The organism is Phenylobacterium sp. (assembly GCF_016124325.1).
In the GTDB taxonomy this organism is placed as follows: Bacteria; Pseudomonadota; Alphaproteobacteria; order Caulobacterales; family Caulobacteraceae; genus Phenylobacterium.
The window spans coordinates 1-97,760 of record NZ_WGNY01000012.1; the positions used below are offsets into that span (position 1 = coordinate 1).

At 69.9% G+C, this 97,760-nt stretch carries 105 protein-coding genes and 1 tRNA gene; 53 read left to right on the plus strand and 53 right to left on the minus strand.

The genetic code is table 11. The features are described 5' to 3' along the window. Positions 1-34: 34 nt before the first annotated feature. The 5 genes from ilvC (at position 35) to GC203_RS06030 (ending at position 3,722) form a co-directional block, all read left to right on the plus strand. Entirely contained in the window at positions 35-1,054 is a 1,020-nt protein-coding gene (ilvC, locus tag GC203_RS06010) for a ketol-acid reductoisomerase (protein WP_293452420.1), read from the plus strand. Between the two features lie 181 nt (positions 1,055-1,235). Then, positions 1,236-2,102, plus strand: a complete 867-nt coding sequence (locus tag GC203_RS06015) for a DUF2189 domain-containing protein (protein WP_293452423.1) — start codon at positions 1,236-1,238, stop codon at positions 2,100-2,102. Between the two features lie 123 nt (positions 2,103-2,225). Next, a complete protein-coding gene (locus GC203_RS06020) occupies positions 2,226-2,579 on the plus strand; it encodes a metalloregulator ArsR/SmtB family transcription factor (protein ID WP_293452426.1) in 354 nt (117 codons plus the stop codon). Continuing rightward, complete coding sequence (locus tag GC203_RS06025; RefSeq protein WP_293452428.1) at positions 2,563-3,063, plus strand: SRPBCC domain-containing protein; 501 nt, start codon at positions 2,563-2,565, stop codon at positions 3,061-3,063. Before GC203_RS06020 ends, GC203_RS06025 begins: the two co-directional genes overlap by 17 nt. Next, positions 3,060-3,722, plus strand: a complete 663-nt coding sequence (locus GC203_RS06030; RefSeq protein ID WP_293452432.1) for a glutathione S-transferase family protein — start codon at positions 3,060-3,062, stop codon at positions 3,720-3,722. The genes GC203_RS06025 and GC203_RS06030 overlap by 4 nt, the downstream gene beginning before the upstream one ends. A gap of 117 nt (positions 3,723-3,839) precedes the next feature. Here GC203_RS06030 and rsgA read toward each other — a convergent pair whose 3' ends face one another. Further along, on the minus strand, positions 3,840-4,916 hold the full coding sequence (gene rsgA / locus GC203_RS06035; protein WP_293452435.1) for a ribosome small subunit-dependent GTPase A: 1,077 nt from the start codon (positions 4,914-4,916) through the stop codon (positions 3,840-3,842). 214 nt (positions 4,917-5,130) lie between these two features. Between rsgA and GC203_RS06040 the strand changes: the two genes are divergently transcribed. Continuing rightward, complete coding sequence (locus GC203_RS06040) at positions 5,131-5,439, plus strand: GNAT family N-acetyltransferase (RefSeq protein WP_293452438.1); 309 nt, start codon at positions 5,131-5,133, stop codon at positions 5,437-5,439. Here the strand turns inward: GC203_RS06040 and GC203_RS06045 are convergent. Continuing rightward, on the minus strand, positions 5,436-6,176 hold the full coding sequence (locus GC203_RS06045; RefSeq protein WP_293452441.1) for a methyltransferase: 741 nt from the start codon (positions 6,174-6,176) through the stop codon (positions 5,436-5,438). The genes GC203_RS06040 and GC203_RS06045 overlap by 4 nt on opposite strands. A 174-nt stretch (positions 6,177-6,350) precedes the next feature. On the opposite strand from GC203_RS06045, the gene GC203_RS06050 reads away from it, so the two are divergent. Beyond that, complete coding sequence (locus tag GC203_RS06050) at positions 6,351-7,319, plus strand: polyprenyl synthetase family protein (protein ID WP_293452678.1); 969 nt, start codon at positions 6,351-6,353, stop codon at positions 7,317-7,319. On the opposite strand, the gene GC203_RS06055 is transcribed toward GC203_RS06050, so the two are convergent. The 3 genes from GC203_RS06055 to fumC are packed head-to-tail and all read right to left on the minus strand — an operon-like array spanning position 7,316 to position 9,303. After that, entirely contained in the window at positions 7,316-7,627 is a 312-nt protein-coding gene (locus GC203_RS06055) for a CcdB family protein (RefSeq protein ID WP_293452443.1), read from the minus strand. The genes GC203_RS06050 and GC203_RS06055 overlap by 4 nt on opposite strands. After that, a complete protein-coding gene (locus GC203_RS06060) occupies positions 7,628-7,879 on the minus strand; it encodes a type II toxin-antitoxin system CcdA family antitoxin (RefSeq protein ID WP_293452445.1) in 252 nt (83 codons plus the stop codon). A gap of 32 nt (positions 7,880-7,911) precedes the next feature. Then, complete coding sequence (fumC, locus tag GC203_RS06065) at positions 7,912-9,303, minus strand: class II fumarate hydratase (protein WP_293452447.1); 1,392 nt, start codon at positions 9,301-9,303, stop codon at positions 7,912-7,914. An 83-nt stretch (positions 9,304-9,386) separates the two neighbouring features. On the opposite strand from fumC, the gene GC203_RS06070 reads away from it, so the two are divergent. Further along, a complete protein-coding gene (locus GC203_RS06070; protein ID WP_293452449.1) occupies positions 9,387-9,743 on the plus strand; it encodes a RusA family crossover junction endodeoxyribonuclease in 357 nt (118 codons plus the stop codon). Positions 9,744-9,823: 80 nt separating this feature from the next. Here the strand turns inward: GC203_RS06070 and GC203_RS06075 are convergent, their stop codons facing one another. The 4 genes from GC203_RS06075 to GC203_RS06090 form a co-directional block, all read right to left on the minus strand. Continuing rightward, positions 9,824-10,111 (minus strand): DUF1153 domain-containing protein, encoded by a 288-nt coding sequence (locus tag GC203_RS06075; RefSeq protein WP_293452451.1) that lies wholly within the window; start codon positions 10,109-10,111, stop codon positions 9,824-9,826. A 168-nt stretch (positions 10,112-10,279) separates the two neighbouring features. Beyond that, on the minus strand, positions 10,280-11,668 hold the full coding sequence (locus GC203_RS06080; protein WP_293452454.1) for a flagellar hook protein FlgE: 1,389 nt from the start codon (positions 11,666-11,668) through the stop codon (positions 10,280-10,282). 57 nt (positions 11,669-11,725) lie between these two features. Continuing rightward, entirely contained in the window at positions 11,726-12,469 is a 744-nt protein-coding gene (locus GC203_RS06085; RefSeq protein ID WP_293452456.1) for a flagellar hook assembly protein FlgD, read from the minus strand. A gap of 5 nt (positions 12,470-12,474) precedes the next feature. Continuing rightward, positions 12,475-14,082, minus strand: a complete 1,608-nt coding sequence (locus tag GC203_RS06090) for a flagellar hook-length control protein FliK (protein WP_293452459.1) — start codon at positions 14,080-14,082, stop codon at positions 12,475-12,477. Positions 14,083-14,558: 476 nt separating this feature from the next. Between GC203_RS06090 and flgK the strand changes: the two genes are divergently transcribed. The 5 genes from flgK to GC203_RS06115 all read left to right on the plus strand — a co-directional run bounded on the left by flgK (position 14,559) and on the right by GC203_RS06115 (position 20,478). After that, complete coding sequence (gene flgK / locus GC203_RS06095) at positions 14,559-16,655, plus strand: flagellar hook-associated protein FlgK (RefSeq protein ID WP_293452462.1); 2,097 nt, start codon at positions 14,559-14,561, stop codon at positions 16,653-16,655. Between the two features lie 10 nt (positions 16,656-16,665). Further along, positions 16,666-17,598: a flagellin gene (locus GC203_RS06100; RefSeq protein ID WP_293452464.1), complete on the plus strand. Its 933-nt coding sequence runs from the start codon at positions 16,666-16,668 to the stop codon at positions 17,596-17,598. A gap of 46 nt (positions 17,599-17,644) precedes the next feature. Then, a complete protein-coding gene (gene mnmA, locus GC203_RS06105) occupies positions 17,645-18,880 on the plus strand; it encodes a tRNA 2-thiouridine(34) synthase MnmA (protein ID WP_293452467.1) in 1,236 nt (411 codons plus the stop codon). Between the two features lie 168 nt (positions 18,881-19,048). After that, complete coding sequence (locus GC203_RS06110) at positions 19,049-19,246, plus strand: hypothetical protein (RefSeq protein WP_293452470.1); 198 nt, start codon at positions 19,049-19,051, stop codon at positions 19,244-19,246. 41 nt (positions 19,247-19,287) lie between these two features. Continuing rightward, positions 19,288-20,478 carry an acetyl-CoA C-acyltransferase gene (locus GC203_RS06115; protein ID WP_293452473.1) on the plus strand — a complete coding sequence of 397 codons (1,191 nt, stop codon included), beginning with the start codon at positions 19,288-19,290 and terminating at the stop codon, positions 20,476-20,478. 110 nt (positions 20,479-20,588) lie between these two features. Here GC203_RS06115 and GC203_RS06120 read toward each other — a convergent pair whose 3' ends face one another. Then, positions 20,589-21,077 (minus strand): SRPBCC family protein, encoded by a 489-nt coding sequence (locus GC203_RS06120; protein WP_293452476.1) that lies wholly within the window; start codon positions 21,075-21,077, stop codon positions 20,589-20,591. A gap of 93 nt (positions 21,078-21,170) precedes the next feature. Next, a complete protein-coding gene (locus GC203_RS06125) occupies positions 21,171-21,770 on the minus strand; it encodes a DUF3617 family protein (RefSeq protein WP_293452478.1) in 600 nt (199 codons plus the stop codon). 89 nt (positions 21,771-21,859) lie between these two features. On the opposite strand from GC203_RS06125, the gene GC203_RS06130 reads away from it, so the two are divergent. Next, positions 21,860-22,129, plus strand: coding sequence for a GNAT family N-acetyltransferase (locus tag GC203_RS06130; RefSeq protein ID WP_293452481.1), 270 nt, complete (start codon positions 21,860-21,862; stop codon positions 22,127-22,129). A gap of 195 nt (positions 22,130-22,324) precedes the next feature. Here GC203_RS06130 and GC203_RS06135 read toward each other — a convergent pair whose 3' ends face one another. Both GC203_RS06135 and GC203_RS06140 read right to left on the minus strand, forming a co-directional pair. Further along, on the minus strand, positions 22,325-22,612 hold the full coding sequence (locus GC203_RS06135; RefSeq protein ID WP_293452484.1) for a hypothetical protein: 288 nt from the start codon (positions 22,610-22,612) through the stop codon (positions 22,325-22,327). Positions 22,613-22,840: 228 nt separating this feature from the next. Beyond that, positions 22,841-23,173 (minus strand): hypothetical protein, encoded by a 333-nt coding sequence (locus GC203_RS06140; protein WP_293452486.1) that lies wholly within the window; start codon positions 23,171-23,173, stop codon positions 22,841-22,843. 175 nt (positions 23,174-23,348) lie between these two features. On the opposite strand from GC203_RS06140, the gene GC203_RS06145 reads away from it, so the two are divergent. Next, a complete protein-coding gene (locus GC203_RS06145; RefSeq protein WP_293452489.1) occupies positions 23,349-24,164 on the plus strand; it encodes a Stf0 family sulfotransferase in 816 nt (271 codons plus the stop codon). Positions 24,165-24,259: 95 nt separating this feature from the next. On the opposite strand, the gene GC203_RS06150 is transcribed toward GC203_RS06145, so the two are convergent. The 5 genes from GC203_RS06150 to GC203_RS06170 all read right to left on the minus strand — a co-directional run bounded on the left by GC203_RS06150 (position 24,260) and on the right by GC203_RS06170 (position 29,835). Beyond that, positions 24,260-25,063, minus strand: coding sequence for a DpnI domain-containing protein (locus tag GC203_RS06150; RefSeq protein WP_293452492.1), 804 nt, complete (start codon positions 25,061-25,063; stop codon positions 24,260-24,262). An 82-nt stretch (positions 25,064-25,145) separates the two neighbouring features. Then, positions 25,146-25,364: a hypothetical protein gene (locus tag GC203_RS06155; RefSeq protein WP_293452494.1), complete on the minus strand. Its 219-nt coding sequence runs from the start codon at positions 25,362-25,364 to the stop codon at positions 25,146-25,148. 130 nt (positions 25,365-25,494) lie between these two features. Further along, a complete protein-coding gene (gene uvrB / locus GC203_RS06160) occupies positions 25,495-27,747 on the minus strand; it encodes an excinuclease ABC subunit UvrB (RefSeq protein WP_293452680.1) in 2,253 nt (750 codons plus the stop codon). An 86-nt stretch (positions 27,748-27,833) separates the two neighbouring features. After that, the gene (locus GC203_RS06165) at positions 27,834-28,922 is read right to left on the minus strand and encodes an alpha/beta hydrolase (RefSeq protein ID WP_293452497.1); all 1,089 of its coding nucleotides are present in this window, start codon (positions 28,920-28,922) and stop codon (positions 27,834-27,836) included. Positions 28,923-28,929: 7 nt separating this feature from the next. Then, positions 28,930-29,835, minus strand: coding sequence for an alpha/beta hydrolase (locus GC203_RS06170; RefSeq protein ID WP_293452500.1), 906 nt, complete (start codon positions 29,833-29,835; stop codon positions 28,930-28,932). 115 nt (positions 29,836-29,950) lie between these two features. Here GC203_RS06170 and GC203_RS06175 point away from each other — a divergent pair, with 115 nt between their 5' ends. Together GC203_RS06175 and GC203_RS06180 are read left to right on the plus strand one after the other, a co-directional pair. Continuing rightward, a complete protein-coding gene (locus GC203_RS06175) occupies positions 29,951-30,292 on the plus strand; it encodes a helix-turn-helix transcriptional regulator (RefSeq protein WP_293452503.1) in 342 nt (113 codons plus the stop codon). Further along, positions 30,289-31,245 carry a hypothetical protein gene (locus GC203_RS06180; RefSeq protein WP_293452506.1) on the plus strand — a complete coding sequence of 319 codons (957 nt, stop codon included), beginning with the start codon at positions 30,289-30,291 and terminating at the stop codon, positions 31,243-31,245. The genes GC203_RS06175 and GC203_RS06180 overlap by 4 nt, the downstream gene beginning before the upstream one ends. 139 nt (positions 31,246-31,384) lie before the next feature. On the opposite strand, the gene GC203_RS06185 is transcribed toward GC203_RS06180, so the two are convergent. Then, the gene (locus tag GC203_RS06185) at positions 31,385-31,582 is read right to left on the minus strand and encodes a hypothetical protein (protein ID WP_293452509.1); all 198 of its coding nucleotides are present in this window, start codon (positions 31,580-31,582) and stop codon (positions 31,385-31,387) included. Positions 31,583-32,000: 418 nt separating this feature from the next. Here GC203_RS06185 and GC203_RS06190 point away from each other — a divergent pair, with 418 nt between their 5' ends. Beyond that, positions 32,001-33,074, plus strand: coding sequence for a cell wall hydrolase (locus tag GC203_RS06190; RefSeq protein ID WP_293452512.1), 1,074 nt, complete (start codon positions 32,001-32,003; stop codon positions 33,072-33,074). Here GC203_RS06190 and GC203_RS06195 read toward each other — a convergent pair. Continuing rightward, the gene (locus GC203_RS06195) at positions 33,013-33,813 is read right to left on the minus strand and encodes an SDR family oxidoreductase (protein ID WP_293452514.1); all 801 of its coding nucleotides are present in this window, start codon (positions 33,811-33,813) and stop codon (positions 33,013-33,015) included. The genes GC203_RS06190 and GC203_RS06195 overlap by 62 nt on opposite strands. Before the next feature lie 75 nt (positions 33,814-33,888). Here GC203_RS06195 and GC203_RS06200 point away from each other — a divergent pair, with 75 nt between their 5' ends. Next, entirely contained in the window at positions 33,889-34,443 is a 555-nt protein-coding gene (locus GC203_RS06200; protein WP_293452516.1) for a DUF1003 domain-containing protein, read from the plus strand. Between the two features lie 190 nt (positions 34,444-34,633). On the opposite strand, the gene GC203_RS06205 is transcribed toward GC203_RS06200, so the two are convergent. Beyond that, complete coding sequence (locus GC203_RS06205; RefSeq protein WP_293452518.1) at positions 34,634-35,569, minus strand: GlxA family transcriptional regulator; 936 nt, start codon at positions 35,567-35,569, stop codon at positions 34,634-34,636. An 81-nt stretch (positions 35,570-35,650) separates the two neighbouring features. Between GC203_RS06205 and GC203_RS06210 the strand changes: the two genes are divergently transcribed. Next, a complete protein-coding gene (locus tag GC203_RS06210; RefSeq protein WP_293452521.1) occupies positions 35,651-36,337 on the plus strand; it encodes a DJ-1/PfpI family protein in 687 nt (228 codons plus the stop codon). Here GC203_RS06210 and GC203_RS06215 read toward each other — a convergent pair. From GC203_RS06215 to GC203_RS06240, 6 genes are all read right to left on the minus strand, one after another. Beyond that, positions 36,334-36,816 (minus strand): Rid family hydrolase, encoded by a 483-nt coding sequence (locus GC203_RS06215; RefSeq protein WP_293452524.1) that lies wholly within the window; start codon positions 36,814-36,816, stop codon positions 36,334-36,336. The two genes, GC203_RS06210 and GC203_RS06215, sit on opposite strands and share 4 nt — an antisense overlap. A 209-nt stretch (positions 36,817-37,025) precedes the next feature. After that, on the minus strand, positions 37,026-37,877 hold the full coding sequence (nadC, locus tag GC203_RS06220) for a carboxylating nicotinate-nucleotide diphosphorylase (RefSeq protein ID WP_293452527.1): 852 nt from the start codon (positions 37,875-37,877) through the stop codon (positions 37,026-37,028). After that, entirely contained in the window at positions 37,874-39,394 is a 1,521-nt protein-coding gene (locus GC203_RS06225; RefSeq protein ID WP_293452530.1) for an L-aspartate oxidase, read from the minus strand. Before GC203_RS06225 ends, nadC begins: the two co-directional genes overlap by 4 nt. Continuing rightward, the gene (locus GC203_RS06230) at positions 39,387-39,845 is read right to left on the minus strand and encodes a hypothetical protein (protein WP_293452533.1); all 459 of its coding nucleotides are present in this window, start codon (positions 39,843-39,845) and stop codon (positions 39,387-39,389) included. Before GC203_RS06230 ends, GC203_RS06225 begins: the two co-directional genes overlap by 8 nt. Position 39,846: 1 nt before the next feature. Beyond that, the gene (nadA, locus tag GC203_RS06235) at positions 39,847-40,929 is read right to left on the minus strand and encodes a quinolinate synthase NadA (RefSeq protein ID WP_293452536.1); all 1,083 of its coding nucleotides are present in this window, start codon (positions 40,927-40,929) and stop codon (positions 39,847-39,849) included. Positions 40,930-41,092: 163 nt separating this feature from the next. Beyond that, on the minus strand, positions 41,093-43,000 hold the full coding sequence (locus GC203_RS06240) for an ATP-binding protein (protein ID WP_293452538.1): 1,908 nt from the start codon (positions 42,998-43,000) through the stop codon (positions 41,093-41,095). A gap of 313 nt (positions 43,001-43,313) precedes the next feature. Here GC203_RS06240 and GC203_RS06245 point away from each other — a divergent pair, with 313 nt between their 5' ends. Next, positions 43,314-44,432, plus strand: coding sequence for a cell wall hydrolase (locus GC203_RS06245; RefSeq protein ID WP_293452541.1), 1,119 nt, complete (start codon positions 43,314-43,316; stop codon positions 44,430-44,432). A gap of 2 nt (positions 44,433-44,434) precedes the next feature. Here the strand turns inward: GC203_RS06245 and GC203_RS06250 are convergent, their stop codons facing one another. After that, the gene (locus GC203_RS06250; protein WP_293452544.1) at positions 44,435-44,920 is read right to left on the minus strand and encodes an N-acetyltransferase; all 486 of its coding nucleotides are present in this window, start codon (positions 44,918-44,920) and stop codon (positions 44,435-44,437) included. A 10-nt stretch (positions 44,921-44,930) separates the two neighbouring features. After that, positions 44,931-45,932: a thioredoxin-disulfide reductase gene (trxB, locus tag GC203_RS06255; RefSeq protein ID WP_293452546.1), complete on the minus strand. Its 1,002-nt coding sequence runs from the start codon at positions 45,930-45,932 to the stop codon at positions 44,931-44,933. Positions 45,933-46,028: 96 nt separating this feature from the next. On the opposite strand from trxB, the gene GC203_RS06260 reads away from it, so the two are divergent. From GC203_RS06260 to GC203_RS06270, 3 genes are all read left to right on the plus strand, one after another. Further along, positions 46,029-46,235, plus strand: coding sequence for a hypothetical protein (locus GC203_RS06260; protein WP_293452549.1), 207 nt, complete (start codon positions 46,029-46,031; stop codon positions 46,233-46,235). Between the two features lie 36 nt (positions 46,236-46,271). After that, positions 46,272-47,327, plus strand: a complete 1,056-nt coding sequence (gene pseI, locus GC203_RS06265; RefSeq protein WP_293452552.1) for a pseudaminic acid synthase — start codon at positions 46,272-46,274, stop codon at positions 47,325-47,327. A gap of 167 nt (positions 47,328-47,494) precedes the next feature. Beyond that, positions 47,495-49,021: an NAD(P)/FAD-dependent oxidoreductase gene (locus GC203_RS06270; protein ID WP_293452555.1), complete on the plus strand. Its 1,527-nt coding sequence runs from the start codon at positions 47,495-47,497 to the stop codon at positions 49,019-49,021. A gap of 10 nt (positions 49,022-49,031) precedes the next feature. On the opposite strand, the gene GC203_RS06275 is transcribed toward GC203_RS06270, so the two are convergent. From GC203_RS06275 to GC203_RS06310, 8 genes are all read right to left on the minus strand, one after another. Continuing rightward, positions 49,032-50,279: an NAD(P)-binding protein gene (locus GC203_RS06275; protein ID WP_293452558.1), complete on the minus strand. Its 1,248-nt coding sequence runs from the start codon at positions 50,277-50,279 to the stop codon at positions 49,032-49,034. Positions 50,280-50,398: 119 nt separating this feature from the next. Next, entirely contained in the window at positions 50,399-51,418 is a 1,020-nt protein-coding gene (gene pseG / locus GC203_RS06280; protein WP_366501506.1) for a UDP-2,4-diacetamido-2,4,6-trideoxy-beta-L-altropyranose hydrolase, read from the minus strand. An 82-nt stretch (positions 51,419-51,500) separates the two neighbouring features. After that, on the minus strand, positions 51,501-53,840 hold the full coding sequence (locus tag GC203_RS06285) for a calcium-binding protein (RefSeq protein WP_293452565.1): 2,340 nt from the start codon (positions 53,838-53,840) through the stop codon (positions 51,501-51,503). 154 nt (positions 53,841-53,994) lie between these two features. Continuing rightward, complete coding sequence (locus GC203_RS06290; protein ID WP_293452568.1) at positions 53,995-54,963, minus strand: mitochondrial fission ELM1 family protein; 969 nt, start codon at positions 54,961-54,963, stop codon at positions 53,995-53,997. A gap of 10 nt (positions 54,964-54,973) precedes the next feature. Further along, positions 54,974-55,447, minus strand: a complete 474-nt coding sequence (greA, locus tag GC203_RS06295; protein WP_293452682.1) for a transcription elongation factor GreA — start codon at positions 55,445-55,447, stop codon at positions 54,974-54,976. Between the two features lie 92 nt (positions 55,448-55,539). Beyond that, positions 55,540-56,892 (minus strand): HAMP domain-containing sensor histidine kinase, encoded by a 1,353-nt coding sequence (locus GC203_RS06300; RefSeq protein WP_293452571.1) that lies wholly within the window; start codon positions 56,890-56,892, stop codon positions 55,540-55,542. 4 nt (positions 56,893-56,896) lie between these two features. Further along, on the minus strand, positions 56,897-57,580 hold the full coding sequence (locus GC203_RS06305; protein WP_293452573.1) for a response regulator transcription factor: 684 nt from the start codon (positions 57,578-57,580) through the stop codon (positions 56,897-56,899). Positions 57,581-57,739: 159 nt separating this feature from the next. Then, a complete protein-coding gene (locus GC203_RS06310; protein ID WP_293452575.1) occupies positions 57,740-57,982 on the minus strand; it encodes a hypothetical protein in 243 nt (80 codons plus the stop codon). 192 nt (positions 57,983-58,174) lie between these two features. Between GC203_RS06310 and GC203_RS06315 the strand changes: the two genes are divergently transcribed. Then, complete coding sequence (locus tag GC203_RS06315; protein ID WP_293452578.1) at positions 58,175-58,813, plus strand: glutathione S-transferase family protein; 639 nt, start codon at positions 58,175-58,177, stop codon at positions 58,811-58,813. Between the two features lie 4 nt (positions 58,814-58,817). Here the strand turns inward: GC203_RS06315 and GC203_RS06320 are convergent, their stop codons facing one another. Continuing rightward, a complete protein-coding gene (locus GC203_RS06320) occupies positions 58,818-59,318 on the minus strand; it encodes an ATP-binding protein (protein ID WP_293452581.1) in 501 nt (166 codons plus the stop codon). 81 nt (positions 59,319-59,399) lie between these two features. Here GC203_RS06320 and GC203_RS06325 point away from each other — a divergent pair, with 81 nt between their 5' ends. The 5 genes from GC203_RS06325 to GC203_RS06345 all read left to right on the plus strand — a co-directional run bounded on the left by GC203_RS06325 (position 59,400) and on the right by GC203_RS06345 (position 62,569). After that, the gene (locus tag GC203_RS06325) at positions 59,400-59,741 is read left to right on the plus strand and encodes a metalloregulator ArsR/SmtB family transcription factor (RefSeq protein WP_293452584.1); all 342 of its coding nucleotides are present in this window, start codon (positions 59,400-59,402) and stop codon (positions 59,739-59,741) included. 4 nt (positions 59,742-59,745) lie between these two features. Beyond that, positions 59,746-60,270: an SRPBCC family protein gene (locus GC203_RS06330; RefSeq protein WP_293452586.1), complete on the plus strand. Its 525-nt coding sequence runs from the start codon at positions 59,746-59,748 to the stop codon at positions 60,268-60,270. Positions 60,271-60,273: 3 nt separating this feature from the next. Then, entirely contained in the window at positions 60,274-60,972 is a 699-nt protein-coding gene (locus tag GC203_RS06335; RefSeq protein WP_293452589.1) for a DNA alkylation repair protein, read from the plus strand. After that, positions 60,969-61,097 (plus strand): hypothetical protein, encoded by a 129-nt coding sequence (locus GC203_RS06340; RefSeq protein ID WP_293452592.1) that lies wholly within the window; start codon positions 60,969-60,971, stop codon positions 61,095-61,097. Before GC203_RS06335 ends, GC203_RS06340 begins: the two co-directional genes overlap by 4 nt. Positions 61,098-61,177: 80 nt before the next feature. After that, complete coding sequence (locus tag GC203_RS06345; protein ID WP_293452595.1) at positions 61,178-62,569, plus strand: carotenoid oxygenase family protein; 1,392 nt, start codon at positions 61,178-61,180, stop codon at positions 62,567-62,569. Here GC203_RS06345 and GC203_RS06350 read toward each other — a convergent pair. Continuing rightward, the gene (locus tag GC203_RS06350) at positions 62,556-63,344 is read right to left on the minus strand and encodes a glucose 1-dehydrogenase (protein WP_293452598.1); all 789 of its coding nucleotides are present in this window, start codon (positions 63,342-63,344) and stop codon (positions 62,556-62,558) included. The two genes, GC203_RS06345 and GC203_RS06350, sit on opposite strands and share 14 nt — an antisense overlap. Before the next feature lie 83 nt (positions 63,345-63,427). Here GC203_RS06350 and GC203_RS06355 point away from each other — a divergent pair, with 83 nt between their 5' ends. Further along, positions 63,428-63,946, plus strand: coding sequence for a GNAT family N-acetyltransferase (locus tag GC203_RS06355; RefSeq protein WP_293452601.1), 519 nt, complete (start codon positions 63,428-63,430; stop codon positions 63,944-63,946). A gap of 66 nt (positions 63,947-64,012) precedes the next feature. Here GC203_RS06355 and GC203_RS06360 read toward each other — a convergent pair whose 3' ends face one another. The 3 genes from GC203_RS06360 to GC203_RS06370 all read right to left on the minus strand — a co-directional run bounded on the left by GC203_RS06360 (position 64,013) and on the right by GC203_RS06370 (position 66,356). Beyond that, on the minus strand, positions 64,013-64,186 hold the full coding sequence (locus GC203_RS06360; protein ID WP_293452604.1) for a hypothetical protein: 174 nt from the start codon (positions 64,184-64,186) through the stop codon (positions 64,013-64,015). A 224-nt stretch (positions 64,187-64,410) separates the two neighbouring features. Beyond that, on the minus strand, positions 64,411-65,370 hold the full coding sequence (locus GC203_RS06365; RefSeq protein WP_293452607.1) for a hypothetical protein: 960 nt from the start codon (positions 65,368-65,370) through the stop codon (positions 64,411-64,413). Next, positions 65,367-66,356 carry an alpha/beta hydrolase-fold protein gene (locus GC203_RS06370; protein WP_293452610.1) on the minus strand — a complete coding sequence of 330 codons (990 nt, stop codon included), beginning with the start codon at positions 66,354-66,356 and terminating at the stop codon, positions 65,367-65,369. The genes GC203_RS06365 and GC203_RS06370 overlap by 4 nt, the downstream gene beginning before the upstream one ends. Before the next feature lie 118 nt (positions 66,357-66,474). On the opposite strand from GC203_RS06370, the gene GC203_RS06375 reads away from it, so the two are divergent. Both GC203_RS06375 and GC203_RS06380 read left to right on the plus strand, forming a co-directional pair. Then, positions 66,475-66,738 carry a hypothetical protein gene (locus GC203_RS06375; RefSeq protein WP_293452613.1) on the plus strand — a complete coding sequence of 88 codons (264 nt, stop codon included), beginning with the start codon at positions 66,475-66,477 and terminating at the stop codon, positions 66,736-66,738. A gap of 178 nt (positions 66,739-66,916) precedes the next feature. Continuing rightward, a complete protein-coding gene (locus GC203_RS06380; protein WP_293452616.1) occupies positions 66,917-67,654 on the plus strand; it encodes a cytochrome b/b6 domain-containing protein in 738 nt (245 codons plus the stop codon). A gap of 3 nt (positions 67,655-67,657) precedes the next feature. On the opposite strand, the gene carB is transcribed toward GC203_RS06380, so the two are convergent. Next, on the minus strand, positions 67,658-70,948 hold the full coding sequence (gene carB / locus GC203_RS06385) for a carbamoyl-phosphate synthase large subunit (RefSeq protein ID WP_293452619.1): 3,291 nt from the start codon (positions 70,946-70,948) through the stop codon (positions 67,658-67,660). Between the two features lie 247 nt (positions 70,949-71,195). Between carB and GC203_RS06390 the strand changes: the two genes are divergently transcribed. The 4 genes from GC203_RS06390 to GC203_RS06405 all read left to right on the plus strand — a co-directional run bounded on the left by GC203_RS06390 (position 71,196) and on the right by GC203_RS06405 (position 73,440). After that, positions 71,196-71,423 (plus strand): hypothetical protein, encoded by a 228-nt coding sequence (locus GC203_RS06390; RefSeq protein ID WP_293452621.1) that lies wholly within the window; start codon positions 71,196-71,198, stop codon positions 71,421-71,423. Positions 71,424-71,688: 265 nt separating this feature from the next. Next, the gene (locus GC203_RS06395) at positions 71,689-72,204 is read left to right on the plus strand and encodes a sigma-70 family RNA polymerase sigma factor (protein ID WP_293452623.1); all 516 of its coding nucleotides are present in this window, start codon (positions 71,689-71,691) and stop codon (positions 72,202-72,204) included. Further along, positions 72,201-72,935, plus strand: coding sequence for an anti-sigma factor (locus GC203_RS06400; protein ID WP_293452626.1), 735 nt, complete (start codon positions 72,201-72,203; stop codon positions 72,933-72,935). The genes GC203_RS06395 and GC203_RS06400 overlap by 4 nt, the downstream gene beginning before the upstream one ends. A 31-nt stretch (positions 72,936-72,966) precedes the next feature. Next, positions 72,967-73,440: a YbjN domain-containing protein gene (locus tag GC203_RS06405; RefSeq protein ID WP_293452629.1), complete on the plus strand. Its 474-nt coding sequence runs from the start codon at positions 72,967-72,969 to the stop codon at positions 73,438-73,440. 16 nt (positions 73,441-73,456) lie between these two features. Here GC203_RS06405 and carA read toward each other — a convergent pair whose 3' ends face one another. Beyond that, positions 73,457-74,626 carry a glutamine-hydrolyzing carbamoyl-phosphate synthase small subunit gene (carA, locus tag GC203_RS06410; protein ID WP_293452631.1) on the minus strand — a complete coding sequence of 390 codons (1,170 nt, stop codon included), beginning with the start codon at positions 74,624-74,626 and terminating at the stop codon, positions 73,457-73,459. A gap of 74 nt (positions 74,627-74,700) precedes the next feature. Between carA and GC203_RS06415 the strand changes: the two genes are divergently transcribed. After that, entirely contained in the window at positions 74,701-75,135 is a 435-nt protein-coding gene (locus tag GC203_RS06415) for a DUF1330 domain-containing protein (RefSeq protein WP_293452634.1), read from the plus strand. Positions 75,136-75,190: 55 nt separating this feature from the next. On the opposite strand, the gene GC203_RS06420 is transcribed toward GC203_RS06415, so the two are convergent. Then, positions 75,191-75,892 (minus strand): class I SAM-dependent methyltransferase, encoded by a 702-nt coding sequence (locus GC203_RS06420; RefSeq protein ID WP_293452637.1) that lies wholly within the window; start codon positions 75,890-75,892, stop codon positions 75,191-75,193. Between the two features lie 171 nt (positions 75,893-76,063). On the opposite strand from GC203_RS06420, the gene GC203_RS06425 reads away from it, so the two are divergent. Further along, positions 76,064-77,356, plus strand: a complete 1,293-nt coding sequence (locus GC203_RS06425) for a PLP-dependent transferase (RefSeq protein WP_293452639.1) — start codon at positions 76,064-76,066, stop codon at positions 77,354-77,356. On the opposite strand, the gene GC203_RS06430 is transcribed toward GC203_RS06425, so the two are convergent. Further along, positions 77,340-78,854, minus strand: a complete 1,515-nt coding sequence (locus GC203_RS06430; protein WP_293452641.1) for an ABC-F family ATP-binding cassette domain-containing protein — start codon at positions 78,852-78,854, stop codon at positions 77,340-77,342. The two genes, GC203_RS06425 and GC203_RS06430, sit on opposite strands and share 17 nt — an antisense overlap. Before the next feature lie 379 nt (positions 78,855-79,233). On the opposite strand from GC203_RS06430, the gene GC203_RS06435 reads away from it, so the two are divergent. Continuing rightward, positions 79,234-79,479: a DUF1272 domain-containing protein gene (locus GC203_RS06435; protein WP_293452643.1), complete on the plus strand. Its 246-nt coding sequence runs from the start codon at positions 79,234-79,236 to the stop codon at positions 79,477-79,479. A gap of 182 nt (positions 79,480-79,661) precedes the next feature. Here the strand turns inward: GC203_RS06435 and GC203_RS06440 are convergent, their stop codons facing one another. Continuing rightward, the gene (locus GC203_RS06440) at positions 79,662-80,777 is read right to left on the minus strand and encodes a response regulator (protein WP_293452645.1); all 1,116 of its coding nucleotides are present in this window, start codon (positions 80,775-80,777) and stop codon (positions 79,662-79,664) included. A gap of 161 nt (positions 80,778-80,938) precedes the next feature. Here GC203_RS06440 and GC203_RS06445 point away from each other — a divergent pair, with 161 nt between their 5' ends. The 6 genes from GC203_RS06445 (at position 80,939) to rpoD (ending at position 88,306) form a co-directional block, all read left to right on the plus strand. Then, on the plus strand, positions 80,939-81,634 hold the full coding sequence (locus GC203_RS06445) for an HAD family hydrolase (protein WP_293452647.1): 696 nt from the start codon (positions 80,939-80,941) through the stop codon (positions 81,632-81,634). Positions 81,635-82,044: 410 nt separating this feature from the next. Further along, entirely contained in the window at positions 82,045-82,455 is a 411-nt protein-coding gene (locus GC203_RS06450) for a hypothetical protein (RefSeq protein ID WP_293452649.1), read from the plus strand. 3 nt (positions 82,456-82,458) lie between these two features. Continuing rightward, positions 82,459-83,004, plus strand: coding sequence for a hypothetical protein (locus GC203_RS06455; RefSeq protein ID WP_293452652.1), 546 nt, complete (start codon positions 82,459-82,461; stop codon positions 83,002-83,004). Between the two features lie 10 nt (positions 83,005-83,014). After that, a complete protein-coding gene (gene sigJ / locus GC203_RS06460; RefSeq protein WP_293452655.1) occupies positions 83,015-83,875 on the plus strand; it encodes an RNA polymerase sigma factor SigJ in 861 nt (286 codons plus the stop codon). 173 nt (positions 83,876-84,048) lie between these two features. Then, entirely contained in the window at positions 84,049-85,953 is a 1,905-nt protein-coding gene (dnaG, locus tag GC203_RS06465) for a DNA primase (RefSeq protein WP_293452683.1), read from the plus strand. A gap of 421 nt (positions 85,954-86,374) precedes the next feature. Next, a complete protein-coding gene (gene rpoD, locus GC203_RS06470; RefSeq protein ID WP_293452658.1) occupies positions 86,375-88,306 on the plus strand; it encodes an RNA polymerase sigma factor RpoD in 1,932 nt (643 codons plus the stop codon). Positions 88,307-88,383: 77 nt separating this feature from the next. Here rpoD and GC203_RS06475 read toward each other — a convergent pair whose 3' ends face one another. The 3 genes from GC203_RS06475 to GC203_RS06485 form a co-directional block, all read right to left on the minus strand. Continuing rightward, positions 88,384-89,550, minus strand: a complete 1,167-nt coding sequence (locus GC203_RS06475; protein WP_293452661.1) for an NF038122 family metalloprotease — start codon at positions 89,548-89,550, stop codon at positions 88,384-88,386. A gap of 150 nt (positions 89,551-89,700) precedes the next feature. Next, entirely contained in the window at positions 89,701-90,633 is a 933-nt protein-coding gene (locus tag GC203_RS06480) for an RMD1 family protein (protein ID WP_293452663.1), read from the minus strand. After that, entirely contained in the window at positions 90,546-91,166 is a 621-nt protein-coding gene (locus GC203_RS06485) for a TIGR02466 family protein (protein WP_293452665.1), read from the minus strand. Before GC203_RS06485 ends, GC203_RS06480 begins: the two co-directional genes overlap by 88 nt. A 134-nt stretch (positions 91,167-91,300) precedes the next feature. Here GC203_RS06485 and GC203_RS06490 point away from each other — a divergent pair, with 134 nt between their 5' ends. Together GC203_RS06490 and GC203_RS06495 are read left to right on the plus strand one after the other, a co-directional pair. Next, positions 91,301-92,161, plus strand: a complete 861-nt coding sequence (locus GC203_RS06490) for a hypothetical protein (protein WP_293452667.1) — start codon at positions 91,301-91,303, stop codon at positions 92,159-92,161. Positions 92,162-92,194: 33 nt separating this feature from the next. Beyond that, positions 92,195-92,644, plus strand: a complete 450-nt coding sequence (locus GC203_RS06495) for a DUF6152 family protein (RefSeq protein WP_293452669.1) — start codon at positions 92,195-92,197, stop codon at positions 92,642-92,644. Positions 92,645-92,746: 102 nt separating this feature from the next. On the opposite strand, the gene GC203_RS06500 is transcribed toward GC203_RS06495, so the two are convergent. Then, positions 92,747-92,971: a flagellar basal body rod C-terminal domain-containing protein gene (locus GC203_RS06500; protein WP_293452671.1), complete on the minus strand. Its 225-nt coding sequence runs from the start codon at positions 92,969-92,971 to the stop codon at positions 92,747-92,749. Between the two features lie 123 nt (positions 92,972-93,094). On the opposite strand from GC203_RS06500, the gene GC203_RS06505 reads away from it, so the two are divergent. Further along, complete coding sequence (locus tag GC203_RS06505; protein ID WP_293452672.1) at positions 93,095-93,433, plus strand: hypothetical protein; 339 nt, start codon at positions 93,095-93,097, stop codon at positions 93,431-93,433. Positions 93,434-93,551: 118 nt separating this feature from the next. On the opposite strand, the gene GC203_RS06510 is transcribed toward GC203_RS06505, so the two are convergent. Beyond that, a complete protein-coding gene (locus tag GC203_RS06510; protein WP_293452673.1) occupies positions 93,552-94,796 on the minus strand; it encodes a serine hydrolase domain-containing protein in 1,245 nt (414 codons plus the stop codon). 158 nt (positions 94,797-94,954) lie between these two features. Between GC203_RS06510 and GC203_RS06515 the strand changes: the two genes are divergently transcribed. Together GC203_RS06515 and GC203_RS06520 are read left to right on the plus strand one after the other, a co-directional pair. Beyond that, on the plus strand, positions 94,955-95,830 hold the full coding sequence (locus GC203_RS06515; protein ID WP_293452674.1) for an alpha/beta hydrolase: 876 nt from the start codon (positions 94,955-94,957) through the stop codon (positions 95,828-95,830). A gap of 61 nt (positions 95,831-95,891) precedes the next feature. Beyond that, positions 95,892-96,392: a hypothetical protein gene (locus tag GC203_RS06520; protein ID WP_293452675.1), complete on the plus strand. Its 501-nt coding sequence runs from the start codon at positions 95,892-95,894 to the stop codon at positions 96,390-96,392. Here the strand turns inward: GC203_RS06520 and GC203_RS06525 are convergent. Next, a complete protein-coding gene (locus GC203_RS06525) occupies positions 96,374-97,108 on the minus strand; it encodes an SIMPL domain-containing protein (RefSeq protein WP_293452676.1) in 735 nt (244 codons plus the stop codon). The genes GC203_RS06520 and GC203_RS06525 overlap by 19 nt on opposite strands. A 102-nt stretch (positions 97,109-97,210) precedes the next feature. Between GC203_RS06525 and GC203_RS06530 the strand changes: the two genes are divergently transcribed. Together GC203_RS06530 and GC203_RS06535 are read left to right on the plus strand one after the other, a co-directional pair. Continuing rightward, positions 97,211-97,286 (plus strand) — tRNA-Ile (locus tag GC203_RS06530). 180 nt (positions 97,287-97,466) lie between these two features. Then, positions 97,467-97,760, plus strand: a 294-nt coding sequence (locus tag GC203_RS06535) for an Arm DNA-binding domain-containing protein (RefSeq protein WP_293452677.1), incomplete at its 3' end; no start/stop codon positions are given.

Sequence of the window (97,760 nt, forward strand, 5' to 3'; positions counted from 1 at the left end):
GCGCCGCATCTTTCTTTGTCCTAGGAGAACAATCATGCGCGTCTACTACGACCGCGACGCCGACATTTCCCGCATCCTGGACAAGAAGATCGCGGTCGTAGGCTATGGCAGCCAGGGCCGCGCGCACGCGCTCAACCTCACCGACTCCGGCGTGAAGAACGTGGCCGTGGCGCTGCGCCCCGGCTCGGCGACCGCCAAGAAGGTCGAGGCCGACGGCCTGAAAGTGATGAGCGTCGCCGACGCGGCCAAGTGGGCCGACCTGATCATGGTGCTGGCGCCCGACGAACTGCAGCGCGACATCTACAAGGCCGACATCGAGGCCAACATCAAGGACGGCGCGGCGCTGCTGTTCGCCCACGGCCTGAACGTCCACTTCGGCCTGATCGAGCCCAAGGCCAGCGTCGACGTGCTGATGGTCGCGCCCAAGGGCCCCGGCCACACGGTGCGCGGCGAATACCAGAAGGGCGGCGGCGTGCCGTGCCTGATCGCGGTCCACCAGGACGCCACCGGCGGCGCCATGGACCTGGGCCTCGCCTACGCCTCGGCGATCGGCGGCGGCCGTTCGGGGATCATCGAGACCAACTTCCGCGAGGAATGCGAGACCGACCTGTTCGGCGAGCAGGCGGTGCTGTGCGGCGGCCTCGTCGAGCTGATCCGCGCGGGCTTCGAAACCCTGGTGGAAGCCGGCTACGCGCCGGAGATGGCCTACTTCGAGTGCCTGCACGAGGTGAAGCTGATCGTGGACCTGATCTACGAAGGCGGCATCGCCAACATGAACTACTCGGTGTCGAACACCGCCGAGTACGGCGAGTACGTCTCGGGCCCGCGGGTGGTGACGCCCGAAACCAAGGCCGAGATGAAGAAGATCCTCGACGACATCCAGTCGGGCCGCTTCGTGCGCGACTGGATGCTGGAGAACGCCGCCGGCCAGGCCAGCTTCAAGGCCACGCGCCGCCGCAACGCCGAGCATCCGATCGAGGACGTGGGCGAGCGTCTGCGCGCCATGATGCCGTGGATCACCAAGAACAAGCTGGTCGACACCGCGCGGAACTGACCGCGCTGACGGCGAGACGAAGCCGACGGGCCCGGAGCGATCCGGGCCCGTTTTTCGTGCGCCCGTGTTCCGTGATAGGCTCCTCACAATCTCCGGGTTGTGTTCGGCGTAACGCCACGAGCCCGACGCCTGTGGCGGCACGACAGGTCACATCCCGGCCAAAGGTCAGGGAGGACCTTGTATGGCCAACCAAAATCACGTCGAAAACCCTGCGGAGTACCTGGCTGAAAGAGCGGCCTGGGCGTGGCAGGACCTGAGGCGGTTCGTCGTTCCGCATCCCGAACGCCACGCCGGCAAGGCCGTGCCCGAGGTGCGGCGGATCGGCCTCGCCGACCTGCGCGACGCCCTCGCCAAGGGGGTCGCCGACATGGCCGCCCTGCGCGACGACGTCCTCTTCATCGCGATCATCTATCCGGTCGCGGGTCTCGCCCTGGCGCGCGCGGCCTCCAGCTACGACCTGCTGCCGATGCTGTTCCCGCTGGCCTCGGGCTTCGCGATCCTGGGCCCGGTGGCGGCCACCGGCCTCTATGAGATGAGCCGGCTGCGCGAGAAGGGCCAGCACGTCAGCTGGGTGGACGCTTTCGGCGCTTTCCGTTCGCCGGCCATCGGCTCGATCCTCGCGCTGGGGCTGATCCTGCTGGCCCTGTTCGGTCTCTGGCTGGGCGCGGCCTATCAGATCGGCCTGGCGACCTTGGGGCCGCAGGCCGCGCCGACGTTGCGCGCCTTCACCCACGACGTTTTCTGGTCGGACGCCAGCCCCGCGCTGATCGCGGGCGGGATCGGGGTCGGCTTCGTGTTCGCGGCGATTGCGTTCGTGCTGGGCGTGGTCTCCGCCCCGCTGCTGCTCGATCGCGACCTGGGCCTGAGGATCGCGCTCGCCACCTCCATCAAGGTGGTTCGGACCAATTTCGTGACCATGGTGGCGTGGGGCCTGATCGTGGCCGGCGCGCTCGCCCTGGGCTCGCTGCCGGCGCTGGTCGGCCTGATCTTCGTGGTCCCGATCCTGGGCCACGCGACCTGGCACCTGTACCGCAAGGCGGTGGTCTGACCCGACCCTCGGCGGGCGGCCGCTGGCCGCCCGCCGGCCTGCCGACGAATCTTGCCACGACCGCCTTGACGCGACGTCGTGCGATCCGTATTTAACAACATGGCTAATTAAGGAATTGGTTAAATGCAGCTGGCGCCCGACCCGCTGAGCGTCACCCTCTCGGCCCTGGCCGATCCGACTCGCCGGGCGATCCTGGCTCGGCTGTCGCAGGGCGAAGCCACGGTGGGCGAACTGGCGGCGCCGTTCGACATCAGCCTGCCGGCGGTCTCCCGTCATCTGAAGGTGCTTGAAGGCGCCGGCCTGATCACGCGAGGACGCGAGGCCCAATGGCGACCTTGTCGCCTGGAGGCCGAACCGCTGAAGGCGGTCGCCGGTTGGGTGGAGCACTACCGCCGCTTCTGGGAAGGCAGCTTCGACCAGATGGAGGCCTATCTGGCCGAACTCCAGAAAGGGAATCCCGATGGACGCAAGAACTGACGCGCCCAAGCCGGCGCACGGCGCCTCGCTGCCGGACGACGAACTGTTCATCGTCCGCGCGTTCTCCGCCCCGGTCCCGCTGGTCTTCCGCATGTGGGAGGACCCCGAACACCGCGCGCGCTGGTGGGCGCCGAAGGCCTTCACCTGCACGCACTTGAAGCAGGACTTCCGCATCGGGGGCGCCTGGCGCGCCTGCATCGTCTCGCCCGAGACCGGCGAAAGTTGGCAGGGCGGCGTCTTCCGCGAGATCGAGCGGGACCGCCGGATCGTCTTCACCTTCGCCTGGGACGGCGGACCCTCGGCCGGCGTCGAAACCCTGGTCACCGTCACCTTCGCCGAGCGCAACGGCATGACGGTCCAGACCTTCCACCAGACCCCCTTCCTCAACGTCGAACGGCGCGACGCCCACGTCGTGGGCTGGAGCCAGCTCATCGATCGCGAACAGGCCTACGCCGAGACCCTCGCCCAAGGAGCGACCTCATGATCACCATCACCGCCTTCCAATGGGTGCCACCGTTCGCACGCGGCCAGGTGCGCGACCTGCGCATCCGCTGGGCCCTGGAGGAGGCCGGCATCCCCTACCAGACGAAGCTCCTGGCGATCGGGGACGGCGACGCGCCCGACTATCGCGCGATCCAGCCCTGGGGCCAGGTGCCGGCGATGGAGGAGGACGGCGAGTGGCTGTTCGAGAGCGGCGCGATCCTGCTGCGCATCGCCGAGCGCTCGGAGGTTCTTTGCCCGAAGGACGATCGCGGCCGTGCGCGGATGATCCAGTGGGTGTTCGCGGCGCTCAACTCTGTCGAGCCACACGTGCAGGCCCTCGCCTCGATCGACCTCTTCTACAAGGACGAGGACTGGGCCAAGGCGCGGCGGTCGGGCGCCGAGGCGTTCGCGCGCATGAAGCTGGCCTCGCTGGCCCGCCGCCTGAAGGGCCGCGACTACCTCGAAGACGGGTTCACGGCCGGCGACCTGATGATGGCGACGGTGCTCCGCATTCCGGAGAACACCGACCTAGTGACGGGCGACCCGGTGCTGGGCCCCTATCTGGAACGGTGCACGGCGCGGCCCGCCTTCAAGCGCGCTCTGGACGCGCAGTTCGCCGACTTCACGGCCGAACCGCCGCCGCAGTTCGCGACGGCGTGAGCTAGAGGCCTTCCCCCATCACGATGAGGCGTGGTGAGGGGATCAGAAGGCCTCCAAATCGAAAGACGCGAGCACGTTGATCCCGGCTGGCTTGAGTCAAGCCAGCCGGGACGTGCTCTAGCCGTCAGGGTCGCCGCGCTTCTGCTTCATCCAGGCGCGGGCGGCCTTGTGGCGGCTGATCCAGAGCTTGCGGTTCTCCTGGGCGGCGCGGGGATCCTCGCGCCGCCGCTCGTAGGCGAGTTCGGCCTGAAGCTTCTCGTAGGCGCGCAGCCGCGCTTCCGGCAGTTCGCCCGTCTCGACGGCCGCGCGGATCGCACAGCCGGGTTCGGTGGTGTGGCGGCAGTCGGAGAAGCGGCAGCGGGCGGCCAGCGCCTCGACGTCCTCGAACGTCGCCGAGACCCCGGTGTCGGCGTCGAACAGGCCCAGTTCTCGCATGCCGGGGGTGTCGAGGATCAGTCCGCCGCCCGGCAGCAGCACCAGCTCGCGATGGGTGGTGGTGTGGCGTCCGCGCGCGTCGTCCTCGCGGATCTCGGCCGTCGCCATCCGCTCGTGGCCGAGCAAGGCGTTGACGAGCGTGGACTTGCCCGCGCCCGACGAGCCCAGCAGCACCGCGGTGCGGCCCGGGCCGAGATAGGGCGCCAGCGCCTCGAGGCCTTCGCCGGTCTTCGACGAGATCGCCAGGACGGGCGTCCCGAAGGCGATGGCCTCCACCTCGGCCACGACGATCCCCACCTCCTCGGCGAGATCGGCCTTGGTCAGCACGATCACCGGCTGGGCGCCGCTCTCATAGGCCGTCGCCATGTAGCGTTCGAGCCGCCGCAGATTGAGATCGGCGTTCATCGAGGCGACCAGCAGGGCCACGTCGACGTTGGCCGCAACCACCTGCGCTCCGCCGCGGGGCCCCGAGGCCCAGCGGACGAACGCCGAGCGGCGCGGCAGCACGGCCTGGACGAGGGCCGTGGTCTCGCCCGGTCTGGGCTCCACCGCCACCCAATCGCCGGCGCAGGGCCGGTCCACCTCGGCGGAAGTCTTCAGCAGCGTGCCGGAGGCGCGTGCATCGATCTCGCCCGCGTCGGTGACGAGGCGATAGCCGCCGCGTTGCTGGACGATGATGCGGCCCGGAACGAGGCCCTGGGCGGCGAAGGGCGCGAATTGGTCCTGGAGTTCGGGACTCCAGCCATAGGAGGTCAGCACTGGGGATGTCCTTGGTGTCGAGAGCCTGACGGGCGTCGACCGCGAGTCATCCCCTTCAGATCGGGGAAAAGTGGCTGTCAGCCAGCCGGCGCGGCGACGCAGCGAAGGGCTGCGTGGGCAATGGGCGACATGCGTTCCTCCTCCTCTGCCTGAAAACGCCTCACCGGAATGCGGCGGACCTTGGCGGGCGGCCCGTCGTCCGTCAAGAAGGCGCATGGCTGACGTGACCGTGACCGACAATGTCGAAGCGCGACGCTTCGAGGTTTCCCTGGCGGGCGACACCGCCTTCGCCGAATACCGCCTGCGACCGGGCGTGATCGTGTTGCCGCACACGGTCGTTCCGCCGGCGTTCGAGGGAAAGGGCGTGGCCAGCGCGCTGGCCCGTCATGCCTTCGGATATGCGCGCGAGAAGGGCCTGAAGGTGATCCCGACCTGCCCGTTCATGGCCGCCTGGATCAAGAAGCACGCCGACGAGCAGGATCTCGTCGACGACAGCTGCCGGGCCACCCTGGGCATCGGCTAGGCCCAGCCCAGGCTGGCCTCGCCGCGCAGGATCGCCTCGGCTTCCGGGGTGTGCTTGGCGCCGTCGCGGCCGTGCAGGACGAGCGGCGGCAGCAGCCGCAGCGGCGCCTTGCCGGTCTTCACCGCGCGCACCAGCACGCGTTTGGCCGGAGCGTCGGCGAAGGGATGGATCGGGCGCACCTGGATCGAGCCGGCTTTGATCGCCATGAGGTCCAGGAGGTCGGCGAGCCGGTCGGCCCGGTGGATCACGGTGACGGTCCCGCCCTCGCGCACGGCCTTGTTGAGAAAGCCGGTCCAGGCCGACAGCCCCTCGTCGGCCAGCCAGGCGCCGCGCCGCTCGGGCGCCGGGCCTCGCAGCGCGCCGGGATCGTCGAAGAAGGGCGGGTTGGCCATGGCCGCGTCGAAGGGCGCAAGGCCCAGGTCGGTGAAGCGCCGGGTGACGTCGCCCGTCAGCGCGGTCACCCGGTCGGCCAGCCCATTGGCGGCGATGTTCTCCTGTGCGAGGGCCAGGGCCTCCGGGTCGCGCTCCAGGCCGGTGAACGCCGCCCCCGCCCGCCGCGCGGCGGCGGCCAGCAAGGCCGCGCCGACGCCGCAGCCGGCTTCCAGCACGCGCTCGCCGGGGTCGGCGTCGCAGGCGGCGGCCAGCAGGGCCGCATCGACCCCCGCCCGATAGCCCCGCCGCGGCTGGCGCAGCGAAAGCCGACCGCCCAGCAGCCGATCTTCGGTGACGACGTCCATCCGGCGAGACCCTGATGTGGTAAACGCATAGCGCGTTCGGCGCTGCTCGCTTGACCGTGCCCTATCGCGTCACCATTGTCCCGGAAAACGGCGGCCGGTGGGGCCCGGACGCCTTGATCGAAACAGGATTTCTCCGTCGTGGACGCCGCCCAGGCCATCGCCGCTCCGCCATCCCTGGACCTGCTGCTTGAACTGGCCGGTCCGGACATGCGCGCCGTCGACGGCTTGATCCGCGCGCACATGGACAGTCCGGTGCCGGTGATCCCGGCGCTCGCCGACCACCTGATCGCCGGCTCGGCCAAGCGCCTCAGGCCCCTGCTCACCATCGCCGCGGCGCGGCTGGCGGGCGCGCGCGACGACGCCTGCCTGAAGCTGGCCGCGGCGGTCGAGTTCATCCACACCGCCACCCTGCTGCATGACGACGTGGTCGATTCCTCGCAGCTGCGCCGTGGCCGCGTGGCCGCCCACCTCATCTGGGGCGCCCCGGCCAGCGTGCTGGTGGGCGACTTTCTGTTCGCGCGCGCGTTCGAACTGATGGTGGGCGCGGGCTCGATGCCGGCGCTGGAGATCCTGGCGCGCGCCAGCCGGGTGATTTCCGAGGGCGAGGTGCTGCAGCTCACCCGCAGCCACGACCTGGACCTGTCGCAGGACCTCTACATCGACATCATCAAGGCCAAGACCGCCGAACTGTTCGCCGCCGCCGCCGAGGCCGGGGCGGTCTCGGCCGGCGCCTCGCCCGAGCGCTGCAAGGCGCTGCGCCAGTTCGGCCAGGATCTGGGCCTGGCGTTCCAGCTCATTGACGACGCGCTCGACTACTCGGGCGACGCGCGGACGCTGGGCAAGAACCCCGGCGACGACTTCCGCGAAGGCAAGGTGACCCTGCCGCTGCTCCTGGCCATGCGCCGCACCAGCGGCTCGGAGCGCGACTTCTGGGTGCGCACCATCGACCGGCGCGAGCAGGCCGACGGCGATCTCGAACACGCCTGCGAGCTGATGCGAGACACCCGCGCCCTGGACGACACCCTGGCGCTGGCCGGCCGCTACGCCGAAAGCGCCAAGGCGGCCATCGCCGACTATGGGAGCAACGCCTGGCGGCCGGCCCTGCAGGACCTGGCCGACTTCGCGGTGATGCGCCGGGCTTAGAAGCCTGTGAAGACGCGCTCCAGGGAGCGGCGGAGTTCGTCTTCATAGGCGCCGAGGCTGCCTTCACGGCTGTGAAGCGCCTTGCGATCGATGCCCGCGAGTTCCGGAATGGAAACGACGTAGGACGCGTCGCGAAACGCGACCTTCACGCTGGCGTCGGAGTAGGCGGATATCCCATCGTCGATGAGTAGCGGCGCGACGATCACCGTCGGAACGCCCTCAAAGAAGTGAGACTGGAGCAGGACGACATAGGGAATCTGGGCGCGCGATCGGGACGACGGATTCCGGTAGACGTCGAACTGAAGCACCTACCAGGTCCGCAAGTCTTCGCCGAAGACGCCGAACTTTTCGATGCGATCTCTATGAGATTGAATTGCCTCGGCGTTTTCTTCGGCCCACTTGTGAGCCTTCTCTTCCTGGGAAAGGCCCTTGAATCGGTGCAGCCGCGCGAGTTCGGCGCGCACCGTCGACTCGGCCAGGGCGTCGATCTTCAGGCCCGCAGCTTGAGCCTCGTTCAGGAGATCGGCGTCGATCTCGATCTTCAGTTCGGCCTTGCCCATGGAATAGAGGATAGGCGCGTTCGGCGAGATCGTCAGCCCGGGCCGATCATCTTCTCCGGCCGGACGTATTCGTCGAATTCCTCGTTGGTGAGGTAGCCGCCGCCGACGGCCTCTTCGCGGAGCGTGGTGCCGTTCTTGTGCGCCGCCTTGGCGATCTTGGCGCAGTTGTCGTAGCCGATCTTGGTGTTGAGCGCGGTCACCAGCATCAGAGAGCGCTCCAGCGCCGCCTTGATGTTGTCCTCGCGCGCCTCGATGCCCACCACGCAGTTGTCGGTGAACGAGATCGAGGCGTCGGCCATCAGGCGGCACGACTGCAGGAAGTTGTAGGCCATCACCGGGTTGAAGACGTTCAGCTCGAAGTGGCCCGAAGCGCCGGCGAAGGTCATGGCCGCCTGGTTCCCGAAGATCTGGGCGCAGACCATGGTCATGGCCTCGCACTGGGTCGGGTTGACCTTGCCCGGCATGATCGACGAGCCGGGCTCGTTCTCCGGCAGGGACAGCTCGCCCAGGCCCGAGCGCGGGCCCGAGCCCAGGAAGCGGATGTCGTTGGCGATCTTGAAGAGCGAGGCGGCGACGGTGTTGATCGCCCCGTGGCTGAACACCATCGCGTCGTGGGCGGCCAGGGCCTCGAACTTGTTGGGGGCCGTGACGAACGGCAGGCCGGTGATCGCGGCGATCTTCTGGGCCACCAGCTCGGCGAAGCCGACCGGCGCGTTCAGGCCGGTGCCGACGGCGGTGCCGCCCTGGGCCAGTTCGTAGAGGCCGTACAGCGTTTCCTTGATGCGCCGCACGCCGTTGGCGACCTGCTGGCGATAGCCGCCGAACTCCTGGCCCAGTGTCAGCGGCGTGGCGTCCTGGGTGTGGGTGCGGCCGATCTTGATGATGTGGGCGAACGCCTGCTCCTTGACCTTCAGGGCGGCGTGCAGGTGCTCCAGCGCCGGCATCAGCTCCTTGGCCACCTGCTCGGCGGCGGCGATGTGCATGGCCGTCGGATAGGTGTCGTTCGACGACTGGCTCATGTTGACGTGGTCGTTCGGGTGGACGGGCTTCTTCGAGCCCATCTGGCCGCCCATCATCTCGATCGCCCGGTTCGAGATCACCTCGTTGGCGTTCATGTTGGACTGGGTGCCGGAGCCCGTCTGCCAGACCACCAGCGGGAAGTGGTCGTCCAGCTTGCCGTCGATCACTTCCTGGGCGGCGGCGATGATGTGCTTGCCGATCTCCGGGTCGAGGCGGCCGAGCTCCATATTGGCCTCGGCGGCGGCGCGCTTGACGATTCCCAGGGCGCGGACGACGGACTTGGGCTGCTTCTCCCAGCCGATCTTGAAATTGCCGATGGAGCGCTGCGACTGGGCGCCCCAGTAGCGGTCGGCCGCCACCTCGATCGGGCCAAAGGTGTCGGTCTCGGTGCGCGTCGCGGTCATCGGGGTCCCCCAGTGATTGGCCGCCCACCGTTTAATCCCGCCGCGCGAGACTGCAAGCCGCCGGACCGCTAAGGGTGTCGACGATGACGGACGCCTGGACCCAGCACGGCAAGGTGCGCGCCCGCGAGGCGGAGGGCCTCCTGGAGGTGAGCGTCGATGGGCTCACCACCCAGGCCAAGTACTACAAGCCCCTGATCTACGAGTTCTTCCGCAAGGCGTGGCGCGGCTCGCGGCCGACCTGGGGCGAGTTCTCGGTGGAGATCGGGATGGAATACGTGGGCGATCCGCCCTGGCTCGATCTCGACAACCTGGCCAAGGCGATCCTCGATGCGATCAAGGGCTACGCCTTCCACGACGATTCCCAGGTGGCGCGCCTGCTCGTCGAGCGGCGGCCAGGAGAACGTGAGCGGATAACGGTGCGCGTGACGCGGATGGGATAGGGCCCAAACGCAAGCCGGCCGCATCCCCCTGGTCGGGATGCGGCCGGCTGCTTGCGCGATTGCGTCGGGGGAAAGACCCCTCAGCGGTACTGCTGCAGGCGCGTCGTTCGCAGGCCCGGCATGCCGTGCCGCTCGATCGAGCGTTGCCAGGACAGGAACTCGTCGCTGGTCAGCTGGTACCGTTCCAGGGCTTCCTCGAGCGTGATCAGGCCGCCGCGCACGGCCGCCACGACCTCCGCCTTGCGGCGGATCACCCAGCGCCCCGTGTTCGGCGGCGGCAGGTCGGCCTTGGTCAGCGGCGCGCCAGTGGGGCCGATGATGTACGCCTCGCCGCGGCTGTTCACGCGCGTTTGTTGTTGTTGCAACATGGGCTTTCTACCGCCTCACCATCACTGTTGGCTTGGCAGCATATCGAGGGGCCCCTAACAGGCGCTGAATCGCTTTAGTAAAGAAACGCCTAACCATGCGCTCCTCCATGTACCATTTTAATACAAGTCAATGTATTAACGGACATTGCGCGTGAGATAATTCCACGACTAACGCTTGATGTTGATGAGTTCTTCCAACATCTGATCAGCTGTCGTGATGATCTTGGAAGAAGCAGAGTAGGCTTTCTGTGTTTGGATCAGGCCCGTGAATTCAGACGACAGGTCGACCGTCGAAGCTTCGAGGCTCGACGGCGAGATCTTCCCGGCCCCGCCGACCCCGGCTTCCTTGATGACGTAGTTGCCCGCGTCGAGCGTCGGCCGGTAGGCGTTGCCGCTCACCTGCGCCAGGCCGTCGGGATTGGGGAAGGTGGCGATGCCCACCTTGGCGATCGTGCGGATCTGGCTGTTGTCGTAGACGGCCGAGACGATCCCGGATTCGTCCACGTTGATCGCCACGATGTTGCCGGGCCCCGCGCCGTCGGTGCCGATCGCGTTCACCGTCGAGGTCGAGGCGTACTGGGTGAGCTTGTTCAGATCGAGGTCGATGGTCTGGGCGGCGAGGCCCAGGCCCGCGGCCCACATCGGCGCGGCGCCGGTCGAGGAGTCGATCGTCAGCTGCGGCGTGGCGCCGGGCGCCCCGAACAGGTCGGTGTTGGCCAGGTCGATCGAGCCGTCCTGATTGAAGGTGACCAGGCCCTTGGCGAGCTGACCGGGCTCGAAGCCCGCCGCGGCGGTGACGTCGCTGGCCGGCTCCGCGTAGATTTCCGCGTGCCACTCGTTGGGGTTGCCCGAGCTCTTGAGGAACGCCATCGTCAGCTTCCGCGAGCCGCCGGTGGAGTCGACCACGTTCATCTCGATGGTGAAGTCGGGCTTGGTGCCCGTGGCCACACCGGCCGCGTAGTCGGCCATCGAGTTGGTCGAAGCCGGGTTGTAGGCCCCCTCGACGCTCGAGACGACCGTGCCCTTGTCGAGGTTGGCGCTGATCGAGACGTTCTGGGTCGGGGCGACGGCCGCGCCCAGGTTCTTGACGTTGATCGCCGTCATCTTGCTGAGGTCAGACGGGTTGATGTCGAACGACCCGTCGGACTGCACCGGCCAGCCCTGGAGGTAGAGCTTGGAGTCGTTCACCAGATAGCCGTCGGCGTCGACGCTGAACGAGCCCTGGCGGGTGAACGCGCGCGCGTCGGAGGCCGTAAGGCCCGCGCCCTTGTCGGTGACGATGAAGAAGCCATCGCCCGAGATGGCCAGGTCGGTCGCCGAGCCCGACGACTGGATCAGGCCCTGGGTGCTCACGAACTGGCGGGTGATGCCCTGGACGCCGCCGGCCGAGTACTTGCCCTTCACGGCCTGGGCCGTGACGACATTGGCGAAGTTCACCTGGTTGCGCTTGTAGGCGACGGTGTTGACGTTGGCGATGTTGTCCGAGATCGCCGCCAGCGCGGAGGAGTTGGCCACCAACCCCGAAACGCCGGAGAGCAGGGCTGAATTGATGCTCATGACTTAGGTCCGTTCTTTTTCGCTGTGCGGATCCGCATGCTGCGGAAGCCGGCCTCTTCAGGCCGCCGCGTCGGACGACGTTTGGTCGTCTTTGTTGTTATTGGTGGAGCCGGAGCCGGTCGACGTGTCGTTCGACGCGACCGCGTCCGGCTGGCGGATGAGGGTGATGGTCTCCCAGGGGATCTGGGCGCCGTTGATGGTGACGTAGGTGCCGCCGTCGATCTGCTGAACGCCGGTGACGATCCCCTGGACCACCACGCCGGAGTTGACGGCCGTGCCTTCGCTGTCCTTGGCGGTGACCTTGAGGGTGTAGACGCCGTCGGCCAGCTTCGTGCCCGCGTCGCTCTTGCCATCCCAGGTGAGCGTGTGCTCACCCGCGCCGTTGTCGGTGGGCGCGATCGAGCGGACGACATTGCCCTTGGAGTCGAGGATCTGGAGCTTCACGTCCGAGGCGGCGCGGTCGAGCTTGTAGACCCACTCGGCCTTGCCGTTCGACAGCCCGGCGTCGGCGTCCGCGGCGCGGACCTCCTTGCCGATCAGACTGACGGCGGTGGAGACGCCGGTTCCGGTGTTGGACACCAGCTGCTTGAGCAGGTCGTTGGTGAGCAGCTGCTGCTCCACCCCGGTCATCTGGACGATCTGCTGCGTGAACTGGTTCGAATCCAGCGGCGACAGCGGATCCTGGTTCTTGAGCTGTGTGGTGAGCAGCGACAGGAAGGTGTCGAAGTTCTCGGCCAGCCGGGCGCGGCCGAGCGCGCCGGTGTCGGTCGTGGTCGTGGCGGAGGAGACAGCGTCGGTCATCGGGGTCAGATCCTGAGATCGAGGCCAGCCGACACGCCGCGCCTCAGGCGCAGCGGGGCGGAGGCGTCGGCTTCGCCCGCGGCGTCCAGCGCCGCGCGGAAGGCCTGTCCGCGGAAGGCGCTGCTGAAGTCCGGCGTCTGATCCTGCCAGGCCTGCCCCTGCTGGCGGCCATCGCTGGCCACGTCGAAGGACAGTCCGCCCGAAAGGTCGAAGCCGGCCTGCTCCAGCGTGCGCTGAAGTTCGGCCGAGCGGGCCTTCAGCTCGGCCGCGGCGTGCGGGTTGTCGCAGGTCAGCGCCGCGGTGATCTTGCCCTGGGCGCCGATCTCGAGACGGACGTCGACCTTGCCGAGCCCGGCCGGCGTCAGTTCCAGGTCGAAGCGCGTCGAGCGGGCGTCGAGCTTCTTGACGATCTGGGCGGCGAGGGCGGCCACGGTCTCGGGCGAGCCGCGAACGGCCTGGGCCGCATGGCCAGAGGCCGCGGCGGGCGCCTGGGTCGCGGCGCGGGTCTCGGCGGCGAAGCTGGTGTCGGACGAGGCGCCGGAGTCCTTGGTGGTCGCTCCCGGCTCGACGTCCTTGAGGCTGGTCTCGTCCTTGGGCGCATCGGCCGTGGCGGCGGCCGGCCGCGCGGCGGCTTCGGCGGCGCGCGCATGCACGGGCCGGTCGACGGCCTCGGTGATCCTGAGGTCGGCGGGAACGTCGTCCTTGGCCGCCTTGGCGCGTTCGGCCTTCGTCGGACGGTCGGCCTGGCCCTTGGGCGCGGCCTCGGCGGCCTGCGGCGCCTCGAAGGCGGCGGCGACCTCCGGAGGAACCGCGGCGTCCGCGACGGCGGACGCGTCGGCGGCTGGGGCCGGCGTGGCCTGGGCGGCCTCCGGCGCAGGCGCAGGCGCAGGCGTGGGCTTGGCCTCGGCGCGGGCTTCGGCGTTCTGCAACGCGGGCGCGGCCGGTTGGCCCGCCGGCTTGTCGTGGCCCCACGCCGGCGGCGTCGCGCCGGCGGCCGACTTGGCGGCGGGCGCCGATTTGTCCGCAGGCACGGAGCCCGCGCCCGCGGCCGTCGCGGGCTCGGCGGCGCCGACGTCGTCGGCCACGGTCGCGTCTTCGGCGGCGGGCGCCGTCTGGGCGGCGCGCCATGCCGAACCGGGCGCGCCCCGGACCTTGCTGGGCGGGAGCGCTGGCGTGTCGGCGTCGGCGGCCGGGCCGTCCTTCGTCGGTGTGCTCACGGCGGTCGTGGCCGTCGTCGGAGCGCCGGCCAGGCTCACCGCCAGGGCGGCGGCCGCATCCGTGGCCGCGCCGTCGGAGGCTTCGGCGCCGGCGTTGGCGTCGTCGGAAGTCCCGTCACCCGCCGGGCCGGCCTTGGCGTCGTCCTTGGCCTTGGCCACCGCGGCGTTGGCGCCCTTGCCGCCGGCGCCCTGCGCGGCGGCGGCGACCGCCGTTCCGGGCGCATTCGCCGACGCGCCGGGCGCGCCTTGCGGGAAAAGGGCGGCGAGCAGGGCCTCGAAGCCGGCCAAGGCGCCACCAGCCGCGCCAGCCGCACCGGTCGAGTTGGCGGCGCCCGTGGCGTGGGCGGCCGCGCCAGGCGGAGTCGAAGAGGCGGTGTTGAGTGCGGACGCGGTCATTCGGGCGGAAGCTTCAGCTTCGATCTTGAGGGAAGCGCGTCCTGCGCCGGGCTCATTCGCCGCTACAGGAAGCAACCACCGCGCCAGTTGGGTAAACTATTGTTTTTCATCATAAGTTGGACAAATCGGGAGTCGCCGTCGAAGGCGTTGGGGCGGAAATTGCCGAGCCATCGGCGTCCCGATGGGGCGTTCCCTGCCGCCCTCCCGGACGGCGACGGCCCGGCCGCCGACCGCCCGGCGGCGGCTGACTTCGATGTGTCGCGTGAGCGCCGCGGGCGCCGGCGCCGCGAGCCATTCTAGAGCCATGCCCGACTCTGGCGCCGGTCTTGCGCCTGGATTCGTGAGCACTCGGGGCCTCGGAAAGGGCCATGTTGAAACTATTGAAGAAATTCCGGCAGGACGCGCGAGCGTTCACTATGGCCCCGGCAGAATCCGCCGGGTCGACCGACACCCTTTGCCGGGCGGAGCCTTAACAGATGTCTTTGGGCGTCACTCTCCAGACCGCGGCCTCCGGGCTGCAGGCGGCCCAGGCCTCGCTTCGCGCGGTCTCGGACAACATCGCCAACGTCAACACGCCCGGATACGTCCGCAAGGCCGTCAACCAGTCGCAGCAGGTGGTCGACGGCGTCGGCCTCGGCGTCCGCATCGACGGCATCAAGCGGATCACTGACCAGTATCTGCAGATGGCCTCGCTGACGGCGGCCTCGGATTCCAGCCGCTGGTCGGCCGTTTCGCAGTACCTCGACAACGCCCAGAGCCTGTTCGGCGACCCGTCGGCGGGCGGCTTCTTCTTCAATCGCCTGGACGACGTCTTCAGCGCGTTCGGCGCGGTGGCCAACGACCCGTCCTCGACCCTGCTGCGCGGCCAGGCGCTGTCGACCGTCCAGGACTTCCTGACCGAGGCCGACCGGATCAACACCCAGATCGTCTCCCTGGGCGACACCGTCGAGACCCAGGCGATCGCCGACGTCGATCGCGCCAACAGCCTGCTGGAACAGATCAGCCAGCTGAACGTCGACATCAAGCGCTCGAGCCTCGTGGGCGCCGACACCTCGGGTTCGCAGAACATCCAGAGCCAGCTGCTCGACGAACTGTCCGGCCTGATGAACGTGCGCGTCTCCGAGCGCCAGGGCGGCGGTGTCGACCTGCGCTCCGTTGAGGGCGTCCTGCTGGCGGGCGATCAGCCGGCCAAGCTCGTCTACAACTCCAGCAGTTCCACGCCCGCCTACATCACCGCCCAGCCCTATGGCAGCAACACCGCCCAGCCGATCCAGCTGACGAGCGGGGACCTGCGGGGCCTGATGGATCTGCGCGACGTCGAGCTGCCCAAGCTTTACGACCAGCTTGGCGAGTTCGTGAGCCGCTCGGCCGACCAGCTCAACGCCGCGCACAACGCCTCGGCCGCCTATCCGCCGCCGACGACCATGACCGGGCGCGACACCGGCCTCGACCTGCCGACGGCGGTGAGCGGCTTCACCGGCAAGACCACCATCGCCATCGTCGATCAGAGCGGCCTGATGCAGCAGACCGTCGCCATCGACTTCGACGCCGGCACCATGTCGGTGAACGGCGCCGCGGGCACGGCGTTCACCGACGCGACCTTCCTGGCCGACCTCAACACCGCCCTGGGCGCGGGCGGCTCGGCGACCTTCTCCAACGGGGTGCTTTCGCTGAGCGCGGCGGGCGGGAACGGCCTGGCCATCGACGAGGGAACCTCGCAGAAGACGGGGCGCGGCTTCTCGGCCTTCTTCGGGCTCAACGACCTGATCAAGACGACCGGGTTCACCAACTATGCGACGGGCCTGCAGCCCACCGATCCGCACGGCTTCACGGCTGGCGGCCAGATCAGCCTGAGGCTCTCGTCCGCCGACGGCCGGCCGCTGCGCGACGTGACGGTGGCCGTCCCGGCGGCGGCGACGATGACCGACCTGCTAAACGCCCTGAACAACAGTTCGACGGGCGTGGGGCTGTACGGCTCGTTCGGCCTGGACTCCAACGGCGTGCTCAGCTTCACCGGCAGCGCGCCGAACAACGCCCAGCTCTCGGTCGTCAGCGACAACACCGCGCGGGGCGTGGGCGGCCCCTCGATCAGTCAGCTTTTCGGCCTGGGCAGCGCCGAGCGGTCGAGCCGCGCCGGCCGCTTCCAGGTCAACCCCACCCTCGACGGCGACCCCACCAAGCTGTCCGTCGCCAAGCTCGACGTCACCGCGGCCATCGGTCAGGTCGCGGTCCGGCCGGGCGACGGCCTGGGCGCGCTCGGGCTCTCGACATCAGGCGAGACGCCGATCCTGTTCCAGGCGGCCGGCACGCTGGGCCAGGTCACCATGTCGCTGACCCGCTACGCATCGGAGTTCGGCGGCTCGATCGGACGGACCGCGGAAGCGGCCGACAACCGCAAGGCCAGCGCCGAGGCGGTGTCCAATGAAGCCAACAACCGCCGCCAGGCCGTCGAGGGGGTCAACCTCGACGAGGAACTGGTCAATCTCACCACCTATCAACAGGCCTTCTCCGCGTCCGCGCGGATGATCCAGGCCGCCAGCGATCTCTTTGATCAGCTGCTGAAGATCGTCTGAGGCGCCACGCATGGTCACCCGGGTCACCACCACTGGAAACTACTCGGCCGTCCTGGCCAACCTTCTGGCCGCCCAGCAGAAGCAGATGGATGCCGGCGACAAGGTCTCGACCGGCAAGAACGGTCAGAACCTCAAGGACTACGCGCAGAAGTCCGAGCTGCTGACCGCCATGCGTTCGGTGCAGACGCGTCTGGTCGGCTATTCGGATCAGAACTCGCTGCTGTCCGACAAGCTTTCGACGCAGGACACCGCCCTGAGCCGGGTCGCCGACGCCGCGGGCTCGGTCCGTCAGATCATGGCCGACGCCCTCGCATCGGGCCGGGTCGACACGCTCGTCGAAGACATCCAGGCCCAGCTCAGCAACGCGGTGGAGGCCCTGAACGCCCGCTATGGCGGCAAGTACCTGTTCGCCGGCGGCCAGGTCGACACCCAGCCGGTGAACGTCAGCGCCCTGTCCGACCTCACCGCGCCGCCCGCGATCGTCGCCAATCTCTTCGCGAACGACACCTTCAAGGTGACGGCCAAGCCGGACGACGCCACCACCATCACCACCGGCATGCTGGCGAGCGACATCGGGACCGACCTGCTGACCGCGTTCCAGGCGTTCCAGACCTTCAACGAAGGGGTCGACGGACCGTTCACCGGCGCCATGACCGACAATCAGCGCACGTTCCTGGAGAGCCAGCTCTCCACCTGGGACCAGACGCGGTCGGATCTGACGATCAAGGTGGCCTACAACGGCACCAACCAGAAGCGCCTGGAGACCATCGCCACCGACCTGGAAGGCCGGCAGAACACCCTGACCGGGATGATCGCCGACATCACCGACGCCGACATGGCCGGCGCCGCAGCCCAGCTTCAGCAGTCGCAGCTCGCCGTTCAGGCGGCCGCCTACGTCTTCCAGTCGCTCCAGTCCTCGTCGCTGATCAACCTGCTGAAATAGCCGTCGAGGCTCGAAAAGCGCAGGCCCAGCCGCTACATAGGCGGCGATGAACGCCCCTGTGATCACCTCGGAGCGCCTCAGCGACGGCCTGGTCGAGGCCGCGCGCGACGCCGTGCGCCTGCCGGCCGGGACCCGGATCGTGGCCGCCATGTCGGGCGGGGTGGATTCCACCGTCACCGCCGCCCTGCTGGCGCGGGCGGGCTATGACGTCGTGGGCGTGACGCTGCAGCTCTACGACCACGGCGCGGCGATCCAGAAGAAGGGCGCCTGCTGCGCCGGCCAGGACATCCACGACGCGCGGACCGCCGCCGACGCCATCGGCATCCCGCACTACGTCCTCGACTACGAGAGCCGCTTCCGCGACCAGGTGGTGGAGGACTTCGCCGACGCCTACCTGCGCGGCGAAACTCCGGTGCCGTGCATCCGCTGCAACCAGACGGTCAAGTTCCGAGACCTGCTGGACGTGGCGCGCGATCTGGGCGCGGGCGCCATGGCCACCGGCCACTACATCCGCCGCGAGGAAGGGTCCGGCGGACCCGAGCTGCACCGGGCCGTCGATCCGGCCCGTGACCAGTCCTACTTCCTCTTCGCGACGACCCGCGAGCAGCTCGCCTACCTGCGCTTCCCGCTGGGCGGCCTGCCGAAGCCGGCGGTGCGCGCCGCGGCGGCCGAACTCGGCCTGGCGGTGGCCGACAAGCCCGACAGCCAGGACATCTGCTTCGTGCCGGAGGGCCGCTACACCACGGTGATCGACCGGCTGCGCCCGCACGGCGCGGAGCCCGGCGACATCGTGCACATGGACGGCCGCGTCCTGGGCCGCCACGAGGGCGTGACCCGCTACACCATCGGCCAGCGGCGCGGCCTGAACGTGGCCGTGGGCGATCCACTGTTCGTGGTCAGGATCGACGCCGACAGCCGCCGTGTGATCGTCGGCCCGCGCGAGGCGCTGCTGACGCGCGCGCTGACGCTGAAGGAGACCAACTGGCTCGGCGAGGACGCTTCGATCGAGGCGGCCTGCGCGGCCGGGCGGCCCGTGCTGGCCCGCGTGCGCTCGACCCGCGAGCCGGTGGCCGGCCGCCTGGCCATGGTGGATGGCGCGCCCGGGGTGACCTTCGACACGGCCGAGGAAGGCGTCGCGCCGGGGCAGGCCTGCGCGCTCTACGCGCCGGAAACCCCTAGCCGGGTGCTGGGCGGCGGGTTCATCATGGGCGCGGTCCGCCTTCCTCTCCCGCTCTCGGCGGGAGAGGGGGACCGCGCGCCGAAGCCGGCCGGGGCCGGCTGAAGAGCGAGTGGTGGAGAGGGAAGGCGGCGTCTCTCGCGCCTTTTCGGTCGACCAAAACGTCGTGTCGGCCGCTCGCCCTTTCCACCAGCCGCTCTACCCCCGGCCCGAGGCCGGGGTCGGCGGCCGGTCCCCCTTTCCCGCGGCGCGGGAAAGGAAGATGCTGCCGACGTGAACGCGCGCCAATTGGTCGACATCGCCATCGACGAGGATCCGAGGGCGCCCTGCCTCTGGGTCCCGTCCGGCCTGTTCCCGGAGCTCTGCGCCGCCCTCCGTCAACGGCCGAACGTCGTCGGGGCGGTGATCTACCGCAACAAGACCATCCGCGACGGCGGCCCCTGGTGCGACATCACCACGAGGCTTCCGTAGCGGACCCTGGATTTCAGTGCGCGATGAATTAGGTTGAGACCATGACCCAGACCTCCGATCCCGTCGTCATCGCCGCCTATGCCCGCACGCCCATGGGCGGCTTCCAGGGCGCATTGTCCGCCGCCAAGGCCACCGACCTGGGCGCCGCCGCCGTCAGAGCCGCCGTCGAGCGCTCGGGCGCGCCGGGCGAGGCCGTGGAGCAGATCTTCATGGGCTGTGTGCTGCCCGCGGGCCTGGGCCAGGCGCCGGCCCGCCAGGCGGCGCTGGGCGCGGGCCTGCCGAAGTCGGTCGAGGCCACGACCGTCAACAAGATGTGCGGTTCGGGCATGCAGGCCGCGATCCTGGCGCATGACGCCCTGGCGGCCGGCTCGGTCGACGTCATCGTCGCCGGCGGCATGGAGAGCATGACGGGCGCGCCCTACCTGATGACCAAGCACCGCGGCGGCGCGCGGATCGGCCACGACACCATGTTCGACCACATGTACCTCGATGGCCTCGAGGACGCCTACGAGCCCGGTCGCCTGATGGGCAGCTTCGCCGAGGAGACCGCCCGCCAGTACCAGTTCACCCGCGAGGCCATGGACGAATACGCGATCGGGTCGCTGAAGCGGGCGCGGGAGGCCACCGAGTCCGGCGCCTTCGCCAAGGAGATCGTCGCGGTCGAGGTCAAGGACCGCAAGGGAACGGTCACCGTCGACAAGGACGAGCAGCCGCTGAAGGCCGATCCGGCCAAGATCCCGACGTTGAAGCCCGCCTTCGCCAAGGACGGCGCGATCACGGCGGCGAACTCGAGCTCGATCAGCGACGGCGCCGCGGCTCTGGTGATGACCCGTGAGAGCGTCGCCCGGAAGCTCGGCATGAAGGTGGTGGCCCGCATCGCCGGCCACGCCGCCCACGCCCACGAGCCCGGCCTGTTCACCACCGCGCCGGTGCCGGCGATGCAGAAGGCGCTGAAGCGCGCCGGCTGGAGCGTGAACGAGGTGGACCTGTTCGAGGTCAACGAGGCCTTCGCCGTCGTGGCCATGATCGCCGAGCGCGAGCTGGGGATCGACCGGGCCAGGCTGAACGTCAACGGCGGCGCCTGCGCCCTGGGCCACCCGATCGGCGCCTCGGGCGCGCGCATCCTGGCCACCCTGCTGGCGGCGCTCGAAGCGCGCGGCGGCAAGAAGGGCGTCGCCTCGCTCTGCATCGGCGGCGGCGAGGCGACGGCGATGGCGGTGGAACTGGCCTAGAGCTCGTCAGGGTGAAGTGGCGTCCGGTTCACCCGCCCGGACGAGCTCCAATCTCTCGAAGATCGAGCCTTCTGGTCCGGATCAAGCGAGGCGCTTGATCCGGGAAGGCTCTAGAGGGTCTTGGCCAGCGCTTCCATCTGCTCGGCGCAGACGCCCCAGCCGTCGTGGAAGCCCATCTGTTCGTGCTGCTTGCGCTTGTCGACCGTGGGGTGGCCGCAGCGGGCGACGTAGAGCGTCTGGCCGTCGCCGTGCGGCTCGAAGGTGAGCACGGCGGTCATCATGCCGCCGTCCTCGGTCGGGACCCAGCCCTCGGTGTAGGCGTCGGTGAACACCAGCTTCCGGTTCGCGACGACCTCAAGGTAGACGCCGCGGTTCGGCATCACCTCGCCGTTCGGGCCGTGCATGACGGTGTTGGCCGCACCGCCGGGCCGCAGGTCCATCTTCTCCACCTCGGCGCGCCAGGGCTTGGGGCAGAACCACTCCGGATAGCGCTCCGGCGTGGTCCAGCAGCGGAAGACCTGCGCCGGCGTGGCGTCGATGATGCGCGCGAGCACCAGCTCACGGTCGTGGCTGGGGGCGATGTCGACCGGGGTGGCCATGGTGTTGCTCCTCGGGGGAAGGGGATTGGTGTTCCTATCGCCCCGAGGACGCGCCGGGCGCGCCGGGTCCGACAGCGGCGCGGAAAAAAAGGCCTACTGGCCGCCGGCGCCCTTCCGCATCGCCGAGGGATTGAACTTCATGCCGTTCACGGCCACGTCGCCCGGCTTCATGTCGGCCGGGCAGGGGCCTTCCCAGGTGGCCTGCATCTCGGTGTGGTGGGTCCCGTTCGCCTGCGGCATGGAAGACCCCTCCATCGTGGAGTCGATCTTGACCGTGTAGTTCGAGCTGAAGTCGCCGGTCGCGGTTCCCTTCGAACTGATCTTGCCGCCGCCGCCCGGCATGTCGCACACGCTCTCGAAGGCCCAGCCGCCCATCATGGGCGTGACCTTGTGCTGCGAGCACATCTCGTCGCCCTGCTGCTGGCCCCAGGCGGCCATCTCGGCGTCCTCGGCGGCGTCGACGCAGGTCTTGATCGTCTGGGCGCGGCCCATCGCCGTGGTGCTGATGGACCACAGGCCCGACTTGCGCTTGGGCGCGGTGGCTGCGGTCATCGGCGCCGACGCCGTCGCGGGCTTGGCCTCGCCCGTCGCGGCCGCTTCGCCCGAGCTTGCCGCGCCGCCGCTCTTCTGGCACGCCCCTAGGGCCAGGAGGCTCACGCCGAGTCCCGCGCCCAAAACAAACATGCGCCGCATCTTGAACCCTCCGGATGTGGTGTGTGTTGAACCATAGGCCGGGAAATTCGGGAGTGGCGAGCGGGTTCGCATCGCAAGGGAGTTTCAGCATGCGCGGCGAGATGCGCGACACCGGCGAACGGTTCGAGATGGATGAGCAGGGACTGACGTCCTACGCCGACTATCATCGGGCCGATGGCCGGCTTTTCATCGACTATGTGTTCAGCCCCGTGCCGTTGCGCGGCACGGGCGCGTCGGGCCGCCTGATGGAGGCGATCGCCGCCGAGGCGCGTCGGGCGGGCGTCAAGGTCACGCCGATCTGCGGCTACGCCGCCGCCTGGCTCAAGCGCAGCGACGAGTTCCGCGACCTGGTGGCGTAGAGCGCGTCAGGCGAAAGTGTGAGCGGTTTCGCCGCTCGCACGCGCTCCAAGCTTTGGATTCTCGAGCACGATTCAGCGGTCAGGCGATTCCACCTGACCCCATCGTGCTCTAGCGCCTCGGGGCCGGCCGAAATCCCCGTCGGCCGGCGGTCCCGCGGCATGGGCGTCCCATTGTCGGACGCTCAGGCTTGCGCGTCAGTTGCGCGCGGAGATGGCTTCGAGCGTCTGGACGCGCGAGCCCAGGTCTTCGGCGAGCTGGCGGGCGAGTTCCCGCACGCCCGGCGCATAGGCTTCGCCGCCGACCGAGATTTCCGCCGCCAGGGTTTCCAGGTCGGCCATCGCCGAGGCGAAGGTGGCCACATGGTCCTTGGCGAGTTGCTTGGCCTCCGCCTGCAGGCGGCGCACGCGCTCGGCCACGGTTTCGGTCTTCTGCGGGACGATCTTCAGGTCGTTGTCGGCGACGACGGCAAGAGTGGGAGACATCCTTTTGTACCTCAATTCCAGTACCCAAGGTCATTACGGCCCGCGATCCCCGTTGGATCGCTGTAAGGCCTCCCTGGGCGCTCAAAAACGCGAGTCCTGAGACAGCACAGGTGGACTGACGCCCGCATGAACGGCGCCAGCAGCTTTCAGATGGGGTTTTCCGGTCACACGCTGTAGTCGCGAAACCGCATAGGTGTGCTGCGGAATTGGAATGGGTGGGGCCGGGCGCTATTCCCCGCCGGCCTCGGCGAGGTCCACCCGCCGGCCGCCGGCGTCGCTCAGCCGGTAGGCCGTCCCGGACGTCACGCGGTAGTAGGGCCGTTTCGAGCGCTCGCAGACGATCCGCACGTCGCGGCGCGGGTCGAATTCGTCGGACCAGGTCACGCCCGGCCGGATCTTCAGCATGACGTGGGTCTTGCCGTCGACCACCACGGCGCAGTCGACGATGCGGCCGGCCTCGTTCTCCAGCGAGAGCGTCTGCTTCTCGGGCGCGCCGGCCAGAGCCGGAACGGCCACGCTGAGAGCGAGCGCCAGGCTGGGGACGAAAGCGGACTTCGGCACGGCATGCTCTCCAGATCGGCGCCCGCCACCCTCGGCGCCTCGCCTGGCGGCGTCAAGCGGGTGGGAACCCCGGCCCTCGACCGTGAGTTGCTCGGGCGACGGATTCACAGCAGAAGGTCGTGAGACGATCTGATGAAGCTCGCGTGACGATCCAAGCGGGCGCGGCTGGAGGGCTGTGGGGTTGCATCATGTGCTGCACGACCGGCTGGCCGGCCGGGAGCACAATTCGTTCTACGATCGCCTGCCGCCCGGGCGGGTCGAGACGCGCTACCTGATCGCCACGGCGGGCCGCGCCGGCAGCACGCTGCTCTGCTCGCGGATCGGCGAATACGGGGTGCTGGGCTTTCCCGACGAGTTCCTGAACGAGGCCTTCGTCGAACGCCTCGACCTCGTCTTCCCGCAGCCCAACCTCGACGATTTCGAGGCCTATGTGTCGGCCAGGTTCGTCTCGCCCAACGGGGTGTTCGGCCTGAAGTCCGACTGGTGGCGCTTCGACGCGGCGCGGCGGCACGACCTGTGCCGTTCGTTCTACGAGCCGCTGGACCTCGTGGTCTATCTCTGGCGCGACGACTTCGTCGCCCAGGCGGTGTCGTACACCCTCGCCGTCGAGACCCAGCAGTGGCACGCCCGCGACGCGGTCGACGGCGATCTCGAGACGGCGCAGCGCGAGGTCCCCTACGACGGGGACAAGGTGGAGACCGCCGCGCGCAACATCCTGAACCAGGAGCACATGTGGTCCCGGTTCCTGGCCGGGTGCGACGCCCCGGTGATCCGGCTCAGCTACGAGGCCCTGACCGCCGATCCCGACGAGGCGGTGGCGCGGATCGGCGAGACCCTGGGCGTGGACCTGCCGCCTCGGGAGGCCGCGCCGCGGATGCGGAAGGGCCGCTCGGGCGTCGGCCGCGAATGGCGCGAGCGCTTCGCCGCCGAACGCGGCGAGTTCATCCGCTTCTGGAACGAACACCGCGGGACGATGACCGCGAGCGCTTAGGACGAGGTCCGCCGCGGGCCGCGCATTCGGCGTGGTTCAGAAGGCCGGTAGCTCAACCGCCCCCGCCTGATCGGCCACACTCAGCGCGAACCGCATCAGGCATGAGTCGACGACCGCAGACGGTAGGCGCCGCGCCCGAGGAACTCGATGAAGCCGTTGTCCCGCAGCACTTGAAGCTGCTGTCTGATCTTGGGGCGCACGTTGCGATTTGCCGGGTAGAGCTTCTGGAGCGTCTGTTCGGACGCATAGACCTCATCGAGCGTGAACTCGGTTCGCCTCAGCGCCTCGACGACCTTCATGACGGCAAGCAGCCATCCGCGAGCGTCCAGTGACGTATCCCGCAGGAATCTAGTGGCTTGCCATTGCAGGCGAACTTCCTCTCTCGGGACCCATAGGCGGTTGCGGAGCAAGGCGACGCGGCCAGACGGCGGTACGTTTGAGATATTGATGTTGCATCCGATCCATCCCGCGCGGCGCGCGGTCGGCGCCAAAGGCTTCCGCGGTTCGATTAGATCGAGAACAAAGTAGTAGTTTGGGATGACAATGATGTCGGTCGCTTCCCGCGCGACGCCATCGTAGCTGAGCAACATCAGATGAGGGTTGTTCTTCGCGACGAGCCGTTGGCGCATTGCGGAGTAGGCGCCATCGGTGACGCGAGGACCGAAGCGTCCTCTCTTGCTCTTCAATTCGTATTCGTCGAAGCATGCCGGACAACGCAGATCGCCGACGGGGTTGTTATTCGGCAAGCGGTCAAGCGTGGGGGAGCCGCAGTTGGGGCAACCGACATGCTGGGCCCAGGCTTCGGTGGACACGCGAGCAATCTGAGACGGGCTCTCGAAGTGCGCCGGCGCTTCCTCAAGGCCCAGCGGCCGCCCAAGTTCGTCGTCTTCGCCTTGCACCTACGCATCCGCCAACCAAGTGGTCCGAACACGACGAGGTTCACGCCGAACCTGTCGCCGAAGAAGCCTGGCTCAGGCGCAGCTAGAAATCACGAACTTCAGTTTCCTCGATTTCGAAGCCGTTTTCGTCGAGGGCGATGAAGATGCGCGCTTCGAACTCGCAGGAACCGTCAGGCTTCCAGTCAATGTCGGCGTCGCGCTGTGCCGCGATTTCGGCGGCTTCCTTGGGGTGGCTTGCCGACACGAGCGCGACATAGTCGACATAGGCGTCAACCCGCCGCTTTACGGTGTATGTCGGCATTGCCTCTCTCCGCGCTTGGACGTCGCGATTTACAGATCCGAATCAAAGAGATGGCAACAGGCCAAGGAAGTTGGCCTTCTTAGGAGCTTCGCTTGAAGCGCAGCGGTTAGGGAGCCGCCACCTCGCCCTCCTAAGGCCCTTTCCGCCGCCGGCCGCGCATCTTGCGCATCTCCTGGGCCTTCTCCGCGCGGGCTTCGGCGCGGATCTCCTTCACCGCGCCCCTGTCGCCGCCCTCGTCGCCGGTCGAGAGCGCGTCGGCGGCGAACTCCAGGTCGAGCAGCTTCAGGCGCTTGATCTCGTCCCGCATACGGGCCGCTTCCTCGAATTCGAGATTTGCGGCGGCCTCGCGCATGCGGGCCTCTAGGTCCTTGAGCGTGGTCTTGAAGTTGTCGCCGATGAAGGCCTTGCCCTCCTGGGCGACGCCGGCGCTGACCGTGACGTGGTCGCTCTCGTAGGGGCTGGCCAGGATGTCCTTGATCTGGCTCTTCACGCTCTCCGGCGTGATGCCGTGTTCGAGGTTGTAGGCCTCCTGCTTCTCGCGGCGGCGCTTCGTCTCCGCCATGGCCCGCTCCATCGAGCCCGTGACGCTGTCGGCGTAGAGGATCACGCGGCCGTCCACGTTGCGCGCCGCGCGGCCGATGGTCTGGATCAGCGAGGTCTCCGAGCGCAGGAAGCCCTCCTTGTCGGCGTCGAGGATGGCGACCAGGCCGCACTCGGGGATGTCGAGCCCCTCGCGCAGCAGGTTGATGCCCACGAGGATGTCGAAGGCGCCCAGCCGCAGGTCGCGGATGATCTCGATGCGCTCCAGGGTGTCGACGTCGGAGTGCATGTAGCGCACGCGCAGGCCCTGCTCGTGCATGTACTCGGTCAGGTCCTCGGCCATCTTCTTGGTGAGGACGGTGATCAGGCTGCGGTAGCCCTTGGCCGCCGTCTGGCGCACCTGGTCGATGACGTCGTCCACCTGGGAGAAGCCGTCCTTGGCGACCGGCTTCACCTCCACCGGCGGGTCGATCAGGCCGGTGGGGCGGATCACCTGCTCGGCGAAGACGCCGCCGGTGCGCTCCATCTCCCAGGGGCCGGGCGTGGCCGAGACGAACACGCTGTCCGGCCGCATGGCGTCCCACTCCTCGAACTTGAGCGGGCGGTTGTCGATGCAGGAGGGCAGGCGGAAGCCGTATTCGGCCAGGGTGAACTTGCGCCGATAGTCGCCGCGGTACATGCCGCCGATCTGCGGCACCGTCTGGTGGCTCTCGTCGACGAACAGCAGGGCGTTGTCGGGGATGTATTCGAAGAAGGTGGGCGGCGGCTCGCCCGGCCGCCGGCCGGTGAGGTAGCGGCTGTAGTTCTCGATGCCGGCGCAGGAGCCGGTGGCCTCGATCATCTCGATGTCGAAGGTGGTGCGCTGCTCCAGCCGCTGGGCCTCCAGCAGCTTGCCGTTGGCGACCAGCCAGTCGAGGCGCTCCTTCAGCTCCGCCTTGATCTGGTTGATGGCCTGGCGGAGCGTCGGGCGGGGCGTGACGTAGTGGCTGTTAGCGTAGACCTTCACGCCGGCCAGGTCGGTGGTCTTCTTGCCGGTCAGCGGGTCGAACTCGGTGATCGTCTCGATCTCGTCGCCGAACAGGCCGATGCGCCAGGCGCGATCCTCGTAGTGGGCCGGGAAGATCTCGATGGTGTCGCCGCGCCGCCGGAAGGTCCCGCGCTCGAAGGCCTGGTCGTTGCGCTTGTACTGGAGGGCCACCAGGTCCCCCATCAGCTTCTTCTCGTCGATCCGGTCGCCGGGCTTCAGCTGGAAGGTCATGGCCGAGTAGGTCTCGACCGAGCCGATGCCGTAGATGCAGGAGACCGAGGCCACGACGATGACGTCGTCGCGCTCCAGGATCGCGCGGGTGGCCGAGTGGCGCATCCGGTCGATCTGCTCGTTTATCGAGGAGTCCTTCTCGATGTAGGTGTCGGTCCGGGGCACGTAGGCCTCGGGCTGGTAGTAGTCGTAGTAGCTGACGAAGAACTCGACCGCGTTCTCCGGGAAGAAGCTCTTGAACTCGCTGTAGAGCTGGGCCGCCAGCGTCTTGTTCGGGGCCAGGATCAGGGCCGGACGCTGGGTCTCCTCGATGATCTTGGCCATGGTGAAGGTCTTGCCCGACCCGGTGACGCCCAGCAGCACCTGGTCGCGTTCGCCGGCCTCGGCGCCGGCGGCGAGCTCGGCGATCGCCGTGGGCTGGTCGCCCGCCGGCTGGTAGGCGGAGGCGAGCTTGAACTTGCGCCCGCCCTCGGATTTCTCGGGCCGGACGGGCCGATGCGGCGTCCACAGCATCGGCATGGTGTTTTCGTCGTAGTCGAAGGCGGCCGACATGTCGGACACGCCGCCGGAGGAGGCGGGAGGCATGGCGTTCAAGGTAGGCGCTCCGCGATCTTGCCGCTACATCCTCGCAGGCCCCTGCTGACAGGGGGATGGCAGCATGGGGCCCGCCGTCAGGCGGAGCGTCGGCGTCGGCGCTTGGGAGGCGGCTCGGTAAGCGGGCGCGTCCGTTCGACCAGTTCGTGGCGGAACGCCTCGGCGTGGGTGATCAGGGCGAGGTGGCCCGCGCCCTCGAAGACGACCAGGTCGCAGGCCGGCGCCTTGAGCCTGGGCGCGATCTCCGTCACCAGGGCCGTCGGCGTCTGCAGGTCGAGGTCGCCTTGCAGGATGATCATCGGGACGTCGAAGGCGACGCCGCGGTCGGCCAGCTTCCAGCCCATCAGCTCGTCCCACAGCTGGCCGATGCTGAAGCGGGCGCCGCGCATGAAATCGACCAGGTCCGCCAGGCGGGCGTCCGGCGCCATGACCAGCGTGAGCGGCAGCTTCGAGAAGACCTCGCGCTCGGCCTTCGGCATGGTCGAGATCAGCGCCTTGCGCTGCCGCGCGAGGCTCTTGAGGTCTGGATAGGGCGGCGGCGGGACCGCTTCCAGGCGGCGTGCGCCGCGCTCGTCGCCCTTGGCCCGCAGGCGCATGAGGGTTTCGGCGTAGGAGATGTCCTCGCCGCGGGCCATGTCGACGACCTGGCCTGCGCCGACGTAGGCCGCGAAGAGGTCGGGCCGGCGGCGGATCATCTCCACGCCCAGCAGGCTGCCCCAGGAGATTCCGAGCAGGACGATGGGGCGGCCGAACCGGGCCTTGAGGTCCTCGGCCAGGGCCAGGCCGTCGGCGGTCATCGTGGCGATGCTCAGCGGGCCGGTCCGCTTGGCGCCGTGGCGGCCGAACGTGCGGCCCGCGCCGCGCTGGTCCCAGTTGACGACGATGAAGTCGCGGTCCCAGTCGTGGAACGCCTGGTGGGCGAGCTGGGTCATGGAGGTGCCCGGCCCGCCATGCAGGACCAGCAGGACCGGCTTTTCCAGGTCGCGGCCGCGGAAGGTCACCCACTGCTCGAGGCCATTGAGCGGGAGCCAGATCTTCTCGTCGATCCCTTCGGGCAGATAGGCCGCGGCCCGCGCCATGCGCTGCGCGACCGCGCGCAGGCCCAGCGCCGCCGCCAACAGTCCGGCCCCGGCGGCAAGTCCCTTGATGAGGCCTCGTCCCGCCACGCGCCGCCTACCTCCGTTCGTTCAGCCAGTCGCGGACGGTGACGTCCACGAGCTCCTGGGCGTCATGTTGCACGAAGTGGCCGGCCTTGGGGACCATCAGGATCGTCGTGTCGCCGTCGACGTAGTCCCAGGTCCCGGAATGGCCGGCCGCATTCAGCGCGGTGTCCTTCATTCCGTGGATGACGAGGACGGGGGCCTTCACGCGCTGGGGCGTCTGGGCGGCGGCGACCGGCGCCTGCACGTCGGCGCCCGTGCCGCGCGGGTAGTTGGCGCGGTAGTAGTTCATCATGGCGGCGAAGTCCGAACGCTTGAAGGCCTCGACGTAGCCCGGCTTCGCGGCGGGGTCCCTGACCCAGCCGGCCAGGCCCTCGGCCGTCAGCATCTTCTCCGAGCCTTCCTTCTGGAAGTTGCGGGCGTAGTTCGAGCCCTCCTGCTGGGCCTTGTTGGTGGCGAGCTCCCGGGCCATGCCGGCCGGGTGGGGCACGCTCATGATCACCAGCTTGTCGACCATGTCGGGCAGGTTGAACGCCACCTGCCAAGCGATGGCGGCGCCCCAGTCGTGGCCGATGACGATGGCCTTCTTCTGGCCCTCGGCGGCGACCACCGCGGCCACGTCGCCGACCAGGTTGGGCATGGCGTAGGCGGCGACGCCCTGCGGCTTGTCGGAGAGGTTGTAGCCGCGCAGGTCGAGGGCGGCGGTGCGGTAGCCGGCCTTGTTCAGCTCGGCCATCAGAGGCTTCCAGGTGGCCCAGTAGTCGGGAAAGCCGTGGATCATCACGACCAGCGGGCCTTCGCCCTCCACGACGTAGTGGATCTTCACCCCGTTGTTGGTCGCGTATTTGTCCGTTGGAGCCGCGTTCGCCGCCGAAGCCACGGCGAAGGCCGCCGCCAGAGCCATCACCCACCGCAACATCCCGACCTCCCGCTTTAATTTACGACGTATCTAGCACGGGCGGCGGCGGGGCGCGAAGGGTGTGGATACTGTGCGATAGACACTGTTTGTCACACAGTGTATGACGCACAGCACGATGCCGACAGACGCCGATATCCTCGAGACCCTTCGCCAGGAGCTGCGGCGCGGCTCCCTGATCCTGGCGGTGCTCGGCCAGCTCCGCGCCGAGCACTACGGCTACACCCTCCGCAAGGCGCTGGGCGAGGCAGGGGTCGAGATCGAGGAGGGCGCGCTCTATCCGATGCTGCGCCGCCTTGAGGCCCAGGGCCTGCTGGCCAGCGAGTGGCGCGAGGAAGCGCGGCGCAGGAAGCGCTTCTACCGGCTCTCGGACGAGGGCCGCGCGGTGCTGGACCGACTGGTCGAGGAGTGGACCCGTCTCAACGCCTCGGTCGACGCCATCCTGAGGACGAAACCATGACCGATTTGATCGACCGCTACCTCGCCGCCGTCGCCCGCGACCTGCCCGAGGCCCAGCGCGCCGACATCACCGCCGAGTTGCGGGACGAAATCATGTCCGAGATCGAGGCCCGCGAGGACGAACTCGGCCGTCCGCTGAGCCGCTCGGAGCTGGAAGCCGACCTCGTCGCCTTCGGCCACCCGCTGGTGGTCGCCGGGCGCTACCGCCGGACCCGGTATCTGATCGGGCCGGAGGTGTTCCCGTTCTGGTGGGCCGGGCTGCGCGCGGCGTTGTCGGTGGTGGCCGCGCTACATGTGGCGCTGATCATCCTCGTGATCGTCGGTGGCGAGGCGACCGCACAGGTCGTCGATGGCGCGGCGCCGTCGCTGATTTCCACGCTGATCTTCACCTTCGGCGGGGTCACGCTTGTCTGTGCGGGCATCGAGCGGTGGGGCAAGCCGCGGTTCCTGGCCCGATGGAAGCCGGCGAACCTGCCGCCCGCGCAGGGCAAGACCCGGTCCCGTTTTGAGATCCTGGTCGAGATCATGATGGGCTTTGGCGTCCTGCTCTGGTGGACGGGCGTGATCCACTTCCGCAACGTAATGCCGGTTGTGGAGTTGCGCGTGGATCTCGCGCCGGTCTGGCGCGTCTGGTTCTGGCCGATCGCCGCCTACTTCACGGGCGAACTGGCTATGAACCTGCATTCACTGCTGCGGCCGGGCCGAGTGCGTCTGAATCGCATCCTCATGCTCATGCGGAACCTCGTCGGCGCAGCGATCCTCGTCGCCGTGCTGCGCGACGGGCACATCGTGGTCGTGAGCTCGCCGTACATTCCGCCGGACGTGCTGACGCAGGTGCAAGCCAACTTCGATCGCGGCTTCCGCGTCGGCCTCGTCGCGACGATCCTGATCTTCCTGTGGCTGTCGGTCGTCCAAGTCTGGCGGCTGCGACAGCTCCCGAAGGGATCCGACTAGAACGTGTGCGCCGCGGTGGCCGTGAGCATGACGACCCCGGCCAGGGTGGCGATAGCGATGATCAGATGGCGCATCCTGCGCTCCCGTTCCTCTATCGATCCATACGCAGCAAATCCGGCGCCAGATGCCGCGCGGGGAATCAGCTTCGGGGCTTGTCCACCGTCTTGCTGACCGCCGTGCCGACCGCCGCGCCCGCCGCTGCGCCGACCGGGCCGCCGACGACCGCCCCGGTGATCGCGCCCGTGGACGCCCGCTGTTCGACATTGTGCCCGCAGGCGGCGAGCGAAAGAGACGCCGCAGAGGCGGCGGTCAGGGCAAGGATTCGTGCGAGGCGCATGCGTGTTCTCCCAGGGCTTCGGCTAGAGAACAGGTCAGCTCGCGCAAGGTTCCGGCAGAAACGCCGTCCGGGCCTCAAGGTAAATCGACGTGGTTTCAGAATAGTTCGGCGTTACCAACGGTTGCGGGCCAGACGCTTTGAGGTGGCCAAGAAAACGCCAGAGTTGTCAGGACGCTACGTCGTAAACGCGATCTGCCCCGGTCCGAGGCCGGTGATCGGCGTTAATGCTGCGGCGCAAAAAAGTCTTGCCAGAACGTTTCCGGCCATTCATACACCGCCCCGATTTTCCGGCGCTCGACCCCCAACGGATCTCGGGTCTTGCGTGCCGGCGGGCGCTGCCAGCAAGGGCGGGGGCGACCGCGGCGACGGATGAGCGGGGGGCCGCGTAGCCCTCGTCGTTGAGGACCGTTCCGTTTTGATGTCTGTATCCAAGGTGCGAGCCGAATGGCCCGCGCTGATGTGCGCCGCTTTGATCGGCTCCGGCGTTGGCCTGGGCCTGGGCGCTTCCTATCTCGCCGCGGGCATGGCCCGTCACGCCGCGGACCATGCGCGTGGCCAGCAGATGGCCGACGCCGCCGCGGGCGGCTACGCGAGCGCGTTCCTGAACGACCAGGGCCGCGGCCTGCGCGCCGGCCATGATCTCTACGGCCTGCGTCCGGGTTCGGATGCGGAGACGGTCGCCGAGCGCTTCGCCCAGGGCCGCGGCGCGGCCAAGGCCAAGCGCCAGTCCGAGCTCCAGTGCCTCACCGCCGCCGTCTACTACGAAGCGCGAGGCGAAGGCCCGCGCGGCCAGGCGGCCGTGGCGCAGGTGGTGATGAACCGCGTGAAGCATCCCGCCTTCCCGGCGACGATCTGCGGCGTGGTCTTCCAGGGCGCCGGCCATCGCGGCTGCCAGTTCAGCTTCGCCTGCGACGGCTCGATGGGGCGCACGCGCGAGGCCGCCGCGTGGGACCGCGCCCGGCGCGTGGCCGCCCGCGCGCTCGCGGGCGCTGTGATGGGCGACGTCGGTTCGGCCACGCACTTCCACACCACGGCCGTGGCGCCGTCCTGGGGGCCGCAGATGCTGCGGGTGGCCACCGTCGGCGTGCACGTCTTCTACAGGTTCGGGCCGCACCGCGCGCGCCTGCAGGCGGCGCCGGAGCCGATCATCCAGAAGGCCGTGCTGACCGCGGCGCCGGTGGGCCAGATCGCCGACCTGCGCGTGACGCCGCGGATCGAGCTGGCGATCGCCTCGACGCTGCAGCCGGTGTCGGGCGGCGAGGCCGCGGCCAAGACGCCCGCCGCGACCCCGAAGGCTGGGGCTCAACCGGCCGGCGGCGAGGCCGTCGCGCCGAAAGCGAAGCCCGATGCGACGGCCGCCAAGGCCAGGCTCGTTCCCGCCGTTCAGTCCTCCGCGCCCGCGGCCGCCAAGGCGACCGAAGCGCTGCAGGTCAAAACGCCTCAGCCTGCTGCTGGAGTTGTTTCCGCACAAATGTCGGCGCAAGCCGGCTGAGCCATCCCACCTGGCGGGCCCGCCCGCCGACGAAGTGGTGCAGGCCCTTGCCGTGGACCGCCCTCCAGATCGCGTCGGAGACCATCTCGACGGGATAGACGGTGGTCTTCTGTTCGCGCAGGGAGACGCGCAGGTCCTCGTTGCTGGACAGCCGCGCCTTGTCGAGCAGGGGCGTGTCGATGAACCACGGCAGCACACAGCGCACGCCGACGCCGACGCGGGCGAACTCGCCCTCCAGCGCCTCCGACAGGCCGCGCACGGCGAACTTGGTGGCCGCGTAGACGCCCATCCGCGGCGGGGCGATCACGCCGGCCACCGAAGCGACGTTGACGACCAGGGCGCCCGGCGTCGCGGCCAGCAGGTCGAACGCCGCCTGGCAGCCGTTGATCACGCCCTTCAGGTTGACGTCCACCTGCAGGTCGACGTCGGCGGCCGCCTGCTGTTCCAGATAGCCGCCCTTGGCGACGCCGGCGTTGTTCACGAGCACGTCGAGGCGACCGTCCGTAAGCTTCGCGAACGCCGCCAGGTCCCGCTTCCAGCCTCCGCGGTCGCGCACGTCGAGCCGGAAGGTCGCGCCATTGTCGGCGCCCACCGCCTCCAGGGCCGCGGCGAGCCCCTTCGAGTCGATGTCGGCCAGGCCCACGAACCAGCCGCCGGCCGCGAAGCGCCGGGCGGTGGCCAGGCCGATCCCGCTGGCCGCCCCGGTGATGAAAATGGCGCGGCGACCGTCCGCGCGCATGTTCCCGCTTGCCGCCATGCTGAGTCCCTCTGAAGCTCCACGCTAAACTGCATCCGCCTCAGGAAGGCAAACGGGATGTCCGACGACCGCCGCGAGCACCTGGCCCAGGAACTGCTCAACTGCGCCTATGAGAAGCTGACGCCTATCCAGCGCAGCGTCATCGACCTGATCGACAACGAGAAGCCGAGCGTGGTCAATCCGCGGCTGAAGGTGGACGATCGGACGTTCGGTCAGCGCCTGGCCGACTCGGTGGCGGCGGTCGGCGGCTCGTGGGCCTTCATCATCGGCTTCGGCGTGGCGCTGGCGATCTGGATGGCCTGGAACGTCCTGGGCAGGTCGACGCACCTGGCCTTCGACCCCTATCCGTTCATCTTCCTCAACCTCATGCTGTCGATGCTGGCCGCGATCCAGGCCCCCGTCATCATGATGAGCCAGAACCGCGCGGCCCAACGCGATCGCGAGGCGGCCGAGCACGACTACGTGGTCAACCTGCGGGCCGAACTGGAGATCATGCACCTGCACGACAAGCTGGACGCCCTGCGCGACCAGCAGATCGTCGACCTGCTCGAACGCCAGGCCGAGGCGATCCGGCTGCTGAAGGAACGGCTCCTGCCGCGAGGCGCGGAGTAGGGCGGGCGCCAGCCAGGACCCAGCCAACCCTCGTCATTCCGGACGAAGCGCTCGTGAGAGCGCGTAGATCCGGGATCCAGCCGCACGGCTTCGAAGCCTCGTCATCGCAGCGTCGAGCGAGGAGATGCTGGGTCCCGGATCTTCAGGCGCTGCGCGCCTTCGTCCGGGATGACGTGTTGGGAGCTCGAACCTAGCTCCGGGCGGCGCGCCTTAGGGCCTGGGGCGGCTGGCCGAAGGCGCGCAGGAAGGCGCGCCGCATCCGTTCCGGATCGCCGAAGCCGACCTCTTCGGCCACGCGGTCGATCGGCGCCTGGCCGGTCTCCACAGCTGTCCGGGCCGCCTCCAGGCGTAGGCGCTCGACGGCCTTGGCGGGGGTGGCGCCGGTCTCGGCGACGAAGGCGCGGGCGAAGTTGCGCGGGCTCATGGCGACCTGACCGGCCAGGCGCTCGACGGTGAGCGGCTCGGCGAGATGCGCGCGTATCCAGTCCATCAGGTCCGCGAAACGGCCGTTGCGGCCGCCCAGTTCGATGAGCGCCGAGAACTGCGACTGGCCGCCGGGACGGCGCTGGTGCACGACGAGCTGCTGGGCGACCCGGCGAGCGACCGCCGCGCCAAGGTCCTCCTCCACCAGCGCCAGCGCCAGGTCGATGCCGGCGGTGATGCCGGCCGAGGTCCAGACTTCGCCGTCGCGGATGAAGATGCGGTCGGCCTCCAGCTTCACCTTCGGGTAGCGGCGCGTGAAGTCGTCCGTGCGGCTCCAGTGCGTGGTCGCGCGGCGCCCGTCCAGCAGCCCCGCCTCGGCCAGCAGATAGGCGCCGGAGCAGACGCTGGTCGGGCGCCGGATCGCCGTGCGACGCAGCCAGGCGACGATCTCGCGCAGCTCGGCCAGGGCGCGCGTGCCGTCGCCGCCCGAGATCATGACCGTGTCGAACGGCCCGTCGCACAACGGCTCGGCGGCGAAGCAGACGCCCGAGGAGCTGCGGACCAGCCCGCCGCCCGGCGCCAGGACGCAGAGGTCGTAGCTGCCCGGACGGTAGCGTTCGGCGATCTCGAAGGCGGCGATGGGCCCGGCGGCGTCCAGCAGCTGGAACCCGGGGAAGATCACCAGGGCGAGGCGGCGGGTCATGGCGGAAAATGCGGGAAGTCTGTCATTTCAGCCAGACGATGCCGTGGCTAGGCTTCCTCCGTCAACCGAGGAGGCTCGCCCATGTCCCGCCTGCAGATCGTCATCGCCCTCTATCCGGGCGTCACCCATCTCGACTTCACCGGCCCGCACCAGGTGCTGGTGCGCACGCCCGACGCCGATCTGGTCACCGCGTCGATGGGCGGACAGGATATCGAGGCCGAGGGCCTGGTCTTCTCCGGCCTCGCCGACTTGGCGAAGCTCGAACGCTGCGACGTGCTGCTCATCCCCGGCGGCTTCGGCACGACCGACGCCATGCTCGACGAGGCGTTCATGGCCGAGATCCGACGTCTCGGCGCGGGGGCGAAGTACCTGACCTCGGTCTGCACCGGGTCGCTGATCCTGGGGGCGGCGGGTTTCCTGAAGGGCAAGCGCGCCGCTTGCCACTGGGCCTGGCGCAGCCTGCTGGAGCCGCTCGGCGCCAAGGTGAGCGAAGAGCGGGTCTGTCGCGACGGCAATGTCATCACGGGCGGCGGCGTGACGGCCGGCATCGACTTCGCCTTCGTGCTGCTCGAGGAGCTGACGGGCCGCGACTACGCCGAGGCGATGCAGCTCGGGCTGGAGTATGCGCCGGCGCCGCCGTTCAACGCGGGCCGTCCCGAACTGGCGCGGCCCGAGGTGCTGGCCTTGGTGCAGGCGCGGATGGCGGACGCCATGCGCGCCAGGGCCGACGCCGCCGGCGAGGCCGCCGGCCGCCTCGAGACAGCCTAGCGCGGGGGCTTCGGCTTCCCGGCGTAGGCGATCATCTGGATCTCGACGACGCCTTCGTCGACCAGCAGGCCCGTCGTGCCGACCGCCGTCCAGGCGGGGTGGGGCGGGGGCATGAATTCGTCCTTCACGGCGCTGAAAGCGGCGAACTGCTCGTCGCGCGAGCCGTCGAAGCCCGGGCCGTTCCAGACGTGGAAGGTGTTGACCATCGTCACGTCGGCGAAGGTCAGGCCCTCGGCCTTCAGCGTCGCTTCGATCGACTGGAACGCGCGCCGGACATAGCCCTTGAACGCTTCGGGGCCGCGGTCGGCCTGGCCTCGCGGACCGGCGATCACGCCCGAGATGAAGAGGAAATCGCCCGCCCGGCGGGCGGGCGCGTACTTGACCTGGTCGTAGGCGCGCTGCGCCCCGGCGGAGGGGATCACCACCTCGCCGCCGGGCGCCGGGATCTGGCGGGGATACGAGTCGGTCGGCTGGGCCATGGCGGGGCTCGCGAGGAACAGGAAAGCAAGGAGGGCGCGTCTGATCATACGGCCATCTAGGCGCATCCGCCCAGCGCGCCCAATGCAATGTATTCATGATGGCCGGCGCGCCAGGGTCGTCGGCGGGCCATGAGACGCGTCGCGATCGTCAGCGGACCGCCGGGGGCAGGAAAGCCGGCCGTGGCGCGGTGGTTCACGTTCCCGACGCGCTAGTCGCCGACGGCGTCGAGGCCGATGTCGAGGACGCGGACCGAGTGGGTCAGAGCGCCCACGCTGATCACGTCCACCCCGGTCTCGGCGATGGCGCGCACGCCCTCCAGGCTGATGCCGCCGGAGGCCTCCAGCAGGACCCGGCCGTCGGCGGTCGCCACGGCCTCGCGCAGGTCCTCGAGGCTGAAGTTGTCGAGCATGATCACGTCGGGATCGTGCGCCAGGGCCTCCTGGAGCTGGACGAGGCTGTCCACCTCGACCTCCACCTTCACCAGATGGCCGGCGGCGGCCTTGGCGCGGCGGATGGCCTCGCCCACCGAGCCGCAGGCGGCGACGTGGTTGTCCTTGATCAGGATCGCGTCATCCAGGCCGAAGCGGTGGTTGACCCCGCCGCCGCAGCGCACCGCGTACTTCTCCAGCGCCCGCAGTCCGGGCGTGGTCTTGCGGGTGTCGGTAATCCGGGCGTGCGTGCCGCCGACGGCGTCGACGTAGTCCTGGGTCAGGGTCGCGATGCCGCAGAGCCGTCCCAGCAGGTTGAGGGCGGTCCGCTCGGCCGTGAGGATCGCCCGGGCGTTGCCGCTGACGCGGGCGAGGGTGGTCGCGGCGGGCACCGCCTGGCCGTCCTCCGTCAGCGCGTCGAACGTCGCGGTCGGATCGAGTTCGGCGAGGGTCAGGCGAATGCAGGCGAGGCCGGCGACCACCCCGCCCCGGCGGGTCGCGAAGTCGGCGGTCAGCCTGGCGTCGGCGGGGACGCAGGCGCTCGCGGTGATGTCGCCGGCGCGCCCGAGGTCCTCGGCCAGGGCGGTGCGGATCACCTGCGTGAAGAAGATGTCGGGAAGCGGTTCGATCATTCGGCGGCGTACCTGAGGTCCTGACGGTCGATGTCGCCGAGGGTGGCGAACGTGCGCCGCGGTTGCTGAGAATCCGTAAAGTCGGTTCGGAAGTGCGCGCCGCGGCTCTCGCGGCGGGCCAGGGCGCCGGCGGCGATGAAGCGGGCGGCGATCAGCGGCGCGCTGCGCCCGTGGGCGGCCTCCAAGGCGCCGATCAGGTCGAGGAGGCGCGTCAGGCCCTGGGCGTCGCGCATCACCCCGGCGTCACGGCTCATCGCCTCGCGCAGCGTCTTGAGTGCGGGGGCCGGCAGTTCGCCCGCCGTCACGGCCGCGAGGGGGCCGGCTTGCGCCGCCTCGGCCGCGGCGGCCCGGCCGGCGCGTGCGCCGAAGACCGCCGCCTCCAGCAGCGAGTTCGAGGCCAGGCGGTTCGCGCCATGGACGCCCGTCGAGGCGCACTCGCCCGCCGCGTAGAGGCCCGGCAGAGAGGTCCGGCCCTCGGCGTCGGTGGCGATCCCGCCCATGTGATAGTGGCAGGCCGGGGCCACGGGGATGGGTTGGACCCGAGGATCGATCCCGCCGCCCATGCAGGCGGCGAACACGCCGGGGAATTCGTCGGGGAAATGCGCGCCGACCGCCTCGCGGGCGTCGAGGAAGGCGCCGCGGCCCGCCTCGCGTTCGGTGTGGAGCGCGCGGGCCACCACGTCGCGCGGCGCGAGCTCGGCCGCCGGGTGGTAGCGCGCCATGAACCGCTCGCCGCGGCTGTTGATCAGCACCGCGCCTTCGCCGCGCAGCGCTTCCGTCGCGAGCGGCGCCGGGTCGCGGCCGATGTCGATGGCCGTGGGGTGGAACTGGACGAATTCGGCGTCGGCGATCACCGCGCCGGCGAGGGCGGCCAGGCCGAGGCCTTCGCCCTTGAGCTCGGGTGGGGTGGTGGTGACGGCGTAGAGCCCGCCCACGCCGCCGGTGGCGAGCACGACCGCCCGGGCTTCGATCTCGACGATCTGGCCGTCGATCCGCGCCGCCACGCCGCCGATCCGTCCGTCGTCGGCCCGCAGCAGGCCGACGAGCCGCGCGCCCGTCCGGACCTGGATGTGGGGCGCGGCCAGCGCCGCGACGCTCACCGCCTGCATGATTTCGCGCCCGGCCTGGTCGCCCTTCACACGGGCGACGCGAGCCCGGGAGTGGGCGGCTTCCAGGCTCTGGGCGAAGGCGCCGTCGGCGGCCCGGTCGAACGGCGCGCCCAGCGCCGCCAGGCGGCGGACGGCTTCGGGGCCTTCCTCGGCCAGCATGCGCGCGACCTCGGGCGCGACGAGGCCCGCGCCGGCCGTCACCGTGTCGGCGGCGTGCAGCGCGGGCGTGTCGTCCGCGCCCAGCGCCGCGGCCACGCCGCCCTGCGCCCAGGCCGAGGAGCAGCCCTGGTTCAGGGGCGTCTCGGTGAGCACCAGCGCCTTGGCCGGGGCGGCGGCCAGGGCCGCGCTCAGGCCGGCGAGGCCGGCGCCGACGACCAGGACGCCGTCATGACGGATGCGCTCAGCCATGGGCGGCCTCGTAATAGATGTCGGTGCGGCGGGTGCGCGTCTCCAGGTCGAACGGCCCGTGCACCTCCCAGTGGACGCCGGTCAGGCCGCGCCCGAGGCGCGCCGCGCCGGCCTTGGCCGCATCGTGCGCGCGGCCGCGTTCCGAATAGGCGCCCAGATGCGTCACCTGGACGGCCTCGCCGCCGGGCGTCCGCCAGGGCGCGACGGCGCCGATCCGGGGGAAGGGGCGCGACACGCCCACCCCGATCCTCAGGTCCAGCACGCCGTCGGCCTCGCCTTCGCAGAGGACGACGTCGCCCCAGTAGGGCCCGCAGTCGCCCGCCCGCAGCGCCGAATGCACGGCGTCGAGCGCGCCGAACACGACCTGCGGCAGTTGCTCGGGCGTGACCCGCGCGGAAACCGCCGCCATGTCGCGGGCCGCCACCGTCGTCAGGACCGGGGCGTAGTCCACCTCAGATCAGCTCCACGTCCACGTGGTGGCGGGCCTTGACCAGGTCGTAGCGCGCGGGCTTCGCCGGCGGCGGCAGGTCGATCATCCGCTGGACGGCCAGGCGGGCGCGTTCGGCGATGGCCGGATCGACGATGACTTCGTAGCGATCCTCGACCAGGGCCTCGTAGATGTTCTCCAGGGTGATGCGCTTCATGTGCGGGCACAGGTTGCAGGGCCGCACGAACTCGGTGTCGACCGCATCGGCCGCGACGTTGTCGGCCATCGAGCACTCGGTGATCAGCACCACGCGCCGGGGCTTCCGCTTGAGCACATAGTCGTTCATGGCCGCCGTCGAGCCGGCGAAGTCCGACACCTCCAGCACCTCGGCGGGGCACTCCGGATGCGCCAGCACCTCGGCGTCGGGCCAGGCCGCCTTGATCTCCAGGATGTCGGCGGCGGTGAAGCGCTCGTGCACCTCGCAGCGGCCCTTCCAGGCGATGATGCCGACCTCGGTCTGGCGCGCGACGTTGCGGGCCAGGAACTCGTCGGGGATCAGGATCACCCGGTCGACGCCCCACATCCGCGCGGCTTCCTCGACCACCTGCACGGCGTTGGCGCTGGTGCAGCAGATGTCGGTCTCGGCCTTCACGTCGGCGGTGGTGTTCACGTAGGTGACGACCGGCAGGCCGGGGTAGCGCTGCTTGATCAGCCGCACGTCGGCGCCGGTGATCGAGCTGGCCAGGCTGCAGCCGGCGCGCAGGTCCGGGATCAGCACGCGCTTTTCGGGGCTGAGGATCTTGGACGTCTCGGCCATGAAGTGGACGCCGGCCTGCACGATCACCGCGGCGTCCGAGCGCGCGGCCTCCTTGGCCAGGCCCAGGCTGTCGCCGACGTAGTCGCCCACGCCGTGGAAGATCTCCGGCGTCATGTAGTTGTGGGCCAGGATGACCGCGTTCCTTTCCCGCTTCAGCCGGTTGATCTCGGCGATCAGCGGGGCCTGGAGGCGCCACTCCATGGGCGTGACGTGCCGCTTCACCTTCTCCCAGGCCGGCTGGGTGAGGGCCTCGACCTCGGGGGTGAACGCGAACTGGAAGCCGTCGGCCATGGAGTCCTCCTTATGCTCAAAGTGAGCATTTCTCTGGCCTTTAAAAACGCGCCAAGGCGTCGAGGCCCGGGCGCCGCATGCTTATGCTCACTTGGAGCAAAACCAGCTTGACACACATATAGGCCTGACGCGGCGGTACGCAAGCGCCAATTTCCGGCGAAAGTCAGACTGGCGGCAGAACCCCGGCGATGACGTGGGCCAGCTGGTCCGCGCCGTAGGGCTTGCGCAGCAGCGGCCAGGGCGCCCCTTCCGCGGCGCTCAGCGTCTCGCCGGTGTAGCCGGACGACAGGATGACCGGCAGGTCCGGACGGAGGCTCACCGCCTCGCGGGCGAGGTCCACGCCCGACCGGTCGCCCGGCATGATAAGGTCGGTGAGCAGGAGATCGACCTCCGCCCCCGTCCGGAGGATCGCCAGCGCATCGGACGCGCCCCCGACCGGCCGCACGCTGTGGCCGAGTTCCTCCAGCATGGCCTGCGCCAGCTCGGCGACCTGGGGATCGTCCTCGACCAGCAGGACCCGAAGGGCCGGGCCCGCCGCCGGGCTCGGCTCGACCGGATGCGCGATCGGCGTGGCCTCGACCAGCGGCAGGTAGACGGAGAAGCACGATCCTTCGCCGGGCGCGCTCTCGACCGTGATGCTCCCGCCGCTCTGCCGGGCGAAGCCGTAGACCTGCGACAGGCCCAGGCCCGTGCCGCGTCCCTGCGGCTTGGTCGTGAAGAAAGGCTCGAACGCCCGCGCGACGGTCGCGGCGTCCATGCCGGAGCCGTTGTCGCGGACCGACACGCAGGCGTAGTCGCCGGGCTCCAGGCCCTCGATCTGGCGGGCGCCCACCTGCCGGCGCGACGTCATGATCTGCACGGCGCCGCCGACCGAGACCGCATCGCGCGCGTTGACGACCAGGTTCATGATCGCGGCCTCGAGTTGGCCGGCGTCGAGGTTGGCCACCGCGCCGCGGGCGTCCGGCGCGATGGTCAGGGTCACGGTCTCGTCGGTGGCGCGGCGGAGCAGGGGCTCCATGCCGTTCAGGAGCCGGTCGATCTCGACCGGTTCGGGCTTCAGGGCCTGCCGGCGCGAGAACGCCAGCAGTTGCTGGGTCAGCCGCTCGGCGCGCCGCGCGGCGCCGGCCGCCGCCTCGATCATCCGGTCGCGGCGGACCGCGTCGCCGGGATGGCGCTGCATGAGGTCGAGGGCGCCGATGATGACGGTGAGCAGGTTGTTGAAGTCGTGGGCGACGCCGCCGGTGAGCTGCCCCATCGCGTCCAGCTTCTGGGCCCGGCGCAGGGCGGCCTCGGCCTCGTCGCGCTCGCTGAGCGCGGCTTCGACGCGCTCGGCGAGCAGGTCGTTGATGCGTTTGAGGTCGTCCTCGGCGCGCTTGGCGTCGGTGACGTCGAACCCGACGCCCACGAAGCCCGCGAAGCCGCCGTCGGGGCCCCATCTCGGCTGCGACACGGACCTGACCCACCGATAGTCGCCGTCGCGCCGGCGGTAGCGCGCCTCGAGGGTGAAGAGGGTCCGGGAGCTCTCGCCGGCCACCTGCTCCTGGAGCACGCGCGCGACGTCGTCCGGGTGGAGCACCTTGCGCCAGTCGAAGTCGATCGCGGCCTGGTAGTTCACGCCGAGGAAGTCGACGTAGGCCCGGTTGGCGAACTCGCGGCGGCCGTCGGTCTGCGTCACCCACATCAGGATCGGGGCGCTGTCGGCCAGGGCGCGGAACCGCGTCTCGGTGATTTCGATGGACTGGCGGGCCGCCGCCCGCGCGGCGTTGGCCTCGTCGAGCTGCAGGAGCGCTTCGCGCAGACTCGCGCAGACGACGACCGTCAGCGCCGCCGACAGCGCGAACATGATCAGCACCTCGGAGACGGAAAGGTCCGCCGAGACGCGCGGCGTATTCAGCAGACCGACGCCGAGCGCGACGGCGAGGGTCGCCCAGCCCCAGCGCGGGCCCGCGTAGAGAGTCGTCACGATGAGGGCTGGGAAGGTCGTGGCCGAGAGGCCGGGCGCGTATTCGAAGCCGATGAGCAGGCCGCGGACGGCCATGGAGGCCAGGAGCGAACCCGTCGCGATCAGCAAGGCCGTCAGGAATGGGGGCGAGCGCCGCGGAATCATCCGCAACGGCCACAACGATGGCTTCAACGACGCCATACCGTGCCATCCCCCCTTGGGACCCGGCCAGCATGAGGGGTAAGGGGAGCCCACGCAACCTTGCCGCGGAGACCGGTCCCGGGACCCGCCCGCGCGCTCTCCGGCCAATTCCTGCCCGATACGAGTCCAAATCCCGTCGGTTTGCGACTATATGCGGCGCGCTGCGCCGCAGGAGACCTTGGTTCTGAACGGATCTTTCCAACGCTGGTTCCGCCCGAGATGGGCGAAGGCCGGGGCCGTCGTGGCCCTTGCCGTGCTGGCGGCCGGCCCGGCGTGTGCGCCGTCCGGCGGCGGGCTGGCGCGCGAGACGATCCGGTTGGCCGCGCGTGACCTCACCGACGCCAGCCTGCGGCGGCTGGCGGCCGGCATGGACCCGGCGATGCGGGCGCTGGCGCTGCGCCACGATCCGGGGCTGCGGCGCGTGGACTTCTGGTCGCGGCCCACGGGATGGGGCCGGCTCGACATCGACAAGACCCCGAGCCTCGGCTTCGGTGCGGACGACGCGGCCACCGCCGAGGCGCTGAACGCCCTGCGCCCGGTGTCCGACCTGCCGATCCGCCCCATGCGGCCGTTCGTGCTGCACGCCTCCGGCGAGGACCGCGCCCGCGCCGTCGAGTGCCTGACCCAGGCCGTCTACTACGAGGCCGCCCGTGAGCCGGAGGTGGGGCAGGAGGCGGTGGCCCAGGTGGTGCTGAACCGCATGCGCCACCCGGCCTATCCGAAGTCGATCTGCGGCGTGGTCTACCAGGGCGCGGCCCGGGCGACGGGCTGCCAGTTCACCTTCACCTGCGACGGCTCGCTGGCGCGGGCCCCGCAAGCGGCGCTGTGGCGGCGGGCCCGCCAGGTGGCCGAGCGCGCGCTCGATGGCCACGTCGACCGGCAGGTGGGATCGGCCACGCACTATCACGCCGACTACGTCGCGCCGTACTGGGCGCCGACGCTGGTCAAGATGGCCCAGGTGGGCCAGCACATCTTCTACCGCTGGACGGGTCCCTGGGGCGAACCGGCCGCCTTCACCGGCCGCTACGCCGGCCGCGAGGCCGAGCTGACGCCGGCGATCCTGGGCGGCGTGGACGCCCGCACCCAGGGCCTGCTCGCGCCCGAGGACCAGCAGATCCCGGCCCGGCGCACCATCACCCTGGCGGTCGCGGGTGAGGTGCGGACCTACGAGGTCGCCGATCCCACCGCCGCGGACGGCGTGCGGACGCGGGTGGCCGGGGCGCTCACGCCGTCGCGCCGCCAGCCGACGGCGGACGAGATTCGCCGGATCAACGCCAGCCTGGCGGATGTGGAGCGTTCGCTGGACGCCCCGGCCGCGGGGGCTCCGGCGCCCACGGTCCAGGCCGCGCCCGGCGACTGACCTCAGCCCGAGAAGGCGTCGGGGTAGGCGACGCTGAGCGGCGCGTCGAACGCGCCCGGCTCCAGTGCGATCGCCATGAACGCCGGGCTGCCGGAATAGGGCGCGCGCACCTGGCCCGCCGTCTCCGCCGAGAAGCCGAAGCGCGGATAGTAGGCTTCGTGGCCCAGCACCAGCACGCCGTGGGCGCCGAACTCCTTGGCGTTCTCCAGGCCGGCGCGCACCAGGGCCGAGCCGACGCCGCCGCGCTGCAGGCCCGGACGCACCGCCATGGGGGCCAGGGCGGCGAACAGGTGCTCGCGGTCGGCCCACAGGCGGCTGAACAGGATATGGCCGCCCACCTCGCCGTCGGCCTCCGAGACCAGTTCGAACAGCACGTCCCCAGCCTCGCGCAGGCGTTCGATCAGCCGGGCCTCGTCGTCGCGGGCGAAGGCGGCGCGGTTGACCTCGGCGATGGCCGGACGGTCGCCGGAGCGGGCGTAGCGGATCACGCCCGGCGCCTCACCAGGCGCCGATCTTCTGCGCCTCTTCGTGGGCGATCGGGTGATGGGCCTTCTTGTGATCCTCTTCGGCGAGGAAGCGCACCGCCTCCAGCGCGGCCATGCAGCCCATGCCCGCGGCCGTGACGGCCTGGCGGTAGACGTCGTCGGTGACGTCGCCGGCGGCGTAGACGCCTTCGATGGCCGTCGAGGCCGTGCCCGGCTTGACCTTCAGATAGCCGCTCGCGTCCATCTCGAGCTGGCCCTGGAAGAGCTGGGAGGCCGGCGCGTGGCCGATGGCGATGAAGACGCCGTCGCAGGGCAGCGTCTGGGTGGCGCCGGTCTTGACGTTCTTCAGGCGAACGCCGGTGACCCCCATCGGATCGGTTTCGCCGACCACCTCGTCGATGGCGTGGTCCCAGACCACGACGACCTTGGGATGGTTGAACAGCCGCTCCTGCAGGATCTTCTCGGCGCGGAACTCGTCACGGCGATGCACGATCGTGACCCGTTCGGCGAAGTTGGTGAGGAACAGCGCCTCCTCGACGGCGGTGTTGCCGCCGCCGACCACGACCACCTGCTTGCCGCGGTAGAAGAAGCCGTCGCAGGTGGCGCAGGCCGAGACGCCGAAGCCCTGGAACTTCTGCTCGGTCTCCAGGCCCAGCCACTTGGCCTGGGCGCCGGTGGCGATGATCAGGGTCTCCGCCAGCCACACCTGGCCGCTGTCGGTCTCCAGCCGGAACGGGCGCTGGCTGAGATCGGCCTTGGTCACGATGTCGTTGACGATCTCCGTCCCCACGTGCTCGGCCTGGGCCTGCATCTGCTCCATCAGCCAGGGGCCCTGGATCACGTCGGCGAAGCCCGGATAGTTCTCCACGTCGGTGGTGATGGTGAGCTGGCCGCCGGGCTGGATGCCCTGGATCAGCACCGGCTTCAGCAGGGCGCGGGCGGCGTAGACGGCGGCGGTGTAGCCGGCGGGGCCGGAGCCCACGATCAGGCAGCGGACGTTTCTAGGGTCGGACATGGCCCCAATGTAGTGACGATTCCGGTTCCGCGCGACGGCGCCGAGGGAACGAACCGCCTGCTTGGCCGTAGATGCCGATATCGCATGGAGGCGCCGATGAGCGATCAGGTGAAGACGGCCGGCACGGCCGCGTTGGTGGGGGCCGCCGCGGGCGCGGGTCTCGCGCTCGGATTCGGTCTCAGGCTGTTCTCGGCCTTGGCCATGGCGGCGTTGGGAACCGGCCTCGCGCTGGGCATGCTGACGGCCGTCGACAACGACAAGTCCGAGCCGGAACAGGGCGATCTGCCGCTGGATCTTGCTTAACGCGCGTTTCAGCCGACCGGGCTAGACTGGCGGCCAATGAGCGCGTCGCCCGAGATCGAGATCGCCGGCCGCAAGGTCGGAGCCGCACACGAGCCGTTCGTGATCTGCGAGCTGTCGGGCAACCACAACGGCAGCCTGGAGCGCGCGCTTTCGATGATCGACGCGGCCGCCGCCACCGGCTGCGACGCCATCAAGATCCAGACCTACACCGCCGACACCATCACCATGGACGTCGACCGGCCCGAGTTCAAAATCCACGGCGGGTTGTGGGACGGACGCAGCCTCTACGAGCTCTATCAGGAAGCCCAGACGCCCTACGAATGGCACGCGGCCCTGTTCGAGCGGGCGCGGAAGCGCGGGGTGATCCTGTTCTCCAGCCCCTTCGACGAGACGGCGGTCGACCTGCTGGACGGACTGGGCGCGCCGGCCTTCAAGATCGCCTCGTTCGAGGCGGTCGACCTGCCGCTGATCCGCTACGCCGCGGCCAAGGGCAAGCCGCTGATCATCTCGACCGGCATGGCCAACCTGGCCGAGATCGAGGCCGCCCGCGACGCCGCGCTCTCGGCCGGCGCCCCGGGCGTGGTGCTGCTGCATTGCGTGTCGAGCTATCCGGCGGTGACCGAGGACGCCAACGTCCGCACCGTGGCCGACATGGCCGGGCGCTTCGACTGTCCGGTCGGGCTTTCGGACCACACCATGGGGACGGCCGCGTCGGTCGCGGCGATCGCCCTGGGCGCCAGCGTGATCGAAAAGCACTTCACCCTGGCCCGCGCCGACGGCGGGCCGGATTCGGCCTTCAGCCTGGAGCCGGCGGAATTCCAGGCCCTGGTGCGCGACTGCAAGGACGCCTGGAAGGCGCTGGGCCGCGCGCACTACGACCTGCTGGGCTCGGAACGCGCCAACGCCCAGTTCCGGCGTTCGCTCTATGTGGCCGCCGACGTGAAGGCGGGCGAGGCGATCACCCGCGCCAACATCCGCTCCATCCGGCCGGGCGACGGCCTGGCCCCGGCCCACCTCGACGAGGTGCTGGGCCGCAAGGCCGCGCGGGACCTCGCCCGGGGCGAGCCGCTCGCCTGGGACATGCTGGCCTAGGGGTACGAGCCCCGACGCAGGCGACATCGCGCGCGTCGCCGTGGCGCAGGCCCGGATTATTTGTTATCGGTGGTTTGTTATCAATGTTCACTTAGGCTTGATTTCCGTCAATGTGGCGTGGTCCCAGCAGCGGAAACTCGCGGCCGAGATAAGAACGGGAGGGTTCCGTGAACGCGACGGTCCAATCGGCGAGACAGGCCGGCAGTGAGCATTTCGACGTCCTCGTCGTCGGCGCCGGCATTTCGGGCGTCGGCGCCGCCTATCACCTGACGCAGCAATGCCCCGACAAGAGCTTCGTCGTCCTTGAGACGCTGGAGAGCTTCGGCGGCACGTGGCTCACCCACAAATATCCGGGCATCCGCTCGGACAGCGACCTCTACACCTTCGGCTATCGCTTCAAGCCGTGGGTGGGGCCGCCGATCGCGACGGCCGACGAAATCCTCAAGTACATGGGCGAGGTGATCGAGGAGAACGATCTCTCCCGCCACATCCGCTACCGCCACCGCATCTCCGGCGCCACATGGTCCAGCCGGGACAACCTCTGGACCATCGAGGTCGAGCGCCTCGACACCGGCGAGTACCTGACGTTCACGGCGAACTTCCTCTGGATGTGCCAGGGCTACTACCGGCAATCCAAGGGCTACACGCCGGAATGGCCCGGCATGGCCGACTACAAGGGCAGGATCGTTCATCCGCAGACCTGGCCCGACGACCTGGAGCTGAAGGGCAAGCAGGTGCTCGTCATCGGCTCGGGCGCCACGGCGGCCACGCTGATCCCGAACATCGCCGACCAGTGCGCGCACGTGACCATGCTGCAGCGCTCGCCGACCTATTTCATCCCGGGGCGCAACGCCAACGAGCTGGCCGACACGCTGCGAGAGCTGAAGATCGACGAGACCTGGATCCACGAGATCGTGCGCCGCAAGATCCTGCACGATCAGGACGCCTTCACGCATCGCGCCGTGGAGGAGCCCGAGGCGGTGAAGCAGGAACTGCTGGCCGGCGTCAGCGCCTTCGTCGGTCCGGAGGTCGTCGAGAAGCATTTCACGCCGAGCTACCGCCCCTGGCGGCAGCGCATCGCTTTCGTGCCGGACGGCGACATCTTCCAGGCCGTGAAGGCGGGCAAGGCCTCTGTGGTCACCGACGAGATCGAGCGCTTCACCGAGACGGGCGTCCTGCTCAAGTCGGGCGAGACGATCGACGCCGACGTGATCATCAGCGCGACCGGGTTCAACCTGAACATCCTGGGCGACATCCCCTTCGTGATCGACGGCAAGGCGCTGAACTTCGCCGACACCGTGACCTACCGGGGCATGATGTTCACTGGCGTGCCGAACATGGTCTGGGTGTTCGGCTACTTCCGGGCGAGCTGGACGCTGCGGGCCGACCTCGTCGCCGATTTCGTCTGCCGGATGCTCCAGCACATGGACGCCAAGGGGGCGAAGAAGGTGACGGTGGCCCTGCGGCCCGAAGACGCCGACATGCCGCTCTCGTCGTGGATCGACCCCGAGAATTTCAACCCGGGCTACCTGATGCGCAGCATGCACCTGCTGCCCAAGCGGGGCGACAAGCCCGAGTGGCAGCACAGCCAGGACTACTGGCGCGAGAAGGACGAGCTTCCGCTCATCGATCTCGACGACGCGGCCTTCGTGTACCAGGGCGCCGCCGCGTCGGCGCGGCCCGCCGCGGCCTAGGAATCGCGGATCAGGCGGCGGACGCCCGGACGTTCGCCGCCAGGACCGCGCCGAGTTCGCCCGCCAGGTGGCGGAAGCGCTCGGTCGGCGCGCCATGCTCCCAGCCGTTGGACACGGCGCCGGCGCCGAACCTCTGGCCGAACTCCCCGCGCAGCTGGGCGAGTGCGGCGACCGCCTCCACGGTCTGGTAGGTCCACCGGGGCTTGACCGACGAGCACAGCAGCTCGCCGAGCGCGAGGTCGCCCTCGAAGCCGCTGACCAGTCGGTGGACCTCGTAGCGAAGGTCGGTGGGGTCGGCCTCCTTCGCGCATTCGGCCGTCAGCAGCGTGCGGCCTGCGCTCTCGTAGAGGCAAACGCGGAAGCAGACGCCGTCGGCCGTGAAGTTGTTGACGCGGAAGGGGCGCGGCCCCGTCCAGCGGGCGGCGAAGACGTAGGCGGCGTGGCTGGTCTCGAGCAGGCGCGGCACGGGCCGGTCGAACATCCTGAACAGCGGCGCCGGATTGGCGGCCCACACCAGGACATCGCCGGGCCGGTGCTCCACGAGCGCCTGGCGCGGAGCCACGAAGCTGCTTTCCTGGATCCGCACGCCGATCTGGCGCAGTGCGCGATGACACCGGCGGAAGAGCGCGCCGAAGCCGCCCGCCGGCTCGCCCGCCGCATCCATATCGTCGTGCGCCCACGGATTCTGGGCCATGGCGAAGAAGGCGTCGATCCGCGGGTTGCTTCGCCGCGCCGCGGCGAAGCTGGCCGCATCGGCGTCGAGGGGCAATATCCGGGCGACGCCCAACGACGCGGCGGCGTTGGCGTGAGCCTCGGTCGAACCGGGCCCCAGCCGCCAGCGCACATAGCGTGCGAGGGGTTCGCGCAGCTCGGCCGGGAAGGCGATGATCCGGCCCGCGAGGCTCGGCCCCTGGGGTTGGTCGACCGCGATCTGGGCGCACGGCAGGGCCGGGCCGTCGAAGCCGGGGGTGTAGCGGGGCGGCCCCGCGTCGGAAGGACTGACCGATCCGACCCGGTTCTCGACCTCGTCGAAGGCGACGCCGTGGGCTTCCAGGCGCTGGCGGACGGGGTCGTCCTTCGGCCCGAAGGGAATGAAGCGCTCGCGCAGTTCGACGCCGTGACGTTCGGTGGGCAGGGCGCTGCCGCCGAGCTGTTCGAAGCGCTCGTGGAGTTCGATGTCGCGCGCGCCGAGCCGATGCGCCTCGAAGGCGGCGAGGACGCCGCTGAGGCCCCCGCCGATGATCCTGACCCGGCTCATGCCACCCGCTCCAGGCGGGGGGTTCGTGAGGGCCGGCTTCTGCCTAGGTTGTCGATCGACGCGCCCATGCCGGAGCTTTGCCAGACGGGTGCGAATACGGGGTTAAGAGCGCGGTTCCGTCAGGCTTCGCGGCCCGCGATCAGCTTGAGGAAGGCCTCGGCGGTGCGAGCGGCGCCCTCGCCATCGCAGACCTCGGCGCTGGCGCGCGACAGGTCGGCCCGCAGGTCCCCGTCGCGCAACAGGCGCGACAGCGCGCGATCGAACGCCGCGTCGAATTCGGGCTCGTCGATGTCGACGACCAGCGCCACGCCGCGCTCGGCGAGCGTGCGCGCCGCCGGCCGCTGATTGTCGGCCAGCGCGACCAGAAGCGACGGCAGCCCCAGCACGCAACGCTCCCAGGTCGACGATCCCGGCGCGCCCACGGCGATGTCGGCGTCCGCGGTGAGGGCGGCCATGTCGGGCGTGTCGACGTGCAGCGAGATCCGCTCGTCGCGCCGCGCGACCCGGGCGAGCCCCGCGAGGCTGGCGGCGCCGGCGCCCAGGACGATGTCGAGCGCCACGTCCTGGATCCTCGGCCGCATGCGCTCCACGATCCGCGCCGTGATCCCGCCCACGTCGGTCAGGCCCATGGCGACGAGGATGCGACGCACAGGTCCGCCCCGGTGGGCTAGCGTGGCCGCCCGCAGGGCGGCGAATTCCGGCCGGATCGGCGCGAACTGGGGGCCGAGCAGCAGCCGCGCCGTCTCCGGCGCCAGGCCCAGGTAGTCCTCCGCCCTGCGGGCGGGGCCGGAGTCGAGCACGATGTCGCCGCCGATCGCCCGGTCGGCCAGGTCGTCGATCACCAGTGTCGGGCAGCCCTTGGCCACGGCGGAATGGTCGGGCTCGGACAGGCCGTAGTGATCGAAGACAATGGCGTCGAACGCCTCGCGGGCGGCGGCGGCGGTCGGATCGGCGGCGACGCGGCGCGCCATGTCCGGCGCGAAGGCGTCCAGGATCTCGGCCGTGGCGGGGGGCCCGGCGAACCCGCACTGCGCGCCCTGGGCCTGGAGCGCGCGGGCGAGGGTGAGCGAACGCATGACGTGACCGCCCCCGACCTCGGGGCCGGCGTCGACGACGAAGAGGATGCGCGGACCGGTCACCACACCCGCAATGCGCCGATGCGCGCCAAAAGCAAAGGGCCGCCCCGAAGGGCGGCCCCGCGTCTCGAGAAGGAACTCGACCTTAGATGATGTTGGTCGAGTCGATATCCGTGAGCGACTTGCCCACCAGCAGGACCGCCTCGTCCGCGTTGGTGTCGCCGTCGGCGTCGAAGAAGACGATCACGTCCGCCCCGACCTTGACGGCGACGTAGCGCACCGTGCCGTTCATTTCGGCTTCGGCGGCCGTCAGTCCCGACGTGTAGTCCGCCGCCACGGTGGCCGATTCCGTATAGTTCGCGCCGCTGCCGGCCACTCCGCTGAAGTCCAGGCTGTCGGCCGTCGACCAATCGCTGATGCGGTCGATCGTCGTTGCGCTGACCACGCCGGAGTCGCTGTCCGCGATGACGAAGACATCGGCGCCCGTGCCGCCGGCCATCGAGTCCGCGCCCGTGCCGCCGGTTATGGTGTCGTTTCCGGCTCCCGCGACGATGGTGTCGTCGCCGGCGCCGCCGGACACCTGGTTGGCGCCCGCGCCAGCGTTGATGTTGTCGTCGCCCGCGCCGGCGCTGATCGTATCGTTGCCGCTTCCGGTCGTGATCGTGTCGGAGTCACTCCCGCCCGTGACATCGTTCGCGCCGTCGCCGGCGTTGATCGAGTTCAGCCCGGCCCCGCCGCTGATGGTGTCGTCGCCGGCGCCGCCCGAAATCGTGTCGTCGGAGGACCCTGCGGCGATCGAGTCGTTGCCGGTCGAACCATCCAGGATCGAGCCGAGCGACGAGCCGGAGCCGTCGATCGTGTCGTTGCCGTCGCCGGCCAGGACGCCACCGCGGCCGGTGAACGTGATGCTGTCGTTGCCGGCGCCCGCGTCGATCTGATCGAGGCCGGCGCCGCTGTCGATGGTGTCGGCCCCGGAGCTGGTGGAAATGGTGTCGTTGCCGGCGGTGGTGACGACGCTGTCGTTGCCAAGGCCGGCCGTGACGTTGTTGTTCCCGCCGCCGGCGTCGATCACGTTGTCGCCGTTGCCCGCGCTGACCACGTCGTTGCCGCCCAGCACGGTGATGTTGTCGACGCCGGTTCCGCCGGTGACCGTGTTGTCGCCGGCGCCGCCGCTCACCGTGTTGGAGCCTTCGCCGAGGGTGATGTTGTCGCCCCCGCCGCCCGTGGTGACGTCGTCGTTGCCCGCTCCGGTGTTCACCGTGATGGCGCCCGTCGCCGCGCCGGCCGAGATCGTGTCGTTGCCGGTGCCGGTCGTGATCGTGCCGCCGCCGGTCAGCGAGACCTGGTTCGCGCCGTTGCCCGCGTCGACCACATCGGTGCCGGCGCCGCTCGAGATCGTGTCATCGCCGTCGCCAGCCAGAATCGAGTCGTCGCCGCCGCCGCTGGAAATCGTATCCGAGCCGGTCCCGCCGACGATCGTGTTGTTGCCGGCATTCGCCACGATCGTGTCGGCGTCGGCGCCGCCGTCGATGCTGTCCGCGCCCGCGCCGCCGGTGATGGAATCACTTCCCGCATCGCCGGTCAGAACGTTCTTCCCGCCGGCGTCGGTGATGGTGTCTGCGCCCGCGCCGCCGACCACCGTGTCGTTGCCGACCCCGCTCGAGGCGGTGTCGTCCCCGTCGCCCAGGGAGTTGCTGTTGGCGCCGTCGCCGCCGGTGACGCGGTCGTTGCCCGAACCCGCGTCGATCGTGTCGTTGCCCGAGGTGGCCGAGATCGTGTCATCCCCGGCGTCGCCCGTGATGGAGTCGCTCCCGCCGCCGCCGTCGATGCTGTCGTTGCCGTCCTGGCCGCCCAGCGTGTCGGCGGAGGTCGAGGCGACGAGGGTGTCGTCGCCCAGGTTCCCGAGGATGTAGTCCGCGCCGCCGCCGCCGCTGATGCTGTCGTCGCCCTTGCCGCCCAGCAGAAGGTCGCGCGTGGCGCTGCCCGTGATGCTGTCGTTGCCGAGATTGCCTTGAGCGAACTGAACGATGTTCGCGTCTTCGCCGGCGCCGACGTTGATCACGTCGTTGTCCTTGCCGCCGTAGATGACGTCGTCGCCCGCGTCGCCGTTCAGCGTGTCGGCGCCTTGGTTGCCTTGCAGCACGTCATTGCCGCTGCCGCCGGACAGCTGATCGTCTCCGAGGCCGCCGTACAGGCCGTCGGCGCCCGCGGTGCCCGTCACGGTGTCGCTGTCCGTCGTGCCGGCGTACAGCAGCGAGCCGTCCGGGAACGTCGCGGCCGAGCCGCCCAGTGTCGAGGTGGCCCGGAAGCCGCCCGGGTCGGCGAACTGCAGGCTCTTGCCCGGCGCCGTCAGGACGACATAGTCGGGCGTGTTCACCGTGAAGGGAACAAACGAAACCGACACCTGAGCCGCCGTCAGGGTCTGGGTCTTGAAGATGATCTGGTCGGAGCTGGAGCTGAAGGACGCCGCCTGCGCGGCGGTCATATCTTCCCAAAAATAGATTGCCACTGTGCGGCCCCTCAATGCGAATCGGTTGACGTCCCTTGCCGGGAGGCTAACCGCAAATCCTTAGGTAAGGTTACCGCGCGGGGCCGGGGCGGCAAGAAACCATTGGGGGTTGTGGAGTTTTCTTCGCCCTTCAGGCCGATCCGTCGTACCGGCGCAACAGTTCGCGGGCGGCCCGGTCGGTCTCGGCGAGCGGCGGGTAGGGTTCGGCGGTCAGTTCGCCGGCGAACGGACGCGCGATCCCCCGGCGTTCGAGCTCGGCGTGGAAGCGGGCGAGCTTCGCGCTCCGTCCGGCCATCGGCAGCACGAACAGCGGCTTGCCGGTGGCCGCCGCATCGGTGGCCAGGTTGGTGGAGTCCTCGGTGACGAGGATGGCGTCGGCGTCGGCGAGGAACGCGAAGTAGGGATTGTCGCCGGCGCCGTCCCAGACGATTCCCGGCAGGCGCCTGAAGGCGGCAGCCATCGCCTCGCGGGCGGGCGCCGGCGTGCGGCGGGTGAAACTCACCAGCACCGAACCCCGCGCGGCCGTCACCGCGTCGCTCACCACCGCGGCCATCGCCTGGGCGCGGGCGACGGGCAGGTCGTGGGCCTTGGACCTGCCGCCGACGATCACCGCCACGCGCGGCCTTGGCAGCGGCGCGAGCTGTTCGGCGAAACGCGCATGCTCGACCGCGAGCCGCTCGGGGCTCAGGCGGTTGGGCGCGCCCAGGATCGCGACGACGTTCGGGCCCGACAGCCCGTCGTGCTTGGGGGGGATCACCAGGTCGAAGCGGTCGAGCGGCGCCCGCGGATTCTGCGTCTGCACCACGAAGGTGCGGCCCTCCGCCCAGGCCAGCATCCGCGTCGAAAGGGGCAGGGTGGCCCGCCCGGCCGCGATCCAGATGTCGGGATAGGGCGGCTCGATCGGGTCGCCCGTGCGCGCCGCGGGTGGGATCAGCCGCCACGGCAGCCGCCCGAGGCCCGCGCGCCAGCCGATGCGCTTGACGGAGATCAGGGCGGGGCGCAGCCGCGCGACGGCCTCGGCGAGGCCGAGGGCCTGGGCTTCGATGCCGGCGCGGCCGTCGGAAACGGCCCAGATCCGCAAGGGTCGTCCGGCGGTCATCGACCGCGGGTCAGACCCACTCGACCTTGACGATCTCGTAGGCCTTCACGCCGCCGGGCGTATTCACCTCGACCACGTCACCGGTTTCCTTGCCGATGATGGCGCGGGCGATCGGCGAGGTGACGGAGACGCGGCCGCGTTTCACGTCGGCCTCGTGCTCGCCGACGATCTGGTAGCGAGCCTCTTCCTCGGTGTCCTCGTCGATCACGGACACCGTGGCGCCGAACTTCACCTGGGTGCCGCTCAGCTTAGAGACGTCGATCACCTGGGCGCGGGCCATCTTGTCCTCGATCTCGGCGATCTGGCCTTCGATCCAGCCCTGACGCTCCTTGGCGGCATGGTACTCGGCGTTTTCCGACAGATCGCCGTGCGCGCGCGCTTCGGCGATGGCCGCGATCACGGCCGGCCGCTCAACGGTCTTCAAGCGCTTCAATTCATCGTCGAGGGCTTTATAGCCCTCGGCGGTCATCGGAACTTTTTCCATAGTGACTCGAGGTTCGCCTTGGACATCCCCAACCCGGCCGCGGGCGGTCGCGCACCCGGGGGCAGAGAAGCTAGGATTGTGCGGCGCAAAAATCAAGAGCGCGGGTCGGCGAGCTCCAGCGCCGCCACGAGGCCGGGGTGGTTGTCGCCGAGGACGAGCCGGCCGCCGTGCAGCTTGGCGCAGGCCGCCACCAGGGCCAGGCCGAGGCCCGAACCGGCGGTGGTCCGCGCCGCCTCCAGCCGCACGAACCGCTCCTGAACCCGGCCCAGATGCTCGGACGGCACGCCGGGGCCGTCGTCCGCCACCGAAATGCGCGTGCAGCCGGGCGCGGTCTCCTCGACCTTCACCGTGACCATGGCGCCGGGCCCGGCGTGGATGACCGCGTTGTGCAGCAGGTTTCCGACCGCCTGGCGCAAGAGGGCGGGGTGGGCGCGGGCGAGCACGGGGATGCTGGGCGCATCGGTCACCAGCATCTGGCCGGCGTCCTCCGCCACCGGACCGAACAGGTCGGCCATGCCGAGCACGAGGCCGGCGATGTCGATGCGCTGCATGTTCTCCAGGCTGAGCCCCGACTCGGCGTGGGCGATGTCGAGCAGGGCGTTGAGCATGGCCAGCACCTGGTCGGCCTCGGCGTTGGCGTCGTCCAGCGCCTGGGCGCGGGCGGTTTCGGACGCTCCGGGCTCGCTGGCGCGCATCAGGGCGCCCTTCAGCCGGGTCAGCGGCGAGCGCAGGTCGTGGGCGATGGAGTCCGTCACCGTGCGCATGCCGCTCATCAGTTCCTCGATGCGGGTCAGCATGCGGTTCATCGCGTGACCGAGATCGTCGAAGACGTCCCCGCCCGTACGCACCGGGGCGCGGGCCGACAGGTCGCCCGCCGCGATCCTTTCGGCCGTGTGGGCGATGGTGCGCGTCCGGCGCATGAGCATGGCGTTGAGTCCCATTCCCCCCGCGGCGGCCCCGAAGGCGGCCAGCGCGACGGCGAGTTCCGATCCCCGGAAGACCGCCTTGCGCAGCGCGTCGCGGGCGGACAGGTCCTCGGCGACGATCAGGGTGTAGCCGCCGCTCAGCGGCTGGGCGAGGACGCGCCAGAGCCGGAGCGGAGAGCTGTCGGGCTCGACCACCGTGCGCCAGCCCGCGTCGGGCGCGTCCAGCGAACTCACCACGTCGGCGCCGGCGATCATGTGGCCGGCGTGGTCCTCCAGCGCGTAGCGGAAGCCGTCGGCCGACTCCTGTTGGGCGTGCCGGTTGAGCGCGGCGGCCAGGCCCCTGACCCCCTCGTCGCGGGCGAAGGCGACGAAATAGTCGCGCGCGGCGTCGGCCATGGCGGTCTGCTGGCGGGCGATGGCCCGCTCGCCCAGGCGGTCGACGAGGAAGAGGCCGAAGACCACGGCCGCCAGAGCCACCAGGGCGGCCGCCGCCGGCCAGATCCAGGGCTTCAGCCGCATCGCGTCACGGGTGCTCGGACAGCCGGTAGCCCGAGCCTCGCACGGTGTGCAGCAGGGGATGGGCGAAGCCCTCGTCGATCTTCTTGCGCAGCCGGCTGACGTGGGTGTCGATGAGGCTGGTGTGCGGGTCGAAACGGTAGTCCCAGAGCTCTTCCAGCATCATGGTGCGGGTGACCACCCGGTCCTTGTGCCGCAGGAGGTGCTCCAGCAGCTTGAACTCGCGGGGCAGCAGGTCGAGCGCGCGCCCGGCCCGCGTGACGCGGCGGCGCAGCAGGTCCATTTCCAGGTCGCCGCAGGCCAGGACGGTGGTCTCCTGGCGCGCCGCGGGGCGGCGCAGCATGGCGTCGAGGCGCGCCGATAGCTCGGAGAAGGCGAACGGCTTGGCCAGGTAGTCGTCGCCGCCGGCACGCAGGCCCTTCACCCGCTCGTCGAGCTGGCCCAGCGCCGACAGGATGATCAGGGGCGTGTGGATGTCGGCGGCCCTGAGCGCCTTGACGACCGACAGGCCATCCATGCCGGGCAGCATGCGGTCCATGATGACCGCGTCGAAATCTGCGGAGCTGGCCAGGTAGAGCGCGTCGCGCCCATCGGCCACGTGCTCGACGGTGTAGCCTTCCTGGCGCAGTCCGTTCAGGAGGGTTTCGGCCGTCCCGCCATCGTCCTCGACGACCAGGATCTTCGCGCCCATGCGGCGCCTCCGATTGGGTTCGGCCCGAGTCCCTGGGCCGGAAACGCGACGAAATAGCGGCGGACGCGCCAGATGGGGGGTGGTACGCGCCCGCCGCCGCCTTCCCCGGTCCCGCCCGACACACATCGAAAAGAGAGCGGGGCCGGGGAACGTTGAGGCTCAGGCCTTGGCGCAGGTTTCCATGAACGCCTTGCGGGTCTGGGTGTGCTTCTTCTCGGCCTTCCACTGCTTCAGGCAGCCGGCGGCCTTGGGATCGTTCGCGGCCATCCTGGCAGCCTTGGCCGGCTTGGCCGCGGCGGCGGCCGGGGCGGTCGGCTTGGCGGCCGGCTTGTCCGCGGCGAACGCGGCGGATCCGCCGGCGAGCGACAGGATCAGGGCCGAGGAAATGAGGATCTTTCGCATAGGTGGGGTCTTCTTCCTGGTGACCGCCTTCACGGCGGCGGGACCCTTCTGGCCCATCCCGGCTGGCGGCGGCCTGACCGTCGCCTCGCAAATTTGTAAGGTTGGCCGCCGGGCGGTCTTCGCGGCGTCGGCGCGGCGGTCTTGTCCCGCGCGCCCGAACCCCTAGCTTAGGCGCCGCTTCGGGAGCACGCCATGGCCGCCAAACGCGGGATCACCCTCTACCACTCGCCCGCCAGCCGCGCGTTCATCACCTACTGGATGCTGGAGGAGCTGGGCGTCCAGTTCGACGTCGAGACGGTCGACATCCGCAAGGGCGACCAGAAGAAGCCCGCGTATCTCAAGATCAATCCGGCCGGGAAGGTGCCGGCGCTCTCCGACGGCGGCGCCATCGTCACCGAGACGCCGGCCATCTGCATGTTCCTCGCCGACCGCTACGGCTACGGGACCCTCGCGCCCCGCATCGAGGACCCGCGACGCGGGGAATACCTGCGCTGGATGGTCTATTCGAGCGCGGTGGTCGATCCCGCCGCCGAGCTGCATGCGCGCCAGATGGATCTGCCCGGCAATGTCGCCGGCTTCGGGACCTACGAGGACATGGTGGCCGTGCTGGAGGGCCATCTGGCGCGCCACAAGTATCTCGTGGGCGACCGGTTCACGGCGGCCGACGTAGCCTTGGGCGGCGAGATTTCGATGCTGCTCTACAACAGGAAGCTGCCCGACAGCGCCGTGCTCACCGACTACAACGCCCGCCTCACCGCGCGGCCGGCCTACCACCGCGCCTCCGACGCCACCTGGCCGGCGCACCTCTTCGGACCTCCCGCGGAGGCCTGAGCCGTCAGACGCTCTCGCTGACGATCGCCCCGTCCAGCTCGGCCGGCTCCGGCGGCTCGTAGACGCCCTCGATGAAGTCGAACAACTCGGGCGTCACCTCGATGGCGAAGTTCTCGCCGCGCACGACGTTGCGCTCGGCCACCCGGGCGCGGCGCGCCTCGGCGCTGGCGGTCACGAAGTGCCACTGCAGCGGCAGTTCGGCGGCCTCGGCGATCTCGCGCACGCGGGCCCGGTCGGCGCGCCGCATCAGGCCGATGTCCAGGATCACCGACGTGCCGGCCGCCAGGCAGGCCGCGGCCGTGGACCAGATCTGCGCCTCGCAGCGCTGCACCCGCTCGATCATCCACTCGTACTCGATCGGCTGGGGCATGTCGGGCGCGAACAGCCGCGCCATCCAGTCGTCGAGGATGAAGGCCACCGCCTTTTCCCGTCTTGCGAAGGTGTTGGCGTAGGTCGTCTTGCCGGCGCCCGAGGGGCCGAAGATCACGTGCAGGGTCGCGGTCATCGACGGTGATCTAGAGGGCGCGGGCGCGGAGGTCGACAGGAGTCTTGACGGTCAATCGATAACCAAGTAGTTATCAAACTCATGAGTTATGAACGACAGCTCGACGCCACCTTCGCCGCACTCGCCGATCCGACCCGGCGGGCCATCCTCGCCCGGCTGGCGACGGGGGAGGCGTCGGTGGCCGAACTGGCCGAGCCCTTCGCCATGAGCCAGCCGGCGGTGTCCAAGCACCTGAAGGTGCTGGAGCGCGCCGGCCTGATCCGCCGCGGCCGCGACGCCCAGCGCCGGCCGGCGGCCATAGAGCCCGAGGCGCTCAAGGCGGCGCACGCCTGGATCGAACGCTACCGCGCGCTCTGGGAAGGGACCTACCAGCGCCTGGACGCGCTGCTGACCGAACTGCAAACCCAACCGCCGAAGGATTGACGCCATGCCCAAGCCCGTCGAGGTGACCACCCCTTCCGATCGCGAGATCACCGTCACGCGCGAGTTCGACGCGCCGCGCCAGCTGGTCTGGGACTGTCACACCAAGCCTGAACTGATCCAGCGCTGGCTGTTCGGCCCGCCGGGCTGGAGCATGCCGGTCTGCGTCGTCGACCTGCGCGTCGGCGGCCGGTACCGCTACATCTGGCGCAACGACGAGACCGGCGGCCGGTTCGGGTCGTACGGCGAGCACCTGGAGGTGGTCCCGATCGAGCGCATCGTCACCACCGAGGTGATGGACGGCCTGGCCATGGGCGAGACGATCGACGACGAGCCCAACTGGGGCGAGGGCGATCCGTCCATCAACACGCTGGCGCTGGGCGAGGCGGGCGGCAAGACGACGCTCACGATCAACATGCGCTTCCCGTCGAAGGAGATCCGCGACCAGGCGCTGCAGTCCGGCATGTCCGACGGCATGGCCATGGGCTACGACCGGCTTGAGGACATGCTCCACGGCCAGGCCGCGGGCTAGGCCTTGCCGGCCGGGGCCCTCGACGATCGAGTCCACGCCGTCCTGGCGGCGCTGGAGGCCGAGGCCTCGGCGAAGGTCCTGGCCGAGATGGGGCCGCGCTACGGGCTTGTCGTGGAAAAGGCCCTGGGCGTCCCCATGGCCAGGATGCAGGCGGTCGCCAAGGCGCTGGGCCGCGACCACGACCTCGCCGAGGCGCTCTGGATCACCGGCTGGTACGAGGCCCGGATCGTCGCCTGCCTCGTGGATGATCCGGCGCTGGTGACCGTCGCACAGATGGACCGGTGGCGCGCCGATTTCGACAACTGGGGCGTGGTCGACACCGTCTGCTTCAAACTGTTCGACCAGGTCGAAGGCGCGCCGGCCGTGGCCCTGCGTTGGTGCGGCCTCAACGACGAGTTCGGGCGCCGCGCGGGCTTCGCGCTGCTCGCCTGCCTGGCGCTGCACGGCGGGGGCGAGGAGACCGACTTCCTCGAAGGCCTCAGGCTGATCGAAGCCTGCGCGACCGACGAGCGCAACTTCGTGAAGAAGGGCGTGAACTGGGCGCTCCGCGCCATCGGCGGCAAGGCAAACGCGCGGCTGCGCGCCGAGGCCCGCGCCGTCGCCGCCCGGCTGGCCGCCTCGACAGACCGAACCGCGCGCTGGAACGGCAAGGACGCGGCGAAGGGCTTCGCCAGGGCCGACGCGAAAGGAGGAGCGGGATGATCGCGAACAACGACCTCGCCAGCGTCGGCGCGGGTCTCGACCAGGGCGGCGGCCGGATCGCGGAGATTTGTGCGCGGGAGCGGCTTGACAGGAATCTTTTTGTCAGCCGGCCAGTAAGTATATGAAATTACAAGAAAAATAATCTTGACCTCGCGGCTTGGCGCTGATTGCCGTGGGCGCTCCGCCGCCACGAGGCATGCCGCGCATGACAAGCCCTGCTCCACGGAACCCCTATCTCGCGAAGGGCTTCGCGCCGGTCCGCGACGAGGTCGATATCGCGGCGCTGGACGTCGAGGGCCGGTTTCCGGACGACCTCGCCGGCACGCTCTACCGCATCGGCCCCAACCCGCAGTTCGACCCGCGGCCGCCCTACAATCCGCTGATGGGCGACGGCATGGTCCACGCGTTCACGATCCGCGACGGGCGCGTGGCCTATCGCAACCGCTGGGTCCGCACGGGCCGCTGGCGGCGTGAGAACACGGCCGGCCGCGCGCTGTTCGCCACGGCGGGCCTGCCGTCGGACGATGATCCGGACGCCGGGCCGCGTCCGGCGGACGGCGTCGCCAACACGAACCTCGTCTGGCATGCGGGCCGTTTGCTGGCCCTGGAGGAAGGCTCGCCGCCGCTCGAGCTCGATCCGGAGACGTTGGCGACCCGCGGCCTCTGGACCTTCGGCGGACGGCTGGCGCGCAACATGACCGCCCATCCCAGGGTCGATCCCGCGTCGGGCGCGATGGCCCTGTTCGCCAACATTCCGCGCGGGCGGCTGACCGGCGAGATCGCGCTCTACGAGGCCGATGCGGCGGGCGCCCTGTCGGAACCCCGGATCGTCCAGGGGCCCTATCCCGCGCTGATCCACGACTTCGCGATCACCGAGCGGGTCGTCGTCGTCGTTGTCTGCCCGACGACCCTGTCTCTCGAGCGCGCGGCCGCGGGCGGGCCGCTGATCGCCTGGGAGCCCGGGCGCGGCGCCGCGGTGATCGTCGCGCCGCGGGCGGGCGGCGAGGTCCGCCGATACCCGGCGCCGCCGCGCATGGCCTGGCACATCATGAACGCCTTCGAGGACGGCGATCGGATCGTGATCGACCTCTGCGAGCAGGACGCGGCCATGTTCTCGGGCCCCGACGGGCGGCCGCCCGAAGCGTCACGCGCCGCCCAGCGCCTGGCCCGCTGGGAGGTCGCGGCCGGCGAGGTGCGGAGCCGCCGCCTGCACGACCTGATCTGCGAATATCCCCGGATCGACGAGCGCCGGACCGGCCGACGCTATCGGTACGGCTGGCTCGCCTGCCTGGGCGGGCCGGGAACCGACGATCTCTTCCACCGCGGCCTCGCGCGGTTCGACCACGAGACGGGCGAGATGGCGGTTTGGTCAGCCGGGCCGCGCCACGCCGTCAGTGAGCCGGTCTTCGTGGCGCGAGGACCGGCGGAAGGCGAGGGATGGATCGTCTGCACCGTCTACGACGAAGGCGAGGACACCAGCTGCCTGGCCGTTCTGGATGCGGAGGATGTGGCGGCGGGCCCGGTCGCCCGGGCGCGCTTTGGCCGCCGCGTCCCGATGGGATTCCACGGCCTCTGGCGGCCGCTCAGCGGACGGTGAGCCCGCCGTCGATCACCAGCTCCTGGCCGGTGACATAGCGGCTCTCGTCGGAGCAGAGCCACAGGACGCCGTTGGCGATGTCCTCGGGCCAGCCCTTGACGCCCAGCGGAACGGCCATGGCCGACATGGCGTCGAGGTCGGGCGCCGCGTTCGCGCCCGGCGTCAGCGCCGCCTGCACGGTCAGCCAGATGGGCGTCTCGATCAGGCCGGGGTGCACGGAGTTCACCCGGATCCCGTCCTTGGCGTTGGCGCATTCCATGGCGACGGCCTTGGTGAAGAGCCGGACGCCGCCCTTGGTGGCGCAGTAGCCCGCCAGGTTCGCCGAACCCTTCAGGCCCGCCACGGAGGAGATGTTGACGATGCTGCCGCCGTCGCCGGAGACGCGGATCAGCGGGATCGAGTGCTTCACGCCCAGGAAGACGCCGTCGAGGTTGATCGCCGTCTGGCGGCGCCAGTCCTCCAGCTTCATCTCCAGGATCGAGCCGCCGATGCCGATGCCGGCGTTGTTGACCAGGAAGTCGAGCCGGCCGTGGCGGGCCTTGATCTGGCCGACCACGTCGACCCAGGCGTCCTCGCTGGTCACGTCGTGGTGGATGTACTCGGCCTTGCCGCCGGCCGCCTTGATCCCGGCGACGACCTCGGCTCCGAGGGCGTCCTGGATGTCGGTCACCACGACCACGGCGCCTTCCGCCGCCAGCTTCTCGGCGCAGCCGCGCCCGATGCCGCTGGCCCCTCCGGTCACCAGGGCGACCTTACCGCTCACTCGGCCCGTCATGAACGCCTCCCTTATCGTTGTTCAGTTGGAGTGGTAGCGCAGGCGCCCTATGGCGAACAGCCGTGTCGTTGGGGAAGGACCGAATGCAGATCGAAATTCGCCCGTGCGACGAGGGCGATGCGCCCGCGCTCGCGCTGGTGGGCCAGGCGACGACGCTGGAGACCTATCCCGGCATCCTGCCGCTGGCAGACATGCTGGCGCACACGGCCCACGAACACGGCCAGGCCCGCTACGCCCAGTGGCTGGCGGACCGCGACTACCGGATCTGGATCGCGGAGCTGGCCGAAACCCGCTGCCCGGTGGGCTATGTGGTGCTGAGTCCGCCCGACCTGCCGGTCCCGACCGCGGCGGGCGACCTGGAGATCAAGCGGATCTACGTGCTGGCGACCTACAAGGGCGCGGGTCTCGGCGCGCGGCTGATGTCGACGGCCCTGGAGGCCGCCCGCGCCGCCGGCGCCACGCGCGTGCTGCTGGGCGTGAACGGCCTCAACCGGGCCGCGCAGGCCTTCTACGCCCGCCAGGGCTTCACCCAGGCGGGTTCGAGGACATTCCAGGTGGGCGCCAGCGCCTTTGACGATCTGGTGCTGGCGCGCGGGGTCTAGACCCAGAGTCGGGGCCTCGCGATTCCGCTCGGATTTGGCCGATCCGACCGGGCGAGGCCCCGGGCTCTACTTCATCCAGGCCGGGTCGGCGCTGCCCGTCGTCAGCACGCCGTAGATCAGTCCGATGGCCAGCAGCAAGATCGCGGCGACGGCGACGACTCCGACCATCCCCTCGAACTTTTCCGCAAGGTGCCGCGGCTTCTGGTGTTTGACTTCGCCGGTTTGCGGCTCGCTATGCATGACTCTTCCTCGCAATCCGTTGTGGAGTTCTTGTCGCTCCACGCCAGGCTGCGGCAGGCGCCATCGGGCGTCCCCCGGTAGTTCGCTGGCTCCCCGCGAGGGGGGTCATGTGCGGGCCGCCGGGGCGCGCCCTTGCCGCCTGTCTCAGTCAGGCGATGCGGCGGAGTCTGCGCTCTCGCTTGGGCCCGGTCAATCCGCAAGCTGGGATTGTGGCCGGCGCCGCCTCAGGGTTGTGCGGCCCGAAGCCGCGCGGCAGCGTAGATGTCGGGCTGGGTGGTCCAGTCGTTGACGACGCCCACGATCGGCCGGCCGTCGCAGACGCCCCGCACGAAGCTGCCGTTCCACAGCCGGTCGTAGACGGGGATCGTGTAGCGGACCAGGGCCTCGACCCGGCCCGGCAGGACCCGACCGTCGCGGACGCGCCAGGCCACCTGGCGGTCCTGGCCGGGCGGGTCGATGGTCATGTCGGCCAGGGGCGCCTCGGTCCCGTCGATCCACCATCCGCCCGTGGCGCCCGGCTTGATGAGCAGGGTGGTGGCCGCCAGCCCGTCGCCGGCCAGCCAGGAATAGCAGAACGGCTGCTCGAACCGCGGCGCCTCCTGGCGCTGTTCGTGGAACTTGGCCGGCCCCTCGTGGACGAACCGGCGGCCGCCCACCTCGATCTCGGCGCGGAACGTCCCATAGACCTCGTCGCGCCCTTGCAGCACCTGCGCGCCCAGCGCATGCGTCGGGCGGAACACGCCGTCGAACCGCCCCGGCGACGATCCCGGCCCCTGGGGCGCCGAGCGGCTGTGGTGGAAGGGCAGGGCGGCCGACAGCTTCACCTCGGTCAGCCCCGGCCCGCGGCCGTCGCGCGACAGCAGGGCGTCGGCCGGCGGGGCGCGGTATTCGGCGCGTGGCGCACCGGCCAGCCGCTCGGCGCCGCAGGGCAGGTCGTGGCGGACGAAGGCATAGAGCTCGCCGTCGTGCAGCAAATGGCACCACAGCCAGGTGAAGCCCTCCACCGGGAAGCGGCAGAACCGCAGGGTGAGGGCGCTGGACCCGTCGGGCGACACCGACATCACCATGGCGGATTCGCTGTAGGCTTGGCTCCCCCTCACGGCGAGGTCCTTCGACATGGCCATGGCGCGGGGTCCTCCGATCAGCGCGGGCGCGGCCGCCAGCAGGGTGCGGCGGCCGATCACGGCCGGGGCTCCGTCGACGGCAGCGGCGGCCGGGGCTGGTCGTCGGGCACGCCCATGGCGCGGCGCAGGCGGTCGATGACGGCCTTCTGCGGCGCGAAGCTGGTGTCCGGCGGCGGCGGGTCGAGCACCTGCGCGGTGAGGAACCGCAGGCCGTCGCGCAGGCGGCCGGGGATGGTCTTGCCGAGGTGGTCGGCGCCGCGGACCAGCCGGTACTCGTGGGGGACGCCGTGGTCCCACATCACCCGGTGCAGGAACTCCACGCCCTCGTCGAGGTGGAACATGTCCCTGTCGCCGGCCTCGATATAGATGGCGAGGTTGTTGGCCAGGATCTTCTCGCGGTTCGCCAGGACCATGTTGGCCGGGTTGGACGCCTTCCAGTAGTCGCGATCGACGGGGTCGCCGAAGATGCCGGCGAAGAACTTGTCGTTGCGCTGGAAGCGGTTGCGCATCTTCACGTCGTCGAAGTCGAGCGCCGGCTCGATCCCGGCCTCCAGGGCGGCGAGGCCGCCGAACATCTCGGGATGGTCGAAGCCCAGGCGGAGCGATCCCAGCCCGCCCATGGAGATGCCGGTGACGACGGTCTTGCTGCGGTCGGTCGACAGGCCGTAGCGGCGGCGCAGCTCGGGCACCAGTTCGGTGACGATGAACGTCTCCCATTTCTGGGAGCCGTCCCTGTAGTCCATGTAGAGCGAGCGCTGGACGTCGGGCGTGGCCACCACGGCGGGGGGCAGGTCCCTCGCCGCCCAGGCGGCTTCCACGGTGGGGCGCATCTGCGACAGGAAACCGTTGTCGCCTCCGCCGCCGTGCAGCAGCAGGACCAGCGGCAGCGACTGCGAGGCCGAATAGCCGTCAGGGAGCAGCACCGACACCTTGACCGGCGAGGGGACCAGCTTCGAGGCGAGCTCGATGGTCTCCAGCCGGCTCGCCGCCTGCGCCACGCCCGTCGCGGCGAGCGCCAGCAGCGCGCCCAGCAGAATGCGGATCATCGCGAGCCTCCCTGTCTTTTGCGGCAGGCTAGCACCGTCGCGCCGGACAGGCAGGCGCGCAGGGCATGGCTTTCGGCTATGCGTCGCGCCACACTGCCCCATCCAGCCGGAGCAACGCATGGTCAGCTTGGACGACTTCATCGATGACGGCGACGAGGGGCCGGACGTCGCCGCCGACTTCGCCGCCCTCAAGGGCTGCCTGAAGGCCCTGGCCGACGCCATCGCCAGCACCAACCTGGCCGTGATCAACAGCGCCCAGGGCGACGCCGCCGCCGCGACGCAACGCGTGCAGGCCTCGGTGGCGGCGCTGAAGCGCTTCCACGAGGCGATGCAGGTGCTGGAGGCCGGGACCGAAGACGCCGAGGCGGAAGAGGAAGAGTAGGGCGGGCGCGCGCCCCACGCCGCCCGGCGGTTCCTGGAGCATGGGAATGAGACGCGATAGCGCCAGTCTTTCCTGACTACGCCGGATGCGCCAGCCGCGCATTGATCTGCGTCATGGCTCGGCCAAGCCGCCGGCCTTAGCTCCGGGTCGGGGGTGAAGACGGAAAGGCGTTGAAACCATGTCCTCGAGTCCCCCGTCCCAGACACTGCGCGTCTGGGATTTCCCCACTCGCACCTTCCACTGGCTGCTGGTCGCGGCGATCGCCGTCGCGTTCCTGTCGTCCGAAGAGGACAGCGCCCTGGCGGCCTGGCACCAGGCCGCCGGCTGGCTCGCCGCCGTCCTGATCCTGTTCCGCCTCGTCTGGGGGTTCGTGGGCGGAGAGCATGCCCGGTTCGCCGACTTCCTGCGGCCCGGGCGGCTCGCCGCGCATCTGAGCGTAATGCTGCGGGGCCGCCCGGAGGCCGAGCTCGGGCACAATCCCCTGGGCGGCCTGGCGGTGGCGGCGTTGCTGGGCCTAGTGGCGGCGACCGTCGCGACCGGCCTCATCATGCTGCGCGGCGGGGAGGACGACCTGCACGAGGTCATCGGCTATGGGCTGCTGGCGCTGATCGGCGTCCATGTGCTGGCCGTCGTGGTCATGTCCCTGATGACGCGCGAGAATCTGATCCGGGCGATGGTGACGGGCCGCAAGCCGGCCGACCGTCATCCCGGAGCCCAGAACGCCCGCCCGGCGCCCTTGTTCGCCCTGCCGCTCGCCGCGCTCGTGGTGGCGGCCGGCGTCTATGGCGCGACCCTCGTCGATCCGCTCGCTTTCCTGCCGCACAACCGCGCCGAGGTCGGCGAAGGCGGCGGCCATGCCGCGGCCGGCGCGCTGGAGAGGCGCGAGGCCGGCGAAACGGAAGACGAGGACGACTGACGCCTACGCGTAGCTCTGCAGCGGACGCACTTCGCGGGGAGCTGCAGCCGTGGCGGCGATGGCCTGGGCGGCGGCCAGCGCGGCCGGCGTGGTGGTGAAATAGGGGATCTTCATCATCAGGGCCGTGCGGCGGATCTCGAAGCTGTCCAACAGCGACTGCTTGCCCTCGGTGGTGTTGAAGACGAGCTGCACCTGGCCGTTCTTCATCTCGTCGACGATGTGGGGGCGGCCCTCCAGCACCTTCTTCACCAGCTCGACCTTCAGGCCCTGGCTCTCAAGGAAGGCGGCGGTGCCCGAGGTGGCCAGCACCCGGAAGCCCTGCTCCAGGATCAGGCGCACCGGCTCGACGATCCAGTCCTTGTCGGCGTCCTTCACCGAGACGAACAGGCAGCCGGCGCTGGGCAGCACCGTGCCGCCGCCGAGCTGGCTCTTGGCGAAGGCGCGGGCGAACGCCGGGCCGGGACCCTCGCCGGGACGCACCCAGTCGAGGCCCATGACTTCGCCGGTCGAGCGCATCTCCGGCCCCAGGATGGTGTCGACGCCCTGGAAGCGGGCGAACGGGAAGACCGCCTCCTTCACCGCGATGTGGTCGTACGGCGTCTCGGCGAGGTCGAATTCGGCGAGCGGCCTGCCGGCCATCAGCTTGGCGGCGATGGCGGCCACCGGGCGGCCGATGGTCTTGGCCACGAAGGGCACCGTGCGGCTGGCGCGCGGGTTCACCTCCAGCACATAGATGCGCGGCGCCGGCCCCTGCGGCTCCTCGATGGCGAACTGCACGTTCATCAGGCCGCGCACTTCCAGGGCGCGGGCCATCTCCTCGGTCTGGCGCTTCAGCTCGGCGATGGTCTCGGGCTTCAGCGAATAGGGCGGCAGCGAACAGGCCGAGTCGCCCGAGTGCACGCCGGCCTCCTCGATGTGCTCCATCACCCCGGCCACGAACACCGCGCCGTTCGCGTCGCAGAGCGCGTCGACGTCCACCTCGGTGGCGCGGGAGAGGTACTGGTCCAGGAGGACAGGGCTGTCGCCGCTCACCTGCACGGCGGTGGTGATGTAGCGCTCGAGCTGCTCGTCGTCGCGGACGATCTCCATGGCCCGGCCGCCCAGCACGTAGGAGGGGCGGATCACGACGGGGTAGCCGACCTTGTGCGCCGCGGCGAAGGCCTCGTCGCGGCTGCGCGCGATGGCGTTGACCGGCTGGGCGATCTTCAGGCGGTGGAGCAGCTGCTGGAAGCGCTCGCGGTCCTCGGCCAGGTCGATGGCGTCGGGGCTGGTGCCGAGGATCGGGATTCCCGCGTCCTCCAGCGCCTTGGCCAGCTTCAGCGGCGTCTGGCCGCCGAACTGGACGATGACGCCGGTCAGCTCGCCGTTCGAGCGCTCGGTCTCGATCAGCTCCAGCACGTCCTCGGCGGTCAGCGGCTCGAAATAGAGGCGGTCGGAGGTGTCGTAGTCGGTGGAGACCGTCTCGGGGTTGCAGTTCACCATGATCGACTCGACGCCGATCTCGTCGAGCGCGAAGGCCGCGTGGCAGCAGCAGTAGTCGAACTCGATCCCCTGGCCGATCCGGTTGGGGCCGCCGCCGAGGATGATGGCCTTCTTCGCGCCGGACGGGTCGCTCTCGCAGTCGGGCGCCTGGCCCAGCGCGCCGGTCTCGTAGGTGGAATACATGTAGGGCGTCTCGGCGCGGAACTCGCCGGCGCAGGTGTCGATACGCTTGAAGACCGGGCGTACGCCGAGGGCGCGGCGCTTCGCACGCACCTCCTTCTCGGTGGCGTGGGTCAGCTTGGCGAGCCGCGCGTCGGAGAAGCCCAGGGCCTTCAGCCGCCGGAAGCCCGCAGCGTCGGCCGGCAGACCCGCCTCGCGCACCTCGGCCTCGGTCTTCACCAGGGTCTCGATCTGCCGCAGGAACCAGGGCTCGTAGGAACAGGCGCCGTGGATGTCCTCCACGCTCAGGCCGTGGCGGAAGGCCTGGGCGATGACGCGCAGCCGGTCCGGCGTGGGCTGGCCCAGCGCCCGCAGCACCGCGGCGTGCCCCATCTCGGGGTCGTCGCCGGCTTCGATGACGATCTCGTCCAGGCCGGAAAGGCCGGTCTCCAGGCCGCGCAGGGCCTTCTGCAGGCTTTCGGCGAAGGTGCGGCCGATGGCCATGACCTCGCCCACCGACTTCATCTGGGTGGTGAGCAGGGGTTCGGAGCCCGGGAACTTCTCGAAGGCGAAGCGCGGGATCTTGGTGACGACGTAGTCGATGGAGGGCTCGAACGAGGCGGGCGTCGCGCCCGTGATGTCGTTCATCAGCTCGTCGAGGGTGTAGCCCACCGCCAGGCGCGCGGCGACCTTGGCGATCGGGAAACCGGTGGCCTTCGAGGCCAGGGCCGAGGAGCGGGAGACCCGCGGGTTCATCTCGATGACGACCATGCGCCCGTCGGCCGGGTTGACCGCGAACTGCACGTTGGAGCCGCCGGTCTCGACGCCGATCTCGCGCAGCACGTCGATCGAGGCGCGCCGCATCCGCTGGTATTCCTTGTCGGTCAGCGTGAGCGCCGGCGCGACCGTGATGGAATCGCCGGTGTGGACGCCCATCGGATCGATGTTCTCGATGGAGCAGACGATGATGCAGTTGTCCGCGCGGTCGCGGACCACCTCCATCTCGTATTCCTTCCAGCCGAGGACGCTCTCCTCGATCAGAACCTCGGTGGTCGGCGACAGGTCGAGGCCGCGCTCCACGATCTCGCGGAACTCCTCGACGTTGTAGGCGATGCCGCCGCCGGTGCCGGCGAGGGTGAATGACGGGCGGATGATGGCGGGCAGGCCCACGAACTCCAGCCCCTCCAGGGCCTCGTCCATGGTGTGCGCGGCCTTGGACTTGGGGCTTTCCAGCCCGATCTTGTCCATGGCGTCGCGGAATTTCTGGCGGTCCTCAGCCTTGTCGATGACGTCGGCCTTCGCCCCGATCATCTCCACGCCGTACTTCGTCAGGACGCCGCGCGCCTCCAGCGCCAGCGCGGTGTTGAGCGCCGTCTGGCCGCCCATGGTGGGCAGCAGCGCGTCGGGCCGCTCCTTCTCGATGATCTTCTCGACCATCTCCGGCGTGATCGGCTCGATGTAGGTGGCGTCGGCGACGTTCGGATCGGTCATGATCGTCGCCGGGTTCGAGTTGACCAGGACGATCCGGTAGCCTTCGGCGCGCAGGGCCTTGCAGGCCTGGACGCCCGAATAGTCGAACTCGCAGGCCTGTCCGATGACGATCGGGCCCGCGCCGATGATCAGGATCGAGGAGATGTCGGTGCGTTTGGGCATGTCTCTCGCGCGCAAGCGCCGCGCGGGCTTTCGCGCCGCCGGGGGGTTCAGGACTGCAGGTTAAGGCGCCCCTTTAGAGGGGCCGGCGGGGCGGCGCAAGCCGGCTTCATCCGCGCACGCCCGCGAAAGCCTCGGCAGGCGAGCGGTTCCGGAAAAAAACCGAGAAAAATCATGAAACTCATGACCGCTTCAGGGGCTTTCTTCCAGGAGTGCGCCGCAAAGGCGCCCGAAACCTTGCGGAGGCCCCATGAGCTTGCTGGACCGGATTCCCGACCTGAGCGACGACGAGGTGGTGACCTTCCTGTCGAACGCGCGCCGCCTGTCGGACGAAGGCGATCCCAAGCAGCAGGCCGCCGCGAACGATCTGTTGCCGGCGCTGGAGCAGGAGGCCGAGACGCGCCGCCAGGCCCGGCTGGAGAGCGCCAAGGCCAAGCGCGCGGCCTCGCGCAAGGCGTCCGCCCGCCACGCCGCCTAGACCGGAGGCCGACTCGCCCGAGAGGCGAATCGCGCCCGCCAGCGCCCGCGCGGCCGAAAATCCGCCGAAACGGCGGGGGCCGAGAGCGGCCGCGCGCCTGAGCCGCCGCTACGGCACGGCTTTCCACATGCGATAACATGGTCATACTTGCGTCTTCGCGCGGGGGAAGGCAGCTTCGCGGTAACAGGTTCGCCGGGGCGCGGACTCAACCATAGGGGCAACCTTGGCCGCCGCAGCGACGAGCACCGACGTTCTTTCGCCGCTCATGACCCGTATCGCCGCGGGCGAGCGCGAGGCCCTGCGACAATTGTACCAGGCCACCTCGGCGAAGCTATTTGGCGTCTGCCTACGTATCCTGTCTGACCGCGAGGAAAGTGAGGACGTGTTGCAGGACGTTTACGTCACCATATGGCGACGGGCGGACAGGTTCGATTCGGCGCGGGCGAGCGTGATGACCTGGCTCAGTACGATCGCGCGCAACCGGGCGATCGACCGCCTGCGCGCACGCGGCCCGATGGCCTATTCCGAGCCCGTCGACGAACTCGAGATCGCCGACGACGCCGACAGCGCCGAGACGCTGCTGTCGGCCGCCGACGACCGCAATCGCCTGCAGCATTGCCTGGGCGAACTGGACGATCGCACCGAGAGCGTCATTCGCATCGCCTTCTTCGAGGGCGTCACTTACGAAGCGTTAGCCCGGCGGATGGATACGCCGCTGGGCACCGTGAAGAGTTGGATCCGTCGGGGACTGGCCAAGCTGAAGGGTTGCCTCCAGTCATGAGCGAAGCCCCAGACCTTTCCGAAGCCGAAGCCTTCGCCGCCGAGCACGCGCTGGGCGTGCTGAACGCGAGCGAGCGGGCCGAGGCCGAAAACCGCATGGCCCGCGATCCGGTCTTCGCCGCCGACGTCGAGGCTTGGCGCGCGCGCCTGGCCCCGATGCTGGAGAGCATCGAGCCGGTCGCCCCGCCGGAGTCCCTCTGGACGCGGATCGAACGGCTGCTGCCGGCCAACGACAACGGGGCGCTCATGAACCGGGTGCGCTTCTGGCGGAACTCGGCGATGGGCGGGTTCGGCCTGGCCGCGGCCGGTATCGCCGCCGCTCTGGTGGTGATCGCGCAGCCGCCGCAGGTGGTGACCAAGATCCAGGAGGTCCAGCCGACCGGCCAGCTCCTGAACGCCAGCCTGACCTCGACGTCGGGCCAGGCGCAGCCGCTGTTCGTCGCCGCCTACGATCCCACCCGCAAGGCGTTGATCATCACTTCGCTGCTGCCGGCGGACGCCAACCCCGCCAAGGTGCAGGAGCTGTGGCTGATCGCGGGCAAGGAGAACCCGAAACCCCTGGGCTTCCTCGAGCCCGGCAAGGCCAAGCTGATCCCGCTGCCGCAGGACATGGCCGGACGGGTCGCGGAAGGCGTCACGCTCGCCGTCTCCATCGAGGAGCCGGGCGGCTCGACCGACCCGAACGGCCCGCAGGGCCCGGTCGTGGGCGCCGGTTCGCTGTCGAAGCTCTGATCGGCCGCGCGGTCCCCGGAGGGTTGCGAGCATGAAACGTCTCGTCATGGCGGCGGCCGCGCTCGCGGCCGTCTGCCTGGCCGCCGGCGGCGTCCAGGCCAAGCCCATCCCCGACGCCGGCCTGACGATCGAGGAGGTCAAGGCCTGGATGGAGGCGGAGGGCTACAAGGTCAGCATCGAGACCTACGAGAGCGGGACCCGCTACCTCCGCACCGAGACCGACGGCGTGAAGTTCGACGTCGACGTCTACGACTGCGACAAGGACCGGTGCCGCGCCCTGCAGTTCAACGCCGGCTTCAACATGGAGGACGGCCTGCCGCTGGCGAAGGTCAACCAGTGGAACCTCGAGAAGCGCTACCTGCGCTGCTACGACGACGACGAGAACGACCCGCACTTCGCCTACGACGCCAACCTGGCGCCCGGCGGCAGCTACGAAGCCCTCAAGGACGACCTCGACGTCTTCACCGGCTTCATGCCCGACGTCCTGAAGTTCATCGGCTGGTAGACGGGTCTTCGCCGGCCTACTTCGCCTTGTCCATCAGGGCGGCGAAGCGTTCGAAAAGGTAGAGGCTGTCGGTGGGGCCGGGCGAGGCCTCGGGGTGGTGCTGGATCGAGAACACCGGGCGGTCCTTCAGCGCCAGGCCGGCGTTGGTGCCGTCGAACAGCGACACGTGCGTCTCGGTCACCGGGCCGGGCAGGGTGTCGCGGTCGACCGTGAAGCCGTGGTTCATCGAGACGATCTCGACCTTGCCGGTGGTCAGGTCCTTCACCGGATGGTTCGCGCCGTGGTGGCCCTGGTCCATCTTCACCGTGGTCGCGCCCAGCGCGAGCGCCAGCATCTGGTGGCCCAGGCAGATGCCGAACACCGGCTTGCCGCTGTCGACCAGCTTCTTGATCTCCGGCACCGCGTATTCGCCGGTCGCGGCCGGGTCGCCCGGGCCGTTGGACAGCAGCACGCCGTCGGGATCGCGCGCCAGGATCTCCTCGGCCGTGGTCTTGGCCGGCACCACGGTGACGCGCGCGCCCACCGAGGTCAGGGCCCGCAGGATGTTACGCTTCACGCCGTAGTCGACGACCACCACCTCGTACTTCGGCGTGGCGGCGGGCTTGGCGTAACCCTCCTCCCAGCTCCACAGGCCCTCGCCGTAGACGAACGGCTGCAGGCACGAGGCGTCCTTGGCGAGGTCGAGGCCTTCCAGCCCGCTCCAGGCCTTGGCCTTGGCGACCAGGGCGTCGAGGTCGAACTTGCCCTCGGGGCTGTGGGCGATCACCGCGTGCGGCATGCCCTTTTCGCGGATCGTGCGGGTGAGCGCGCGGGTGTCGACGCCGGCCAGGCCGATCACGCCGCGCCGCGCCATCCAGGCGGGCAGGTCGGCGTCGGCGCGCCAGTTGGCGGGCGGGGTGGGCAGGTCGCGGAAGATCGCGCCTCGCGCCGAGGTCTCGGCCGCGCCGGCCACCTGCTCCAGGTCTTCCAGGTTGGTCCCCACATTGCCCACGTGCGGGAAGGTGAAGGCCACGATCTGGGCCATGTAGGACGGATCGGTCAGGATTTCCTGGTAGCCGGTCATCGCGGTGTTGAAGCACACCTCGCCGACGGCCTCGCCGACCGCGCCCACGCCAACCCCCTGCAGGATCGTGCCGTCCGCCAGGGCCAGAACGCCGGTGACGCCGGGAAGAAGGTCGCGGGTCATCGGCAGGCTCCTTGTGGGCAAACGGGCGCGTAGGTAGTGAGTCCTCGGGGGCCGGTCAATCGCACGGGGACCATATGTCGTACATCGATCCGGATCGGGAAGCCTGGGCGGCGTTCAAGAATCTGCCGCGCGACCGGCCGATCCACATGCTGAACCTCATCACGCTGAAGCCGAAGGCCGAATATCCCGCCGGCCATCCCGACCACGGCAAGGACCTCTCGGGCGCCGAGGCCTATCGCGCCTACGGCCGCGCCATCGCGCCGGTGTTCGAGAAGCTGGGCGCGAAGCAGGTCTGGGCCGGCCATCCCGAGGTGATGGTCACGGGCCCGCAGTCGAAGGGCTGGGAGCTGGCCTTCATCGCCGAATACCCGAACACCCAGGCGTTCATCGACATGGTCCGCGACCCGCACTACCGCGACCACGTCGTGCCCCACCGCACCGCCGCCGTCGCCGACTCGCGCCTGCTGTGCCTGACCCCGCTCGATCCCGACGGCGAGCTGGGGAGCTAGGGGGCCTGCTTGTGGCGCGTCGGAGAAGGATGACGAGGCAAGAGGCGCCCAGACGTCATTCCTTCGCCGCGTGCCAACCTCGGATCATGAAGGCCTGGAAGAACGGGATCGGTCTCGGGAACCCGCAAGCTTCCCAAAGAGCCTCAGTTTCGCCCGGCGCCAGGACGCTCAGCACGTCACGCATCATGCGGTCCAGGTTCGCCAACGAGTCCGGCGTCGCGCCCATGAGGCTCTGTATCCGTTTCCAGTCTTCGAGCATCGCCGGGAAATCGGGCGCGTCCGGGTCGCCGCTGATCTCGGCGCTTACCAAGACGCCCCCTGGCTTCAGCCGATCATGGATGGCGCAGTAGAAGGCCTGCCGGTCGTCGCGCTTGATGAAATGCGCCACCAGCAGGGCGACAGCGGCGTCGAAGCCGTTGGGAGGAGCGTCAGCGGCATAGCCATGCAATAGCTCGCAACGATGCATCACGCCGGCCTGAGTCAATCGCCGGCGCGCGATGGCCAGCATCTCCTCGGATGGATCGACCCCGACGAACGACCAGCCTGGATAGGCCGTGGCCAGCGAGAGGATCTCCGCACCCGTCCCGACACCGACGCACAGGACCCGCGCATCGTCGGGTAGGTCCGCCAGGACGAGCCGCACCAAGAAATGCAGGCAGTCGGAGACCGGCGCGAGCGCGCTGTTCCGACGGTCGTAGCCATCGGCGACTTCCTGGGTGAAGAAGTTGGGTGAAGCGGGGGCGTTCGAACTTTGCATTGTTATAACATAACATATGCGCGCTGACGTTCGCCACCCTCCGACTGCGGCTTCCACGAGCCGACGTCTCCTCCGGCCGGATCGCGAACCCTTGCCTCCCGCCAAGCCCAACTGGCGATCCGGAATGGACTCCGCTAGTGGGTGTAGCCCCCGAACCTGCAGAGAATTCCCATGAGCCAGACGATGCGTCCTGAAACCCTGGCGGTGCATGCCGGCTGGCGCGCGGACCCCACGACGGGCTCGGTGGCCGTGCCGATCCACCAGACGACGTCCTATCAGTTCCGCGACGCCGACCACGCCTCGGCCATGTTCGCCCTTCAGGAGCTGGGCAACATCTACACGCGGATCATGAACCCCACGACCGACGTGCTGGAGAAGCGCGTGGCGGCGCTGGAGGGCGGTGTCGGCGCGTTGGCGGTGGCGTCGGGCCAGGCCGCCTCGGCCTTCGCCGTCCAGAACCTCGCCCGGGCCGGCGACAACGTCGTGAGCTCCACGGCGCTCTACGGCGGCACCTGGAACCTCTTCGCCAACACGCTGAAGGACCTGGGGATCGAGGTGCGCTTCGTGGACCCCGAGGATCCCGAGAACTTCCGGCGCGCGACCGACGAACGCACCCGGGCCTACTACGCCGAGACCCTGCCGAACCCGAAGCTGGAGGTGTTCCCGATCGCCGAGGTGGCGGCCATCGGGCGCGAGTTCGGCGTGCCGCTGATCATGGACAACACCGCCGCGCCCCTGCTGTGCCGGCCGATCGACCACGGCGCGGCGATCGTGGTGTATTCGGCCACGAAGTACCTGGGCGGCCACGGCACCTCGATCGGCGGGGTGATCGTCGACAGCGGGAACTTCGACTGGGCCGCCAAGCCTGAGCGCCAGCCGCTGCTGAATACGCCCGACCCGTCGTACCACGGCGCGGTGTGGACCGAGGCGGTGAAGCCGCTGGGGCCGATCGCCTACATCCTGCGGGCCCGCGTGATCCTGCTGCGCGACCTCGGCGCGGCGCTCTCGCCGTTCAACGCCTTCCAGCTGATCCAGGGGGTCGAGACCGTGGCGCTGCGCATCGAGCGGCACTGCGCCAACGCCCAGCGGGTGGCCGAATTCCTGGCCGGCCGGAAAGGCGTCACGCGCGTGATCCACCCGTCGCAGCAGTCTGGCGCGCCCCGCACGCGGGCGGACCGCTATCTGAAGGGCGGCTACGGCGGCCTGGTGGGCTTCGAGCTCGAGGGCGGCGTGGAGGCCGGGCGGCGCTTCATCGACGCCCTGCAGCTGTTCTACCACGTGGCCAACATCGGCGACGCCCGCAGCCTGGCCATCCACCCGGCCTCGACCACCCATTCGCAGCTGAACGAGGCCGAGCAGCGCGCCACCGGCGTCTCGCCGGGGTATGTGCGCCTCTCCATAGGCATCGAGCACATCGACGACATCCTGGCCGACCTCGACCAGGCGCTCACGGCGGCGGGCTAGCCTCCGCCTGGGCGGCGAAGAACGCCTCGGGATCGTCGGCCTCCACCAGCCGCCGCCGCTCGATCACCCAGAACCGCTCGCCCACCGCGCGCACGAAGCTGCGGTCGTGGGAGACGATCAGGGCGGTGGCGTCGTCGTTCAGCAGCTCGGCCTCCAGCGCCTCCTGGCCCTCGATGTCCAGGTGGTTGGTGGGCTCGTCCAGCAGGTAGAAGGTGGGTCGGATCAGGCGCAGGACCAGCATCGCCACCCGCGCCCGCTGTCCGCCCGAGAGCTGCCGTATCGGCTTCTCCTGGGCCAGGATCTCGATCCCCGCGCCGGCCAGCAGCGCGCGCGCCCGCTGGTCGCCCACATCGAAGGGCCGGGTGATCGCCGCGAGCGGCGTGTCGTCCCCATCTAGGTCGGCGAGGCCCTGGTCGCCATAGCCCAGCACGAGCGAGGGCGTGGCCTTCACCAGCGGGGTCGGCGACCGGCCCTCGATGGCGGCCCGCGCCAGCCGCATCATCCGCGTCTTGCCCGCCCCGTTGGCGCCCAGCAGAACCACCCGGTCGCCCTGGAGGATGAACAGCTTGCCGGTCTTGAACAGGAGCGCGCCGTCCGGCGTCTCGACAGGGGCGTCGTCGAACGACATCAGCACCTTCGCCTGGCTCGCGCGGTGGTCCAGCCGGATCGCGCCGGCCGAGCGTTCCCGGTGCGCCGGCCGCGCGGCGGTCTCCAGCTTCTCGGCGCGCTGCTTGAGCTGCTTGGTCTTGGTGGTCAGCAGGTCGCTGCCCGAATTCACGCCGATGTTGTGCAGCTTGGCCGCCTGTCGCCGCAGCTGCTGGGCCGTCCTGATGTCCTTGTCGAACCGCCGCGCCTCGGCCTCGTCGGCTTCGTCGAGCGCGGCCCGGGCCCGCGAGTAGGGCAGCGCGAAGACCTGTGACCGCTCCGGCCGCAGGAACAGGGTGCGATGGGTCACCGCATCCAGGAAGGCCCGGTCGTGGCTGGCCACCACCACGGCGACGTCGCGCGGCAGGTCGTTCAGCCAGGCCTCCAGCTGCAGGATCTTCGCCAGGTCCAGGTGGTTGGTCGGCTCGTCCAGCAGCAGGACGTCGGGGTCGCCCACCCAGGCCCGCGCCAGCAACGCCAGCCGCCGCCAGCCGCCGCTCAGTTGGTCCAACCGCCGATCGCGCAGCTCGGCCGGCGCCGCCAGCGACTCCAGCACGATATCGGCGCGCCATTGCTCGCCCTCGTCCAGGCCCTCGCAGACGGCGTCATGGAGCGTGACGCCCATCAGATGGGGCGGCGCGTCCTGCGGCACATGGCCGACGCGCACGGCGCGGGCGCGGGTGATCTCGCCAGAGGTCGCGTCGAACTCGCCGGCGATGCACCGCAGCAGGGTCGACTTGCCGGTCCCGTTGGCGGCGACGACGCCCAGGCGGTCGCCGGCGCCGATCATGAGGTCGAGATTGGCGAAGAGCGGCGTCCGCAGCGTGACGCCGAGGTTCTGAAGATGGATCAAGGGTCTGCCCGTTCGTATCGGCGGGCCGCCGCCTGGCGTGGACCGTCCATGGTCCCGCCGCACGCGGTTCGGCTCGCAATGTCGGAAGGGGCGGCGCGCCCCACGCGCTCAGGCGCGGGACTCAGCCGCCGCGGAGGGCAGACAGAGGTCTAAGGCGACGTCTCTGTTCAGCCCTGCAAGCGCACCTGCAGGGCGGGTATGGGGCCAAGCCGGCGATGACGCGGATCTCCAAACATCATGCGGCGCCCCCTTTCTGGCTAAGGTTCAAGAGAGGACCATCATCGTCCGGCGAGCCTAGGGCGCGCAAGAGGGAAGGCGTGGCGGAAAACGAGGGAAACTTGGCATTCCAGCCGTCGGACCGCGGAGGCAGAATGGCGCCATGCTGACGCTCAAGCCAAACTGCGAATGCTGCGATCGCGACCTAGCGCCTGACAGCCCGGACGCGCGCATCTGCAGCTTCGAATGCACCTTCTGCGCCGACTGTGTCGACGCGCGGCTGAAGGGCGCCTGCCCCAACTGCGGCGGCGAGCTGGTGCGCCGGCCGGTCCGGCCCGCGGCGGCGCTGGCGAAGTTCCCGGCCTCGACCGAACGCGTCGTGAAGCCTCACGAGGCCTGCGCGGCCTAGAGCTCTCGCGAGGGACGAACCCCCATCCCGTCATCCTCGCCCTTGTGGCGAGGATCCCTCTGTCGGCTGGCACGGTGTTCGTCGTCGATGCCGCGGACCCGTCGGCCGGCTCACGGCGACCGACCGAGGGATCCCAGGCACAAGGCCTGGGATGACGGACGAGGAGAAGACGTCGTTCTCCCTCACGCCGCCTTGGGCTCCAGCGCCGCTTCCATGGCGGCGAACAGCGTCTCGGCGCGGATCGGCTTGCCGATGTGGCCGTCGGCCCCGGCGGCGGCGCTGGCGGCGCGATCCTCGGGCGAGGTGTTGGCCGAGAGCACGATCGCCGGCGTCCGGGAACGACCCCTCGCGGCCTCCTCGGCGCGGATCTCGCGGATGGCCGAGATCCCGTCGGTCACCGGCATGCGCAGGTCCATCAGCACCATGTCGAAGCCGCCCGCGCGCCAGGCCTCGACGGCCTCGAAGCCGTTCTCCACCGTGGTGACCTCGACGCCGGCCGCCTCGAGCATCAGGGCGATGACCTTGCGGTTGGTGGGATTGTCGTCGGCGGCCAGCACCCGCAGCGGGTGGTCGGCCGGCGCCCGGCCGGGCCGCTCGTCCGGGGCGAGGTCGGCGTCGCCGTAGTCCAGCAGGCCGCTGACCAGCCGGTCGAGCTGGCGCGCCGCGGCGCGGATGTCTGACACCAGCGCCCGCTGCTCGGGATCGAGCTGGCCGGCGTCGAGCGCCTCGGCCAGGCCCATCACGCCGTTGAGCGGCGTGCGCAGTTCGTGGCTCATGTCGGCGAGGAACTGGCCCTTGGCCTTCTGGGCCGCCTCGGCATGGGCCAGCGCCTGTTCGAGCGCCTCGGCCTGGTGCTTCATCTCGGTGATGTCGACCCGCAGGCCGATCACGCCCCCGTCGGAGGTGCGGCGCTCCTCGATCATCAGCCAGCGGCCGTCGGACACCTGCTGCTCGTGGCGGTCGCCGGTGGCTGTGAAGAGCTTGGCCTCGCGCTCGGCCAGCCATTCGGCCTCGCGGCCGATGGCGTCGGGATAGTCGCCGCGCGCCACGCCCACGCGCAGGGTGTCGATCAGCCGGGCGCCGGGCGCGAAGAGGTCGGCCGAGCGGTGGTAGATCTCGGCGTAGCGCCGGTTCCACAGCACGTAGCGGCCCTCGGCGTCGAGGAAGACCACGCCCTCGGGAATCGCGTCGATGGCGTCGCGCAGCCGAGCCTCGGCGAGGCGAGCGCGAGCCTCGGCCTCGGCGCGCCGGCCGCCCAGCAGCCGCGAAATCCAGGCCCCGAGGCCTCCTGACGCCATACTCGCCCTCCGAATCACGCCGAACCCGAGGATGCGTGGCGGATGTTTCGCCCAGGTCGCAAAACGCGGAGATAGCCCCGATGGGGCCTCCGGCGCCCGTCGTGACCGCAGCCGGCGCCCGGCGATTGCACAACCGGCGATGGCGGCCGTATGAGCGGCCCATGCGCATCACCACGATCGGCTTCGACGCCGACGACACGCTCTGGCACAACGAGACGATCTTCCGCCTGACGCAGGATCGCCTGCGGGAGATGATGAGCGTCTACGCCAGCCACGAGGCCACCAACGCCAAGCTGGCCGAGGTGGAGGGGCGCAACCTGCGGCTCTACGGCTACGGGGTGAAGGGCTTCACGCTGTCGATGATCGAGACGGCGATGGAACTGACCAACCACGCCCCGCCCGGACGGCTGATCGCCGACATCCTGGCGGCGGGACGGGAGATGCTGTCGCACCCCGTCGAGCCGCTGCCGGGCGTCGAGAAGACGCTGTTCGAGCTGACCGACGACTACCGCCTGGTGCTGATCACCAAGGGCGACCTGCTGCACCAGGAGCAGAAGCTGGCCGCCTCAGGCCTGGGCGAGCTGTTCTCGGGCGTCGAGATCGTCAGCGAGAAGGACGCCGGCACTTACAAGCGCGCCTTCGAGCGGCACGGCACGGGCGCCCACGAGGCGGTGATGGTGGGCAACTCGGTGCGCTCCGACATCCTGCCGGCGCTGGAGGCCGGCGCCTGGGGCGCGCACATCCCCTACCACATCACCTGGGCCCACGAGGTCGCCGAAGCCCCGGCCGACCACCCGAAGTTCGTGGAACTGGCCACCATCTCCGACCTTCCGGCCTGGGTGCGGGGGCTCAGCTAGGTCGGACCACGAAAGGCGCGGACTGCGGCGGCCCAGGCCGGAGGGCCGCTCGATAGCTTGAAAACATTTCAGGTCGTCATGGCCCGGCTTGTCCGGGCCACCCATGAACGCCGAGCGTGCAGATCGGGTCGCCGCGCCGCCGCCGCCCAAACCGGCCGCTGTCCGTGTTCATGGGTCGCCCGGACAAGCCGGGCGATGACGGCGAGGGGCGGCAAATTGCGCCCTCAGCTTTGAATTTCCATATTCATTATGATTTTCCGTATCTTGATGGAATTTGAGCACTGTATCCGTAGAGGTCCGGCGACACCGCGCCTTTCGCGTCCCTTCGTGCTTTTCGTGGTTTCCAAGACGCCCATGTCACAACCGCGCCGGTCCCGCCGTCCTCGCCTTGAAATCGCGGAGGAGGGCGGATGCGCCACTGGGATCGATACCTCGCCGGGCCGACGGGCCTGGCGCTTTTCGCCAACGGGCTGGCCATGCTGTTCGCGGGCCTGGCCTGGTACGACGCCGTGCCGGGCGTGCCGCAGACGGGCCCCTACAACGCCCACTTCATCCGCGACATCGGCGCCATCTACGTGATGGGCGGCCTGGCGCTGGGCTGGTTCGCCTGGCGTCCGGCGCAGGGCTGGCCGGCGATGGCGGCCGCGGCCGCGTGGCTGACGATGCACGCGGCGATCCACGTCTACGACGCCAGCTGTGGCGCCTCGCCCCTGGCCGACGTCCAGCGCGACTTCGTGGGCGTCTATCTGCTCGCGGCGATCCCGCTGGCCCTGGCGCTCTTCCGCAAGCCCACGCGCGACCTCGAACTCCTGGGAGCCTGACCGATGCTGAAGTTCTTCCTGTCCCGCTGGCTCGACGGCTTCGAGAAGACGTTCGGCTACGACGCCAGCTACATGCGCCACGTGCTGGGCGTGAACCCCTGGAGCATGCTGAAATTCGCGCTCGGGACCCAAGCGCCGGACCGCAACGCGGCGCCGGCCGAAGCCCTGGTCGCCGCCGGTCTCTACGGCACGCTCACGGAGGACTGCGGCCCCTGCGTGCAGGTCGGCGTCGACATCGCCACGGCCAACGGCGTCGATCCGAAGGTGCTGCGCGCCATCATCGCCGGCGACGAGGAGGCGATGGGCGAGACCGCGGCCCTGGGCTACCGCTTCGCCCGCGCCAGCCTGGCCCGCGACATGGAAGCCTGCGATCCGCTTCGCGACGAGATCCTGCGCCGCTGGGGCGACAAGGCGCTGGTGGCCATCAGCCTGGGCATGGTGGCCTCGCGCATGTACCCGACGCTCAAGTACGCCATGGGCTACGGCAAGGCCTGCTCGCGGGTGAAGGTCGGCGGGGAGACCGTCGCGCCGCTGCGGATCGCGGCGTAGGGTCGGGGCGATGGACGCGGCGCTCACCGACGCCTTCGAGGCCAACCGCCCGCGGCTGAAGCGGCTGGCCTACCGCATGCTGGGCTCGGTCTCCGAGGCCGAGGACGCCGTGCAGGACGCCTGGCTGCGCTGGGAGCGGGCCGGGCAGGGCGTGACCGATCCCGCCGCCTGGCTGGTGCGGGCCACGACGCGGCTGTGCATCGACCGCCTGCGCGCCGCCAAGGCCGAGCGCGCCGCCTACAAGGGCCCCTGGCTGCCCGATCCGCTGATCGAGCCCCTGACCGAGGACCCGGTGGAGCGGGCCGAGGACGTCTCGGTGGCGTTCCTGCTGGCGCTGGAGCGGCTCTCGCCGCTGGAGCGGGCGGTGTTCCTGCTGCACGACGTGTTCGACGAGGACTACGACGCCGTGGCCGAGACCCTGGGGCGGACCGAGGCGGCGGTGCGCCAACTCGCCAGCCGGGCCCGCGAGCACGTGCGCGACGCCCGCCCGCGCTTCTCGGTCGACCAGGAGAAGGCGCTGAAGCTGATGACCGCCTTCGTCGCCGCCGCGCGCAACGCCGACGCCGCGGCCCTCTCTGATCTGCTGGCGGAGGACGCGGTGATGGTCACCGACGGGGGCGGCAAGCGGAAGGCGGCGTTGCGGGTGCTGGTCGGCCGCGACGACGTCATCGGCCTGCTGCAGGGCCTGTCGTGGCGCCACGGCCTGCCGATGTACGAGAACTTCGAGGTGGTGCGGATCAACGGCGCGCCGGGGCTGCTGCTGCGCCTGGACGACGGCCCCGAGACCCTGGCCTTCGAGCCCGACGCCGAGGGCCGCATCCACGCCATCTACGCGATGAGGAACCCGGACAAGCTGCGGCACGTGGGGTAGTGCGCATGGTGGCTCTTGATCTGGAACATACAGAGAACATACAGTAGCGTCCCCATGTGCGCGATTCGTAGTCCAAAACAGGCTGGCGTTCTGTCTACCGGGTCGGTCCTGGACCTACTGGGCCTCCCCTAAGCACGCCTAGTGGCCGCGTCGCGGTCTAATAGGGTGTGGATGTGGTCGGGCGGTTCGACGAGCGGTTCCTGGAGGAGGTGAAGTCGCGGCTGCGGCCCAGCGACGTCATCGGCCGTTCGGTCAAGCTGCGCCGGCAGGGCCGCGAGTTCGTGGGCCTCTCGCCCTTCAACAAGGAGAAGACGCCCAGCTTCTACGTCAACGACGAGAAGGGGATGTTTTTCGATTTCTCGTCGGGCAAGACCGGCGACCTGATCACCTACCTGCAGGAGACCGAGCGGCTGACGTTCGCCGAGGCCGTCGAGCGGCTGGCCGCCGAGGCCGGGGTGCCGCTGCCGGCGCTCGACCCCAGGGGCGCCGAGCAGGAGAAGAAGCGCCAGGGGCTGGCCGACTGGCTGGAGATGGCGGCCCAGTGGTTCGAGGCCGAGTTGCGCCGGCCCGCGGGCCGCGAGGCCCGCGCCTACCTGGAGGCCCGCGGCCTGCCCGAGGCCGAATGGGGCCGCTTCCGCCTGGGCTTCTCGCCGGGGGGACGCACGGCGCTGAAGGACTATCTGGTCGCCAAGGGCGCGCACCCCGGCGGGCTGGTGGAGGCCGGGCTGCTGATCGCGCCGGAGGAGGGCGGGGCGCCCTACGACCGGTTCCGCGACCGCATCATCTTCCCGATCCTCGACGCGCGCGGCCGGGTGGTCAGCTTCGGCGGCCGGGCGATGGACCCGCAGGCCCGCGCCAAATACCTGAACGGCCCCGAGACTGTTGTCTTCCACAAGGGCCACCAGCTCTACGGCCTGTCGGAAGCCCGCAAGATCCTGGCCGCGGCCAAGGCCGACGAGGCTCCGCCCCTGGTGGTGGTGGAGGGCTACATGGACGTGATCGCCTGCCAGCGCGCGGGCGTCCCGGCGGTGGCCGCCATGGGCACGGCGCTGGGGGAGGACCAGATGGAGGTGCTGTGGCGCCACCACCCGGAGCCCACCCTCTGTTTCGACGGCGACCGGGCGGGCCGCCAGGCCGCCGCGCGGGCCATGGACCGGGCGCTGCCGCTCTTGAGGGCCGGGCGCAGCTTCCGGTTCGCCATCGTCGAGGGCGGCAAGGACCCCGACGACGTGCTGCGCGAGCAGGGCGCGCCGGCGTTGCGGGCCCAGCTTTCCAAGACCACGCCGTTCGCCGAGGCGCTGTTCATCCGTGAGCGCGACGCCGAGCCGCTGGACACGCCCGAGCGGCGCACGGCGCTGAAGGTGCGGCTGCGCAAGCTGGCCGCGTCGATCGCCGATCCCGATCTCGCCCAGGCCTACAAGGAGGACCTGCTGGCCCGCTACGAGGGGCTCTGGCCCACGCGCGAGCCGGTCTACACGGTGGGCGCGGCCGCGCGGGAGATGTCGCGGGCCCGCTGGGACCGCCGCAAGCCGGTCAAGGCGGGCGCCACGCCCGAAGCCAAGGACGCGGTGGAGCGGCTGCGCGCCTCGCCCAAGCCGCTGGCGGCGGCCCTGGCGCTGGCGGCGCTGCGCGATCCGGGGGTGATCGACGAGGCGATCGAGCGGGTCGGCTCCCACGGCTTCGGCGATCCGCGGCTCGACGCCCTGGCCCAGGACCTCGTGCGCCTGCGCTACGAGACCGACAGCCTGGAATTCGACGCCCAGCTGCAGGCGCGCGGCGTCGACGCCGAGCTGATCCGGCGGCTGGAACGCGACGCCGGCCGGGCCGGCGTGGCCGCGCCGTTCCTCGACCCGGCCGCCGCGCGCGATCGCGCCCGGGCGCTGTGGCGGCAGGCCTTCGACCTGCTGATGCAGCTGGAAAGCCTGGAACGCGCGGTGGAGGCCGCCGCCCAGGATCTGTCCAAGGACGGCGACGCCACGACCCTGATCAGCCTGAAGGCCGAGCGCGACCACCTGCGCAAGCTGATCAACAGTGACTGGTCGCACCCCGACGCCGAGCATCCGGTGCTGCCGCACTGACCCGGGGCCGCCCGGCGCGTTCCGTCGCACTTGGGCCTCCTGTCTTGACACTGCGACTGTCACGCGCCATCTGCGGGGTGCGGATTTAGCGCGCGTATGACAGACATCACTGGGCCGTCGCGGTTTCGGGCGCGCCCCCCTTCGAGGACAAGGATGTCTCCCTCACGTGCGGAAGTCCCCGTGGTCGCGCGGCCCTGCCGGCGACGCCTGCTGGCGCTGTGAGGGGAATCCCTTCGCAGTGCGTAAGCTGTGGCGGCGTCCGACAGCGCCTGGAGGGCGTATCCACGGCTGCGAGCGATCAGATGGGCACAACAACGGGCGGATGGCGGGTCGTTTTGACGCGGCTCATCGACCAAGGGTCCGCCACACACCATTTTCGGCCCGCCTCTTGCAGGGCGGCGCGCCGATTTCGGAGATTTAGATGAGCGCAACCACGGCCGAAGCCGAAACTCCTGAGACCACAGGCGGCGATGGCCCGCTGCTCGACCTCACGGATGCGGCGGTCAAGAAGTTCATCAAACAGGCCAAGACCCGCGGCTACGTCACCATGGACGAGCTGAACAAGGTGCTGCCGTCGGAGGAAGTCACCTCCGAGCAGATCGAGGACACCTTGGCGATGCTCTCCGAGATGGGCGTCAACGTCGTCGAGAGCGAGGACGACGCCGAGGGCGGCGAGGTGGCGGTCCGCGAGGACACCGCGGTGGTCGAGACCACCAAGGAGCCCGCCTACGACCGCACCGACGACCCGGTGCGCATGTACCTGCGCGAGATGGGCTCGGTGGAGCTGCTCTCGCGCGAGGGCGAAATCGCGATCGCCAAGCGCATCGAGGCCGGCCGCGACACCATGATCCGCGGGCTGTGCGAGAGCGCGCTGACCTTCGAAGCCATCATGGTCTGGCGTGAGGAGCTGGAAGGCGGCCGCATCCTGCTGCGTGAGGTCATCGACCTCGAACAGACCTACGGCGGCCAGAACCAGGGCGCGGCCGAGGCCCCGGCCGCGGAAGCCGCCGAAGAGGCCGAGGACGAAGAGGAAAAGCCCGAAGGCGAGGGCGACGGCGATAGCGACGACGATTTCGACGACGGCGCCGGGCCCACCATCAGCGCGATGGAGGCCGAGCTGCGCGAAGGCGTCATGGCGACGCTGGACGCGATCGCGGGCGAATTCGAAGCCTTCCGCATGCTGCAGGAGAAGCTGGTCGCCCAGAAGCTGCAGGGCGGCGACCTGGCCGAGCGCGACCGCGCCGCCTACGAGGGCGCGGCCGGGACGATCGTCCAGCACCTGAAGACCCTGAAGCTGAACAACAACCGCATCGAGGCGCTGGTCGAGCAGCTCTATGCGATCAACAAGCGCCTGATGGTGCTGGAAGGCCGCCTGCTGCGCCTGGCCGACAGCTACGGCATCAGCCGCGTCGAGTTCCTCAAGGCCTATCTCGGCTCCGAGATGCGCCCCGACTGGGCCGACCAGGTCAAGCCTCTGGGCGTGCGCTGGACCAAGTTCGCCGAGAACGACGGCGGCCAGATCAACGAGATCCGCAACGAGATCGCCGCCCTGGCCCAGGAAACCGGCGTGCCGATCGACGACTACCGCCGCATCGTCCAGACGGTGCAGAAGGGCGAGCGCGAGGCCCGCCAGGCCAAGAAGGAGATGGTGGAGGCCAACCTGCGCCTCGTGATCTCCATCGCCAAGAAGTACACCAACCGCGGCCTACAGTTCCTGGACCTGATCCAGGAAGGCAACATCGGTCTCATGAAGGCGGTCGACAAGTTCGAGTACCGCCGCGGCTACAAGTTCTCGACCTATGCGACGTGGTGGATCCGCCAGGCGATCACCCGCTCGATCGCCGACCAGGCGCGGACCATCCGCATCCCGGTGCACATGATCGAGACGATCAACAAGATCGTGCGCACCAGCCGCCAGATGCTGCACGAGATCGGCCGCGAGCCGACCCCGGAAGAGCTGGCCGAAAAGCTGGCCATGCCGCTGGAGAAGGTGCGCAAGGTGCTCAAGATCGCCAAGGAGCCGATCAGCCTCGAGACGCCGATCGGCGACGAGGAAGATTCGCACCTCGGCGACTTCATCGAGGACAAGAACGCCGTCCTGCCGATCGACGCGGCGATCCAATCGAACCTGCGCGAGACGACGACCCGCGTGCTGGCGTCGCTGACGCCGCGCGAGGAACGCGTGCTGCGCATGCGCTTCGGTATCGGCATGAACACCGACCACACCCTGGAAGAGGTGGGTCAGCAGTTCTCGGTCACCCGCGAGCGGATCCGCCAGATCGAGGCCAAGGCTCTGCGCAAGCTGAAGCACCCCAGCCGGTCGCGGAAGCTGCGGAGCTTCCTCGACAGCTAGGCCGAAGGCCCATCGCCAAAAGAAAAGCGCCGCCGGCGGGAGCCGGCGGCGCTCTTCGTTTCAGGCCTGGCCTCTCGCTAGCGGGCGATGCGCACCAGGGCCGGCTGGCGGCGGCGGAGCGCCGAGCCCAGCAGGCCGAAGCCCATGATCATCAGCGCCCAGGTCGCCGGTTCGGGCACGGCGGCCCGCGCCTGCGCGGTGCTGTAGCTGTAGTTCGGGTTGGCCAGGACGTCGAAGTTGACGTTCCAGCCGATGGCGTCGAACAGCGCCAGGTCGAGCGAGGTCACCGAGTCGCCGATCCCGTTGCAGATGTACGGGTTCAGGATGCCGAGGAAGTCCTGGCACGGGGTGCTCGGCTCCTTCCAGTGCGAGGCCTGCCAGCCGTCGCCGAAGTTGGTGCCGGTGGAGAAGTAGCCGCCCATCAGCGCGGTCTGGCCGCCATCGATCGAGAAGTAGGAGTCCGTGCCCGGGGTCCAGTCGAGCATCGGGTTTCCGCCATTGTCGCTGTAGCGGAACATGTCGAGGGCGTAGCCCCACCAGTAGGAATCGACGTCGCCGGTGAACCCGTCGGAGTAGTCGAAGTCGTCGGCGCCGCTGACGAAGCCCAGCGCGTGGCCGATCTCGTGGATCGCCACGCCGATGAAGTCGTAGGTCCCCGCCGAGATGCCGTCGTTGGGATCGAAGTCGAAGGCGAAGTCGCTGGAGAACTGGACCGTGGCGTCGACCGTGGAGCCGAGGTCGACGCCGAGGGCGCGGGCGTTGGCCGTCGTGATGGCCATCGTCTCGTTGATGGCGTTATCCGGCGCGATCCGGGTCGTGGTGTCGTCGATGCCGGTCATGGCGCCGCCGTCCAGGTAGCCCGGGACGATGACGTCGAGGCCGCCGTTCGAGTTCAGCGGCGACAGGTTGGCCACGGCCTGGGCGTCGAGCGCGCTCGTGCCCGTCGCCGCCAGGGCGTTGTAGTAGCTGCCGACCGACACATACTGCAGGAGGTTGCTGCTGGTGCCGCCCAGGATGTTCGCGCCGAGGCTGCTGAACCCGACGTTCAGGTTGACGGTCGCGTCGTTGGTGAAGACCGACTCCCAGTAGTGCGCCGCCGCCCGGAAGCCGAGTTCCGCTGGCGAGCCGGTGACGCCGCCGATGTCGTTGAGATTGATGGTCAACGCCGAGGCCGGCGCAGCGAAGGCCAACGCGCCGGCGGCGACCGCTCCAGACGCGAAAAGCCCGATCTTGGACAACTTCATGAAAGACTCCCCACATGGCCGCGGCGCACCGGCGGTGCGACTCGCCCCAATTTACGAATTGGTAACACTGACTCGCGGAGATCAACGCCATACACGCGTAGGGCGAACCCAATTCCCCTCCCGCCCCAGGGCGTCGAGCGAACCCGGCGCTCAGAGCGCCCAGTTTTGCGCCATCTGGACCAAAGTCAGGGCAATTTCGCCGAGGATCAGGATCACGATCGCCAGTTCCAGGCGATAGGACCGTTCGGTGTCGATGAGCTCGGCCATAAGTCTCGCCGTCTGGGCGATCAGGTTGAGCTTGCGGTTGAGCACCTCGGCGCGCTCGTCGAGTTCGTATTCGGTCTCCAGCCGCGCGTAGAGCCGCTCCAGGTCCGGCCGGTCCCAAAGTAGATCCGGCTTTTCTCCCACCGCGACGCGCCCGCTGACCCTATGCTCGACGAGCAGAGCCGAGCCGATCATCCTGATCACGGCGCCCCGCCCGCCGCGCCGGTGGCCGGTCCGGGCGAGGTCGGCGGCCCAGGGTTCGACGGTCTCGAGCACGCCGGCGACCTGGCGCTCGTGGTGCGCGAGAAGCGCGCTGCGGGCCAAAACGAATGCCACAACTAGAAGTCGTGCGGCCGACCGGTCGGTGATACATATGTTACCTTCGGCGTCCACCCGCTCTTCGGGGCCGGCGGCCGGGGCCAGGAGGGCGCTTTCCTCCTCGCGCTTGTCGAAGGCCGATCCCACCCGCGGCAGGATGCGGCGCAGCGCCTCGTCCTCGCCCAGGGCGTCGAGGCCGATCAGGACGACGACCCCGTAGCGGAACACGACGGCCATGCCGTCGTCGCCGACGCGGAACGCCAGCGGCGCGGTCGACAGGGCGTCGCGACGTTCGAGACCCGCCGCGTCGATCCGTTCGCCCAGCACGATGGCCCGCGCGGTCAGCGGGCGAAACTCAGGCTCTCGCGAAGCGTCGGCGCCGCTCATGCGCCCACGGGAGCACGGCGCCGGGCTCAGCGCCAGCCGTAGTTGAAGCTCACCGAGACGCGCTCCGTCCGGGCGGCGTTGGCGGGCACTTCGTGCCGCAGCCAGCTCTCCCACATATAGATCGTGCCGGGTTGCGGCTGAAGGTAGACGAAGGCCTGGGCCTCGCGCGGCGCGTCGGCGCGGCGCGGCGGGGCGGCCATCATCAGCGGCAGGCGCGGATCCTCGATCTTGAGCGCGCTCGCGCCCTTGGGCGTGTCCACATAGAGCGTCCCGGAGATCACGCTGTGGGGGTGGATGTGGCCGGAGTGGCCGGCGCCGGGCTTGAGGATGTTGACCCACAGGCTGTCGAGCTTGAGGCGGCCGCCGCCGAGGTCGAGGCTCAGCGCGTCGGCGAAGCGGCGCGCGTGGCGGTCGAGCTTGCCCTTCAGTTCGCCGAAGACGCTCATGCGCGCGGGCAGATCATTGAGCGAGGCGTATGACGTGTAGCCGCCGTAGCCGTGGCTCCGGCACCACGCGCGGCCCGCTTTGTCCTCGGCGGCGAGCGCGTGGCAGGCGTCCAAAATCTCGCCGTTGAAATCTTCGAAACATCGGTCCGTTGTAAGGGTCGCCTCATAGATCGGCGTGGCGAAGAGCGGATGCAGCGTCATGCCGCGCGGCTTAGCGCAGGGCGTCGGCTTCGGAAACCGGCGTGACGCTGGCGCGGACGCGGAACGTTGACTAGTTTGGAGCCAAATAAGGCGCGGCTCGAGCGAAGGGCCGCTGCGTTGGGGGAAGCGAGAGCATGATGAGGATCGTGGCGGCGCTGTTGGCGGTTGGCGCAGTGCTTGGGGCGGGCGGCGCGCCGGCGCTGGCGAAGGACAAGCCCGCAGCGGCCTACAAGGCGCCCCGGCTGGCGGGAACCTCCCATCCCGATCTGAACGGCGTGTGGCAGGTGATGAACGCGGCCGGCTGGGACGTCGAGCCCCACGCCGCGCGCGCGGCCCTGCAGATGCGTCCCGGTCCCTATGTCCCGCTGCCGGCCAAGGAAGTGCTGGCGCTGGGCGCGGTGGGGGCGGTGCCCGGCGGCCTGGGCGTCGTCGAGGGCGGGGAAATCCCCTACACGCCCGAGGCCAAGAAGCAGCGCGACGAGAACCGCGCCGACTATCTGAACCGCGATCCCGAGATCAAATGCTACCTGCCGGGCGTCCCGCGGGCGAACTACATGCGCCTGCCGTTCCAGATCTTCCAGTCCGACAGCTCGATGATCATGGCCTATGAATATGCGGGCGCGGTGCGGAACATCCTGTTCGACGACCCGGGCCCTGCGCCGGTCGATTCCTGGATGGGCCAGTCGGTGGCCAAGTGGGACGGCGACACCCTGGTGATCAAGGTCACCGGTCTGAACGACCGCACCTGGTTCGACCGGGCCGGCAACTTCCACTCCGATCAGATGACGGTGGAGGAGCGTTACACCCCCGCCGGGCCCGGCGTGCTGCGCTACGAGGCCACCATCACCGACCCGCAGACCTTCACGCGCCCCTGGAAGATGAGCATGAACCTCTACAAGCACGTGGGGGAGGACGCTCAGCTCAACCAGTTCAAGTGCGTCGAGTTCGTCGAGGAGCTGATGTATGGCGACCTTCGCAAGCAACCGGTGAAATAGACTGAACAAGCATCCGGCGTTTGGAGGCCAGGAATGAACAGGAAGACCCTCATCATCGCAGGGGCCGCGGCGGCGGTCCTGGGCGTCACGGCGGCCGGCGGCGCGGCCTGGGCCCACCATGCCTTCGCCGCCGAGTTCGACGGCAAGGCTCCGGTCCTGCTGCGGGGCAAGGTGACCCGCGTCGAGTGGATCAACCCGCACGCCTGGGTCCACGTGAACGTGGTGGGCGACGACGGCAAGGCCGTGGAGTGGATGGTCGAGGGCGGCACGCCCAACACCCTGCTGCGCTCGGGCATCGACCGGAACTCGCTGAAGCCCGGAACGGAAGTGATCGTCCGCGGCTACCAGTCGAAGGACAAGCTGTGCCGTCCGGCCTGCAAGGCCAACGGCCGCGACATCACCTTCGTCGACGGGCGCAAGGTGTTCATGGGCTCGTCCGGCACGGGCGCGCCCAAGGACGGCGCCGACCCGACCGAGAAGTAGGCGCGGCACCATCGCCGGATACGGAAAGGGGAGCCCCGTGGCTCCCCTTTTTCGTTGGGCGCTCGAGGGCTTGGGTTGGCTGATCGGGCCGCTGCGGCCCGGTCAGCGCGACTGCAGCTGCAGCAGCGAGTCCCACATGTCCTGGGCGAAGCGGATCACCGACAGGTTGGCCGAGAACTGGTGCTTGGCCGAGATCATCTCGACCATCTCGTGCTCCACGTTCACGTCCTTGCCCTCGACGCCCATGGTGGCGATCTGGGTGGCCGAGGCCTCGAAGCGGCGCGACGCCGCGGTCAGGCCGTACTGGGCGGTGACGATAGGGTCCATGCGGCCACCCTGCCACCGCGGCGGTTAACCGGCGGCTGAGCAATGTGGTGAACGCCGCGGGAATCCGCGCGGCGCGGCGGACGAAATGGCGCTATCCTGCCGCCCGCATCCCAGGAGGTCCCCATGCGCGCGATGGTTCTTGCGGCGATCCCGATGATGGCCCTGGCGGGCGGCGCGGCGGCCGAGGCGCCCGCCACCACGGCCCAGTGCCTGGAATCCACCGGCCGGCTGATCCCCGCCGTCTGCCAGGTCCCGGGAAGCCGCCTGGAATCGCGCGAGCAGATCTGCAGCTGCCCCAACGGCGGCGAGCGCATCACGGTGGCCGTGTGCGGCAAGGACCAGGCGCCGCCGCCGGAAGGCAAGGCGCTGACCATCGCCCGCCGCGAGGCCATGCGCGACGGCAGCCTCGTCGGCGACACCGTGGCCGGCCAGCCGATCTGCGTGCGGCCGCGCAGGCCCTGACCTCGAGAGCCCGTCAGGGTGAAGTGGATACCGGTTCACCCGCCCGGACGGGCTCCATATGCTTGAAGATAGAGCCTTCTCGTCCGGATCAGGTGATCCCACCTGATCCGGGAAGGCTCTAGCTCAGCGCGGCGTAGGTCAGCTTCTGGAACATCGGGCAGCCGATGCGGCCCGTCGGGCGCTGGCCCTGCATGGCGGTGACCGCTTCCGGGCCCAGCGGCATGGAATCCTGGATCAGGTAGATCAGGATCAGGTCGTTCTTCGGGTCGGCCTGCCACCAGGTGCCGAAGGCGCCCGGCCAGCCGAACGCGCCCTCGCCGCCGGCGCCCATCCATTCGTGCTTCTGGGAATCCATGACCATCGACAGGCCCAGGCCGAAGCCTTGGGACAGCCAGAACGGCATGCCCATGAAGGTGTGGCTGCGCTGGACCTCGGTGAGCCGGTTCTTCGCCATCTCGTCGACCGTCTCGGCCTTGAGCAGGCGCACCCCATCCACCTCGCCGCGGCCCATCAGCATGCGGGCGAACTTGAGGTAGTCGTCGGCCGTGGAGATCAGGCCGCCGCCGCCGCCCTCGAAGGCGGGCGGCGTATCGGTCAGCGGCAGCGAGACGTCCTTGAGAGGGCCGCCGTCGGCCGGCGCCTGGTAGAGCTTGGCCAGCCGGCCGCGCTTCTCGGGCGGGACCCAGAAGAAGGTGTCCTTCAGGCCGAGGGGATCGAACACGCGCGCCTTCAGCACCTCGCCCAGCGGCTTGCCCTCGATGCGGGCCACCAGGAAGCCGAGGACGTCGGTGGCGTGGCTGTAGTGGAAGCGCTCGCCCGGCTCGTAGGAGAGCGGCAGCTCGCCCAGCGCCTTGAGCCATTCGTCGGGGCTGAGCGGATTGACCAGGGGCGAACCCAGCTTGGCCTCGTGGGCGTGGGCGATCGGCCCCACCGAGGTGAAGCCGTATGCGAGGCCCGCGCGGTGGGTCATCAGGTCTTCGACGGTGATCTCGCGCTGGGCGGGCCGGGTCTTGTCGAGGCCGCCGGCGGCGTCCTCCAGCACAAGCATGCCGGCCAGTTCGGGAATCCATTTCGTGACCGGGTCGGAGAGCTTCAGCTTGCCTTCCTCGACCAGCTGCATCGCCGCCACGGTGGTGACCGGCTTGGTCATGGAAGCGATGCGGAAGAGCGTATCGCGCTCCATCGGCAGGCCGCCTTCGATATCGCGCTGGCCGATGGCGTTGACCTGGACGATCTCGCCCTTACGCCAGATGAGCGTGACGACGCCCGAGAGCGCGCCCTGGTCGACGAGGCCCTTGAGCGCGGGCGCAATGCCCGCCAGGGCGTCGGTGTTGAAGCCGGCCGGGGCCTGGGCGCCGTCCATCGGAAGTCCTCCCTTATCGCTGATCACCATAGCGCCGGGCTCGGACGTCCGCGTCAAGGGCGCGTCGCGCCTTGCGTCCCGTGCGCGAACGGGGTCGTAAGGAGGAAATGGGGCGCGCGGACGGCGCGCTCCGCTCTTGCGCCGCCGTCCGGGAGCCCATGTCCGACCCCATCTCCGTCACCAAGCGCCTGACGCTCGCCGGCGCGGCGGCCGCCCTGACGTCGGCCTGCTCGCCGCTCAGCCTGTTCGCCACCCTCTCGCCCAAGGATCCGGCGCGCCTCGCCGCGCAGGGGGAGCCCTATGGTGAAGGCGCGCGGAGGCGGCTCGACGTCTATTCGCCGCCGGGCCGGCCCACGGGCGCGCCGGTGGCGTTCTTCTTCTATGGCGGCTCATGGGATTCGGGCCGGCGCCAGGACTACGGCTGGGTGGGCCGCGCCTTCGCCGCGCGCGGCTTCGTGACGGTGATCGCCGACTACCGCCTCTATCCCGAGGTGCGCTATCCGGGCTTCCTCGAGGACGGGGCAGCCGCGGTCCGCTGGGCCGCCGACAACGCCGCCCGCTTCGGCGGCGACCCGACCCGGCTGGTGCTGAGCGGCCATTCGGCCGGCGCCTACAACGCCGTGATGCTGGGCCTGGACGGCGCCTGGCTGGATGCGGCCGGGGTCGATCCGCGCCACGTCCGCGCCGTGGCCGGCCTCTCGGGGCCCTACGACTTCCTGCCGCTCCAGGGCGAGATCACCAATCGGGTCTTCGGCGGGACCGCCGACCTGGCCGCCACCCAGCCGCTGGCCCATGTGACGCCGAGTTCGCCGCCGGCCTTCTTGGCCACCGGGGAATCCGACGACACCGTCTGGCCGAAGAACACCGTGGCCCTGGCGCGCCGGCTGCGCGAGGCCGGCGTGGAGGTCGAGGAGCGCCACTATCCCGGCGTCGACCACGTCCGCATGGTGCTCGCGCTATCGCGCCCCCTGCGGGGCCGCGCGCCGGTGCTGGACGAGATGACCGACTTCCTGCGCCGCCACGCCGCCGGTTGACGCCGGCGCGCGCCGCGCCCACATCGGGCCGCCGCGGCGGGGGCGCCAAAGGAGGTCGGACATGCGTTCGAAGCCATCACATCCGGCAGGGTTCGCGGCGCTCGCCGCCGTCGGGCTGGCGCTGGCCTCGTGCTCGCCCAGCGGCCCGCCCGGCGTCGACCGGGCGAAGCTCGACGAGGAGGTCTCGCGCGCCATCGGCGACCCGGCCACCTGCGTGCTGATCGGCAAGAAGGGCTCGGGCAAGCTGCTCTACCGCTACAACTCGGCCACCACCTGCGGGCGGACGCTGCCGGCCTGCGACCGGCCCGAGCGGATCACGCTCACCGACCTGCTCGACGCCACCGCCAAGGACGGCCGGCCGCGGCGCCTGAGCTGCGACACCGCGCCGGACCACTCCAAGGGCGTGGGCTGGGCCTCGGGCCCGATCGAGGGCACCGACTGGGTCTACGCGGCCGTCATGGAAGGCAACCGCGTCTTCCCCGGCCTGATGATGGCCGACCGGCTGGACGGCGCCTTCCGCCGGGCCGGCGTCTCCAAGCCCGCTCAGGCGCCGAGTTCGTAGAGCCCGCTCACGTCGACGCGGACGGTCAGTTCGCCCGGCGCGACCGAGGTGTCCTCCTTCATGCGCGCGGCGGCGAAGGCGACCATCGGCATGGGCGGCCGCGGCGAAACCGTCCCGCCCTCGCTCAGGGTGACCAGCCGCGCGACCCGATGGCCTGTGGCCTTGGCGTAGAGCTCGGCCTTGGCGGCCAGCGCCTTGACGGCGGCCAGGCGGGCGGCGTTCTCGGCCTCGGTCGAGTCCTCCAGGCCGAAGTTGATCCCCTGCACCTGGTTGGCGCCGGCGGCTACGGTGGCGTCGACGGCGGCGCCCAGCTTCTTCAGGTCGTGGACCGTGACGGTGACCTGGTTCGAGGCCTGGTAGCCGATCAGTTCGGGCGCCTGGTCCTGCTGGTAGCGGTACTGGGGATTGAGGCTGAGGTTCGAGGTCTGGATGTCCTTCCCCGCGATCCCCGCCTTCTGCAGGCTGGCCATCACCGCCGACATCTGCCGCGCATTGGCGGCCATCGCCTCCTGGGCGGTCGCGGCCTGGGTGGAGACGCCCAGCGAGATGGTGGCCATGTCGGGCGCGACCTTGGTCTCGCCATAGGCCGAGAGGTTCAGCGTGGTGGCGCGGAACATGGCGTCGGAAGCGGCGGCGTCCTGCGCCAGGGCCGCCGGCGCGGCGGCCGTGGCCGCAAGGGTGAGGCCGAGCGCCGCGGCGCGCATCAGGGTCTTCATGATCACTCCTGTCCAAATCGAGGCGCCGAGGCTGGCAGGCCCAGCCTGAACGCAGGCTTTAAGCGCCGTGCAGGCCATGGTAACGCGCCGGACGCGCTACGGGGGCCTGTAGCTCAATGGTTAGAGCCGGCCGCTCATAACGGTCTGGTTGCAGGTTCGAGTCCTGCCGGGCCCACCAGCCGCGCTTTTTCAGGGGTGTTCAGACGGTTTCTGATCACTCCACTAAACCATTAGAAACACTTAGAAAACGCTCACGGAAAAGTGTGATTCCGGTTCGGCAAGTTGGGACCATTTCCAGAACGTCTCTGGTATCCTGAATGGCCCGATACCATCAAATTTCGGCCCGATACCAGCAGCCATGCCGCTCACCGATGCCAAAATGTTCCGCCTGCACGCGGCCCATGCGGGCGCGTCGAAGACGACTCACAAGCCCCGAAAGGTCACGGACTGCGATGGCCTCTACATCCTGCTGCAGCCTACCGGGTCCCTGCTTTGGCGTTTCGCATATCGTTTCGACGACAAGCAGAAGGTCCTGGCGCTGGGCAGTTACCCCGACCTTTCGCTGAGGCAGGCTCGCAAGGCCGCGGACGACGCGCGCGACCTTCTCGCTGACGGGCGCGACCCGGCGGTCGAGAGGAAGGCCGCGAAGGCC

Bases quoted from the DNA above. Each gene is read 5' to 3' on its own strand.
- GC203_RS06135 (WP_293452484.1), bottom strand. From the start codon at position 22,612: ATGTCTCCCACTCTTGCCGTCGTCGCCGACAACGACCTGAAGATCGTC.
- greA (WP_293452682.1), bottom strand. From the start codon at position 55,447: ATGGAAAAAGTTCCGATGACCGCCGAGGGCTATAAAGCCCTCGACGAT.
- GC203_RS06185 (WP_293452509.1), bottom strand. From the start codon at position 31,582: ATGCGCCTCGCACGAATCCTTGCCCTGACCGCCGCCTCTGCGGCGTCT.
- GC203_RS06495 (WP_293452669.1), top strand. From the start codon at position 92,195: ATGAACAGGAAGACCCTCATCATCGCAGGGGCCGCGGCGGCGGTCCTG.
- GC203_RS06205 (WP_293452518.1), bottom strand. From the start codon at position 35,569: ATGACCCGCCGCCTCGCCCTGGTGATCTTCCCCGGGTTCCAGCTGCTG.
- GC203_RS06350 (WP_293452598.1), bottom strand. From the start codon at position 63,344: ATGACGGGCCGAGTGAGCGGTAAGGTCGCCCTGGTGACCGGAGGGGCC.
- GC203_RS06490 (WP_293452667.1), top strand. From the start codon at position 91,301: ATGATGAGGATCGTGGCGGCGCTGTTGGCGGTTGGCGCAGTGCTTGGG.
- GC203_RS06260 (WP_293452549.1), top strand. From the start codon at position 46,029: ATGAGCGATCAGGTGAAGACGGCCGGCACGGCCGCGTTGGTGGGGGCC.
- GC203_RS06040 (WP_293452438.1), top strand. From the start codon at position 5,131: ATGGCTGACGTGACCGTGACCGACAATGTCGAAGCGCGACGCTTCGAG.
- GC203_RS06085 (WP_293452456.1), bottom strand. From the start codon at position 12,469: ATGACCGACGCTGTCTCCTCCGCCACGACCACGACCGACACCGGCGCG.
- GC203_RS06195 (WP_293452514.1), bottom strand. From the start codon at position 33,813: ATGCGCGCGGACGGTCGCCGCGCCATTTTCATCACCGGGGCGGCCAGC.
- GC203_RS06525 (WP_293452676.1), bottom strand. From the start codon at position 97,108: ATGAAGACCCTGATGCGCGCCGCGGCGCTCGGCCTCACCCTTGCGGCC.
- GC203_RS06090 (WP_293452459.1), bottom strand. From the start codon at position 14,082: ATGACCGCGTCCGCACTCAACACCGCCTCTTCGACTCCGCCTGGCGCG.
- GC203_RS06330 (WP_293452586.1), top strand. From the start codon at position 59,746: ATGCCCAAGCCCGTCGAGGTGACCACCCCTTCCGATCGCGAGATCACC.
- GC203_RS06510 (WP_293452673.1), bottom strand. From the start codon at position 94,796: ATGGACGGCGCCCAGGCCCCGGCCGGCTTCAACACCGACGCCCTGGCG.
- uvrB (WP_293452680.1), bottom strand. From the start codon at position 27,747: ATGCCTCCCGCCTCCTCCGGCGGCGTGTCCGACATGTCGGCCGCCTTC.
- GC203_RS06025 (WP_293452428.1), top strand. From the start codon at position 2,563: ATGGACGCAAGAACTGACGCGCCCAAGCCGGCGCACGGCGCCTCGCTG.
- GC203_RS06415 (WP_293452634.1), top strand. From the start codon at position 74,701: ATGTCGTACATCGATCCGGATCGGGAAGCCTGGGCGGCGTTCAAGAAT.
- GC203_RS06305 (WP_293452573.1), bottom strand. From the start codon at position 57,580: ATGGGCGCGAAGATCCTGGTCGTCGAGGACGATGGCGGGACGGCCGAA.
- mnmA (WP_293452467.1), top strand. From the start codon at position 17,645: ATGAACGCCCCTGTGATCACCTCGGAGCGCCTCAGCGACGGCCTGGTC.
- GC203_RS06130 (WP_293452481.1), top strand. From the start codon at position 21,860: ATGCGCGGCGAGATGCGCGACACCGGCGAACGGTTCGAGATGGATGAG.
- GC203_RS06215 (WP_293452524.1), bottom strand. From the start codon at position 36,816: ATGGCCCAGCCGACCGACTCGTATCCCCGCCAGATCCCGGCGCCCGGC.
- GC203_RS06345 (WP_293452595.1), top strand. From the start codon at position 61,178: ATGACAAGCCCTGCTCCACGGAACCCCTATCTCGCGAAGGGCTTCGCG.
- GC203_RS06225 (WP_293452530.1), bottom strand. From the start codon at position 39,394: ATGGCTGAGCGCATCCGTCATGACGGCGTCCTGGTCGTCGGCGCCGGC.
- GC203_RS06080 (WP_293452454.1), bottom strand. From the start codon at position 11,668: ATGAGCATCAATTCAGCCCTGCTCTCCGGCGTTTCGGGGTTGGTGGCC.
- GC203_RS06315 (WP_293452578.1), top strand. From the start codon at position 58,175: ATGGCCGCCAAACGCGGGATCACCCTCTACCACTCGCCCGCCAGCCGC.
- GC203_RS06400 (WP_293452626.1), top strand. From the start codon at position 72,201: ATGAGCGAAGCCCCAGACCTTTCCGAAGCCGAAGCCTTCGCCGCCGAG.
- GC203_RS06300 (WP_293452571.1), bottom strand. From the start codon at position 56,892: ATGCGGCTGAAGCCCTGGATCTGGCCGGCGGCGGCCGCCCTGGTGGCT.
- GC203_RS06475 (WP_293452661.1), bottom strand. From the start codon at position 89,550: ATGAAGTTGTCCAAGATCGGGCTTTTCGCGTCTGGAGCGGTCGCCGCC.
- GC203_RS06420 (WP_293452637.1), bottom strand. From the start codon at position 75,892: ATGCAAAGTTCGAACGCCCCCGCTTCACCCAACTTCTTCACCCAGGAA.
- nadA (WP_293452536.1), bottom strand. From the start codon at position 40,929: ATGGCCGACGGCTTCCAGTTCGCGTTCACCCCCGAGGTCGAGGCCCTC.
- GC203_RS06340 (WP_293452592.1), top strand. From the start codon at position 60,969: ATGATCGCGAACAACGACCTCGCCAGCGTCGGCGCGGGTCTCGACCAG.
- sigJ (WP_293452655.1), top strand. From the start codon at position 83,015: ATGGACGCGGCGCTCACCGACGCCTTCGAGGCCAACCGCCCGCGGCTG.
- GC203_RS06045 (WP_293452441.1), bottom strand. From the start codon at position 6,176: ATGGACGTCGTCACCGAAGATCGGCTGCTGGGCGGTCGGCTTTCGCTG.
- GC203_RS06435 (WP_293452643.1), top strand. From the start codon at position 79,234: ATGCTGACGCTCAAGCCAAACTGCGAATGCTGCGATCGCGACCTAGCG.
- GC203_RS06275 (WP_293452558.1), bottom strand. From the start codon at position 50,279: ATGAGCCGGGTCAGGATCATCGGCGGGGGCCTCAGCGGCGTCCTCGCC.
- GC203_RS06200 (WP_293452516.1), top strand. From the start codon at position 33,889: ATGTCCGACGACCGCCGCGAGCACCTGGCCCAGGAACTGCTCAACTGC.
- flgK (WP_293452462.1), top strand. From the start codon at position 14,559: ATGTCTTTGGGCGTCACTCTCCAGACCGCGGCCTCCGGGCTGCAGGCG.
- GC203_RS06485 (WP_293452665.1), bottom strand. From the start codon at position 91,166: ATGACGCTGCATCCGCTCTTCGCCACGCCGATCTATGAGGCGACCCTT.
- GC203_RS06380 (WP_293452616.1), top strand. From the start codon at position 66,917: ATGTCCTCGAGTCCCCCGTCCCAGACACTGCGCGTCTGGGATTTCCCC.
- GC203_RS06450 (WP_293452649.1), top strand. From the start codon at position 82,045: ATGCGCCACTGGGATCGATACCTCGCCGGGCCGACGGGCCTGGCGCTT.
- GC203_RS06445 (WP_293452647.1), top strand. From the start codon at position 80,939: ATGCGCATCACCACGATCGGCTTCGACGCCGACGACACGCTCTGGCAC.
- GC203_RS06060 (WP_293452445.1), bottom strand. From the start codon at position 7,879: ATGGGCAAGGCCGAACTGAAGATCGAGATCGACGCCGATCTCCTGAAC.
- GC203_RS06360 (WP_293452604.1), bottom strand. From the start codon at position 64,186: ATGCATAGCGAGCCGCAAACCGGCGAAGTCAAACACCAGAAGCCGCGG.
- GC203_RS06115 (WP_293452473.1), top strand. From the start codon at position 19,288: ATGACCCAGACCTCCGATCCCGTCGTCATCGCCGCCTATGCCCGCACG.
- GC203_RS06515 (WP_293452674.1), top strand. From the start codon at position 94,955: ATGTCCGACCCCATCTCCGTCACCAAGCGCCTGACGCTCGCCGGCGCG.
- fumC (WP_293452447.1), bottom strand. From the start codon at position 9,303: ATGACCGCGACGCGCACCGAGACCGACACCTTTGGCCCGATCGAGGTG.
- GC203_RS06175 (WP_293452503.1), top strand. From the start codon at position 29,951: ATGCCGACAGACGCCGATATCCTCGAGACCCTTCGCCAGGAGCTGCGG.
- pseI (WP_293452552.1), top strand. From the start codon at position 46,272: ATGAGCGCGTCGCCCGAGATCGAGATCGCCGGCCGCAAGGTCGGAGCC.
- carA (WP_293452631.1), bottom strand. From the start codon at position 74,626: ATGACCCGCGACCTTCTTCCCGGCGTCACCGGCGTTCTGGCCCTGGCG.
- GC203_RS06505 (WP_293452672.1), top strand. From the start codon at position 93,095: ATGCGCGCGATGGTTCTTGCGGCGATCCCGATGATGGCCCTGGCGGGC.
- GC203_RS06015 (WP_293452423.1), top strand. From the start codon at position 1,236: ATGGCCAACCAAAATCACGTCGAAAACCCTGCGGAGTACCTGGCTGAA.
- GC203_RS06100 (WP_293452464.1), top strand. From the start codon at position 16,666: ATGGTCACCCGGGTCACCACCACTGGAAACTACTCGGCCGTCCTGGCC.
- GC203_RS06440 (WP_293452645.1), bottom strand. From the start codon at position 80,777: ATGGCGTCAGGAGGCCTCGGGGCCTGGATTTCGCGGCTGCTGGGCGGC.
- GC203_RS06500 (WP_293452671.1), bottom strand. From the start codon at position 92,971: ATGGACCCTATCGTCACCGCCCAGTACGGCCTGACCGCGGCGTCGCGC.
- GC203_RS06285 (WP_293452565.1), bottom strand. From the start codon at position 53,840: ATGACCGCCGCGCAGGCGGCGTCCTTCAGCTCCAGCTCCGACCAGATC.
- GC203_RS06425 (WP_293452639.1), top strand. From the start codon at position 76,064: ATGAGCCAGACGATGCGTCCTGAAACCCTGGCGGTGCATGCCGGCTGG.
- GC203_RS06155 (WP_293452494.1), bottom strand. From the start codon at position 25,364: ATGCCGACATACACCGTAAAGCGGCGGGTTGACGCCTATGTCGACTAT.
- rpoD (WP_293452658.1), top strand. From the start codon at position 86,375: ATGAGCGCAACCACGGCCGAAGCCGAAACTCCTGAGACCACAGGCGGC.
- GC203_RS06520 (WP_293452675.1), top strand. From the start codon at position 95,892: ATGCGTTCGAAGCCATCACATCCGGCAGGGTTCGCGGCGCTCGCCGCC.
- GC203_RS06355 (WP_293452601.1), top strand. From the start codon at position 63,428: ATGCAGATCGAAATTCGCCCGTGCGACGAGGGCGATGCGCCCGCGCTC.
- GC203_RS06320 (WP_293452581.1), bottom strand. From the start codon at position 59,318: ATGACCGCGACCCTGCACGTGATCTTCGGCCCCTCGGGCGCCGGCAAG.
- GC203_RS06020 (WP_293452426.1), top strand. From the start codon at position 2,226: ATGCAGCTGGCGCCCGACCCGCTGAGCGTCACCCTCTCGGCCCTGGCC.
- GC203_RS06075 (WP_293452451.1), bottom strand. From the start codon at position 10,111: ATGTTGCAACAACAACAAACGCGCGTGAACAGCCGCGGCGAGGCGTAC.
- GC203_RS06170 (WP_293452500.1), bottom strand. From the start codon at position 29,835: ATGTTGCGGTGGGTGATGGCTCTGGCGGCGGCCTTCGCCGTGGCTTCG.
- GC203_RS06070 (WP_293452449.1), top strand. From the start codon at position 9,387: ATGACGGACGCCTGGACCCAGCACGGCAAGGTGCGCGCCCGCGAGGCG.
- GC203_RS06290 (WP_293452568.1), bottom strand. From the start codon at position 54,963: ATGACCGCCGGACGACCCTTGCGGATCTGGGCCGTTTCCGACGGCCGC.
- carB (WP_293452619.1), bottom strand. From the start codon at position 70,948: ATGCCCAAACGCACCGACATCTCCTCGATCCTGATCATCGGCGCGGGC.
- trxB (WP_293452546.1), bottom strand. From the start codon at position 45,932: ATGTCCGACCCTAGAAACGTCCGCTGCCTGATCGTGGGCTCCGGCCCC.
- GC203_RS06310 (WP_293452575.1), bottom strand. From the start codon at position 57,982: ATGCGAAAGATCCTCATTTCCTCGGCCCTGATCCTGTCGCTCGCCGGC.
- nadC (WP_293452527.1), bottom strand. From the start codon at position 37,877: ATGATCGAACCGCTTCCCGACATCTTCTTCACGCAGGTGATCCGCACC.
- GC203_RS06030 (WP_293452432.1), top strand. From the start codon at position 3,060: ATGATCACCATCACCGCCTTCCAATGGGTGCCACCGTTCGCACGCGGC.
- GC203_RS06125 (WP_293452478.1), bottom strand. From the start codon at position 21,770: ATGCGGCGCATGTTTGTTTTGGGCGCGGGACTCGGCGTGAGCCTCCTG.
- GC203_RS06370 (WP_293452610.1), bottom strand. From the start codon at position 66,356: ATGATCCGCATTCTGCTGGGCGCGCTGCTGGCGCTCGCCGCGACGGGC.
- GC203_RS06190 (WP_293452512.1), top strand. From the start codon at position 32,001: ATGTCTGTATCCAAGGTGCGAGCCGAATGGCCCGCGCTGATGTGCGCC.
- GC203_RS06120 (WP_293452476.1), bottom strand. From the start codon at position 21,077: ATGGCCACCCCGGTCGACATCGCCCCCAGCCACGACCGTGAGCTGGTG.
- GC203_RS06210 (WP_293452521.1), top strand. From the start codon at position 35,651: ATGTCCCGCCTGCAGATCGTCATCGCCCTCTATCCGGGCGTCACCCAT.
- GC203_RS06180 (WP_293452506.1), top strand. From the start codon at position 30,289: ATGACCGATTTGATCGACCGCTACCTCGCCGCCGTCGCCCGCGACCTG.
- GC203_RS06395 (WP_293452623.1), top strand. From the start codon at position 71,689: ATGACCCGTATCGCCGCGGGCGAGCGCGAGGCCCTGCGACAATTGTAC.
- GC203_RS06325 (WP_293452584.1), top strand. From the start codon at position 59,400: ATGAGTTATGAACGACAGCTCGACGCCACCTTCGCCGCACTCGCCGAT.
- ilvC (WP_293452420.1), top strand. From the start codon at position 35: ATGCGCGTCTACTACGACCGCGACGCCGACATTTCCCGCATCCTGGAC.
- GC203_RS06390 (WP_293452621.1), top strand. From the start codon at position 71,196: ATGAGCTTGCTGGACCGGATTCCCGACCTGAGCGACGACGAGGTGGTG.
- GC203_RS06455 (WP_293452652.1), top strand. From the start codon at position 82,459: ATGCTGAAGTTCTTCCTGTCCCGCTGGCTCGACGGCTTCGAGAAGACG.
- GC203_RS06405 (WP_293452629.1), top strand. From the start codon at position 72,967: ATGAAACGTCTCGTCATGGCGGCGGCCGCGCTCGCGGCCGTCTGCCTG.
- GC203_RS06375 (WP_293452613.1), top strand. From the start codon at position 66,475: ATGGTCAGCTTGGACGACTTCATCGATGACGGCGACGAGGGGCCGGAC.